The following is a 115,343-nucleotide window of genomic DNA, read 5'->3' on the forward strand; positions in this document are numbered from 1 at the left end:
AGATTTTCGACGAAGGCCTTCAGGTAGTCGGGCCGGCGGTTGCGATAGTCGATGTAGTAGGAATGCTCCCACACGTCGACACCGAGGATCGGGGTCGCGCCATGCACGAGCGGGTTCTCACCATTCGGCGTCTTCGACACTTCGATCTTGCCGTTCTTGACCGCGAGCCACGCCCAGCCCGAGCCGAACTGCGTGGTGCCGGCCGCGATGAAGTCCTCCTTGAACTTGTCGAAGGAGCCGAACGAGTCGGTCAAGGCCTTCTCGATAGTTCCCGAGGGCTTACCGCCGCCGTTGGGCTTCATCCACTTCCAGAAGTGGATGTGGTTGTAGTGCTGGCCCGCATTATTGAAGAGGCCGGCATTCTTTCCGAAGGAGCCCTTCACCACCTCTTCGAGCGGCTTGTCCTCGAACTCCGTGCCCTTCAGCAGGTTGTTGCCGTTGGTCACATAGGCCTGGTGATGCTTGTCGTGGTGGAACTCGAGCGTTTCCTTGGACATATAGGGACCCAGCGCATCGTAGGCGTAGGGCAATTCCGGCAGCGTGAACGGCATGGTGCACTCCTGAAGTTGGCGGTTGCTCGATGGGCGAGCGGGACGCATCGTCGCTTTGAATCTAGGACGATCTTCAACGGCGGCAATCTCGACCAAGCAGCCGGCCGTTGCAAGCGAACCCTCAGGTTTTACACCACCCCGCTTTTCGGCTTATCTGCGGATCACAAAGAACTGAGTTGCGACCCAGGCCGCAAGAATCCCGTAACCCCTTGGCATCGTGCTCACACGAGGAGAGCCGAACGGCGGTTGGGCGGCGGCGAACTGAGGCAGGTGATGGATATGGGCCGATGACTTGGCTGGTGTTTGGTGTGAGTTGCCTGCTTGTGCTCGCGGGTGCCGTTTCGATCATCTCTGGAGCGCCGATCATTCAGATCGAGCGTGGATGGACAGAGGTGATCGCCGGAACCGTGGCGCTGTCGAGCGGCGGCGTCGTGTTCGCCCTCGCGGGCATCCTCATGCGGCTTGAATCGATCCGAGACGCGTTGTCGGTTCCGCCTGCAGCCACGCAGGTCCCGGCCACCGAAGAACCGGCGGCTGCGCCTGCGCCAGACATCCCTGCGACACCTGCTGGTGTCGTCGCCGCCGCAAGCCAGGACCCACAAGAAACTGCCGATCTCGCCGAGGCTTCGCATCCCGCGCCCAGCGACAGTGCGACCGGTCAGGGCCTGTGGAAGCGCGTGAAGCGCCCGGTTGAGACGCCTTCGGATGCCGGAGCCCTCGAACGCGGCGGGTTCCCCGACAGGTTGATCTCAGTTGAGACGCCAATGCCGAGCCCGGAGCCCGCGCCAGCCTTGCCGGCCCCAATCGCGCCCGCCGTGGAGATCGGCCGTATGTCGGAGGCCGACAACGCGGCCGCGAGCGAGCCAAGCCAATTGGGCTGGCTGGAGCGATCTTTGTTCAAGGGGAGGCTGCCCAAAGCCGTTCCGGATGAAAGGCCATCTGGTCTTCCGCAGCCAACGCGGGCGGATGCGACGGGTCTTTCCGCGCAGACCGCAGGTCTTCGTACCGAACCAACTCTTGCGGCAGAACCGGCTCACGACGGCAGGGAAAGGATGTCCGACCCGTCCGACGATCACGCAGAGCCGGCCGAGGCCGAGGCAGGTGTGACGGTCATCGGCCGCTACCAGGCCGGTGTGGCTTCCTACGTCATGTATTCGGACGGTACGATCGAGGTGGAAACCGAGGGTGGCCAGTCCCACCGGTTCGCCTCGATGGAAGAATTGAAGGCGTTCATCGCTTCTCAGGATAATGTCTTATCCTGAGAAGCGATCACGGCTTTCGCACTCGGCATGCCTCTGCCGGATCGCCATTCGCTAACGGCGCGCCCGCCATTCAACGCATCCCGTGCAGGCCAGCGCGAAGGCATATTCGAGCGCAACCTCCTCGAGCCGGTCGAACCGGCCAGAGGCGCCTCCGTGTCCGGCCTCCATGTTGGTCTTCAACAGGATCGGGCCACCGCCCGTCATCGTGGCGCGCAACCGGGCGACCCATTTGGCAGGCTCCCAATAGGTGACGCGCGGGTCGGTGAGACCGCCGAGCGCTAGGATTGGCGGATAGGTCTGGGCCGACACGGTGTCATAGGGGGAGTAGCCCCGCATGGCTTCGAACACGGCCGCGTCGGTGATCGGGTTGCCCCATTCGAGCCATTCAGGCGGAGTGAGCGGCAGATCGGCATCGAGCATCGTGTTCAAGACATCGACGAAGGGCACGTCGGCGATGAGGCCGGCGAAGAGATGGGGCGCGCGATTGGCCACGGCTCCGATCAGCATCCCGCCCGCGCTGCCGCCCTGCCCCACGATGCGGCCTTGCCCTGTCACCCGCGTGTCGATCAGATATTCGGCCGCCGCGATATAGTCCGTGAACGTGTTGGTCTTCTTGGTGAGCTTGCCGTCGGCATACCAGGCCCACCCTTTGTCGGTGCCACCGCGCACATGTGCGATGGCGAACACGAAACCGCGGTCGACCAGGGAAAATCGGTTGGCGCCGAACGAGGCCGGCGTCGCATGGCCGTAGGCACCGTAGGCATAAAGCAGCAGCGGCGCGCTGCCATCCTCCGGCGTGGTCTTGGCGCGCAGCAGGGAGACCGGCACCTGCTCTCCATCGGGTGCCGTCGCGAAGACCCGGCGTGTGACGTAGCTGCCCGAGTCGAACCCCGACGGGATCTCGCGTCGCTTGCGCAACACCCGCCGATCGGTCGCGAGGTCGTAGTCGAAGATCTCGTCGGGCGTCGTCATCGACGAATAGGCGAAGCGGATCACCGTGCTGTCGAATTCGGCGACATGCCGGAGCGAGAGGCTATAGGCTTCCTCGTCGAAGGCGATGTCGTGTTCCTGCCCGCTCTCCAGATGGCGGATCACGATCCGGGGCAAACCATCCTGTCGCTCCAGGCGGACGAGATAGTCGCGGAATGCCTCGATCGCGATGATCATGCGACCACGGCGGTGGGGCACAAGGTCGCGCCACTCCGCTCGGCCGGCCGCGGTGACCGGCGTCACGACGATCTTGAAGTCTTCCGCATCATCCGCATTGGTCAGAATGAACAGCTCATCCCCGCGATGATCCAACTCGTACCGGACCCCCGGCTGCCGGGCCGCGACGAGACGCGGCGACGCCTCAGGGGCCGCCAGATCCAGGAGCCACGCCTCGGAGGAATCATGGTCGTGGATGACGATCACCCCGAACCGCTTCGATCGTGTTCCGCTGATTGAGACGAACCAGCCGGGATCCGTCTCTTCATACACGAGGCGATCGGTTGCCGCATTGGTGCCGATCGCATGGTACCTGACGCTGCAGGGTCGGTGATTGTCGTCGACCGCCACGTAGAAGAAACCGGTCGAATCGGCGCTCCACACCGCTTCGCCATCCGTTTGCAGAATGAGGTCAGGCAAGTCCTGGCCCGTGCCGAGGTCGCGGATCGTCAGTGCATAGAGCTCGGAGCCGCGTTCGTCGGCGCTCCAGATCAAGCGGTTATGGCATGGCGAATATTCGGCAGCTCCCAGATGGAAGAACGGCTTGCCCTCGGCCAGCGCGTCGCCGTCGAGAAGGACTTGCTCATCCCCGCCGCCGCGCGGCTTTCGGCACACGATCTCGTGCTGCCCCTCGTGCCGGTGCCGCGTGTAATATTCGAAGGGGCCGTCCGGTGTCGGCACCTCGGCATCGTCTTCCTTGATGCGCCCGCGCATTTCGCGCTGCAGATCACCACGCAGCGCCACCGTGTCGCCCAGTATTGCATCGGCATAGGCATTTTCGGCATCGAGCACGGCACGAATGTCGGCCGGAAGAACGCTTGGATCCTTCAGGACCTGCTGCCAATTGTCCGCCCGCAGCCACGCATAGGGATCGATCAATTCGACCCCGTGGGCCACCTGGACGCTCTCGCGCGGTGCCACGACGGGGGCTGTTGGAGGGAATGAAGCCTCGGGCGTCACCTTGTTCAGCATTGTGGAATCAAGCCTTGTCGGGATCGAGCATGAGGGCGGCGCCGTTGATGCAGTAACGGAGCCCTGTTGGCGCCGGACCATCCGGAAAGACGTGGCCCAGATGGGCGTCGCACGCGGCGCAGCGCACCTCGGTGCGCCTTATGAAGAGGAAGCGGTCGCTGTGTTCGTCGATGGCCCGCTCGGCAACGGGCCGGGTAAAACTCGGCCAGCCTGATCGAGAATCGTATTTGGCGTCCGACCGAAACAACGGTGCCCCGCAGCACACGCAAGCATAGGTTCCAGCGCGCTTCTCGTGGAGGAACGGGCCCGTGAACGCGCGTTCAGTACCGTGCCGACGCGTGATCCGATATTGCTCCGATGTCAGCTTCTCCCGCCATTCAACGTCGCTTTTCTCGACCCTGGATGGTTTGGCGCCCTCTAACACGGAAAGTTCCTCCAAGATGTGCAGTCCCGCTGCTCAGCGGGCGGGCTCGGCCGCGAGTGCCGCGCGGGCGTCGGCCTTGATCCGCTCGACCATGGCACGGACCCCGTTCGAACGCTGCGGCGTGAGATGTTCGCTCAGGCCAAGCCTTTTGTAAGTCTCGCCCGCATCCGTCGCGAGGATCTCGTCCGGGCGCCGATCCGAGAAGAGCGCCAGCGTGATGGCGATCAGGCCTTTGACGATATGGGCATCGCTGTCGCCCACGAAATGTAGTCGGTCAACGCCGCCTGGTACCCGACGTGTGTCGAGCCAGACCTGGCTGGCACACCCCTTCACCCGATTTGTCTCGCTGTGAAGTTCGGGCGCCAAGGGTTCGAGGTCGCGGCCGAGCTCGATGATGTAGCGGTAGCGCTCCTCCCAATCGTCCAACATGTCGAAGTCGTCGATGATGCGGTCGATGGTGGGCATAATGGTCCGAGATGATGGGCGAGAGGCAATACTCCTGCGTGATGTAGGGGCGCGACGCGGAAACGCAAAGGCCTGACCCGTCGGGCACCGACCGGACAGGCCAATGGCTTGGGGTCGATCGGTCGGCCGCCGGCCCTTCAAAAGGCCGAAAATCCAGTCCGGGACGTCAGCCCGCCAGCAACCATTTCGATAGGGGACCGGACGTCGGGCGACCATGGATCGAGAGATCGTGACCGACCTCCCCGTCTTTTCGGCAAAGGCTTAGGGTTGCCTTAAGTGCCGCCTGCGACAGTCGGTTCGTCAAGCGCCGGGTCGATCGTGCCTTGTCACCGGAGCGTTGCGTGATCGTCCTAGCGGGCCTCAAGGATCATATCGGCAGGCTTGTGCATCCCTCGGCCCTGGGGTCGTCGATCGAGGCGGCACGTCACCGCCTATTCATCGCAACGCGCATCTCACTCTCCTGCCTGGCCCTGGCGCTCGTCCCGGTGTTTCTCGCCACCGGTGGCGTTCCGAAATGGCTGGATGCAATCCTGCTGGCCTGGATGGTGCTGCCGCTCGTGGCTGCGGCGCAGGTGTCGAATACGGGCAGGCTTGCCAGCGGCGAGGCACTGAGCGCCGCATCGTGGATCGGGCTCGCGGTAACGGCCGCCCTGGGTCACGCCTGCGGCTTGGGCGCGGCCTGCGTCGTGCTCGTTGCCGTCCCGATCGAAGCGCTGCTTATGGCCGCGCCGTGGGTTGCCACCTGCGCGGTCGCGGCGGCCTTTTCGGCATTGACGGTGCTCCTCTGTCACGCCGGCCTGGTTGGCTCGGCCGCACCGGCGTTCGGCCGCGGCGACGCCGTCCTGATCGTCTTTGCGGCCATCCACATCGCCTCCCTGGTTCTCTGCGGGCGCGCGATCCAGCGCACGCGCGACGATCTCGCGCGGCTCGATGCGCAGCGCTACCGGGTGTTGTCGGAGGCGATCGGCGACCTCGTGTTACGCTTCGATCGCGCCGGCTTCGTCCTGGCAGCCGGTGGGGCATCGGAGCGCAGTTTTGGTATCCCGTCGCGAGACCTGATGGGCCGGGGTTTCTTCGACCGAGTGCATGTCGGGGACAGGCCGGCATTCCTGCAGGCCGTGAGCCAAGCCGCGAACGGCTCCGACAACATCACGATTAATCTTCGCTTCCGCATACAGGCCCTCACAGCACCGAACGGCGATTATGCAGAGCCGGTTTTCGCTTGGGTCGAGGTTCGCACACGGCCTTTTGAGGATGGCAATCCGCTGCCATCCGGACCGGGCGACACCGCGGTCGTGGCCGCCGTGCGCGACATAACGGTTCGGGTTCAGCACGAGGCCGAGATCGAACGCGCCAAGCGCGATGCCGAACAGGCGAATGCCTCGAAGGATCGCTTCATCGCGACCGTCAGCCACGAACTCCGCACGCCGCTGAATGCCATCATCGGTTTCGCCGAGATGCTCGCGAGCCCGACGCTGAGCCCGCAGGACCCGGAGAAGCGCCGCGAATATGCGGAAATCATCGGCACATCCGGGCAGCATCTGCTGGCCGTGGTCAACAGCCTGCTCGATCTGTCGAAACTCGATGCAGGCAAGTTCGAACTTTGCTGCGAGCCCTTCGACATCGCCGAATTGATCCATGCCTGCTGCGACATGGTCGGCCTGAAAGCCGAACAGAACGGCATTCTGCTGCGTCACGATGCGGAGAACGGTCTCGAGCCGGTGATCGGCGACAAGCGGGCCTGCAAGCAGATCATTCTGAACCTCCTGTCGAATGCCTTGAAGTTCACCCCGGCGGGCGGTCGCGTCGCAGTGTCGGCACGGCCGGACGGCAATGCCGTTCTGGTGTCGGTCGTCGATACGGGGATCGGCATGGTCCCGCGCGATCTCGCGAAGCTCGGCGACCCGTTCTTCCAGGTCCGCGGTGACTACGATCGGCCCTATGAGGGCACCGGACTCGGCCTGTCTGTCGTGAAGGGCCTTGTCGGCCTCCACGGGGGCTCGATCACGGTCGAAAGCGCCCCCGGCGAGGGAACGCGCATCGCCGTGCGACTTCCGATCGATGGCCGCCGTGCGCAGCCGCAGCGTCCGCCGTCGGCCAAGATCGAAGTCATCACCCGTTATCCGCGGTCGGCCTCAGCCGCCCCCGGCCTCGAACCCCAGAAGGTCCAAAAGATTGCGTGAGGCGCTTGCCATGGCGGGACGGTCCAGCCGAACGATCCCGGGATCCACTCCGGCTTCCACCCGCAAGGGCAAGCCTTCGGCTGCGGCGCGCAAGGTCGCCAAACCCTCCGTCCTAGGTCGGGTTTTCGCCCGCCCGGGGGTGATCGTGGCGGGCGCGGCCTTCGCGGCCATCATGACAGGCATCGTCGCCAACGCTCTGGTGTTTCAGAAGGGGCATCATCCGTCGCCGCTCTTCGGCCAGGGCGTCACCGAAACGCTCGGCGGCGAGCCCGCGCGGGCGATCGCGCCGACCCCGGCACCGGTTCCTGTCTCGCGTCAGGTTCTCGAAGACCCGACGCCGGCCCCGGCCGTTGACGAAACCCCTGCCCCGGCACCGAAAGCTGGCGCGCCCGCGCCGGCATCACCAACCCGCGCGGCCTCGAAGCCTGTCACGCGCCCAGCGGCCCCGCAGGCGCATGCGGCGCCTCCTCACAAAACGGCACCGACGCCGGTCCACCGAGATCTGATCGGGCAGCTCTTGAACAAGCAGGATCAAAAAAACCCGTAGGAGCCGCGGCCTACGGGCCAATCCGTCAGTCCTGTTCAGCCAGCGTTTCGATTGTGAACCGCTTGATGCCGATCGCGTTGGCGAGCAGCTTCATCCGGTCCATCACGGCCTCGCTGTCAGGCACACGGGCGGCATCCCCGACTTGGAGATGCACGCAATCGGCATCGATCCGCAACCTCGAGCCGGCAAGGACTTTCGGCATGCCGGCCGACAGCCTGTAGGCCAGCGTGAGGGCGCGGCCGAGCACTTGTGTACGCTTCCGGCCGGCTTTCGACAGAAGCCTGTTCGCGGGGCGGAGATAGGGGGCGTCGGCCCGGCCGCCATAGCGGGCATGGATGGCGCTCGCAAGGAACACCCGCTCGGCATGGTCGATGCCGATGAAGGGAAAATGCAGCAGGCGCCGAAAACTTTCCTCCGCCCGCACGTCCGGGTGATCGCGCCACGCATGATCGGACAGCGCGCAGACCGCCACGCGCAGCCGCGTGTCGCCCAGCGTTTCGTCTGGAAAGAGCCCGGCAGTCCAGCGCACGAGCTCAGCCGCGAAGCCCGGCACGCGGGCGAGCGGCAGTCCGATCAACTGAGCACCTTCGATCAACGGGTCCAGAGACCGTTCCCGTTCGCTCAATTGCGAATAGAGCCAGCCTTCCCGCAGTCCGAGTGCGGAAAACGTGACGATGTCGGGATCCAGGCGTTTGAGGACCCGATCGAGCAGCAAAGCTGCGGCCGGCACGGTCCTGACACGCCGCGTCGGCATGCCGGGCAGTGCGGCCAGTTGGTCCGGCGACATCCGATAGAGTTGCCGCGCGAAGTCGCGCAGCTCGTCCGGCGCCACCGTATAGCCGTGCACGACATGAATTGGCGCGCCCACACTCATCATGTGTACGCGCGCCAGGGCGCGCCAGCCGCCGCCGACCGGATAGAAGGTGGGCTTCGTCAAGGACGGTGGCAGTTCCGTCTTCAGCATCGCGTCGATACGTGACTTGGCTGCGCCCAAGCCCTCGGCGAGCAGCGCCTCGACCGGCAGAGCGCCGAGCGGGAGGCTGACCCAGCGGTCCCCCACCGTATCGTCGAGCGCTTCGGCGACTTCGAGGCTGCCGCCCCCCATATCGCCCACAAGACCGACGGGCCTGAAGAAACCCGAGACAACCCCGAGCGCCGCGAAACGTGCCTCCTCGGCTCCGCTGAGGACACGGATCTTCAAGCCGGTTTCGGCCTCGATCAGCCGAACGAGCTCAGGCCCGTTGGTGGCGCGCCGGATCGCCTCGGTCGCGATCACATCGGTGCGCGACACCCCCATGGCGTCGGCGATGGCGCGGAAGCGGCGGAGCGCTTCGACGGTGCGCCCAAAATTCTCGGGCGCGATCGCGCCGGTTTGCGCAAGCCCTTCCCCGAGGCGACACAGCGACTTTTCGTTGAAGCGCGGCAGCGGCGCCCGACCCAATTGGTCGTAGACGACAAGGCGCACTGAATTCGAGCCGATATCGATGATCGCGTAGTGGTTTTGCTGAGAACGACCTGCCGTGACCGGACCGAAGCCGACCGGACGGATGACGGCGTCCTTGCGCGATTTCCCCATGAGACTCAACGCATCCTCCAAGCGACACGGCGTAACTTGACCCGCGACAGCAGTTGGTTTTCTCAAGAGGCGATCATCCGCGAAGCCGATAGGCTTGGCCAGTCTTCTCACCTAACCCCGAGGTTCCGTCCGTGCCGCACAGTCCCGAAGACCTCTTCGCCCATCTGGATCAGCTCGGAATTGTGACGCAGACCACCGACCATGCGCCCGTCTTCACCGTCGAGGAGTCGCGCGAATTGCAGGAGCGTACAGCGGGCGCCCATACCAAGAACCTGTTCCTGCGCGACAATAAGAAGACCTATTTCCTGGTCACGGTCGAGCAGGACAGAACCATCGACCTGAAGCGCTTGCGGAGCCTGATCGGCGCCAGGGGCGGACTTTCCTTCGCGTCTCCCGAAGCCTTGTTCGAGCACCTCGGCGTCCGTCCGGGGTCGGTGTCGCCTTTCGCGGCTCTCAACGACGAAGCGGGCCTCGTGAAGGTCTACCTCGACGAGGCCCTGATCGAGGCACCCCTCGTGAATTGTCATCCGCTGGTCAATACGAAGACGACGTCGATCGCCCCGAGCGACCTGCGTCGGTTCCTCGCTTCGACCGGCCACGACGTCGCCCTGCTTTCCCTCGCGGACGAGGCGATCGATCAGGCGCTCGCCTGATCGAGGACCTTGATGGCCTCGGGCGAGAGCTTCAGGTGTGCGGCCTTGACGAGGCTGTCGAGCTGCGCGCGGCTGGTGGCGCTCGCGATCGGCGCCGTCACGCCCTCACGGGCCATCAGCCATGCCAGCGCCACCTCGGCGGGCTTGGCGCTGATCCCGGACGCCACTTGGTCGAGCGCCGCGAGGATTCGAAGTCCCCGGTCGTCGAGATATTTGGCCACGCGGTCGCCGCGCTGGCTCTGCCCGAGATCCGCCTTCGAGCGATACTTGCCCGAAAGAAATCCTGAGGCGAGACTGAAATAGGTGATGACGCCGAGACCTTCGCGCATGGCGAGGTCTCGCAGCGGCCCGTCGTAGCTCGCGCGATCATAGAGGTTGTACTCGGGCTGCAGCGTCTCGTAGCGGGGCAGACCCTTCTGCTTCGCAACCGTCAGCGATTGGCCGAGTTGATCCGCATTCAGGTTCGAGGTGCCAATGGCTCGCACCTTGCCGGCCTGGATCAGTTTGGCGTAGGCCCCAAGTGTCTCCTCGTAGGGGGTGTCGGTGTCGGGCCAGTGCGATTGATAGAGGTCGATCACATCTGTCTGCAGCCGCCGCAACGAGTCCTCGACCGCGGTGGCGATCCAGCGCGACGAGAGACCCTTTTTGCCAGGCCCCATCTCGGATCCGACCTTGGTGAGGATCAGAACCTTCTCGCGCTTGGCCGGATTGGCCTTCAACCAGCGGCCGATCACGCTCTCCGATTCGCCACCTGAATTGCCCGGCGCCCAGGCGGAATACACGTCCGCCGTGTCGATCGCGTTGAACCCCGCATCCACGAAAGCATCGAGCAGGGCGAAGCTCGTCGGCTCATCCGCTGTCCAGCCGAACACATTGCCACCGAAGACCAGCGGCGCGATCGTCAAACCCGAACGTCCAAGAGGGCGCATATCCATCGAAAGCTCCAGCTTCGGATGCTGCACGACAGGTATCGAAGCCGGCATGAATGATGCGCGCCCCTCCTGGTCAGCTCCCATGCAAAACTGGGAGACCCGATCGCGAGTTCAATACCGATGGGACCGGCCGCGGAGAATGCTAGCCAACCGCCCCGACCGCGATGTCCCCCGCCGACAGGAACGACGGGGACGAAGCGCCATTGAAGCGGATAGCGTCATCGATCGCCTTATCGCTATTTTCATCCGCAAACAGGTAGCCATTGGTGCCGTCGGTCACGAAAGCATAGGCATCCCCCCCATTGACCAGCGTTTGCGCTGCCGCCTGAATGCCGGCAAAATCGGCTGACAAGACCGATGTCGTGCCGAAATTCTGTGCCGTCGCTGCGGGCCCCTGTGTCATGACAACCCGATCCGAACCAGTCTTGAAGTCGGCGATGGTATCTCCCGTGCCGACGCCGCTCTGGAAGTCGGTATCACCCCGAGCGAACACAAAGGTGTTGGACCCCTCATTGCCGAACAGCAGGTCATCGCCCTCATTGCCGAAGAGGATGTCATTGCCTTGACCGCCGAAGATCGTGTCGTTTCCCTGGCCGCCGTAGATAATGTCCTGTCCCTGGTTGCCCAGGATGAGATCGTTCCCTTGGTTTCCGAGCAATTGGTCGTTGCCGAAACCGCCAATCACGCTGTCGGCGCCCCCTCCGGCCATCACGGTGTCGTCGCCGCCATTGCCGAAAATCAGGTCCCGACCGGAACCCGCTAGGATACGATCGGCGCCATCGGTCGAGTCCCGGCCGCCCACCAGGGTACTATCGCCGTTGCCTGACTGAATCGTGTCATTACCCTCGTTGCCGAATAGGAGATTGTTGCCGTCGCCTGCGACGAGGCTGTCGTTGCCCTGACCGCCGGAGAGAGTGTTGGGGCCGATGCCAGCCACGATCGTGTCGTCGCCGCCTTCGCCCGCGAAGCTGTTGTCGGCGCTACCAAGGGTGATGTGATCGCTCCGATCCGTCGCGATCGGCATCCCGACATCCTGCAGGATGCCGAGGTCGATATCGCCGATCGTCCGACGCGTGCCCGGCGGGATCGAAGGATACATCAGATCGTTGTTCACTTCGACGTGCGAAACACTGGAGTCGAGAGGTACGGGACCACCATAGGCGGCTTGCGCATTGGTGCCCGAAAAATAGGGCTGTCCGCCAACATTGGTGACGAACTGACCATAGCTCGATGTCGCAACGTCGAGGATGCCGAGTCCATGCCCAATCTCGTGCTCGAAGACGCTGACCGCGTCGAGCTGGGATGATGGCACGTGTCCGTTCAACCCCGGATCGTAGAACAATTGGTTCACGTATGTGGGGCTGAGCGTTACATTGATATCCGGCGACAATCCATTCGGATCATTGCCGGTTTCGATCTTGTCGACGGCAACGGGATCGTAGAGTCCGGCGGCATTTCGATAGAAAGTCGACCCGCCAGTCGCGATCGCATTCCCCACATCGCCGATTGTGATCGACACGGTAATATTCGCGGAACTCTGGATGAAGGGTGCCCAGCTGTTGCAGGCCGTCTGCAGACTTTGCAGGATCATGTCGGCGCTGCTACCGGCAGCGGCGGCGTTGGTCCAGGAGGTCGAGAACGTCGTCATTGTGGCTTCGCGAGTTCACTACGTCCGATCAATGTAGCGAGACGGCGTTAATCTCCCGTGGCGTATCCCGCCCGGAAAAGAACCGATAAAAATTCGATAGGAATGTCTCTTACCGCTGCAGCCCGCCGAGCACGCCGCGCATGATCTCGCGTGCCACCTGGGTGCCGACGGAGCGCGCCGCGGATTGCACGGCCGAGCGCACGATGAGCTGGCCGGTCGACATCCGCCCACGGCTCGTCGCGCCGCTGTTCCAAGCTCGGCCGAGTGCCGCCCCAAGCCCGTTGAGAAACCCGCCGCTCTGGCCTTGGCTGGACCCCTGACCGGCGGGTGCCGAAGCGGTTTGCCCCCAGGGGTTGCTTCCTGTGTTCCCCCAAGGGGAACTCCCAGGCTGCGACGGGGGCGGCGTCGCCGTGCCGATGGTCCGGCTGTTGAGGATCTCGAAAGCCGATTCGCGGTCGATCGCCGTATCGTATTTGCCGTAGAGCGGGCCGGCCGTGATCACGGCCTGGCGCTCGTCGGGCGTGATCGGTCCGACGCGCGAGGAGGGCGGCGCGATCAGCGTCCTGGCGACCGGCTCCGGCGTACCATCGTCCTGCAACATCGACACGAGGGCCTCGCCGACGCCAAGCTGCGTGATGACCTCGGCCGCATCGAAGGCGGGGTTGCGCCGGAACGTGTCGGCCGCCGATTTTACGGCCTTCTGGTCGCGCGGCGTAAAAGCCCGAAGCGCATGTTGTGCCCGGTTGCTGAGCTGCCCCAAAACCTGGTCGGGAACGTCGAGAGGATTCTGCGTGATGAAGTAGATTCCCACGCCCTTCGAGCGGATGAGCCGCACCACTTGCTCGATCGCCTGCAAGAGATTGGGCGGCGCGTTGTCGAACAGCAGGTGAGCTTCGTCGAAGAAGAACACAAGCTTCGGCTTCTCGGGGTCGCCCACCTCCGGCAGGGTCTCGAACAGTTCGGACAGAAGCCACAGCAGGAAGGTCGCGTATAGCAGCGGCTTTCGCATCAGCGCGTCGGCCGCCAGAATGTTGACCATGCCGCGTCCGTCGCGGTCGGTCGCCATGAAATCCGTGATGTCGAGCGCCGGCTCGCCCAGGAAATTCGCGGCACCTTGCGATTCCAGCACGAGGAGTTGGCGCTGGATCGTGCCGACGCTCGCGCTCGCCACATTGCCGTAGCGGGTGGTCAATTCAGATGCGTGGTCGGCCACGAACTGCAGGATCGCGCGCAAATCCTTGAGATCGAGCAGCAGCAGCTTCTGCTCGTCGGCCACCCGGAACGCGATGGTGAGAACGCCCTGTTGGGTCTCGTTCAGCCCCAGCATCCGGCCCACGAGCAGCGGACCCATTTCGGCGATAGTGGCCCGCAATGGGTGTCCGGCCTGCCCGAACACGTCCCAGAAGACGACGGGAAAACGGTCGGGCGCATAGGGGACGCCGATCGCATCGGCCCGTTTGGTGAAGGCCGCCTTGCTGTCCCCCGCCATGGCGAGGCCGGCCAGATCCCCTTTCACGTCGGAGAGAAACACCGGCACGCCGGCGTTCGAGAACCCCTCGGCCAATTTCTGCAGGGTGACGGTCTTGCCCGTCCCGGTCGCGCCAGCGATCAGTCCATGCCGGTTGCCGAACCCGAGCAGGAGATGCTCGTAGTGATCGCTCTTGCCGACCAAAATGGTGCCGGGTGGCTGGCTCGCATCGGCGATCATCGGCGCTCCTCGTCGGTTCGGCCGAAATCCGATATAGGACGTTCAGAGTTTTATTGCCATGGCCCTTGCGACGCGCCCGGCGCCGCCCGAGGTTCTGCAACGACCATCACTTGGGACCATCACTTGGAGGGGATCATGGACGAGCTCGTGGAACGCGTGAGCACATCGGCCGGCATCGAACCCGAAGCGGCCCAGAAGGCCATCGGGCTAATCCTGAATTTCCTGTTGAAGGAAGGGCCGGAGGACCAGGTCAATACGGTGATCGACGTCATTCCGGGAGCCCGCGCCGCCATGTCGGGCGCCGCGGTCGAGGAGGACGAGGGCAGTGTGCTCAACGGCTTGACGGGGGGCCATGGTGGCGGCCTCATGGGACTTGCGGGCCAGCTGAGTGGGCTCGGCCTGAGCATGGGCGAAATGCAGACCATCGGCCGCGAAGTGCTGGGTTACGCGCGCGAGAAGGCCGGCGAAGACACGGTTGGGGAGATCGCAGGCGCGATCCCGGGCATGCATCAGTTGATGTGACGCGGCGAAGCCAAGTCGTCCTGGACGACCGTCAGGACTGATCTTCCTCGCCTCAGTGCGCCACGGCTGGTTCGGTCGGCAAGGGAGTCGCGACGACGGCAATCGGCGCGGCACTCGAATTCGTCGCGTCGGGAGTCGGGACCGCGGCCGTCCGTCCGTCCGCGCCGATGACCGCCACGGTGTCGCGATCTTCCTTGCGGGAGGCGCCAAGCTGGGCACCGATGCTTTGCACGATGTCGGGCGCGTTCGCGTAATTGGCATGGCCGATGAACCCGACGCTTTCGGCGCTCGTATCATAGACTTTCACGCCGAGTTGCTCGATCGCCGCCTTGTCCTCGGGCTTGGTCGGATCGAGCGCGCCGACGCGCTGCCGGTCATTGGCAAGCGCACTTGACAATGAGAGTGCGCGATCGTTGTGGGCGGCGAAGACTGAGACGTGCGCCTGTTCGCCGAGCCGGGCGAGTTGCTGGCGAAAGACCCCGAGATCGATGTCGGGCGAAGCCAGCATGACTTCGCCGAGATGTCCGTCGAGATCGGGATGGCCCGCCACCGCATTGTCGCGCAGGGCCTCCATGGCGAGCCAGGCGCCCATCGAATGGGCCAGGATATGCACCTTGCCAACCCCGGGGACATTGGCCAGCGTCAGCATGAGCCGTTCAAGGGCGTCGCGCGAGGCCGCCGCCGTCTCACGATCCGAGCCATAGGCGAAGAGCGAGTTGCGGGAGGCCCAAGTGAACAAGACTGGTACGCCACCGAAGCGGCCATCGAAGACAATTTGGGCGAGACGATATCGCGCCTCGTCGAAACCATTGTTGAAGCCATGAACGAAGAGCAGGATATCGCGATTCGAGCCGATGCGCCCGGACACATGCGAGGCAACCTCCTGCGGAAACTGGTCGTCGTCGAGGCCACGACGGCTCGTCGCCACGAAGTCACGCATGCGGTTCGCCGAACCGAAGCTCGGCCGTTCGACAAGGCCGGTTTCGTGTCCGGGCGGAACGCTGATCGTCGCGAGGGAGAACTTGGCGACCCCGTCCGGATTGGCTTCATCGGAGCTGTTTTGCGGACCTTTTCGGGTCGAGGCCACGAAGATCTGGATCGGATGGGGCGAGCCCTCAGGAGCGCCCGTCACGAAATTCCCGACGCTGGAGACGCCGTCCGCGACAGCCGTCACGCCGGTGGACACGCAAGCCGAAAGGCTGAGCGACACCGTCACGACCAGGATGCCTCTCCATACCCCGAATGCTAGCTGGCCCAAACCAATCCCCTCGCCTATGCCCCCCGGCACCTGCGTGGACAAAGATGGTGTTAGTGGGACCTGACAACCTTGGGCCCTGTCATCCCGCGACGAAAGCCGTCGATGCGGCTTTCAAGCCACGCCCACGAACGCGGCGGTCAGGTTTTCAGAATGGCGGATGCGACCGACTTCGATGCCGTTCCAGTTGCGAAGCACGGGATCGAGTTGCGTCGAAAAAGCCGCGTGGTCATCCGGCGACCAAGGCATCGTGGCGGCGAGAAGCTGCAGCAGGATCGCCTCCGATGCCCGCGTCGCGCCATCGTCGCATTTGAGGGCAAGCCCCCAGCCACGCTCGGGCAGGCTCGCGCAAAACACACCTTCCGCCCCGGTTTTCGTGAAGACCCGCTCGCGGAAATGCTCGCCCAATTGCGTGTCGAGCCGTCCTGGTCCCGCGACCATGACGGGATGAGCCGCCACGGACCGCCGCAGCCGGGCAGCGGCGGCTTGGCGCGAAGGGCCGAATCCCTCACCCGTGCCCAACCGGGCGAAGGCTCGCGCAAGGTGCCGCAACGGGACCGCGTAGGTCGGAATAGAGCAGCCGTCCGTCCCGGCGCCATGCGTCAGGTCGGTTTCATAGACCTCGGCAAGCGCCGACTTGACGGCGCGTTGAACCGGGTGGTCGGGTCCGACATAGCCTTGTGGCTCAGCCCCAAGCCCGCAGGCGAGACAAAGAAAGCCAGCGTGCTTGCCCGAGCAATTGTTATGCAGCGCGGAGGGCTCGGCGCCCTGCCGAATGAGTGTCTTGCTGGCCCGCTTGGAACTCGGCCAATGCACCCCGCATTCGAGGGCCGCGCCGGTCAGACCGGCTTTTGCGAGAATCGCTACGGCCGCTTCGGTATGGATCGGCTCGCCGGAATGCGAGGCGCAGACCAACGCCAATTCGGCGTCGGTCAGTCCGAATCGATCAGCCCAACCGTTCTCGACGAGCGGCAGCGCCTGCAAGACTTTGACGGCTGAGCGGGGATAGACGGGGCGGTCGATATCGCCCACCGACGCAACGACAGTGCCACTCGCATCGATCACCGCGAAGGTGCCGCGATGACGGCTTTCCACGATCCCGTTCCGGGTGACTTCGACGAGGACGGGATTGGCCATGGGATGGGATTACTGCTTTGGTCACAAAAAATCCGGCAGGCCAGGGCCCGCCGGAGTCTTGTAGTCTGATTCGAACCCCGTTCGGAGCTGAGCGCCCCGAAGTCGATCTCAGTAGGAGCCGAACTTGTAGTTCAGGCCGATGCGTGCGAGGTCGCCGTCGTTGGAGACGCGCGAGGTGTAACTTCCTCTGCTGCCCGGAGCAGCTGCGAGAAGAACGTTGGTGCGGCCGAGATCGTAGTGCAGATATTCGGCTTTGATCGTGACGGCGCTCGACTTGAAGAAGTTCAAGAACGAGCTGGTCGGCAGGGCATATTCGACACCGCCACCGTAGGTGTAGCCAGTCTCGATCTTGTTGTGCACGCCGGAGTAATTCGTCACACCGGCCGCATTGGCGAAGGTGACGTTGTCCTTGACGCCACCGTAGGCGAAACCACCCGTTCCGTAGACCAGGAACTGGCCAAAGGCGTAACCGACGCGACCACGGAAGGTGCCGAGGAAGTCGAGACCCGAGCGGAAGTTCGAGATTCCCCCGGCATTGCCCACATAGGTGCCGGATTTTGAAAGGTCGGTGTAAGCGGCATCGGCTTCCATACCGAACACGATCCCGCTGCCAGGACCACCAAAGCCACCAAATCCGGGAACCTGGAAGTTATAACCGACTTGACCACCGCCGGTGAAGCCGTCGCTGCTGCGCGACACGCTGCCTGGCCGGTTTCCGCTGATCACACCCGTGTTGACGGCCGTGTTCCCGAAGTTCGTGAACTTGCCTTCGTGATCGAACGCGTAGCCCGCGTTGATGCCGAAATAAGCGCCGGTCCAGGTGAACATGGGCACCGGCGGGGCATAGACCGGCGGGGCTACTCGGCTCGGCAGGTCAGCCGCGAAAGCGGTCCCGGAGATTGACGCGAGAAGCGCGCTCGCAACGAAGAATTTTTTCAAGAAAACCACCTGTTTTCAGCACCCTGCTTGCCTGGCTTCTATCTGGCTCCAGACCATTCGGATATGACCTGGCTGCAACACAAGCGGCACAAAGGTGCGTCAAATTACTGTCAAAAATGGTTCGGGCACGGGAACGTTGCCGTCCCGTGCCCGATTGAGGGAAACCTATTTATTGAACCGAAGCAGCTCAGTACGAGCCGAACTTGTAGTTCAGGCCGACGCGAGCGAGATCGCCGTCGTTCTTGAAGTGCGCTGTGTAGGCCCCAGCCGAACCATTGTTACCGGTTGCCGCGACAGTCACGTTGCTACGACCGAGGTCGTAATGCAGGTACTCGGCCTTGATCGTCACTGCGCTCGACTTGAAGAAGTTCAGGAACGATGACGTGGGCAGCGCATATTCGATACCGCCGCCGTAGGCATAGCCGGTGGCCATGTCGCTGTTGCTACCCGAGTAATTTACGAGGTTGTTCGCGCCAACGAACGTGGCCCGGTTATTGGTGCCACCATAAGCGAAGCCGCCCGTGCCATAGATCAGGAACTGGTTGAAGGCATAACCCACCCGACCGCGCACCGTGCCGAGGTAGTCGAGGCCCGTGCGGAACGTGGTGGTGCGGCCGCCGTAGCTGAACGTGTTGCCACGGTTGAGATCCGTGTAGGCCGCATCGGCTTCAACACCGAACACGATCCCGCTGCCAGGGCCGCCGAACCCACCGAAGCCAGGGATCTGGAAGTTGTATCCGACCTGACCACCGCCCGTGAACCCGTCAGCTGAAGACGTGTAACGCGCGATGCGGCTCGTGCCGACGCCGGTTGCACTGCCAGTGCCGTTGAAGGTGTTGATTCGCGTGGTGCTGTCGAACGCGTAGCCCGCGTTGATACCGAAATATCCACCCGTCCAGGTGAACACCGGAACCGGCGGCGGCATGTACACCGGCGGAGCAACCCGACTCGGCAGATCAGCGGCCAGAGCGGCGCCGGACATGGTTGCAAGCACCAGGCCTGCCGTCAGAATCTTTTTCAACGCAAGTCACCCATGAGTAAGCATTTGACTTCACCCAACTTACAGGCTGACCGTCGCTATGGCTATGACCTCGCTGCAACAGGGCCTAAGTTGAAGTGGGCGGAACTTGATCTGGACAACAAGCTTCGGCAACAATTTGGCCTCATTTGCCCGTCTAAAGGGATCACAATCGTGTGAAAGCGCTTTTTATATGCATTGTCGGCGGAACTTTTCATTCACTCTTAATTCTTTAACAATTGCTTACTTTGTCTCCGAACCCCTTTATTGCAAGGTGCGGACTCCCACCTGTTAACAAGCCGGTTGCGCGGCTGGACGGTCGTCCGCATGATCTGATGCAAGCGCCCTGTCGCCGACAGGGGGCAAGGGAGATCGTCTTGAGCTCGTTCCACGTCCTGATTCCCGTACCAGTCCTCTCCGTCGTGACGGACGGACTTGCCTCAGCCTGTCGGATCACGAAACTATGGGAGGCGGACGATGCGACGATCGAGCAATCGGCGGCCGATATTCGCGGCATAGCGCTTGGCGGACATTTCCCGGTGGACGGCGTCTTTATGGGGCGTTTCCCCAACCTCGAAATCGTCAGTAATTTTGGCGTCGGCTACAACAATATCGACACTGCCTGGGCGGCCCGGCACGGCATTGTCGTCACCAACACGCCCGACGTCCTCAACGAAGAGGTCGCGGACACAGCGCTCGGCCTGATCATCTCCACGGCGCGGCAGTTGCCCGCGGCGGAGCGCCATCTCCGCGCAGGACTCTGGACAGAGCGGCCGTTTCCCTTAACCGCGACGCTGCGCGGCCGGACGGTCGGCATCCTTGGTCTGGGGCGTATCGGCAAAGCGATCGCCAAACGCGTCGAGGCCTTCGGCATGGCGGTCGTCTACCATGGCCGCAAACCGCAGCCCGGCGTCGGCTACCTGTATTGCCCCAGCGTGATCGCGCTCGCGGAAGCCTGCGACATCCTGGTCGTGATCGCGCCTGGGGGTGCCGAGACAAAACATCTGGTCGATGCCGCAGTGCTCAAAGCGCTTGGGCCGGACGGCATTCTGATCAATGTGGCCCGAGGCAGCGTGGTGGATGAAGCGGCGCTGATCGACGCCCTTCAGAGCAAAACAATCCTGGCAGCAGGGCTCGATGTGTTCGCACAGGAGCCGCACGTGCCGCAAGCCCTGCTCGACATGGACCATGTCGTGCTCTTGCCGCATGTCGGTTCAGCCTCCACACACACACGCAACGGCATGGGACAATTGGTCGTCGACAATCTCCTGTCATGGGCGGCTGGCCAAGGTCCTCTCACGCCCGTGCCGGAGACACCCTGGCACGGCGAGACACGAGTGCGATCATGAGCTCACGGCCCGCTTTCAAAGCTCTGGGTTCGGCAATGACCGAAATGGGGGCCTGCCTTATGCTTCGCATTGGGGCCATTCTCCCGACGGCCGTCCTGTTGCTCGCTTTGCCGCATGCGGCCCTGGCTTTCGGCAACCCCGTGGGCGTCTGGACCATCACGGCGGACGGGACCGCACGCCAATGCCGGATGCAGTTGCGAGAAGATGTAGCGGAGGCCAACGGCCACCCGGTCGCAATGCCGCCCGCTTGCCATCACGCCTTCCCGATTCTCGCGACCGTGCGAAACTGGGCTGCCGTCGACGACCTGCACCTCACCCTGAACGACGACAACGGCAACGCCATTCTTGTCTTCGAAGATGAAGGGGGCGAGAATTTTAAGGCCGCCGGGCCGGACGGGAGCAGCTACACTCTCAGTCCGATCGGGACCGCGAAGCCGCGGCCTCCGATCGCCGCGACGACAGCCGCGGCCGAACCCGAAAGCCGACCGAAAGTCACGACCGGCTCTGGGCAAGCCCTTTCGATCACGGCCGTCGCCGGCCACTACGCCGTCATGCGCGGTCCGCGCGATACGGGCTGCATGGTCACCCTCGATGATCAGACCAAGGGACCGCAGGCGACCTTGAAGGCCCGCCTCGCTCCGGCCTGCCGTGACCAGGGCATCGTCATCTTCGATCCGGTCGGATGGCAGTTGAAGGCGGGCCATCTGGTTCTGACGGCCCGGAAGGGTCACACGACCGACCTCGACCGCAATGAGGAAGGCATGTGGGTCAAAGATGCCACGATGGGCGCCTCACTTGGCTTGAAGCGCCTTTAAGACATCACAGAGGGGGCGCCCGGACGACGCCCCCCGCGGGACTTTCCTCAGGCCACGCAGGCCATGAATTCGGTGCGGATACGGTCCTCGGGAAGATTGCGGCCAATGAACACCACGCGGGACGTCCGCTTCTCGCCCGGCTTCCATTCCTTCTGAACGTCGCCGTCGAGCATCATGTGAACGCCCTGGAAGACGAAGCGCTTCGGTTCGCCCTTAAAGGCCAGGATCCCCTTGGAGCGCAGGATATTCTGGCCTTCGGTCTGTACCAGCGTGTTGATCCAAGGCATGAATTTCTCCGCCACCACCTCGCCGGGATGGTCGATAGCGACCGACTGCATGTCCTCGTCGTGATAATGCTTGAGGCCGCCATGGTGATGGTGGTCGTGTCCGTGGTGATCGTGCCCATGGTGGTCATGATCGTGGTCGTGATCATCCTTTTCGAGGAAGGCGGGTTCGATCTCGAGGATGCGGTCGAGATCGAAGGCACCTCGATCGAGTACGTCTTCAAGCTTCACGGCGCAGCGCTCCGTCTTGTGCAGCCGGGCATAGGGGTTGATGCCGCGAATGCGGGCTTCCACCTCGCGCAATTCCTCGGGACTGACGAGATCGGTCTTGTTGAGAACGATCACGTCCGCAAAAGCGATCTGGCTCTTGGCCTCCGGGGCATCCTTGAGACGTGCGCTCAGCCATTTGGCATCCGCAACGGTCACCACCGCATCGAGCCGGGCATGTTCCTGCACGTCCTGGTCGACGAAGAAGGTCTGGGCGACCGGAGCCGGATCGGCGAGACCAGTTGTTTCCACGATGATGGCGTCGAACTTGCCTTTGCGCTTCATCAAGCCTTCGAGGATTCGGATCAGGTCGCCCCGCACGGTGCAGCAGATGCAGCCGTTGTTCATCTCGAACACTTCCTCGTCGGCGCCCACCACCAGGTCGTTGTCGATGCCGACCGCTCCGAACTCGTTGACGATCACGGCATATTTCTTGCCGTGTTGCTCCGTGAGGATGCGGTTCAGAAGGGTCGTCTTGCCTGCGCCAAGATAGCCGGTCAGCACCGTGACGGGGATTTTAGACATGGGATAGGATCTCCGGATGCGCGAGCCTTCAGGCGGCGCCGTCGCTCGCTTATATGGGGTGCGGAGATGGGATCAAAGAGGTGTGGGGAGACGGCCACGGCCCTTTGATCCGGCATCGCCAGACAATCCAGGTCTTGGACACCCCGGATTGCCGTAGCGGTTAAGCCGCTTGCCCGCGACGGTTCGGTCAGAGGCTCCCGCCGAGCTGTTTCTTCAATTCGGCCTTGAACCCCTCCGCGAGTTCTGGGCGTGCCAGCGCGAACGCCACATTGGCGGCCAGGAAGCCGAGCTTCGAGCCGGTGTCGTAGGTCCGCCCATCGAAGCGGACGCCGTGGAACGGCTGCTGCTTCGCAAGCTTGATCATGGCGTCGGTCAGCTGGATTTCGCCGCCGGCCCCTTTCTCGCCATGCTCCAGAATCGAGAAGATCGACGCGTCGAGGATGTAGCGGCCCGAGATGATCGAAGTCGAGGGCGCCGTACCTTTGGCGGGCTTCTCGACCATGCCGGTGATCTCGAACGTGTGGCCCGCATCCTTGCCGATCGACACGATGCCATATTGATGGGTTTCCTCCATCGGCACCTCTTCGACCGCGATGACGTTGCCGCCGTACTGTTCGTAAGTCTCGATGCACTGTGCGAGGCAGCGCGAGCCGAGCTTGCCACCCATCGTCACCATGTCGGGGAGCAGCACCGCGAAAGGCTCGTCGCCAATGATCTCACGGGCACACCACACCGCATGCCCGAGGCCGAGCGGGGCTTGCTGCCGGGTGAAGCTCGTGGCGCCGGCCGGTGGCAGGTCAGCCATCAGAGCCTGGTATTCCTTGGTCTTGCCGCGCGCCTGGAGCGTCGCTTCGAGTTCGAAGGCCATGTCGAAATGGTCCTCGATGACCCCCTTGTTGCGCCCGGTGACGAAGATGAAATGCTCGATGCCGGCCTCCTTCGCCTCGTCGACGACGTGCTGAAGAACGGGGCGGTCGACCACCGTCATCATCTCCTTGGGTACGGATTTCGTGGCCGGCAGGAACCGCGTGCCGAGCCCGGCGACGGGAAAGATGGCCTTTCGAATGCGCTTCATCAAACAATCCTCACATCGTTGGCGGCTAACGTCGACGCCGCTACCTCTTCAGAACGGGCGCGACACGCGCCTGTTGCACTCCGATTGACTCACCACAAAACGTTGAAGTTGTAGTATCTGGTTCGAGGCAAACGAACGGTTTCATCGTGGCAGCCGCCTGCTGGGCATGTCATCATAGAAGGTGCGATCATGGCTGTGCTGGTGACGGGCGGTGCCGGTTATATCGGAAGCCATATGGTGCTGGCACTTCTCGATGCCGGCGAGACGGTGGTGGTGCTCGACAATCTGAGCACTGGATTCCGAAGCGCGGTGCTCGCACCCGCGACCTTCATCCAAGGGGATTTCGGCGACGAGACGCTGGTGCGAACCATCATCGAGCAGCACGGGATTACCGCGATCGCCCATTTCGCGGCAAAGATCGTGGTGCCTGAGTCGATTGCCGACCCGCTCGGATATTACCTCAACAACACCGCCAAAGCCCGAAACCTGATCGCATCCGCGGTCGCCGGCGGAATCAAGCATTTCATCTTTTCGTCGACCGCGGCCGTCTATGGCGAAACGGGCGCCACAGCCGTCGGCGAGGACACGCCTCTTGCGCCGGTCTCGCCTTACGGCCGATCCAAGTTGATGGTCGAATGGATCCTGGCCGATACCGCCAAGGCCCATGATTTCCGCTTTGTGGCGCTGCGCTACTTCAATGTCGCGGGCGCTGACCCCGCCGGACGAAGCGGGCAATCCACGCGGGACGCCACGCACCTGATCAAAGTCGCGGTGCAGGCCGCACTCGGTCGCCGTCCGGGCCTGTCGATCTTCGGAACCGACTACGACACACCTGATGGAACCTGTCTGCGGGACTACATTCAGGTCAGCGATCTCGCCGACGCTCACATGGACGCCCTGCGGTACCTTCGCGACGGCGGCGATAATCTCACCTGCAATTGCGGCTATGGCCGGGGCTATTCGGTTCGGGCCGTGGTCGATGTCGTCAAAGCGGTCTCGGGGGTGGACTTTCCAGTCACCGTCATGGGGCGGCGCCCCGGCGATCCGGCCGCCATCGTGGCCGATAACACCCGCGTCAAAGCGGCCCTGGGTTGGACGCCCCGGCACGACGACATCGCCGCTATTGTCACACAGGCCCTTGATTGGGAGCGGCGTTTGCATAACCGTGAGCTTTGAAACAAGCGACATTCGGTTGCACTTTCCGGTGGGCCGCCCCATCTGTCCGTAGGGTTTTACAGTAAGGATCAAACAGCATGTCGCTGGGCAGCGGGCCGATCAGGGGACTTGCCGAAGCCGGAACTCAGGCGGCGTCCGGCTCGGTCAAGGATGTGACCACGGCGAACTTCCGGCAAGAGGTGGTGACCGACTCCATGCGCCAACCGGTGCTTGTGGATTTCTGGGCGCCATGGTGCGGGCCCTGCAAGCAGCTTGGACCGATCCTCGAAAAGGCGGTCGCGGCCTCGGGCGGCAAGGTTCGTCTGGTCAAGATGAACATCGATGACCATCCGCAGATCGCGGGGCAGTTGGGGATCCAGTCGATCCCTGCCGTCATCGCGTTCCAGAAGGGGCAGCCTATCGATGGCTTTGTCGGCGCCCTTCCCGAATCGCAGATCAAGGGGTTTATCGAGCGTTTGGTAGGAGCTCTCGGCGATCCCATGCAGGCGCTGCTGGACGAAGCCGCCGACGCCGAAGCGGCGGGCGATGTCGAAACCGCCTCCGCCGTCTATTCGGAAATTCTGGCTGGCGACGAGACCAATGTCGCGGCTCTTGCGGGTCTCGCGAAGCTCCATCTCGCCAAAGGAGAGCTCGAGCAGGCGCGGGCCGTCCTCAGCATGGCGGAGGGTAAGGTTGCGTCCGATCCGCTGATCATAGCGGTTCGTGCCGCGATCGATCTCGCTGAGCAAAGCGCCTCGCTTGGTGATCTCGCCGAGTTGCAGGGTCGTGTCGATGCGCATCCCGAGGACCATCAGGCCCGTTTCGATCTGGCGATCGCCCTTAGCGGCAAGGACATGAGGAACGAGGCCGTCGACGCCCTGATCGAGATCCTCAAGCGGGATAAAGCGTGGAACGACGAGGCGGCCCGCAAGCAATTGCTGCAATTCTTCGAGGCTTGGGGACCCATGGACAAGGCTTCCGTCGCGGGGCGTCGGAAATTGTCCGGGCTCCTGTTCAGGTAACAGATCGAAGTCCATGAGCATCAACGATCCCTATGAAGGTCCCCAGGACCTTCCCGAAACCATTCCGGTCTTCCCGCTCGAAGGTGCGCTTCTGCTGCCGCGCGGCGAGATGCCGCTCAACGTGTTCGAGCCGCGCTACGTGCAGATGATCGACGATGCATTGCGGGGCCAGCGACTGATCGGCATGGTGCAACCCGATGGGGATCCCGACGATCAGAACGCCCGGCCGAGCCTCTATTCCTGTGGCTGCGTCGGACGCATCACGGCCTTCGGAGAGTCAGGCGACGGGCGTTACATGATCACCTTGACGGGCATTTGCCGTTACAGGATCGTGGAAGAACTGAACGTCGATACACCCTATCGACAATGTCGTGTCGATTTCGAAACGTTCCGCCAGGATTTCGACGCCACGGATGGCGAGGATGACGTCGACCGCGCGAGCGTCATTAAAACGCTCCGTGATTTCGCCCGGGCCAACCAGCTGACGGTGGATTGGCGGGGCATCGACGCGGCGCCGAACGACGCGCTGGTCAACGCGCTCGCCATGATGAGCCCGTTCGGACCACGGGAAAAACAGGCCTTGCTCGAGGCGGCCGATCTTAAGTCACGGGCAGACGTTTTGATCGCGATCGCTGAAATCGAAATGGCGCGTCGCGAGAACGATAGCGCGGGCCTTCAATGACGCTCCCCGAAAAAGAGGGTTTGGGTACGGAGCAGTCCGGCCTTCCCGCTTCGAGCGGTCCGCGTATCGATCCTCGCCTCCTTGAGATCCTGGTCTGTCCGCTGACCAAGACCACGCTCGAATATGATCCTACGCGCCAAGAATTGATTTCGCGGTCTGCGCGGCTTGCGTACCCCATCCGGGACGGAATCCCGATCATGCTGCCGGAAGAGGCCCGTGCACTTCCGGATTGATCGAACCCAAGAGCACATCTGAGAAACGGCGTCTCATCGGCGCTGGTTGATCTCACGTCGGTCGAGGCGGACCGGGGATCAACGCAATACCCCACGGCCGAGACCACTGCGCCCACGCAGTGATTTGGGGACCCCCCCATTGCTATCGTCGGCGCCGGAGCCCTCCGACGCAGAGGCAGAAATTCGCTCCGTGAGCACGCCTTCAGCCTGCGGCGGCACATGATTTGCCCGTGCCGCCTTCGATCCAACTGGAAGCCTGCGTCAGTCGCCCGAGCCAGGGTTTGCCGAGAAGTAGGCGTCCAGCTTGCCCGACTTGCCGTCAAACTCCTTGGCGTCCGCTGGCCCGTCCTTCTTGACCGAGATGTTGGGCCAGGTCTTGGCATATTGCGCATTGAGCGCCAGCCAGGGTTCGAGACCCGACTCTGTGTCGGGCTTAATGGCTTCGGCCGGACATTCAGGTTCGCACACGCCGCAATCGATGCATTCGTCGGGATGGATCACCAGCATGTTCTCACCCTCGTAGAAGCAATCCACGGGGCATACTTCCACGCAGTCCATATACTTGCACTTGATGCAATTCTCGACGACGACATAGGTCATGATGGTTCCCTCGGCGTGACCCCACGCCTCAACTCAGCTTGCTGCCTAGCCGCTTTGGCACCAAGCTGCAAGCGCGTGGCGGCGACAGGTATTTTGAAAAACTACAAAGGTGGAACCGGGTTGCCGACCGGTTGCGTGAGTTCATCGAAAAGATGTCTGGCCTCTTCGAAAGGTCCTCGTCGCTCTCCCGGCGCAACGACCTTGAGAACGCGGATCTGATGATCCAGAGCAATCGTCAGAACGTCGCCCGGCCTGATGGATTTCGCCGGATTGTCAGCCCGCACCGAATTCACCCGCACGTGTCCCTCTTCCACGAGCTTGGCCGCACTCGTGCGCGATTTTATGACGCGCGCGAACCACAGCCATTTGTCGAGCCTCTGCCGGTCGCCGCCTGTTGACCCGCTGCCCTCGCTCATGGTGCCCGAGCTTTCATTTGTCCTTTTTTGAATTGGCCTCGAGGTCGGCCTTCAGGGCCAGCAGCTTGGCGAAGGGGGAATTGGGGTCCGGCTGCCGCTCCCTCTGCTGTGGGCGCTCGGCGCTGCTCCAATTGGCTGGCTTGCCGGCACTGGGGCGCGCTCCCTCGTTCCGCCCGGGCCGGTCGCGACGCGGGTCGAATCGCGGCTTGCCACCTTGGCCAGCGGGTTCCCCGTCCTTGCGCGGCCCCTCACGTCCCCCGAAACGCTTTTCGAAAGCCTGACGGCGCGGCTGGTTGTCGTCGGGACGGCGATGACGGTGCCCCTCCGGCGCAGCCTGGCCCCCCGCATCGGCCGCTACGGGCTGAACGATCCCCGGACCGTCAGCAGGCTTCGGCCCATCATGCCCGCCGCGTGGCCCACGCTGCTCCTGGCCGCGCCGCTGTTGCGGACGCCCTTGGGGCCGATCCTGCCGGCGCTGGCCCTGGTGGCTGGCCCGATGCGGCCGCCACACGTCGATGAGAATGGGTTCCGCCGGGGTAGCCTCCTCGACGACGTGCGGTTCACCCTCCGGAGTGGCCGGTGTGGCGTAATCCGTGGAGAGGGTCTCGGCGCCGCTCGATAGCACCTCATCGGCAGCGGCAGCCGGCTCATCGAGCGATACGGGCTCAATCGGCTCGCTCGGACCAAGAGGTGGCGCAACGTCATCGGAGGCCTGGATAGGCACCGGGGCGTTCTCGGGCTCGACCGGATCGTTGACCGGCTCGGGCTCCTCTTCGGGCGGCGCTGGCGGCTCCTCCTCGGTAGGATGAGGCGGCTCCTCGCGCGGGGGCTCAGGCACTGTTGCCGGCGGCTCTTCGGCCGGAATCTCGGGTGCCGTCGGTTCTGTTCCGCCATCGCCTTGTCCAGCAGCATCCCCGGCGCTGGCGCTCGGTGTCGCTTCGGGTCCGACTGGCTTGAGAGGCGTCGTCGGCGCCGCTTCAACGAGCGGTACCGTGATGGCAGGTCCGGGACGCCGGTCAACCATGTAGCCCAGCGATCGCAGGATCGAGGCAAAATCTTCGCCCGAGCAGCCCGCGAGGGACGTCATCCCAACCGTGGTGACAAAGCCGTCATTGTCCGCCGTGCCCGGCGGTGGCGCTCCGGGGGTGACGCCGGGCCGATAGGCGATCGCGGGACGGATCAGATCCGCCAGCCGCTCGAGGATATCGACCCGCACCGCTCGCGCGCCACACACCCGGAAGCCGGCGGCCCTGTACAGGCCCTTCGGCACGGCCGAGTCGGCTGGAAACGAGGTGCGACCCGAAGCCGCGAGATAAGGGACCTCATCGAGGCCCTTGGCGCTCTCCACGCCGCCATGCTGCAGCGCCCAGAGTTGGGACGCGAGAACCCGAGGGGCGGGCTTCAGCAAGAGCGGCATGTAGATGTGGTAGGCACCGAACCGGATGCCGAGCTTCCGCAGGACGCCGCGAGTGGCCTGATCGAGGTTCTTGACCTCATCGGCGACACGCGAGCGTTCGAGCACACCCAATGCTTCCGCCAATTGAAAGGCAATGCCGCGGGCGACGCCCTCAAGCCCCTCACCGGCTTCGAGCTCCATGAGAGGACCAAGCAACTTCTTGACGTGTTGAGTGAGCCACAGATCGAGGCGCCGTTGCACGATTTCGAGGGCCGGACCCGTCAGATGGTCATCGGCCACCAGACGCACGCGCGGTTGCAACAGCTTGTCGCCGGCGGTGAGCTTGGCGATCGGGTCGCCCAGCCAGCGGATCGTGCCGTCATTGGCGAGCGCGATCGACTCGTCGACGGACTCGCTAAATCGATTGGCGCGCGCTTCGATCTCGCTCGCCAGCGCCTTCGCGGCGGCGGCGTTCAAGGTTCGGGCAACCTCGCCCGAGGCGAGCGGATCGGCCGTGAAGCGGAATCCCTGCAATTGGCCCACATGCTGACCCTCGACGAGGACATCGCCGCCGGTCGTGATTTCCGCTTCCAACATTGCGTTCTCTCTAAGCCGGCGCATTAACACGCTGGTTCGCCGGTCTATGAATCGCTGGGCAAGACGCTCATGCAAAGCGTCTGACAGCCTGTCCTCTACCTGACGCGTGACGCCCTGCCAATGCTCAGGATCGCGCAGCCAGTCGGGTCGGTTGGCGATGAACGCCAAAGTGCGGGTTTGGGCCACACGGTTCGACAGCACGTCCATGTCACCGTCGATCCGGTCGAGATGGCTCAATTGGCCGTCGAACCATTCATCGGGGATGCGACCCGCCCGCACCACGAAGCCGAACAGCGTGTGGACGAGCTCGGCATGGGCCGAGGGCGACACCTTGCGGTAGTCCGGCACCTGACAGACTTCCCACAGGCGCGCGATGTCGGCGCGTGTGTTGGCTTGGCGCTGCACATCCGCCTCACGGCTCATGATGTCGAGCACCATGACGTCCTCGGCCAGCGGCGCGCGGGTCAGGCCCTCTTCGACGGGAACGCGATCGAGCGAAGCCTGCAAGGCCCGGATCGACGAAAAGTCGAGGTCGCTGTTGCGCCATTGCAGCATGCCGATCTGGTCGAAGTGGTGATCCTCGACGGCCTCGATCAGCTCTTCATCGAAAGGCGGGCAGCGTCCGGTCGTGCCGAATGTGCCGTCGCGCAGATGCCGGCCGGCCCGGCCGGCGATCTGCCCGAACTCGGCCGGGTTCAGTCGACGGAACTGCCAGCCGTCGAACTTGCGGTCGCTCGCAAAGGCGATGTGATCGAGATCGAGGTTCAACCCCATCCCGATCGCGTCGGTTGCGACGAGGTAGTCGACATCGCCATTCTGGTAGAGCGCGACCTGCGCGTTGCGGGTGCGCGGCGACAATGCGCCCATGACCACAGCGGCGCCGCCGCTCTGGCGTCGGATCAGTTCGGCTATGGCGTAGACCTCTTCGGCCGAGAAGGCCACGATGGCGGATCGCCGTGGCAGGCGCGACAGCTTCTTTTCCCCCGCAAAGCTCAGCTTGGACAGCCGAGGCCGGGTCATGATGGTCGCCTGGGGCAGCAATTGCCGCACGGCCTTTTCCATCGTGCCGGCGCCGATCAGCAGCGTTTCGTCACGGCCGCGGCGATTGAGCAGGCGGTCCGTGAACGTATGACCGCGGTCGAGCGAAGCGGCCACCTGGATTTCATCGATGGCCACAAAGGAAACGTCGAGGTCGCGCGGCATCGCCTCGACGGTCGCCACCCAGTAGCGCGGGTGATTGGGCTTGATCTTCTCTTCGCCCGTGATCAGGGCCACCTGATTGACGCCGACCTTCTCGATCAGCCGCGTGTAGACCTCACGGGCCAACAGGCGAAGCGGCAGGCCGATGATGCCGCTCGTATGCGCCACCATGCGCTCGATCGCAAAATGCGTCTTGCCCGTATTGGTAGGACCGAGAACGGCCGTGACATTGGCTGACCTCGCCCTGATCTTTTCGCGCTGAGCGCGATCCGGGCCGGCAAACGTCGGGTTCAAATCGAGCATGCCGGGCGGGTGCCGTCGCGGATCGAGTCATACAGGGCGACAAGCATCCCGAGAGGCTTGCCTGATCGGCATGTGAGCCTGGGGTTCGATGGATTCAAGGGTGCATCTTCCCTTCTCCCGCATGAGCGGGAGAAGGTGGCCCGGCGAAGCCGGGTCGGATTAGGGGAAACGCGGCGCTGAGGTTGCCCTCATCCGCCCTGCCGGGCACCTTCTCCCGCTCACGCGGGAGAAGGGTCAAACCTCCCTAGGCGATCACTCCATGGCAATGCTTGTATTTCTTGCCGGACCCGCAGGGGCAGAGTTCGTTGCGGCCCACCCGCCCCCAGCTTGCGGGGTTGTCGGGATCGCGGGCGAGCGTCTCGTTGTGCTGCTCCACCATGAGGGACCCGTCGAAGCCCGCAGTCGAAGCATACCCCCGGCCGGCGAGCCGCATCGTGGCATCCGCGACGGCCGCGTCGTCATCCCCGGTCAGCGGATCGGCATGGGAGGCGAACATCGGCGGCAATTGCTGGGACGGTGGCTCGTAGGCTACTTCGACCCGCATCGCCTGTGCGACGGTCATTTCACGCAGGCGTACGATCAGGGCATTGAAGAGGTCGAAAGCTTCCGACTTATACTCGTTCAACGGGTCGCGCTGGGCCACGCCGCGCCAGCCGATGACTTGGCGCAGGTGATCGAGCACCACGATATGCTCGCGCCAGAGATGGTCGAGCACCTGCAGCACGATCTGCTTCTCGACATAGCGCATGAGGTCGGGCGAGTTCCGTTCGACGCGCGCCGTGTAAGCGTCGTCGGCGGCTTTCTGCAGGCGTTCGCGCATCTCCTCGTCGGCGATGCCCTCTTCCTTCGCCCAATCCTCCACAGGCGGGTCGAGGTTGAGCGTTTCCTGGATGGCGGCCTTGAGACCGGCGATATCCCAAGCTTCCGGATAGGCGTCGTGGGGCACGTGGCGGGCGATGAGGTCGTCGACCACCCCGCTGCGCATTTCGCCGATGATCTCTTCGAGAGAGTCCTGGGCCATCATGTCTCGACGCTGCTCGAACACCACCTTGCGCTGGTCGTTCATCACGTTGTCGTATTTCAGCACGTTCTTGCGCATGTCGAAGTTGCGGGCTTCGACCTTCTGCTGCGCCTTCAACAGGGCCTTGTTGATCCAGGGGTGGATGATGGCCTCGTTTTCCTGAAGGCCCAGCCGCTTCAGCACCATGTCCATGCGCTCCGATCCGAAGATGCGCATGAGGTCGTCCTGCAAGGACAGGAAGAACTTCGATCGGCCCGGATCGCCCTGGCGGCCTGAGCGGCCACGAAGCTGGTTGTCGATCCGGCGGCTTTCGTGCCGCTCGGTGCCGATAATGTAGAGCCCCCCCGCCGCGAGCGCTTTGGCCTTGAAATCGGCGATCTCGGCCCGGATCGCAGCCTCTCTGGCCTCGCGCTCGGGCCCCGGCTCCAGGCCGGAAGCTTCCTGCGACAGGCGCATTTCGAGGTTGCCACCGAGCTGGATGTCCGTGCCACGTCCCGCCATGTTGGTGGCGATCGTGATGGCGCCCGGCACGCCGGCCTCGGCCACGATATAGGCCTCCTGCTCGTGGAAGCGTGCGTTGAGGATCGCGAATAATTTCGACGGCTTGCCGGTGCGCGCCGCCTTGTAGAGCTTGTCGAGGGCCTGCGGCTTGGTGAAGTCGATGCGCGTGTAGCCCTGACTCGCCAGCAGATCGCCGAGCTGTTCCGACTTCTCGATCGACGTGGTGCCGACGAGCAGCGGCTGCATCTTGGCGTTGGCGTCTTCGATCTCGCGGCCAATCGCCAGCAGCTTCTCGCGGGCCGTGCGATAGACCTCGTCGTCCTCGTCGAGCCGCTTGACGTCCCGGTTCGTCGGGATCTCGACGACTTCGAGCTTGTAGATCTCGGCGAATTCGTCGGCCTCGGTCGCGGCCGTTCCGGTCATGCCGGCAAGCTTCTTGTAGAGCCTAAAATAGTTTTGGAAGGTGATCGAGGCGAGCGTCACGTTCTCGGGCTGGACCGTGACATGCTCCTTGGCTTCGAGCGCCTGATGCAGCCCTTCCGAATAGCGGCGGCCCGGCATCATGCGGCCGGAGAACTCATCGATGATCACAACTTCGTCGTTGCGGACGATGTAGTCCTTGTCGCGGTTGAAGAGCTTGTGAGCCTTCAGGCCCTGCTGCACGTGATGGACCAGGGTCGCGTTGCTCGACTCGTAGAGCGAGCCTTCGGTGAGGATGCCGGCATCGCGCAGCAGCTCCTCGATATGCTCGTTGCCGGCCTCGGTGAGGTTCGCGGTGCGCTGCTTCTCGTCGACCTCGTAATCCTCGGCCACCAGCCCGGGCAGGATCGCGTTGATGGAATTGTAGAGTTCGGATTTATCGTCCGACGGTCCCGAAATGATCAGCGGTGTGCGGGCTTCGTCGACCAGGATCGAGTCGACTTCGTCGACGATCGCGAAAGCGTGGCCGCGCTGGACCATGCTGGCGAGATCATACTTCATGTTGTCGCGGAGATAGTCGAACCCGTATTCGTTGTTGGTGCCGTAGGTGATATCGGCCGCATAGGCCTGCCGGCGCTGGTCGTCGTCGAGCCCATGCACGATGACACCGGTCGTCATCCCGAGGAACCGGTAGACACGGCCCATCCATTCGGCGTCGCGGCGTGCAAGATAATCGTTGACGGTCACGACATGCACGCCGTTTCCGGTCAGGGCGTTGAGGTAGACCGCGAGCGTGGCCACGAGCGTCTTGCCTTCGCCGGTCCGCATCTCGGCGATGCCGCCCTCGTTGAGCACCATGCCGCCGATCATCTGCACATCGAAATGCCGTTGGCCGAGAACGCGCTTGGCCGCTTCGCGCACTGTCGCGAAGGCTGGCACCAGGATGTCCTCGACCGTCTCGCCGGCCTGCAGTCGGGTCCGGAACGTTTCGGTGCGGGCTGCAAGCTCTGCGTCGCTCAGCGCCGCCATCTCGGGCTCCAGCGCCGTAATGGCGGCGACTTTCGGCGCGTAGCTTTTCAGCCGCCGATCGTTGGCACTGCCGAAAATCCGTTTGGCGAGTGAGCCGAGCATCGACACGAAACCTTTCTGGTTCGCCCAGCCACGGGGCTTGGCGAACAGCAAATACGACAAACGGCCCCGCCCGGCAGGGCCGCTCGAATGATCAAACCGCGCTCAGAAGACGATATCAAGGCCACGCCGATATGCGACGGCCCGGAGATCATCCCTGGATTACAACCGGGAAACCGAGCCGGTTTTGCGCGAGAAACCGGTGGCTAAAGACCGGAAAGAGAGATAAGAGCCGCCCCAATTCTTGTCAATGCGAGGCATGGCAAGCGTTCTGGCGCGTGCGCCTCGTGAGAAGCGCCGTGGGGCGACGCCCACACGGACGGCGCCGCTTCTCCTGAGCGGCATCGAGCCGCCTTCTTCGTGCCGGATGTCCGGTGCGTCTCGAATGGGTTTCGACGAATGAACATCAACGGTCAGACGGTCATCCGCCTTCTTGCGGCGACGGCGTTCATCGGGCTCGCCGGCCTGTCTCCGGCCTTGGCCAAGGTGCTGGCCACGGTCAACGGCCAGGAGATCAGCGACGATGACGTCAAGGTCGCGCTCGAAGACCTCGGCCCGAACCTGCCCCAGCAGCTCAAGGGTCCGCAGCGCGACGCCTATGCGCTCGACTACCTGATCGACTTGAAGCTCGTGGCCGCCCAGGCCGCCAAGGACAAGCTTGGCGACACGCCCGATTTCGCCCGCAAGCTCGCCTATTATCACGACAAGACCCTGATGGAATCGATGCTCGGCAACGTGGCCAAAACGGCCGCGACCGATGACGCCGAGCACAAGGTCTATGACGATGCCGCGAAGGCCAAGAAGCCCGAGCAGGAAATCCACGCCCGCCACATCCTGGTCCCCACCGAAGCCGAGGCCAAGGCCGCTCTCGACCGTATCAACAAGGGCGAGGACTTCGCCAAGGTGGCCGACGAGGTCTCGAAGGATCCGGGCTCGCAAGGTGGCGACCTCGGCTGGTTCACCAAGGACAAGATGGTGCCGGAATTCGGCGAGGCGGCCTTCAAACTCGAACCTGGCCAGGTGTCGCAACCCGTGAAGTCGGAATTCGGCTGGCACATCATCAAGCTGGAAGGCAAGCGCGATAAGGCCTTCCCGTCCTTCGATCAGGTGAAGGACCAGGTGACCCGCTATGTGGTCCAAAAGGCGCAGAGCGATCTCATCATGAAGCTTCGCCAGGACGCCAAGATCGAGCGGACGGAGGCGGCCCCTCCGGCGCCGACCGACGCGCCGGCCGGGGATGCGACGCCCGCACCCGCGGCTCCGGCTCCGGCTGCGGCCCCAGCGGATGCACCAAAGCCCTAATGTCATGCCCGGCCTTGAGCCGGGCACCCAGTTTGAGCGCTGCAGCGGCCACGCCGTTCCGTTGGTATGACCTTAAGGATCTCACGATGGCCCCCGCGGTTCCCGTCTCTCCCCTCGCGCCCAAATCCATGCCTGACATGCCGGCGATCGATGGCGTGCGCTTTGCGAGCGGCGCCGCCGGGATCAAGTACAAGGGCCGCACCGACGTGACCCTGGTGCTGTTCGACGAGGGCACGACAGTCGCGGGCGTGTTCACCACGTCGAAATGCCCGTCGGCCCCGGTCGACTGGTGCCGCGCGAACCTGGGCGCGGGGCGAGCCCGGGCGCTCGTCGTGAATTCCGGGAACGCCAATGCGTTCACGGGCCGCAAGGGCGTGACGGCCGTGGAACTCACCGCGAAGCTCACGAGCGAGGCCACGAGCGTTCCGGCCTCGGAGATCTTTCTCGCCTCGACGGGCGTGATTGGCGAGCCGCTTCCGGCGGAACGCTTCGGTTCGGTGCTCGGCGACCTGGTTCGCGCGGCCGATCCTGACGGCATCACTGAGGCCGCTCGCGCCATCATGACGACAGACACCTACCCCAAGGTCGCGACCGCGACGGTCGATCTCGGCGGCGTGCCCGTCACGATCAGCGGCATCGCCAAAGGCGCCGGCATGATCGCGCCCGACATGGCCACGATGCTGTCCTTCGTGTTCACAGACGCGCCGGTTGAGGCGTCCGCGCTCCAGACCCTCCTGTCGCGCGGGGTCAAGGGAAGCTTCAACGCCATCACGGTTGACAGCGACACTTCGACCTCCGACACGCTGATGATCTTCGCGACAGGGGCCGCCGCGCGGCGCGGGGCGCCGGCCATCACCAATGCGCAAGATCCACGCCTCGCCGGCTTCGCTCAAGCCCTCGACCGGCTGCTGCTCGATCTCGCCCATCAGGTGGTCAAGGACGGCGAGGGCGCCCGCAAGTTCGTGGCCGTGACGGTGGAAGGCGCCGAGGACGATGTCGCCGCCAAGCGCATCGCTCTGTCGATCGCCAATTCGCCGCTGGTCAAAACCGCAGTGGCGGGCGAGGACGCCAACTGGGGGCGCGTCGTCATGGCGGTCGGCAAAGCGGGAGAGCGCGCCGAGCGCGACAGGCTCGCCATTCACTTCGGCGACACACGCGTCGCCGTGAACGGGGAGCGCGATCCGGACTACAGCGAAGCGGCAACGTCCGCCTACATGAAGAACGAGGCCATCACGATCCGGACCGAGCTCGGTCTCGGCCACGGCCGCGCAACCGTCTGGACCTGCGATCTCACCAAGGCCTATGTCGAGATCAACGGTGACTACCGCTCCTGATGATCCCCCTATCGCCTGCTGAAGACCGGCGATGTATGTCTATGGGTCAATGGCGATCCAGCGCATCTTCCGGACCATCCCCCTGCTTGCGACCGTCGCGGCGATCGGCGCCGCCGCGGGCCTCCTTTACGCGGAACTGACCGGCGGCAGATCGCTTCTCGCGGGCATGATCTACGGCGCCGTCATCGCCGTGACGGTCTTGACGGTGGAACGGGGGCTCGTGTTCCGCAGCGCGCAACAGCGCATGCGGCAATGGCCGACCTTCATCTACGTTCCGGCCATGGAAGTCATTTCGGTGGTTTTGGCTCTCATCGGATTCGCGATCGGAGGCGCCATCAGTTGGACCGCCGGGCTTGTCACCGGCTCGCTCATCGAGGCTACGGTTCCAACGCTTCAGGCTTTGATCTATTCCCTGCTGATCGCCGCCGTTCTGGTGTCCTTCACGCGCATGCGCGACCTTCTGGGTCACGAGGTGTTCAAGAGCCTTTTGCTCGGGCGCTATCACAAGCCCGTGGAGGAACGCCGGATCTTCCTGTTCCTGGACGTCGTCGGCTCGACGGCGTTCGCACGCCGCTATGGGGACCTGCGGGCCCAGAACTATCTCGCGGCCGTGTTCGCGGCGATCGCCGAACCGGTGCGGCAGCATGGGGGTGCGATCGACGATTACATCGGCGACATGGCCATGATCACATGGCCGGAACCGCAAGGGATCGAACAAGGTCGCTGCATCGCCTGCGTGTTTGCCATCCTGTCGACCTTCGAGGCCAATCGAACCGCCTGGTTGACCCGATTCGGACAGGTTCCAGAGTTTCATGCGGCGCTCCATGGCGGCAACATCGTCACGGCCGAGATCGGTATCGACAGGCATAAGATCAGCTATTTCGGCGATGTCGTGAATACGACGGCCCGCATCGAAGCTCTCTGCCGGCCACTTGGTGCATCCGTGCTCGTATCGGCCGAGCTCCTGGCCCGCATCCCTGCGCTGCCGACCGGCATCCGCGCCTTCCCAAAAGGGGAACATCTCCTGAAAGGTCTCGATCACGCCATCGGGATCGTCAGCCTCAAGCCCAACCCGGCAACAGATCGACGTTCGGTTTTGCCGCCCGTGCGTGAAGCCGAGCCGGCCTTGGTGCCCGATTAGCGTCCTTTTGGCCTCCAATCTGCGCCCTAAAAGCCACATGGTGGCCTCTCTGTTTCCAGATTTGGGGAAAGAGCTTCGGCCATGCCGGGTGTTCGATGTAGTTTCATCGCTAGCGCGTAATTGCGGATCAGGACTGCGTATGAAATCGCTCAAAAAACTCGGTGCAGCAGCGTTCGTCAGCGCAGCATCGTTTTCCGCGGCTCTCGCCGCTGACCTTCCCAGCCGTGTCGCTCCCCCGCCGCTGCCGCCGCTGCCCACGATCGCGGGATGGGACGGCATCTACGTCGGCTCGACCTACGGCTATGGCTTTACGAACTTCAAGACCAGCCAAGCAAGTTCGCGAAGCAAGAGCGAGAGTGGCCAGACCGGTGGCGCACTCATCGGCTACAACTTCCAGAGCGGTCACTTCGTCTACGGTGCAGAAGCGGGGATCGACCTGAACGTCATCCGGGGCAACGTGCCAGGACAGGTCGGACTGAATTCCAGCCGGCTGGATACGATGGATGACATCAGGTTCCGCGGACGTATCGGCTACGAGTTCGGCTGGTTTATGCCGTTCGTCGCCGGTGGCGCGGTGATCAATGAGACCTACCAGTCGACTCCGAATCCGGCCAATTACTTTGGACAAGACAAGCGGACTGTCGGCTGGACTGCCGGTGCCGGCGTCGATTTCAAAATCGATCCGCACCAAATCATCGGCTTCCTTCCACAGTCGCTCTTCGGACCAGTCATCGTTCGTCTCGAATATTTGCACGACAGCCTGCCGCGAGAGACCTTCACGCTGGGTGGCGGCGGACCTGGTGTTCAGACGTTCAGGACTGAATCGTCAAGCAACATCGGCCGGGTCGCACTCATCTATCGTTTTGGCGACAACCCGCGGCGTCCCTATGCGGATACGCTCGGCAACGTGAACTGGGGCGGTGGTTACGGCGGTATCTTCGGCGGCTACGATTCGTTAAGCACGAAGAGCCGTCTGACGGGCTTTGGCAACACGAAGGAAAGCGCAGACGGCGGGTTTGGCGGCATCTACGCAGGCTCGAACTTCATGTTCTTCAACAACCGGCTCATGCTCGGTGTCGACGGCAGCACATCGGTCGCCGACGCGACCGGAACTGGAACTCTCGCAGGAACAGGCGACCGGACAAGCATCCGGGAGTTCGTGAAAGCGGATCTTCGTGGCCGTATCGGTTACGCCTTCGGCAGCTTCCTCCCCTTCGCGGCGGCGGGTATCGACTTCACACGCAACGAGCAGCGCGATCTCGTCACGGGATCGCAAGTTGGTCGGGTTCCCGTGGACAATTTCACCTTCGGTGGTGGTGTGGATTATCGCGTGTCCGAGCGGGTTTCGGTTCGCGCCGAATATCTTCGGGACGAGAGCATCAACCGCTCCACCATTCGGCTCAACGGCGGAAACGTGAAGCAGGATTACAGCTCCGACGCGTTCCGCTTCGGCGCCGCATATCACTTCGAATGAGGGACAACCGCGGGGAATTAGCTCTCCGCGTCGAGTGCCGCGATATCGGTCGGAAGAGGTCTATCCGAAAGGATAGACCTCTTCCGTTATGTAAGGGCCGCCGCCAACCGAATCGCGCGACGAGAACAGCACGAAGCGGTCGGCCGTGAAGCGGCGGGTCAGGAACCCGCGATAGCTGAGGTAATCCGCGACCGCGATGCCGGGCGCACCCCGCAGGCGGGCCAATGTGACATGCGGGGTGAATTTGCGCGGTTCGGGCGGGATGCCCAAGCGTCGAATCAGGCGCTCCTGCTCGGCCTGCAATTCGACCAGCGGGCCGCTGGGCTGAACCTTGGCGACGATCGCCCTTGGCTTATCGCCGCCAAAAAAGCTCAAGCCCTCAAGCGTAACCGTGAAAGGCTGACGACGGATATCGTCGAGCAAAGTCGCCACCTCCCGGGCTGTCGGCATGTCGATGTCGCCGATGAACCGCAGGGTGATGTGGTAATTGTCGGTATCGATCCAGCGGGCGCCTGAAAGGCCGCCTCGCATCATCGCCAGTTCTCCGGCGAGATCAGGGGGGATCTCGAGCCCCGTGAAGAGACGCGGCATGGGCACCTGCGATTCAAAGCGAGCCGGTAAGATACTTTACCGTGTCCCGCCCGATCTTTGCAGTCTTTCCTTACGCAAACATGGCTGATCCCCAGCCTTCATGTCTGCGGGCTCGTATAGGTGTGGGCGGTGCCGTGCCGGTCGCACACGGACCAGGTGTCCCCATCCCGCCGGACCGCGTCGCTTTCGGCCAGCACAGCTTTGCCGTGCCCGTCCGGGATATCCAAGACGTAGCTGGGCTGGCACAGGCCGGACACATGTCCGCGCAGGCCGCGGACAAGACGACGGCCGGCCTCGATCGTCGTCCGAAAGTGCGACGTGCCGGGCGCAAGATCGCCGTGGTGCAGGTAATAGGGTTTGATTCGCGTCTCCACGAAAGCGCGCATCAGGGCTTCCAAGGTCCCTGGCTCGTCGTTGACGCCGCGGAGCAGCACGGTCTGGCTCACCATGGGGATGCCGGCATCGATCAGTCGGGCGCAGGCGGCGCGAGCATCCGCCGACAGCTCGCGGGGATGGTTGGCGTGAACGGCCACGAACACGGCCTTCCTGGCGGCCTGCAAAGCGGCCACGAGGTCGGGGCCGACCCGGTCAGGCTCAACCACGGGCACACGGGTATGCAGACGCACGACTTTAACGTGATCGATGGCAGCGAGACCCCGCATCACACTCTCAAGGCGGCGTGGCGACAAGATCAACGGATCGCCGCCTGTCAGGATGACTTCCCAAATCGCAGGCGTCTTCGCGATGTAGTCGAGCGCTCCGTCGATCTCGTCGTCCTTCAACATACCATTCTGGCCTGGACCCACCACCTCGCGCCGAAAGCAAAACCGGCAATAGACCGGGCAGATGTGGAGCAGCTTGAGCAACGCGCGGTCGGGGTAGCGGTGCACGATGCCCGGCACAGGGCTATGGGCCTCGTCGCCGATCGGATCGATGCGTTCGTCGGGTGTGCCCACAAGTTCATCGGCGGTGAGCACGAACTGCCGCGCGATCGGATCGGCCGCGTCGCCGGGGTCGATCAGGTTGACGACGGTGGGCGTCAGTGCGACCGCGTACCGAGCCGCCACGCGCTCCAGATCCGGCAGGGCCTCGGCGGACACGAGCCCGGCATCGGCCAAAGCCGCCGCGCTGCGCAACGTCACCGGAAGGCTCCAGCAGGGTCGATCACCGGCGTCCAAAGCACTTGATCGATCCGCTCGGCCCCGACCGCCAGCATGGCCAGCCGATCGAAGCCGAGCGCGATCCCGCTGGCCTCAGGCATGATCGCGAGGGCGTCGAGAAAATCCGCATCGATCGGGTAGCGCTCGCCGTAGCGGAGCTCGCGGAGGTCCATCTCGGCTTCGAACCGCCGCCGTTGCTCCGCCGCATCGGTCAGTTCGCCGAAGCCATTGGCCAGTTCCACGCCACACACATAGAGCTCGAATCGCTCCGCGACCCGCAGGTCGTCCGGACACGGGCGCGCCAGTGCGGCCTCGATGGTCGGGTAGCGATCGAGAATAGTGGGACGGCCGAGGCCGAGCCGAGGCTCCACCTTTTCGACCAGCACGCGCGAGAACACGTCCGACCAATCGTCGTCCGCAGCCACCTGGACTCCCGCCTTGCGGGCCGCCGCGCTGAGAGCATCACGATTCCCAACCGGGCCTTCAATCGTGCCCAGCAGGTCGATGCCGGCATAGCGCGAAAAGGCTCCGGCGACCGACAGGCGCTCGGGCTCACGCTCCACATCGGCCTCTCTGCCCCGAAACCGCCAGCGTGTCTGTCCCGCGACCCTGCCGGCGATGCGAAGGAGATCGACGCAATCCTGCATCAGCGTCGCGTAAGGCTCCCTGGCCCGATACCACTCCAGCATACTGAATTCAGGATGATGCAGCGCCGAGCGCTCGGCGTTGCGAAACACGCGCGCTAGTGTGAACAGTCGCTCCTCGCCGGCCGCGAGCAGCTTTTTTGCCGCGAATTCGGGCGAGGTGTGGAGATAGAGCCGCGACACTCGGCCGTCGGGCGCGCGGAGATCCGTGCCGAAGGCGGCAAGATGCGCCTCGTTGCCGGGCGACACCTGCAACACGGCGGTCTCCACCTCGACAAAATCCAGGGCTTCGAAATGCGACCGAACCGCACTGAGGATGCGATTTCGCACGAGCAGCCGCGGGCGCCTGTCCTGATGGATATGAGGCGCCCAGAACGGAGAGGCGGCGGTCACGGCAAAACCCTTCGGTTGCGGAGATCTTCCAGGCCAAGCCTGCCAGTCCCCTCTGGCGAAGGCAGGAAAAATCGCTATGGTGCGCGCCACTTCGGAGGCTGGCTCGGTCACCGCCTTCTAACGACTTCTCGACCCAAGGACAAATTCTCGTGAAAGTGATCGCCAGCTCGCTCCGCAAGGGCAATGTGGTGGAAAGGGAGAACCAGCTCTACATCGTTCTCAGCGCCGAAAGCTTCCATCCCGGCAAGGGCACACCGACGACCCAGATCGACATGCGGCGCATCAGCGACGGCGTGAAGGTGACGGACCGCTACAAGACCACCGAACAGGTGGAACGCGCCTTCGTGGAAGACCAGGAGTTCAGCTACCTCTATGAGGATGGCGACGGCATGACCTTCATGAATGTCGAGAACTACGATCAGGTCGTGGTGCCGCAGGATGTGGTGGGCGACACCAAGCCTTACCTTCAGGAAGGCATGAAGGTGCTGCTCAGTGTGTTCAACGGCACCCCGGTGGCGATTCAGATCCCGGCACGCGTGACCCTCGAAGTGGTCGAGACCGAGCCGGCCATGAAGGGTCAGACGGCCTCGTCTTCCTACAAGCCCGCCAAACTGTCGAACGGAGTCAAGACGAGCGTCCCGCCCCATATCCAGACAGGCACCCGGGTCGTCATCCAGACCGAGGATGGGTCCTACGTCGAGCGCGCCAAGGACTGAGGTCAAGGGCCGGGGCTGACCCGGCCCTTTTACGCGGAGTCCCGCGAACGGCTCGTTCAGACTCGGCGATGACGCGAACTGCCGCCGCGGGCGAGGTTCAGTCAGGCGAGCGTCTTCACCATAAACACGCGACGCAGACCCTCGTCTTCGCCACGATGCGTCTCGCGATATCCGACCCGCCCGTAGAGCGCGATGTTTTCGGACATCAACTCGTGTGTGTAGAGCCGAATCGACCTGTATCCAGCGGAGCGCGCGGCTTCTTCCGCAAAGACCATGAGGCGGCGCCCGAGACCTGTCCCGCGAAAGGCTGGGTCGACCGCAATATTGTCGAGCAGCATCACATCAGGTTCAGGAACCAGGACGACGAGCCCGCGGATGACCCCGTCGCTCTCGGCGACATGCACGACGCCTTCCCGGATCAGCGCCGCGTAGTCGTCGAGCATCGGGCCCGGTTTTTGTCCGATGCGCGGCACGTAGTGGCTGTAGGCGGCATCGACCAGGTTTTCCACAGCTGGCCTATCGTGTTGCGACGCCAGCCGGATCTCAGTGGAAAGAGGCATTGAAAGAACCGAACGAGGGCCGAAACAATTCGCCTCAGTTCTACGATGCGGATGCGCAGGTGTCGATGCGTGACCACGCAGGAGAAACCGGTGCCAAAGCGGCGCCGGGGTTGGCAGAGTGAAGCTGATTACGCCGCACGGCGCGAACCGCGCTCGTCGCGGCCAGCGTCCACGAAAGCGCCAGCTCCAACGACGCGGCCCTTCGCGCCTTGAAGTCCGCCGGGCGCCAGTTCGAGCGCAAGGAAACGGGATCGATCGACCGGACCAGGCAGCACAAAGTCTTTGGTCAGCGCAGCCTCGAAGCCGAAACGCGCATAATAGGGCGCATCGCCAACGAGGAAGACGCCCTTGTGCCCGAGCTTGCGCGCCCGCCGCAGCGCATGCTCGATCAAGGCGCGCCCGATGCCGGCCGAACGCAGAGCGGGATCGACGGCCAACGGGCCGAGCATGAGAGCCGCGCGATCACCGATTTCCGCGTCCCAAAGCCGGATTGTGCCGACAATGGCCGATCCCGCCGTCGCGACGAAGCTCAGTCCTTCGGACGCCTGCCGGCCCTCACGAAGCCGCTCGCACGTCTTGGTGAAACGGACCGGACCGAAGGCCGCATCGAGCAGCGCCTCGCGCTCGGATACATCCGCCGCCCGCTCGTCGCGAATGCGGAACGTGGGTGTGACGAGACGAAATGCGCGCCGCCAATCGGGTGTATGAGCTGAAAGGCCAAAACGAGACGATGCGTCCATCACCGAGATCCGAGATACAGGGTGGTCGAAAACGCAAATCCGTGTGCGGGGTTGCACCGGTTTCTGCACGAATTTTTGGCGACTCCGTTTCTGCTGGTGCAGAAACGGAGATTCGGCTCAGATCACGTAGGATCTGAGCGGCGGGAAGCCATTGAAGCCCACGGCCGAATAGGTGGTCGTATAGGCACCCGTTCCCTCGATCAGCACCTTCGAGCCGATCTCCAGGCTCAACGGCAGTTCGTAGGGGTCCTTTTCGTACAACACGTCGACGCTATCGCAGGTCGGTCCGGCGAGCACGCAGGGTTCGGTCGCGTCCCCGTCGAACTCGGTCCGGATCGGATAGCGGATCATCTCGTCCATGGTCTCGGCGAGCCCATTGAACTTACCGATGTCGAGATAGACCCAGCGCATCGTGTCGGCTTCGCTCTTCTTCGAGATCAGCACGACCTCGGCCTCGATCACGCCGGCATTTCCAACCATCCCGCGTCCCGGCTCGATGATGGTTTCCGGGATGCGGTTGCCGAAATGCTTGCGAAGCGACCGGAAGATCGCCTGCCCATAGGCTTTCACGGCCGGCACGTCCTTCAGATATTTGGTCGGGAACCCCCCACCGAGATTGACCATCTGGAGCGTGATGCCGCGCTCGGCCAGATCCTTGAAGATCGTGGATGCAGACCTGAGGGCGCCGTCCCACATCAGCGGATTGCGCTGCTGCGAGCCGACATGGAACGAGAGACCATAGGCCACGAGGCCAAGCCGATGCGCCTGTTCGAGCACCCGCCCCGCCATCTCGGGCACGCAGCCGAACTTGCGCGAGAGCGGCCATTCGGCCCCTGCCCCATCGCAGAGCATGCGGCAGAACACCTTGGAACCGGGCGCCACGCGGGCGATCTTCTCGACCTCGGCTTCGCAATCGACCGCGAAGAGCCGGATGCCAAGTTGAAAGGCACGCGCAATGTCGCGCTCCTTCTTGATCGTGTTGCCGAACGAGATCCGGTCGGGCGAGGCACCGGTCGCCAGCACCTGCTCGATCTCCACCACCGAGGCCGTGTCGAAGCAGGAGCCCATGCGGGCCAGGAGGTCGAGTACCTCCGGGGCTGGATTGGCCTTTACGGCATAGAACACTCGCGTATCCGGCAAGGCTTTGGCAAATGAAGCATAATTGTCGCGCACGACATCGAGGTCGAGCACCATGCAAGGGCCGTCATCACGGCGCGAACGGAGGAAATCGCGGATACGATCGGTCATGGCGGCATCCCTTTGCGCGGTTGGATCCGCGACTTGAGCGAAACGAAAGGGGAGGCGGCAATAGAATGCGTTGCCCGCGCGATGGAGACGCGAAGCTGCGACAAGCAAAGCCAACCGTGATCGGCTCAACGACCCGCGCATGGAGAAACCATGCCTCGAATCGGCAACCCGATCAGATGCTGCGCCGTTGGCTATACATTCCGGCAAGCGACTGAGTCACCTGCGGTTTGGACAGCCATCGATTGGAAAGGAAGATCCCTTCCGCACGCCCGGCAAGATAGACAAGCCTCTTCGGTGTCGGCCTTTGGAGGGCCAACGGAGACGAAAAAGCCCGGTCCGTCGTTGCTTTAAGTCGCGTCCCCCGTTGCGACGGGGTTCGCCGGTTCGCTCCGGCTATCAATCTCGTTGGCAGTTCACCGGCCTCTTGTCCGGATTCCCACCGATCGACCACGACCACAGGCACGTGCGATTTGGGCAAGGCCGTAACTAGGGAGTTCGGCCTTCATGTGCAAGCGTTTTCTTGGAAAAACCCGGACGTCTCCAGGCTGCATTAACTTATTGACGGGTCAAAAGATTTTCGCGGGCTGGCCTAGCGGCTTTTGCGCGCCTAAATATCGAGTAAAATCAACCGCGGCTTGGACGGTTTCCCCTTCCTGCGCCGGGGTGAAGCGGCTCCCAAAGCTTAACGTGAGGATCGCGACTCGGTAAACGCCACAAGCGCTGTGTCGTTTGGCACACATGCGCAGGCTGGTCGGCGCGCTGTGTTCAATGCGGGCTGGTTTGCTTCAGAGGCCCGTCGCGTGCCTCGCCAAGCCGTCCGCGTGGTGTGTTGCCGATACGATCATCGGCTGAATCCCGGCCAAACCGTCAGCGGTGAAGCATTGCGGACTGCCGCATCGATGCGGTACGCGGCGAACACCGCTCCGCGCACGGTGGGGCAGTGACTGCCGCTCGTCCTCAGTGAAGGATCTGGCCCAGGAACAGCTTCGTCCGTTCATGCTGAGGGTTGGCGAAGAACTCGGCCGGTGCGTTCATTTCGACGATCTCACCGGCATCCATGAAGATCACCCGGTCGGCCACCTGACGGGCAAAGCCCATTTCGTGTGTGACGCACATCATGGTCATGCCTTCGTTGGCGAGCGACACCATCGTGTCGAGCACCTCCTTGACCATTTCCGGATCGAGCGCCGAGGTCGGCTCGTCGAACAGCATCACCTTGGGGTTCATGCAAAGCGAGCGGGCGATGGCGACGCGCTGCTGCTGGCCGCCGGAGAGCTGGCCCGGATATTTGTTGGCCTGCTCCGGAATGCGGACGCGCTTCAGATATTTCATCGCCAGGTCTTCGGCATCCTTCTTGGCCATCTTGCGCACCCAGATCGGCGCGAGCGTGCAATTCTCGAGGATGGTCAAGTGCGGAAACAGGTTGAAGTGCTGGAACACCATGCCGACTTCGCGGCGGACTTCCTCAATGCGCTTCAGGTCGGTCGTCAGCTCCGTTCCGTTGACGATGATCTTGCCCTTCTGGTGTTCCTCCAGCCGGTTGATGCAGCGGATCATGGTCGACTTGCCCGAACCCGAGGGTCCGCAGATAACGATGCGCTCGCCCTGCGCAACCGTGAGGCTCAGGTTCTTGAGGACATGGAACTCGCCATACCACTTGTGAACGCCGTCGAGTTGAATCGCCGGCTGGCCGAGGGTGCGGGGGGATGGGGCAACCGACATCACGTGGCTCCAGTCAATGTTTGCGGCCCTTGGACAGCCGTCGTTCCGTCCGCTGCGAATAGCGCGACATGCCGAAGCAGAAGACCCAATAGAAGGAGGCGGCGAAGAGATAACCGGTGGGCGAGATGGTCGGCCCCGCCCAACTCGGGTCGAGGCGCGCGGTCTCGACGGTGCGCAGAAAATCCGCGATGCCGACTATCGCCACCAGGGTCGTGTCCTTGAACAGGCCGATGAAAGTCGACACGATCCCCGGAATCACTGTGGTCAAGGCTTGCGGCAGAACCACGAGGCGCATCATCGGCCAGTAGCCGATGCCGAGCGCCATAGCACCTTCATATTGGCCCTTCGGCATGGCCTGGAGGCCGGCGCGGACCACTTCGGCCATATAGGCGGCCGAGAAGAGCGCCGTGCCGATCATGGGACGCAGCAGCCGGTCCGGGGTGAGATAGTCCGGCACGAACAGTGGCAGCATGAAATTCGCCATGAACAGCACGGTGATGAACGGCACCCCGCGGACGAATTCGATGAAGGTGACGCAGGCCGCCTTGACGATCGGCATCTGCGACCGGCGCCCGAGCGCCAACAGCACCCCGAGCGGCAGCGAGAACACGATGCCGATGACGGACATGAGCAGCGTGATGAGCACGCCACCCCACAGGCTCGTGTCGATCACCGGCAAGCCGATCAGCGGCGCCCCACGCAACAGCACGAAGGCGAGGATCGGGTAGACGATGAAGAAAAGAAGTGCCGCGACGTTGCGCCGGGGGGCGCCGTTCCAAAGCAACCAGAAGATCAGAACCGCGCCGACCACCTCCGTCACATCGACGCGCCAGCGCTGATCGATGGGATAGGAGCCGTAGCGCAGATAGTCGAACTTATCGCGAATGAAAGCCCAGCAGGCGCCGTCCAGATTGGCCCGGCAGGTGGCGGCGTCGCCCGACCACACGGCTTTCACGAACGCGAAGTCGATCAGGCTAGGAATGATCCACAGGGCCAGTGCGAGGAACAGGAACGTGAGAACGCTCGACCCGATGGACGAGAATAGGTTCTGCCGCACCCACGCCAGCGGGCCACTTGTCAGTCTGGGCGGCGGCAAAGCGGGGTTCTTTTCCCGCTGCAGATAGGTCCGGCTGCCGATTGTCAGGTCAGACATGGCTTACCTCTCGACCAAAGCGTTGCGCTTGTTGAACAGGTTCATGGCGAAGGAGGTGACAAGCGAGATGACGAGGTAGACCGCCATCGTGATGGCCATCACCTGGACGGCCGCGCCCGTTTGATTGAGCACCGTCCCGGCGAAGACGGCGACGAGATCGGGATAGCCGATGAACACGGCGAGCGAGGAGTTCTTGGTGAGGTTCAGATATTGGCTGGTGAGCGGCGGTATGATCACCCGCATTGCCTGCGGGATCACGACAAGGCGGAGCGTCTGCCGCGCGTTCAGCCCCAGTGCATGGGCGGCCTCGCTCTGGCCTCGCCCGACCGATTGGATGCCGGCGCGAACGATTTCGGCGATGAACGACGCAGTATAGACCGACAGGCCGAGGAGAAGCGCCGCGAGTTCAGGGAAGATTTGCCGACCGCCCCTGAAGTTGAAGCCTTTCAGGACCGGTGCCTCGAAGGTGATCGGGCTGCCGAGGAGGAAGAAGACCAGAAGCGGGAGGCCGATGATCAGTGCTGCCGCGACGAGGAGCACGGGAGCCTGTTGCCCGGTCTTCTTTTGACGCACCGAGGCCCAGCCGTAGAACCCGAAACTCGCGACGATTCCGAAAAGCAATGCGAGGCCGACCCAGCCTGACCCTGCCCCGAATTGCGGGTCAGGGACGATGATGCCGCGATTGTTGAGGAAGATCCCACCAGGAATTTGAATCGACTGCTTCGGAGCGGGCAGCGGTTTCAACACCGCATTGTACCAGAACAGCAGTTGCAGCAGGAGCGGGATGTTCCTGATCACCTCGACATAGACCATCGCCACCTTGGCGACGATCCAGTTCGGCGACAGGCGCGCAACGCCCACCGTGAACCCGATGATGGTGGTCAGCACGATCCCGAGCACGGCGACCAGCAACGTGTTGACAAGGCCGACCCAGAAGGCCCGCCCATAGGTCGACAGCTGTGTGTAGGGGATGAGCGTCTGGTTGATGTCGAAGCCCGCGACCGCGTTCCAGAAACTGAACCCGGTCGGGATATGGGCATCCGCCATATGGCGGCTGGTGTTGGAGTAAGCGCCGTAGAAAACGGCGATTACGACGGCCGCGAGGACGACCTGGTAGAACAAGCTGCGTGCCTTGGGGTCGTTGAGGATCGACCCTCTGTCCGGTTTTACCAGTGTCGACGTGTTGGCCATCGGTCCTCGTCAGCGTGTCAGCAGGGTTTCGAGCGACGACCGCCGCCCGATTATCGGATCGGCGGCGCGTATTGAAGGCCGCCCTTGTTCCACAGGGCGTTGATGCCGCGCTTCACCTTGAGGGGCGAGCCTTCGCCGACGTTACGGTCGAACACCTCGCCATAGTTCCCCACCTTCTTGATGATGTTGTAGGCCCAATCGTTGCCGAGACCGAAGCCCTTGCCCTGATCGCCCTCGACCCCGAGCAGCCGGCGGATGTCCGGGTTCTCGGATTTCATCATGTCATCGACGTTCTTCGACGTGACCCCGAGTTCCTCGCCCGTCAGCATCGCGTAATGGGTCCAGCGCACGATGTTGAACCATTGGTCGTCGCCCTGACGCACGGCTGGCGACAGCGGCTCCTTCGAGATGATTTCCGGCAGGACCATATGGTCGTCGGGCGCCGTCAGACGCAGCCGTTCCGCGTAGAGACCGGAGGAGTCGGTCGTCAACGCATCGCAACGGCCCGACTCATAGGCCTTCAGCACCGTATCCTCGTCCTGGAACGCGACGCTGTCGTATTTCATCTTGTTAGTACGGAAATAGTCCGCGAGGTTGAGTTCCGTCGTCGTGCCCTGCTGCACGCAGATCGAGGCGCCGTCGAGTTCCTTGGCCGAGGAGACATTCTGCTTCTTGCGCACCATGAAGCCTTGGCCGTCGTAGAAGTTGACGGGCCCGAACAACATCGCCTGATTGTCGCGCGACGACGTCCAGGTGCTGTTGCGGGAAAGAACGTCGACCTCCCCGGATTGCAGGGCCGTGAACCGGTCCTTGGCGTTCAGCGGGATGAATTTCACCTTCGTGGGGTCGCCCAACACCGCGGCCGCGACGGCACGGCAGAAGTCCACGTCGAGCCCTGTCCAGTTGCCGCTCGAATCCGGAATGCCAAAGCCGGCGAGGGCCGTGTTGGCACCGCAGATCAATTGGCCCCGTCCCTTGACGGTGTCGAGTGTTCCCGCCTGAGCAAAGGTCGCACCCGCGCAGAACGCGAGACCCAATAAGCCTGCCGCAAATTTAAGCATTGTCAGCTTTCACTCCCTGGCGTCATATGCCGATCTTGTGCGACGACCGGCCAACGACCTGTCGCCCGACATGAGCCTTCGCATTCGAAGCAGTTTCCGTACCAGGGTCAAGGCCTGCGCGGCCGGTACGATGCTTGACGGGACGGTTCGACCTGCCGCATGCGGGTCATCAAGCAAAGGATGTTCGACCCATGAAGACGCTGAGTCCCGACACGCGCGCTGCCCTGCGTTCACGCACGCGCCTGGTTCATGCCGGCCGCGAGCCGTTCGAGCAGCATGGCTTTGTCAACACGCCGGTCTATCGCGGTTCAACGGTGCTTTACGAGAGTGTTGAAAACCTCTCGCGCCACAATGCGCGCTTCACCTATGGCACCAAGGGCACCCCCACGACGGAAGCCCTGGAGCGAGCCTGGACGGAGATCGCCGGGGCGGCCGGCACGGTTCTCACGCCTTCGGGCCTCGCTGCCATCACGGTGGCGTTCCTGGCCGTCGTGAAGGCCGGCGATCACATCCTGGTCACGGACGCCGCCTACCGGCCGATCCGCACCTTCTGCGACAGCGTGCTGCGGCGCCTCGGCGTCGAGACCACCTATTACGATCCGGCGCTCGGCGGCGACGTCGCGGGTCTGTTCCGGCCCGAGACATCGCTGGTCTTCGTGGAAGCGCCCGGCTCGCAGAGTCTCGACATGCAGGACGTGCCCGCGATCGTGGCGGCAGCCCATGCGCGCGACATCCCCGTCATGATGGATAATACCTGGGCAACGTCGCTGATGTTTCCGGCGCATAAGTACGGCGTCGATCTCGTGGTGGAAGCCGGGACCAAATATCTGTCCGGCCATTCGGACCTGCTGCTCGGCGTCACCTCGGCCAATGCGCGCTATTGGCCGCAACTGCGCGCGACCTTCGACGCCTTCGCCATGTGCGCCGGCCCCGAGGACGTGTTCCTGGCCCTACGGGGGTTGCGCACCATGGAGTTGCGCCTGCGTGAGGCGGAGCGGCAGGGCCTTGCCATGGCACATTGGCTCAAGGCCCGGCCGGAAGTCGCCCGTGTGCTGCATCCGGCCCTCCCCGAGCATCCGGGGCATGCGATCTGGCAACGTGATTTCACGGGATCGAGCGGGCTCTTCTCCGTGATCCTCAAACCATGCGGAAGCGAGGCCTTGGCGGCCATGTTGGACGGGCTCGAACTGTTCGGCCTGGGCTACAGCTGGGGCGGCTATGAGAGCCTTGTGGTTCCGTTCGATTGCGCGCCATACCGCTCCGCGACCACCTGGGCCCCTGGCGGCCCGGCCCTGCGCTTCTCGATCGGTCTCGAAAACGTCGAGGACCTGCAGGAGGATCTCGACCGCGGCTTCGCCCGGCTCAAAGCGGCCTGAGCCAAGCAATCGTCAAGGCGTCTCCGACTTCGCGGCCTTGCGCGTCGCCTTGCCGATCAGCATGAGGTTGCGGACGTAGATGAGATTGGCGAGCACCTGACCCAGGATGATGATCGCATCGTGCCGCGCGAGACCGTAGACCAGCGTCATCAGGCCGCCGACGAGCGACAGCACCCAGAATGCGACGGGAATGACGCTTCGCCCTTCGCGCTCGCTTTCGATCCACTGCACCAGGAAGCGCCCCGTGAACACGAGCTGCGCCCCAAGCCCGAAGGCAAACCACACGTCGAACTTCTGCACGAAGACGTCGTACAGATATTGTCCGAGTTCATGCGTCAGATCATAGAGCACGCGACGATCCCGCAACGATATGGGGAAGCTTCTTGCGGCGCCGGACCAGCCAGGTGACACCGAGCAGATCCGCGATACCGACCCAAAGCCGGTCGAAGAACCCATAGTTCGAGACGCCGCTCAGACGCGGCCGATCCACCACGTCGATCAGCGAGATGGCATAGCCGTCGCGGCGGACGAGGGCCGGCAGGAAGCGGTGCAGGCCGTCGAAAAACGGTAGATCGAGGTAGACCGCGCGCGGGAAGCATTTCAGGCCGCAGTTGGTGTCACGGGTGCCATCGTCGAGAAACGCCTCTCGCACCACATTGGCCACCTTGGACTGCAGACGCTTGAAGGCCGTATCCTGCCGCCCCAGACGTTGGCCGGCGACCAAGCCGCAATGCGGGCCGGCCTCCTTCAATTCGGCCAGCATGCGCGGGACCACGGCGGGATCGTTCTGGCCATCCCCGTCCATCGTGACGATCACGGGCGCGCGGGCGGCCTTCACGCCGTTCCGAACGGCGGCCGACTTGCCGCAGGAGCGATCGTGCTTGAGGTGGTGCAGCCAGGGCCGGGTGACTTCGAGACGGATCAGTTCGGCTTCGGTGTTGTCCGTCGAACCATCGTCGACATAGATGACTTCGAAGGACCCGCCGCCCTTCATGGCGGCCTCGATTTCGATCACCAGGGGTTCGATATTGCCACCTTCGTTCCGCACCGGCACCACGATGGTGACGTCGGGACAATTGTCCGCGGAAACAATCACGAGACTATCCTCGCGGGCATTGCTCCGTCGCGGCCTAGGCCGGCCCAGATGTCGCCCGGATGTTTGAGACGCGGCAGACCTCGGGGTCCGCGGGTGAAAGCGAGCGAGTGGCCTGCGAACACAGCCGCGAGGCAAGAGGTCGTCGCGAGGCCCAGGATCGCACCGGCCAGGACATCGCTCAAATAATGTGAGCCCAGGACGATCCGCGCCGCCCCGACCAGGACGGCAATCAGAAATGCGGGGCCGCGCAACTGCGGCTTGAAGAAGCAAAGCGCTGCCGCGAGCGCGAAGATCGATGTGGTGTGGCCCGAGGGAAAGCTCGCCAGACTGGCCTTGATCGAGAAGAGATCGAAGTGAAACGGCCCCAGCGTCTCAAGAAATTTGGGGCGCGCCCGCCCGACCACATGTTTGATGACCTGCACAAGAATGCCCGATACCGCCACGCTCGAAAACACGAAGAGAGCTCTTTCGCCCAGGGCTGTGATCGAGACGTTCCCTTGACGTCTGCCCCCCCGTCGCACCAACCAGAACGCCCCCGCCGCGATCGCGCCGGAACTCACAAGCATGTAGCCCGACAAGCCAAAATCGCTGAACACCTGGGCGACCCCGTGCAAGCTCGAAGGTGCCGTCGCGACGAGACGGGCGACCGGTGCGTCGAGCAACCAGGCGGTCACAGAACAAAGAGGCATGGCCAGACCAAGCGCCACCAGGCAAATGCCGAGCGGCGACGCCAGAACACGTTCGAGTCCGCGGGCCTCCGGCTCAGGGCCGCGCGAGGGCGATGGCGACTCCTGATCATTCAACAACAGCCGAGACGTCATGGCCGATCTCTCTGCCTGACGTAGACACCGATGTCGAGACGTCCGCCTCCATTGATGGAGGTGCCGACCACGCGTTGCGCGAGATGCACATCGGGCCGGGTCCCGAGTGCCGCCGTGAACTCCTGCTCACCGCCGCTTTCCACAAAGGCCCCCCGGCAGTCCCCCTCCTTAAGGAAGCTCGCCGCGAGCTGCGGCGTTGTCAGAAGCAGGTTGGTTCCGGTGAGAAAGACAAGGCTCGGCTCATGATCGCCCGATGTCGCAAAGGTCGGCGAACGACAGCCGGGTTCGATCGCAGCCGCTCCGGCTTGAGCCAATCGCCCGGAGACCGCCAACATGTCCGAGACGGACGGCGTCAAGACCCGGCCGAGAACGAAAAGATTGAGCAGGATCGCGGCCGCGACCGCGCCCGTTGCGGCACGAGCGAAAGCCCCTTCGCGGATGTTTCGCGCCGACCAGATCACGCAACCGCCCAGCAACAGCACGACCGGAATACCGGCCAGCAGGGTCCCGACCGGGAGATCAGACCACAAATAACCCCGCCCGCCGACAAGCACGGCCACGAGCGCAAGAGGCAAGATGCCGAGCAAGATCAGCACGGCAATGAAGGCCACCCGCGACCGCGCGCGCGGAGACACGCCTCCGTCCAGCACCAAAGCCGTGAGGATCGCGATGGCGGGATAGACCGGCAACACGTAATGCGGCAGCTTCGTCGGCACGATTTCGAACAAGAGCCAGGTGGGAATGAGCCAGGCCAGCAGAAATGCGATCGCCGGATCACGCCGTGCCCGCCAAACGCCCCAGGCCGCGATTGCGGCAAAGGGTGCCATCGGCCACGCCGTCACCCAAAAAGCGGCCAGATAGGTGCCGGGTGGCGCACCATGCGATTCCTGCACGCCGGCCACCTTGCCGAACATGTCGTGACCGACCGAGTCGGCGAGGAATGCCCCCTTGGTGCGGAGCAGGATGAGGCCGAGCCAAGGCAGGACCAACACGACGACCCAGAGAAGCCCGATCCCGGGCCGCAAGATGGCGAGCCAGCGGACGGCTCGGTCTTTCACGCAAAGGACGATGACCGCGAAGGCCACAACCATCGGCGTGATCGGCCCCTTCACCAGAATGCCGACACCGATCGCTGTCCAGAACAGAGCGGGGTGGACCAGCGACACGCGCGTCGCGCCCCGGCGAGACGCAAAATAGAGGCGGACGAGACTGCCCATGGCGACCGTGACGGTGGCCAGCAGAACCGCATCGGTTTTTGCCAGATGGGCCTCGACCGTGATCAGGATGGTCGAGGCGAACAGCAGGGCCGCCAGGAGTGAGGTTCGCCGGCTTGTCAGTGCAAGCGCGGTCCAATAGGTGCCGAGCACGGCCGTGATCGCCCCCAGCAGCGAGGGCAGCCGATAGAGCCAGATCGTTTTCAGTGCATCGGGAACCCCGAGCTTTTCGCCAAGCGCCACCGCCGAAGCCTGCACCCAGTAGATGCCGACCGGCTTCTTGTTCCGCGCCTCACCCTGATAGCGGATATCCACGAAATCGCCGGTCTCCAGCATCTGCTTGCTCGCCTGCGCGAAGCGGGGCTCGTCGCGATCCATGGGAGGCAGCGACGTGAAGCCGGGCAGATAGAGTGCCAGCGTCACCGCGATGAGCAGCAACACAGCCCAGGGACGTCTGACCCCGTCCGGGCGAGAAAAAACATGGAAAAGCGTCAAAGCGTCTTAACTTTCGGCGAAGGCCGAGGCCGGGCCATGGGCAATGATCGGCAGAGGATGGCGGGAGCAAGGCTCCACACCGCAATCGTTCCCAGCATCGCTCTCGTGCGCCTTTTTCCTCTGGGGCGCTTGGCGACTCCGGCAGGATTCGAACCTGCGACCTGCCGCTTAGAAGGCGGCTGCTCTATCCAACTGAGCTACGGAGCCGAACCGCGAAGACCGGTTGCCTCAATGGGTCCACATTCCGGTCCTGCTGTTCTTGAAATTGTCAGAGTAGGACAGGCCACGCCGCACGGCGTCGGGTTTGGGTTCCTCGACCCGATAGGCGATACCAAGCTTCTCGATGAACGCGATCGCGTCCTCTTTGGTGTCGAACGGGATCTTGACTTGGGAAGACGTCTCGCTTGAGCTGGTCCATCCCATAAGGGGCTCGATTTCGCGCGCGATGCTGCGCTCATATTCGAGGATCCACGTCTTGGTCCGGCCCTGACCCGAGGAAGTCGCGCCTTTTGAGGGCCTGTAGATTCGTGCGATCATCCCGCTCGCTATCCTGCACTCGTCTCGGCGCGCCTTCGGCCGCGCCGCCAGACTGCCTCGATCCGCTATTCTCGCAACATGATGCTGGTCGGGGCAGCAGGATTCGAACCTGCGACCTATAGTTCCCAAAACTATCGCGCTACCAGACTGCGCTATGCCCCGATCGCTGTCGCGATGCGTGCCGTCGCTACCACGTGGCCGGACCAGGAACAAGCGGCGTGTGGGTCCGCGGCGACGATCGTGCATCGAAAGGTGAACCCATCAACAACCGAACGACAAGGACGGAAGAGGAATGCTGATTGTCTTCGGAGGCCTTCCCGGCACGGGAAAGACCACGATCTCCCGCCGTCTCGCACAGAGACTGGGGGCAACCTACTTGCGCATCGACACGATCGAGCAGGCGATCCGCGCGACCTACCGAATAGCGGAGGTAGGCGCGGGCGGCTATGCGACGGCGGAAGCGCTCGCGGCCGACAATCTGGCTCAGGGCCGAACAGTGATCGCCGACTGCGTCAACCCCGTGATCGAGAGTCGGACAGGCTGGCGGAGCGTGGCCGCCCAGAGCGCTGTTCGCCTTGTGGAAATCGAGGTCGTCTGCTCGGACCTCATCGAGCATCAGCGGCGTGTCGAGACACGCCGCTCCGACATCAATGGACTTCAGCCGCCAGGCTGGACCACCATCCAGGCTCAGACCTATGAACCATGGGATCGTCCCAGGCTCGTGATCGACAGCGCCAAGATGGGACCCGACGAGGCAGTGGCCTTCGTCATCGAGACGTTGGCGTAAGCAGCCCGGGTCGAGGCCCGAGCTGCCGCTTCAGATATGCGATCAGGGCTTTGCCACAGCCGGCATGGTGGCCATCTTGTCGAGTAGTTGCAGCGCGATGTCGGCACATGCCTTCATGGGCTCGTCGTCGGCGCATTTCACGTCGAGCTGATCATCGCCGCGTTCGAGTCTGAAGTGGGCCGCTTTGCTGAGCGGGGGTGGTGGCGGTGCGAAGCGCCCTCTGGGGCCGCCAGGCGGCGGTGGGGGCGGTGCATCCATCCCGTCGCGCATGGGCCCACCTGGCGGGGGCGGGGGCGGCGCGTCCATCCCATCGCGCATCGGACCGCCTGGCGGGGGTGGGGGTGGGGCGGCAGCCCCGGCCGGTGCCGGCGCCGGGGCGGAACCGGTCGCGGTCTGTGCCATGACGCCACCGGTCAGAAGCGCGAGCGCAAGGCCCGAAATCAATAAGCTTTTCATTGGTAGTCCTTTCGAAGATGACGCGGCCGGGAAGCGCGCGCCGGTTGCAAGCCGAAATGTCCGGCCTGATCAGGGGAACTGCTTTAGGTCTGGGGACCGCGGGGCGGCGGGGGTGGGCCCGGCGGCCCGAGGACGACGCTACTTCCATCGCCGTGCTGGATCGCGACGGCGTGGACGAAGCCATGTTCGAAACGTCCCTGAACCGTGACGGTTTCCGATTTGGCGACGAGCGTGCCGCCCTCACCCTGAGGGCCCGTCTCGATCAGCGCGCGTCCGCTATCGTCGGCGAGGATGAACTTGTTGCCGAAGATCTCGGCGACCTGGCCCTTGACCGCGACCGGGCTCCAATCCTTCATCGAGGCGATCGGCGCCGGCGGCAACGAAACCATGATGGGCCGCTGTCCCCTTTGTGCGATGGCAGTGGCACCGGCGCCGACCGCGCAGGCCGCGAGGAGAGCCGCCCCAAGTGCGGTCCGGCGCAGGACCGGTGGACGCCTCGGCTTTGGTGGCGGCAGGCTGCCGATGGGTTCCGCTTGTTGTGGTTCGGTTGGCATCGACGGGCTCCTTGGTTCGTTCGATGTCGCCCTTGTAGTCTCGGGGCCGGGAACCCCGCCTGAACCCCGCGGTTCAGATTCGGTTCAGCCCCAGGCGCTATGCCGCCGGCTCGGCAATGGAACAGGTCTATGCGCGTGCTTCTCGTGGAAGATGACCAGATGCTCGCCGAAAGTGTCGCCCGCCACCTGCGGGCCGAGCATTTCGTGGTGGACCTGGCCCGCAACGGCGAAGATGCCGAGCACGCGGGCGAGACCGAGGCTTTCGATGCTGTCGTGCTCGACCTTGGGCTGCCCAAGAAGGACGGCGTCTCTGTGCTCCGGGCCTGGCGGACGGCGGGACGACATTTTCCAGTGTTGATCCTCACGGCGCGCGACGGATGGTCCGACAAGGTCGACGGGTTCAAGGCGGGAGCGGACGATTATCTGGTCAAGCCGTTCCGGGTTGAGGAACTGGTGATGCGCCTTCGTGCCATGGTGCGCCGCGCCGCGGGCCATGCCGCGCCGCGCATCGCCTGCGGGCCTCTGGTCTTCGATTCGCAACTCGGCACATTCGAACTCGACGGCCTTCCATTGCGCCTCACGGCACTGGAGTGGCGCGTGCTGTCCTGCCTTGCCTTGCGGGCCGGTCATGTGGTCGAGCGCGCCGACCTGTTCGAGCGCGTGTACGAGGGCGACGCCGATGTCGAGTCGAATTCGGTGGAGGTGATCCTGGCGCGGCTTCGCCGGAAGCTCGGGCATCCTCTCATCGAAACGATCCGAGGGCGCGGCTATCGGCTGGTCGCTCCCCCTCCATGAGAGTTCTGCCCCGCTCACTCAGCGGCCGGCTGCTTGCCACCGGAGGGATCTTCATCCTGCTCGCTCTTTTGGCGACGGGACTGGCGGTCGATCTGGCGTTGCATCGCTTTGTGCGAGGCCAGATCGACCAACGGCTCGACGGCCAGTTGATGACGATTGCCGCGGCCCTCGAATCGCAGCAGGACGGCACGATCGCACTCACCCGCAACGTCGATGGTCCGCCCTTCGACAATCCACGGACGGGATGGTTTTGGCTGGCCAGAACCGAAAGCCGTGTCTGGCATTCAGCAGGGCTTCGCCTCGCGGACGTCAAGCTTTCCTCGCCCCGAACGGAACCACCCCCTGAGCCTTTTCACCGACCGCAACCTCTTGAGGGTCGCGGACCGGGAGAACGCGACGTGGAGGCGCGAACCGACGACGTCTCGATCGGCGGGCACACCGTCACGCTCATCGCGGCGGCGCCGACCGAGGCGCAGACAGGGCCTCTCCGGGATGCCCTCGTTCCCGTGAGCGTGTCACTCCTGGTGCTGGGTCTCGGCCTCATGGCCGCGACCCTCCTGCAGGTGCGGGTCGGCCTGCGTCCGCTCGATGCGCTGCGCCGCTCATTGTCGGCCGTGCGTGCCGGGGCCCTCGACCGACTGCCCACCATCCAGCCCGCCGAGGTCCGGCCGCTCGTGGCTGAGATGAACAGTCTGCTCGACGAGAACGCCGCCAACCTCGAACGTGCCCGCCGCCATGTCGCCAATCTCGCTCATGCGCTGAAAACGCCGCTCGCCACTCTGACGCTCGCACTTGACGTCCCTGGCCGTGATCCAGACCACGACCTCCGCCGGCTCGCGATCGCCATGGATCGCCGCATCCGGCACCATCTCGCACGTGCGCGGGCCGCAGCTCTCGGAGCAGGAGCGCGCACCAGCCTGCCGCTCGCCGCGCGGATCGCCGACCACACGGATGCTTTTGCCAAGATCTACGCCGACAAGCACGTCACATGCAGGGTCGCCATCAACGGCGATCTCGCGGTTGCGTGTGATCCGCAGGACCTCGACGAGATGGTCGGCAACATTCTCGACAACGCCTTCAAGTGGAGCCACGGCGAGATCGTGGTCGAAGCGATGCTCGAGGGCAGAACCGTCGCGCTCCGCATCGACGACGACGGGCCGGGTGTCGCCTCCGACAAGCTCGCCGCCGTGATGATGCCGGGCCGCCGCCTCGACGAAACGATGCCGGGCGATGGCTTCGGCCTCGCGATCGCGCAGGAATTGACCGAACTCTACGGCGGCGGGCTCGCACTCGCCCGCTCCTCCCTCGGCGGCCTCTCCGTCACTTTGATGTTGCCGGCGGCTCGGGCGGGCGAGGAAGCCGCCGAGTGATCCTTGGTGAGCGCGTGGCGCTACTTGTGGAAGATCGAGGCCTTGACGGTGTCGCCCGTCTTCAGCCCGATCTTATTGGCGACACCCGCATTGATCTCCAAGACACCCAGCGCAGCTCCGTTGGATGGGATGGTGGTTTCCGTCATCGGGACGGCGTCATGCGCGACGTTGATCACGATGCCCTGCGCATCAATGAACACCATGTCGAGCGGCAAATAAGTGTTCTTCATCCACATCAACACGTCTTGCGGCTGGCCAAAGTCGAACAGCATGCCGTGATCGGCGGCCATCTGGCGGCGGAACATCAATCCCTTTTCGAGATCGGGCCGGGATCGCATCACCTCGACCTCGAAGTTGTGCGACCCGCTCGCGGTCTCGATCCGCAGATGCTCGACCGCCGGCGAGGCCCAGCCCACACCGCACGCGGCAAAAAACACAAGCGCCGCAACCACACCAAAGCGGATCATCCAAATGTCCTTTCGCACGACGGCCGCGACCAGGCGTGGGATCAGCCCGCGCGCGCCCTCAACCTGCTCTAATGCGGCGAGGCGGGAGGCGTGTCCATCAGGCGCACCTCGGCGGCCATCAGGCCCTTGGGTCCTTCCCCGAACCGCACGAGCAGCGAATCACCGGGTTTGACCTCGGTGATGCCAAAGCGACGCAGCGTTTCCATATGGATGAAAATGTCTTTGGTCCCCTCGCCCCGGGTCAAAAAGCCGAAACCTTTGACCCGGTTGAACCACTTCACCATGGCGATCTCAAAGCCGCCCGACGGCGTGACGTGGACGTGCGTGCGCGGCGGACCGGATTGGGCCGGATGAACGGCCGTCGACAGATCGAGCGACGTGACCCGCAGGACCTGCAAGCCTTTGACCCGACGCACGGCCTCGCAGACGATCCGCGAACCTTCGCGCGCCGTGTTAAAACCGTCTCGCCGCAGGGTCGTGACGTGGACCAGCACATCCGGCAAGCCATTGTCCGGCACGATGAAACCATAGCCTTTCGCCACATCGAACCATTTGATCTGGCCAGCCAGTTCGACGACATCGAGCGCCGCGTCCTCGCTCGACGCGGTTTCGTCGAGCGGCTCCGTCTGTCCGAACACCTGGTCTCGGCTCAAGGTAGTCATCCTCAACGAACGCGCACAGCCCCGGTTCACCGGGCAAATCGCTCCGCCGATGCGAGTATTCGCCCCCACGAATCATTCGATCCGACGCTTGTACTCAGGATAGCAGCGTGCCTATCGCAGCAAAGATGAATATGCGTTTCGCCCGCGGATCGACGCACAAATTTTAAGAAGTGTGATTCTCAAGGATCTCCGCGGCGCCTATGAGGGCATCACCGGCATCGCAGTGGATGACACAATCGGCCTGTCCATCGAGCGGTGTGGGCTCGCGGTTGACGATCACGAGCGCCGCGCCTGCCGCCTGAGCGACCAACGGAAGGCTCGCGGCGGGCCGCACCACCAGCGACGACCCGATGGCGACGAACAGGTCGCAGGTGCGGGCGACCGCGACAGCGCGCTCGATCGTCCCGGTTCTCAGCGGCTGGCCGAAGGCCACGGTGGCGGATTTGACGAAGCCGCCACAGCCGCAGTCGAGCGCCATCCCCGTCTCGTCGAGATGTTGCCTGACATCGACGAGTTCGAAGCGCCGCTCGCACCCGAGGCAACGCGCGAATGTGCCGTTGCCGTGGAGTTCGATCAGACGGTCGTCGTCGAGCCCGGCGGCCTGATGCAGTCCGTCGATATTCTGTGTGATGACAGCGACGAGGCGCCCCGTCGACGCCATACGCACAAGCGCCCGATGGCCGCGGCCCGGCTTGGCGTCGCGATAAATGTCGTCCATGGCGAACTTGCGGCGCCAAGCCTCAGCCCGGGTCGCCGGACTTGCCAGAAAATCGGCAAAGCCGATCGGCTTGTGCACCAGCCACGGGCTACCGGGGGAGCGGAAATCCGGCACCCCGCATTCCGTCGAGATGCCGGCACCGGTCAGGACAACGATGCGGCGAGCTTCGGCACATAGGATCGCGAGGCGGAGCGGATCATCGGGACGCGGTGGCATCACCGTCGTCCCGCGAAGAGTCAGGCCGGCTGCCTGAGCTGGACGACATTGTGCAGCCGGTCGTCCGCCGTGTCGAAGAAGCGGCGCAGGTTGCGCGCAGCCTGGCGGATCCGTTGCTCGTTCTCGACCAGCGCCAGCCGGACATAATCGTCACCGTGCTCGCCGAAGCCGATGCCGGGCGCCACCGCCACGTCGGCCTTCTCGACCAGGAGCTTCGAGAATTCGAGACTGCCGAGCCGCCGGAATTTTTCCGGGATCGGCACCCAGGCGAACATCGAGGCGACCGGCGCCGGAATGACCCAGCCGGCCTGTCCGAAGCTTTCCACCATGACGTCGCGCCGCGCCTTGTAGATCGCCCGCATCTCGTCGATGCAGTCGTCCGGACCGTTGAGGGCGGCGGCGGCGGCCACCTGGATCGGCGTGAAGGCACCATAGTCGAGATAGCTTTTGACGCGCGTCAGAGCCGCCAGAAGCCGCTCGTTGCCGACCGCGAAGCCGATGCGCCATCCCGCCATCGAATAGGTCTTGGACATCGAGGTGAACTCGACCGTCACATCCATCGCGCCCGGTACCTGCAGCACGGAGGGCGGCGGATTGCCATCGAAATAGACTTCCGAATAGGCGAGATCGGACAGGACGAAGATCTCGTGCTTCTTCGCGAACGCGACAAGATCACGGTAGAAATCGAGCGACGCGACGCTGGCGGTCGGGTTCGACGGGAAGCAGACCACGACCGCGAGGGGCTTCGGGATCGAATGGATGACGGCGCGTTCGAGCGCCACGAAATAGTCGGGCGTCGGCTCGGCCGGCACCGACCGGATGACACCGCCGGCCATCAGGAACCCGAAGGCATGGATCGGGTAGGACGGGTTCGGCACAAGGACGACGTCACCCGGCGCCGTGATGGCCTGCGCCATGTTGGCGAAACCCTCCTTGGACCCGAGCGTTGCGACGACCTGACGATCGGGGTCGAGCTTCACCCCAAAGCGGCGACCGTAGTAATTGGCTTGGGCGCGCCGCAGTCCCGCGATGCCTTTGGAAGCGGAATAGCGATCCGTACGCGGTTTGCCCGCCGTCTCGACGAGCTTTTCGATCACGTGCTTCGGGGCCGGCAGGTCGGGATTGCCCATGCCGAGATCGATGATATCGGCGCCTGCGTTGCGGGCGGCGGCCTTGAGCCGATTGACCTGCTCGAAAACATAAGGCGGCAAACGCCGGACGCTGTGAAATTCAGCCATGAAACGGCTCTCGGGAAGGCGGGAATCGGATGTCGGTACGCTACACGGCCACCATTTGTCTATGCGGCCTTAACGATTCGTTGCCGTCTTGGGCAAAATTGCCGTGGAATGCACCGGTTTTACTTTCGGTTTGGCGGTCCCTGAGAGCGGCTTCGGGCGTTGGCCGGCCAGTTGAGCCGCTCGGGCGGCATCGAGTTCGGCCGTCAGGGCTTGCACTTCCGCCGGCGTTTTCATTTTTATCGACCGGTCAGGCGGCTTGGCACCGACCGAGATGAAATCCTGCCTCGCCTTGCTGTCACGGGATTGCTGGACAAAGTCGGGCATGGTGCCCGGATCGGTCTTCAGGTTGAGCATTTTAAGGGCCGAGTCGAGCGGATGCGAGGTGGCGTCCTGGGCGGCCGCGTGTCCGGGCGCGAGGAGAGCTACGGCGAGGAGACCGGCGCAGGCCACGGCAGGCTGACAGATCTTGACCAACGAGGCCTTGGGTCCGGCCATCTCGGTCCAGAACCTCTTGGCACAACAACGCATAGGAGACCCCAAAACGATTTCCCGCAGTGGAAGTTGGAGACCACGGGGACTACACAGGCAATGTGTCCGAAGCGGGACTGCGCGGAAGCGCTTTCCTCAAGCGAGGGAGGAGAGTTCGATGACGACCAAGCGAACACGTGCGCCACGGCCAGGAATCGACGGCGCATCCGGAACTCCCCGACGGCGAAGCGAACGCGACGCGGTTTTGGCGGCGGTCTCGCCTCACTCCGACACAGTCGCGCATGACCTCGACCATCAACTCGCGCAGCTCGTGCCCACGTTGACGGAGCCGCTCCCGCCGGACATCTCCGAGCGGGTCGATGCGCCGGACGAGCTCCCGCATCACGTCCTTGCGCGCAGCGCAGCGCCCGGTGCCACGCAACCGCGGGCCAAAACCACCCCGAAGGCCGCGAAGACTGCCGAAACGGAACCCGCCACGCCGCCGCCAGCGGCCCCGCTGCCGGCAGGTCCGGATGCGGGGCACACCCCGGCCGCGGCCTCGGAAGCTCGATCCGGAGCGGGCGACACCTCGGGCCAAGGGAAGGCCGAACCGCCGCCGCGGGGAGAACCCGCCGCACCCGGAAAGGAACCTCCGACCTCCGCTCAGCCGGTCCCGATGCCGGACTTCGACGCAATGGCGCGGAACATGGGCAAGCTCGTCGACTTCAGCGGCAAGGTCGCGGCCGCCTATCTCAAGCCGCGCGAGAGCGGCGAGATCAAGCCCACGTTCGGCGAAGAGGCGTTCGACGGCTTTCAGATGATGGGGAAGGTCGCGGAGAGCTGGATCGCCAATCCGGCCCGCATGTTCCACGCACAGGCGACGCTCGCATCGCAGCTCTTCGGCCTCTGGGGCGACAGCCTTGCGCGGTTGGGCGGTGTCGGCCGCGACGGAACACCAACCACAGCCGCCCCGGAGCGCAAGACCGACAAGCGTTTCGCGGCTCCCGAATGGCGCGGCACGCCGATGTTCGATTTTCTGCATCAGGCCTATCTGGCAACGACAGATTGGGCCAAGACCATGATCGAGGATGCCGAAGGGGTCGACGAGCCCACGCGTGAAAAGGCTGCCTTCTATTTGCGGCAAATCTCAAGCGCCCTGTCACCAGCCAACTTCCTCGCCACCAATCCCGAACTCATCAGGGAGACGTTCCGCGAAAACGGCGAAAACCTCGTGCGGGGCATGCGAATGCTGGCCGAGGATATCACGGCCGGCCGGGGTGAGCTCAAGATCCGGCAAAGCGACGCGAGCCAGTTCAAGCTCGGAACCGATATGGCCGCGACCCCCGGCAAGGTCGTGTTCCGCAACGACCTCATGGAATTGATCCAATATGCGCCGACGACCGAGACGGTGATCCGGCGCCCGCTCCTGATCGTACCGCCCTGGATCAACAAATTCTATGTGCTCGACCTCAACAAGGAGAAATCCTTCATCGGTTGGATGGTCAGCCAGGGCCTGACGGTCTTCGTGATTTCCTGGGTCAACCCGGATGAGCGACATGCCACCAAGGACTGGGACGCCTATATGCGCGAAGGTATTTTCGCGGCGCTCGATGCGATCGAGGCGGCGGTCGGTGAGCGCGAGGTGACGGCGGTGGGCTATTGCGTCGGCGGCACGCTGCTCGCCGCAACCCTTGCCTTCATGGCGGCCAAGGGGGACCGCCGCATCGGCAGCACCACGCTGCTGACCACGCAGGTCGATTTCGAACATGCCGGGGACCTCAAGGTCTTCGCCGACGAAGCCCAGATCCGCGTGATCGAGAACGAGATGCGCGCGAGCGGCTACCTGCCAGGCTCGAAAATGGCCAATGCGTTCAACATGCTGCGGCCAGACGAACTGATCTGGTCCTATGCGGTCAACACCTATCTCAAGGGCAAGCCGCCGGCCGCGTTCGACCTTCTCGCCTGGAACGCCGACTCGACCCGCATGACGGCGGCCAACCACGCCTTCTATCTGCGCAACTGCTACCTCGAGAACAAGCTGACCGCGGGCGAGATGGTGCTGGGCGGCGAGCGGCTGAACCTCGGCTTGGTGACGATCCCGATCTACGACCTCGCCACCAAGGAGGACCATATCGCACCGGCCCGATCGGTCTTCCAGGGTGCGCGCTTCTTCGGCGGCCCGGTCCGTTACGTTCTGGCCGGCTCGGGCCATATCGCGGGCGTGGTGAACCCTCCCGCGAAAGCGAAATATGGCTATTGGACCGGGGGTGAGCCCAAAGGCGTGTTCGACGAGTGGCTGGCTTCGGCCAAGGAGAGCAAAGGAACGTGGTGGCTCGACTGGATCGAGTGGATCAAGGCGCAGGCACCGGAGACGGTGCCGCCGCGCGAGCCAGGCTCGGGTGGGCTCGAAGCTATCTGCGACGCTCCGGGCGAGTATGTGCGGGTGGCCTCGTAGTGTGCCCCGAGGCAGACGGGCCAGCCCTCTAATCCACGCGAAACAGCGCGAACGCCTCTCTCTCTCCACTGACCGATGTCATCCACTCGGGCGTCCGCCCGGCCATCAAGGCGGCGCTGAGACTATCCGGGTGAGCCGCGACGGTTTCGGCGGTTTCATTCGATGATCGACAGAGGGCGACATAACGCACCTTGGCATCGCGGAGCATGGCGTGCGCGTCATCGGGGGGAGCCGCGAGGGCCAGCAGCGACACCCGATTGCCATAGGCGTTGCGGTGATAGGGGGCGGCCAGAACCGCGTGGGGCGTAAAGGCGAGGATCGCCGAGCCTGGATCGATCGTCGACAGCACGAGGCCGGGCGGCAGGGTCTTGAGCCTGTCGAAACTTGCCGGGTCGAAGCAGATCGAGACCGAACCGCGCGACGCCGATGGATGGGGTGTCGCAAGGACCCGCATCGGAAGGGCCAGAGCGCTCCATCCCCCGCCGTTGCCCAGACATCCGACGATCACCGCGACCAGCAAGGCCGGACGATGGGGTCGGCGTGCCATGTGGTCGAAGACATTCAATACCAGCAAGGCCAGCCCGGGGACGAGCAGCGCGCAGGTCGAGGCCGCCACCCGCACCTGCCAACACGTGCCCGCGACGCCGATTCCGGCAAGCAGCAGAAGTGCGGCCCAGGGGCCTCTGCGACCCGCGTCGGCCTTCGACATTGCCAGCACGGTCGCGGCACAGCCGGAGACGAGCGTCAGCAGCAGCACAATGCCCTCGGCCGGCGACAAGACGATCAGCCGGGCGAGCGGCAGGGCTTCCCCAACCCCTGACAGCCATGCCTGACGCAAGAGAGGATCGACGCCCGCCATCGGATCGTGCAGGCAGGCTGGGTAGCAAATGGCCAGGCCCAGAATGACCAGAATGCCACCGAGCGCGGCAGCGGCGAGGCGTTGCCACGCACGAGGAAGCCGGGGCGAAGCGATCGCCAGGCCCAGGCAGACGACGCCGGTTCCGGCTGCGAAAAACAGGTGAGCAGTAGAGAAGGCATCGCAGGCGCCTTCACCATAGGACTGCGGTGGGACATCAAGGAGAAAAACCACGACAGCGCCACCGCCCAGGCTGAGAGCGAAGGCCGCCAAGGTGCGAGGGAGGCGTTGTCCGGCGACGATCCAGCCCGTCACGGCCACGGACACAAGCCCAATCACGAACGGCAAGTTCTGCAACCCGATCCCAAGCGACAGCACGGCCAGGAACCCGGCCCAGGCCCCTTGGACCGGTTTTCCGCCCGGGCCAACGGCATCGAGTAAGGCCGCGGTCGCCAGGAGCAGGAGGGTGACCTGGATGCCATGGTGGTGAATGTGACCCGGCATGAAGTTCGCCAGAAGTTCAAAGGAACTCGCGGTCAGCAGAGCGGCGGGCACCATGGCGCGGGGGCCGATCAAGCTCCGCACGATTCGGAGGATCGTCCATAGCGATGTGAGGAACAGCAGCGCCGGGACTGTGAGCCGCATCGCCCGCTCGGCTGCGGCGGCCGGCATCACCCACCCGAATAGCCACACAAACATCGCCAGCGGCGCATCGACGAGGCGCGACCAGTGCATCACGAAAGGATGATCGGGCGACAGCCGGTGCGGGACGAGATCGAACCAGGCTTGTCCGGCCATGAAGTCGCGGATTTCGACCGCCCGCATCGCATCGTCGGGATTAAGGAAGGTGCCTCGGCTCGCCACGCTCCAGGCCTCGGGCGCCATCGACGCGAGGGCCAGCAGCCCCCCGGCCGCCATGGCGGCCCCCATAGGGTCGCGTCGCGCGGCTGGCGCCGACCGTATCTGGTCCTTGGTCTCGGCCCACGCCGGCATCGTGCTCACGCCACCTCACCTCCGGGCTTGACCCGACTGTGCCAGCAAGCCACGAAGGTCCGGTAAATCGCCGCGCGGGACCTGCGTGGCAGAAGATGGATCGACGGGAGAATCGGGATGAAGCTGCTGCGCTATGGGGAGATCGGCCACGAGAAGCCCGGCCTTCTCGATCACGACGGGAAGATCCGTGACATCAGCGGTGTCCTCTCCGGCGACCTCGGAGGCGACAATCTCTCGCCCGCAACACTCGCCCGCCTAGCCGGGACCCCGGTCGACAGCCTGCCGGTCGTCAACGGCTCTCCGCGGATCGGCGCCTGCGTGGCGCGACCCTGCAACTTCATCGCGGTCGGCCTGAACTATGCCGATCATGCGGCCGAATCGAACCTGCCGGTGCCGAAAGAGCCGATCCTGTTCAACAAGGCGCCGAACTGCATCGTCGGTCCTTATGACACCGTGGTTCTGCCACGCGGGTCCGAGAAGAGCGATTGGGAGGTCGAGATCGCCATCGTGATCGGCTCCCGCACCTCCTACATCACCGAATCCGAAGTGCCGGCTCATGTGGCAGGCTATTGCGTCTGCAACGACGTCTCCGAGCGCGAGTACCAGATCGAGCGTGGCGGCCAGTGGATGAAGGGCAAGGGCTGCGCCACCTTCGGGCCGCTCGGCCCTTGGCTTGTGACGGCAGACGAGATCCCGGATGTGGGGAAGCTCGGCATGTGGCTCGACGTCAACGGTCAGCGCTGCCAGACCGGCAACACCGACACGATGATCTTCAACGTCGCCAAGATCGTGTCCTACATCTCGCACTTCATGGTGCTCGAACCGGGCGACGTGATCACCACCGGCACACCACCGGGCGTCGGCATGGGTATGAAACCCCCGAAATTTCTGAAGCCGGGCGACGTGATGGAACTCGGCATCGAAGGCCTGGGCTCGCAAAAGCAGCCCGTCGTGGCTTGGTCCAAGGCTGCGGCCTGAGGAGCCGACACCTTCGGCTGCCCGCGCGGCGTCTCAACCGGTTTGGCGGCGGCCGCGTTTCCGATGCGGCCGCGGCGCATGCGGTACGAGCCGCATCAGCGCAAAAGCCTTGTAGAGACGCGCGATGGCCTTGTTGAGGGCCAGATGCGGCCGCGCTGCAACCAGCGCTGCCGTCTCCAACTCCGGCAAGAATGAAAAGCGCCAATGCATGTACTGCTTCGGCCAGTACGAGCAGTAATGCCTGAACTCCGTTCGGTTCTCGCCGACCTCAATCCCGTGCATCCGCAGGCCTTCGCCGACGGCGAATTGTTCCTGGTCGTGCCGCAGATCCGCGGTGAGCGGCTGCAGCGCATCCATCAGCACGAGCGCATCTTCGAGGGCCGGCCGGTGCGCTGGGCCGACCGCGATCAGGCCGCTGTTGTAGAGGGGCGCGTCGTCGGCCTGGTAGCGATAGAGCCCCGCATGCGGCAGTTCGACCGCGAAGTCCGAGAGGCTTGGAAACGGGTTCCGGCCCGTCAAATAGTTCATCACCGCCCCGCGCGACAGCGCCGACCGCAAGGCCGCGTCAAAGCCCGGCTTGATGAAGGAATCCGTGTCGAGGAGCACTGAAGGCGCGTTGTATCGCTTGAGCGCGTCGATCAGGACGCAGACCTTGGCCCGGAAGTGGTAGCTCCCCTGGCGCGTGAAACCCGGCATGTCCGCCGAAATATCGATGACCTCGACGACAGGGCTGTCCCGTTCGTAAGTCGCAGGGCAGTCCGTGTAGATGACGATATTGCCGGCGGCGTCGGGACATTCGGCCAGAAGAGACCGGATGCAATAACGGAGTTCCTTCCTGTAGAGTGGCTTTCCACCCCATTCCAGGAGGACGAACTTGACCCTGGCGACGTCACCATCGGACTTGCCGTGGCGTTCGTCGGCATCGAGCGGGAGTGCCACGGTGGATCATTCTTTCGCGGACCGCCCTGCCCTTTTCTTCTTGCGGGCCTCTTTTGCGGCCGCGGCTACCACGAGTTCGGCGTCGAGCGTCATGGCCCGAGCCTCGGTGAGCCGTGAGGCGCAGAAGCCGTGTCGCGATTCCCCGATATAATCGCGGCAGGTCTCCTCACGATGCGACGAGAACCCCGCCTGATCGCTGGCATAGCCGCGAATGACGGCACGGTCCTTGGTCGAGGACACGAGCCCCTTGTAGGCCTCTCGCACGGTACGTTCCGCCCGCATGCGTTCGCGCTCGATCGTCTTGACCTGATCGGGCCCGATCTCGCCGGCGGCCGGTCCCCAAAGGCCCGCCACGCCGACCTCGCAATCGGCGTCCTTGAAACTGCAGGTCCCGCTCTCGCCCGCCGTCAGCACGGCGCCGTCGAGGACGTCGAACGACAGGGGACAGGCCGGCAGTGGGATCGAAAAGCGTGCGACGCCATTGGTCTTGCCCAATGACGTCAGGGCGAGCGGCATGCCCGAGACATCGACCTGACATTCGTCGTGACTGTTCGAGATCTTGCGTCCGCTGAAGAGCAAGCGGGACACATCCACGGTCTTGTCGCGCGGCGTGAAGGCGATCTGACTTTTGCCCCCATTCAGCATCAGCGTCTTGCCCGCGAGGGCGCTATCCGCCGGGGTGGCCGGCGCCGCAATGCGAGGCAGGTGTAGGCGCGGCTTGACGGACGTCGCCTGAGGCTTCGAGACGGTCCCGACCGGCGCGGGGGCCGTCGCGCCAGGAAGGTCGAGTTGCGCCTGTGCGGCGGTGGACAGCACGCAAGCGGAGAAAAAAACAAGGAAGCGGCGCATGAAAGATGGGGAGCCTGGTGGCAGGACGGCACATGGTTCAGTCTAACTCGCTGACCCTGCTGCGTCAGCTTCGAACTCGGCGAATGACATGGCCTTGGGCAAAGTCGTCCCGTGTGTTGCAGGAAACCCGGGTGCGAGGCCTGAGAAGCGCGGCACCCCGCCGTTCGAAGACGAATCTGTTAACGATCGAAACGGTTCAGGCTGTTGTTTCTCTCCCGCTGTCGGAGGTGCGGCCGCGCGGGGTTGCTCAGATCAAGCCCGCCCCTTACATGGAGAAGGCCGGAGAGACCGGCTTCAAAGCCCTGGTACTCCGGACCGCCCATGCGCGCCCTCCTCGACCTGCTCTTCGTCGTTCTGCAGCTTTACACCTATGTCATCATCGCTACCGCGATCATGTCGTGGCTGCTCGCCTTCGACGTCATCAATTTCCGTAACGAACTCGTTCGCTCGATCTGGAATTTCCTGAACGCCGTCACCGAGCCCGTGCTGAGGCCCATTCGCCGCGTGCTGCCCAATCTCGGCGGCGTCGACATCTCGCCGATCATCCTGCTCCTGTTGATTTGGTTCATCGAGCACGTCATTCAGCTCTACGTCTACCCGAACGTTTTCTGAGGCGGACGAAGCCGTCGCCTTAATGGACAGCAGGGCGGCCGAGGGCCGCTCTGACCTGGTGGCCCCAGTAGTAGATCTGGGCCGGGACCTTGCCGAGGCGTCCGCCCGCGTAGGGCAGCCCCAAGCGTTCGAACATCCGCCACGTGTCGTCGCGCTCGACGATGGCCTGGGAGATGAGACGACCGACCGCAGTCGTCAGCGTCAGACCGAGCCCGCCGAATCCCGTCGTGTACCAGACGTCCGGGGCGATCTGGCCGATGACCGGGAGGCGATGGCGCGTATAGGGCATCATGCCGCCCCAGGCGACCTCCACCTTGGCGTCGCGGAGCGCCGGATAGAACCGCACCATGTCGCGCCGAAGCAATTCGGCGATACGTGCCGGACGAGGCTCCCAGACCTGAACCCGACCGCCCCAGAGGAGCCTCGTGTCGGCCAGCGGCCGGTAATAGTTCAGGGCCACGAGGTTGTCGGAGATCGCATAGGGCACCCGGATGGCATCCCGAAGATGGGCTCCGAGCGGTTCGGTCGTCATGACGAAACTTGCAATGGGGATCGTGCCCCCCGACACGGTCCGGTTCAGCCCCCGCACATAGCCGCCGCCAGCGATCACGATGCGGTCCGCGAGGATGCGGCCGCCGGTCGTCCGCACGCTTTTGCGGCCTCGCGCCGACGTAAAGCCGAGAACCGGTGTCTCTTCGAACACTGAAACGCCCCGCTCCGCACAGGCTCGCCCCATGCCGGCCGCGAAATTGAGCGGATGCAACGCCATCGTGTCCGGGGTGAACAGTGCATCCGTATAGCGCGTGGTCGCAAGGGCGGCGCGCAGGCGATCTTTCGGCCAGTACTCGGAGGGCACGTCGAATACCTCGGCCATGTAGTCGCGATGGGCGATAAGGTCCTCATTCGCGCCCACGATGTTGCATTCGAGCGAACCCTCCTGCAGCGGGCCACACGCGATGGCGTAGTCGGCGATACGCTGACGCACCAAGGCAAGCCCACCTTGCGCGACGCGCAGGAAGCGTCGCGCTTCGTCGAGGCCGACGCGGGCCGCCAAGGCCTTGTAGCCGCCCCACATGCCGGAAGACGCGAAGCCCCCGTTGCGACCGGAAGCGCCCCAGCCGATGCGGCGCGCCTCGACAAGCGCGACCCGATGACCCCGCTCGGCGAGGTCGAGGGCGGTGGCGGTGCCGGCCAATCCGCCGCCGATCACGACCGTCTCTACATCGAGATCTCCGTCGAGCGCCGGGTATCTACGAAATTCGTTGAGCGTTCGGGCGTAATAGCTGTCGACGTAACCTGTCATCGGATCCAGTCAGGCGGGTCTAATCCGGCCTCCGCTCGGACCGGTTTTCGGAACAGACCGACACCATAACTCTCCCCACGACGAAGGCGAACCTTTGTCGCGCCACTCAAAAGCGATATTCGACGCGTCCTTTCACGGCATTGTCGGTGGTCCGCTCGCCGGCCTGGCCGGAGTAGGTCAGGCCCAGGGACAGCGCTGTGCTGGCGCGCCAATCGAGGCCCACCTCTCCCACCACGGCGTTGCGGTCGATCGGCGCTCCATAGCTGTTGAAGGCCACACCCCCCGACGCGAACGCGAGGGTCGCGGCAGGGTTGATGTCGCCGTAAGTATGTTGCCACCCAAGGAACAGCCGCGCTACGAGCGGCAAGGTCCCGAAGGGAAGCAGCTCGCCGCGGACGCCCAGCACCGTGCTGCCGACATCGACGTCCTGAGCGGCCCCCACAAGCGCCGCCGCGCCGCCCTTCTCGCGATAGGCATCCTGATGCGTGTGCGTGATGGCGCCATTGAAGGTTGGTTCGATGACGGCCGTCGAGGTGGTGAAGCGGTAACCGATCTCGCCGAACGCCTGCCCGGTCTCGCCCCCGCTACTCGAACGCTCGCTCTCGAAATAGCCCGGGAACACCACGCTGCGGCTCGCGTTCGTGGATGTCCCGCCATAGGTTCCTCCGAACCGCAGCGTCACGGCGCCATAGCGGGCACCGGCATAGAGCGTGCCGAAGACATTTTCAAAAGTGCCGCTACCGCCGCCCGATTTCACGGAGAACTCGGTGTTGGTGTAACCTCCGGCCACGCCCACGCGCCAATTGTCGAAGGCCTTCGCGTCGATGCGAGAATCGACGCCGAGCACGAAGCCCCCGAGTGTGCGGTCGACGGCCGCGGCATTGCCGTCACTGCCACTTCGCCCGAAGTCGCCGATGGCCTGGCCCCACACGGTGTAGCCGGCGCCCTGGCGCAATCCCGTCGAGGGGGCCGTGGTGGGCGCGTAGCACTGGAGAAGGGCCGGAAGGTTGTGCGGCTCGAATTGCTTCAGCGCGTCGAGCGCGTCGCCGGCCTGCGGCAGCGGCAGGTTCCACAGCCGGTCGAAGATGATCGAATTGACGACACGCGTCGATGTCACGGCAGCAGTCGTGGCGCTGGCGCGGGTTTCGCCGGAAGCGGTTTGAAAGGCTCGGCGCGCCCCCGCCGCATCCTGGATGACGACAGCATTATAGAGAGGATTGCCCGGACCGAGGCTTTCGATGGCCGCAGCCGTCCCCCGCTGGTTCGGCGTTGCGGCAATCGACGTGAAGGCGGCCCTTTGCGAAAAACCGAGCGTGACGTCGGTCCCCGTGTAGGAGAGAGCCGGCGCCAGGAACGCGAGGTTCGACGATCCCTGCACCGACCCGAACTGACCCGTGATCCCACCGGCGGCACTCAGGATGTCGAAACGTGTGTTCGGTCCTATGCCGCTCCCCACGCCGTTCACGGCCAGTGTGGCGCCGTTGAGCGCGGCTGTCCCGCCCACGTTGATCCGGTCACTTTGACCGGCCGCATTGACGTTGACCAGATAGGTCGAGCCTGACTGCAGGGTCGCGTTCCCGGTGATCGTCAAGGTCGAGAAGGGCGTCGCGGCGCCGGGCGACAAGACGGCGCCGGACAGGAGATTGAGGCTGCCGACGGTTCCGCGGCCACCCAAGGCCGCACCGCTGTTCACGGTGACGTTCGAATTGGCGATCGCCCCGTCGACCAGCAACCCGCCCTCGGCCACGATTGTGTCCCCCGTGTAGGGGTTGGTGGCCGCAAGATCGAGCGTCCCGCTGCCGATCTTGGTCAGGCTCCCGGGCCCCGAGACGGGACCCGACAATGTGACGCTATTCGATCCGGTATCGATCGTCGGGTCGGCCGCGACCGTGAAGGCGATCGGGTTCGCGAGCGTGAGGCTGTCGGCGAACCCCAGGGTGGTCCCCCCCGCCATGCTGAGCAACCCGGTGCCAAGAGCCGTGCCGGAGCCGACGACGATCTCGCCGCTGTCGAGAAAGGTGCCGCCGCTGTAGGTGTTCGCACCGCTCAAGGTCAGCGCGCCCGTCCCGTCCTTGGTCAGGGTCAGGGCCGTGGCGCCATCCTGGAGGGTGCCGCTGAAGGTCGTCGAAGTGCCGTCGCCGCCTGCAGTGAGGTTCACCGGAGCCGCGCCGGAATTGGTCAATGTCCCACTGCCGGCCAGCGACGCGATCGTGGTGGCGAAGCCGGCGACGTCCAGCGTCGCACCAGCCGCGACCGTGACGGCGCTGTTCGGGCTGAGACCCGTTGCCGATCCATCCCGCAACGTCCCCTCGTTGACCAGGAGAGAACCCGAGAAGCTGTTGGCGCCGGAGAGCACCAGAGTTCCCGCGCCTTGCTTGGCCAGGGAACCCGTTCCAGTGAACGCTCCAGCATAGGCCAGGGTGAATGTTTGCGAGTCGATCACCGAGTTCTGCGACAGCACGGCATTGTTGGAAATCGTCACCCCTTCGTTTTCAGCAACAAGGGCACCGCCCGCGAAGGTCACGGAGCCGGTGCCAAGCGAATTGGCGTTGGTGACGCCGACACGGCTCTGCTCGATGATTGTTCCCCCGGCATAGGTATTGGTGCCTGACAGGATAAAGGTTCCGCCCCCCTCCACGGTCAGAGACCCCGGCCCGGATACGGTGCCCGAAAAACCGCCGTTGCCGGTGCTCGTGTCGACAGTGCCGCCCAGACTGGAAAGTGCAACGGGAACCGGGACGATATTGTTGGGGAAATTACCCCCCGTCATCCGCAATGTGCCGCCGGCAAATTGCACGGTGGTGGCCTGCGCGGCCGCCGAGCCAAGGCTGTAGACGTTCGCGGCGATGTCGCCCCCAGTCACAGCAATAGTGGTGGGTGTGGTTGGAACAGTGGGTGTCGCCGGCGGCGTTTCAACGGTGAAGCCCGTGCCCAGGCTCGTCGCGCAGGCGCTGATCGATGCACCACAGGAGCCGACATAGGCCGCGACCTCGATGCCGCCCCCGCCCGACGCACCCGTGACAAAATTATTGGGCGTCGTCAGCCAGAACGAGAGCGCATAGGTCTGGCTGGCCTGGAGGCTGATCACTTGGTAGAGGCCGTCGAAACTCCCCACGGAGCCATCGTACCAAGCATATGAGCCGCTATGGGGATTGAAAGTGTTGACCGTCCCGGCTGCCGGGGGCACGGCACCGGTCTGATAGGCGATACCCCAGTTGACTGGCAGGTTTAGGGACGACTGACGCTGGCTTGGGACCGTTCCAGCCTCAAATCCGGGATTGGCCAACAGATTTGTTGACGATCCGCTTGCGGTGAATGAGGCATCGTCGAAGCTAAAATAGTTAGGGTCCTCGCGAAAGGCAAATAGAACGTAGTAGTTCCCGGCCGTTTGCGGCGTCACCGTGGTGCTATATTGCGTATATGAGTTTGTCGTGACCGGCGTGCCGCCATTAAGATCGATGACCGAGCCTGCGGGCGCAACCTGACCATAAGATGCGGACGTCACCAGCGTTGAACCGGTCAGCACCACGAAAAGTGGCAGGATCACCCGCCGAAGCGCGCGGTAAGCCGAAATGTCGAAGAGGGAACGAGGAGCTAGTCCCATCTCGGGCGCAACAACGGCATGCTTGTGGTCAGCAATCGAACTCGCAACGAAACCACCGGCCCTCGTCTTTAAGTTTTTATTAACCAAGAGGATGTAGAACAGTTCAAATTTCAGCATGAAAAAATCCGTCGAAAACAAAACGACTTGAAACGGAAGCCGACGGACATGTTCAGGACGCGGTGTCCTTCCCCCCGTCTCACGAAAGCCCTTCACCAGGGGAACGGACTGCGTAAAAACCCCTCTATTTGGCGAATCCGGTCGCCGCTCGTTAAAGTTCATTTCAAAAATAACGAAATCTCAGCTTTCGCTTTCGACTTCCAACGAAACGATACCACCTCTGCGGGTAGGCCATCGGGGCTGAAGAGATCAGAAAACCAAAGGGAGGTCAGCCTATTTCGACGCGATCGGACTGACTCAGCAGCATTGTCGCTTTTGCGCAACAAAAGGGGTGGAAGGGCGCGGATGCGGGATCGGTGCGACTCTTCGAAGGTTCTCCGGCGTCGATGACCGGAGAAACCCTCCTGCCTTGTGGTATATCCGCAGTCCGGGCTTCGTCGATGGGTTTACGGTTCAGCCGTCATGAGGGTATCCCGCGCCTACCTTGTCATCTTCTTCCTTCTCTATGTGGTGACGCTCGCGCTGTTCGTGGTGCAGCCGCCGTGGCTCCTCGACTTGCGCAACTTCGTGTTCGACCGCTATCAGGCGCTGGACACACCAGCGTACGATCCGGCGACACCGGTACGGATCGTCGCGATCGATGAGGCGAGCCTCGCGAAATATGGGCAATGGCCCTGGCCGCGGACTCGGCTCGCCGAGCTCGTGGATCGTCTGGCCGACCGAGGCGCCGCTACGGCAGCCTTCGATATCATTTTCGCAGAACCCGATCGCCTGAGCCTCGAACAGGTCGTCGGCGGGTTGCCCGATGGCACGATCAAAAGTGACTTCGAACAGCACCTGAGCGGCGCCGAGACGAATGACGCGCTGTTGTCGCGCGCGGTTGCGCGCCTGCCGACGGCGCTGGGCATGACAATGACGCAAGGTGCAAGCCGACCGGACTGGGCGGCCAAGTTCGGCTTGGTCTATGCGGGGGATCCGCCAGCCGCATTCTTGCCGGTCTTTGCTTCCGCGCTTCTCCCACTCGCCCAATTGCGCGAGGCGGCCCAGGGGCTTGGGGCCACGAACTGGCTGCCCGATCATGACCAGATCGTCCGCCGCGTGCCGCTCCTGCTGCGCTGCGGCGATGCGATCGTGCCCTCGCTGGCCATGGAGGCCCTTCGGCTCGCCCAGGGTGCGTCGACCTATGTGGTGCGGAGTTCCAACGCGAGCGGCACGACGGCATTCGGGCAGCACACAGGGCTCAACGCCATCAAGGTCGGCGATTTCGAGATCGCTACGGGTTCGGACGGCAGCATCCGGCCGCGCTACACACACACAAACGCGGCGCGCTACATCTCGGCCGCTGAGGTGCTCGACGGCACGATGCCGGAAGACGCGGTGCGCGGGCGCATCGTCCTGATCGGTACGCCGGTGACCGGGCTCGGCGACGTAAAGGCGACCCCGCTCGATGCCGTCGTGCCGGGCGTCGAGATCCATGCGCAGGTCCTGGAGCAATTGCTGGCCGGCAAGCTTCTGTCCCGACCGGATTGGGGACCCGGTCTCGAATTGTTCGCGACCCTCGTGTTTCTCACGCTGCTGGCCACCACCCTGCCCCGCCTGCCGCCGTCGCTCGCAGCGCTTCTGTCGCTTCTGGCGGCCGTTTTCATTCTCGTCGGCTCCTGGGTGGGATTCACGCATTACAATCTGTTGCTTGATCCGGCCTTTCCCTGCCTCGTGATCGGCACGGCCTATCTGTCCGGCGCCTCCTCGCTCTGGGAATCGGAACTGCAGAGCGAGCGGCAGGTCCGGCGCGCCTTCGGCAAATTCGTGTCGCCCGCCGTCGTGTCTCGGATTGCCGAAAACCCGCGTCTGCTCGTGCTGAGCGGCGAAACGCGCGAACTGACCATCCTGTTTTCGGACCTGCGTAGTTTTTCGACCATTTCCGAGAGCCTGAGCGCGTCCGAAGTCGCTCATTTCCTCAACACCTATCTCACGCCCATGACCGACGTGATCCTGGCTCACGAGGGAACGATCGATAAATATATCGGGGACGCCATCGTGGCTTTCTGGAACGCCCCGCTCGATGTCGCGGATCATTCCCGCCGGGCCGTCGAGGCCGCCCTTGCCATGCGGGCCGCGCTCGTCGCTTTCAACGAGGAGCAGGATCGATTGGCCGCACTCGGCCAGAAAACCGTGCGCAACGTCCGGATGGGGCTTGGCCTCAACCGCGGGGCCTGCAGCGTCGGCAATATGGGATCGCAGCAGCGCTTCGATTATTCGGCGCTCGGAGACCCGATGAATGTCGCGGCCCGTCTGGAGGCCCTGACCAAATCCTATCAGGTCGACATCCTGGCGACCGCGAGCGTCCTCAAGGAGGTGCCGGACTTCGCGTGGCTGGAGGTCGACGAGGTGCGGGTGAAGGGTCGCTCGGGCGTGACGCAACTCTTCACGATCGTGGGCGATGAAGCCTATGCGGCGTCACCTGCCTTCAAGGCGCTGGCAGGGGCGCATGAAGAACTCCTCGCCGCGACCCGGGACGGTGAATTCCGGACGGCCGCCCGCCTCGCACAAAATCTTGCCGGGTCCGTCGAACCGCGATGGCGGCCCTTCTACCAAGCCCTCGAATTGCGCTGCCGGGATCTGGCGCGACAATTGCCCCAGCCCGAGACCGCTTAGCCCCAGGCGACGATCATCGGAAACGGCCATTCGCTGCCGAGCGAACAGCAGCGTTTCAGAGGCTCAATCCGGGTCCGGATTGGCGTAGCACAGGGCCGGATTGTTCGGATCGAGCGGCGCGTTGCCGACGGGTTCGGCGGTGGCGACAGTCGAGCTGACCGAACAGAGCCCACCGCCCCCCGCACAAAAATTGCCGGCGAAATTGACCGGAGTCGAAGACAAGGCCGCCTTGCGGGCCGTCACCCGCGCGGTCTGGTTCGGCTGCGTCAAGTCCTGGCAATGAAACTGGCCGAGCTTCGCCTTGCTGAGCTTGCGCGGATCGCCGTCGAAATTGGCACGCGGACAGATCACCACCTCACCCTCGACCAACGTGAGATTGGTGACGCCACGGGCGACCGAGAGTTCGAAGATGGTGCCGCGAACCCCGATCGTCGCGGTGCTGGTCTTGAGCTGATAGGCTCCCTTATCCGAACCGCCGGTCGTGAACCGGAATGCGCCGGCCGCGAAATTCACCGTCGCCTTGGCGTAGCTGGTGTCTCCCTTGTAGACGAAGCGGTCGAGTTTCACGAGGGAGGTCGGCCCCAGCGCGAGATTGGTCTGATCCGAAAACACGAATTTGGCGGCCGAATCGAGGCCGGTCTTGACCTGCTCGTTCATGAACACGTCGTCGCCAAGCGAAATCGGCTTCGCCTGGCTGGCGGCGATCTGCGACACCTCGTTCTTGGCCAAGGCCGTATTGCCGATCCGGCTCTCGGCCCGCAGTGGCGTGCCTGACAAAGCCAGCCCCGCCGCGATGAGCGCGAGAGATCGCGCGTTCGACGTCTTTCGTGCCGACGCAATCTGCACAGTCTGTCGACTACAATGGGGCATGACCCGACCTTGAAATGAAGTGATAATCGAAAGAAGTCGATGGTGGCGGATGAACGGTCCATCGTCAAACCCGCGACCTGCGGGATTCCGGGTTGGCGCGGCGCACCACATCTGTCCTACACTGGGATCACCCCTTTAGCGGCTGTGTTTCAGTATGTTTTTCAGACAAGTGTGTTCCTTCGGCCACGCTATTCCGGTTGCAGATGGGTCGAAGCGGCTGAGACGCGGTCATATGGCGGCTCGGATCGGTCTCCCGATGGCGCTGGCCGGTTTGCTCCATCCTTCGTGGGTCGGGGCCGCTTCCTCAGGGCCGCAGCCGGCGGCCAAGCCGACACAGGGCGCGGCAACCGCTGCAACCGAACCCGGCATGACCACGGCGAGCTTCGATGATTGGATGCTGCGTTGTCAGCGCGCCGGGACGCCCGAGAAGCCGGTACGCCTCTGCGAGGTGGCCGAGACGGTTCAGTTGCAAGGCCAGCCTGGACCCATCGCCCGCGTGGCGATCGGGCGCTTGAGCAAGAGCGATCCACTTCGTTTCACGGTTCTGCTTCCGCCCAATGTTTCATTTCCGAGCGTCATTCGCGTGGGGCTCGGAGACAAGGACCCGGCCCCGCTTGAACTCGCCTGGCGGCGCTGTCTGCCAGGCACGTGCGTGGGCGAGGCCGAGATCCACGACGAGACCTTGAAACTCTGGCGTTCTGCGACCGAACCGGGGCGCATCGTGTTCAAGGATTCCGGCAATCGCGACATCGTGGTGCCGCTCTCGATGAAAGGCTTGGCCCCCGCACTCGACGCCCTCGCCAAGGAGGGGATCTAAATCGCGCGCCACCTCGATCCGCTCACCCGGATCGAGGTCTCAGTTCACTGACGCGGCTGGCCCGCTCCGGCCTGATCGCCACTGGCCTGGTGCACCAATCTGGTGGCGGCGACGCCATTCGTCGCGCGCGATCCATACGCCCCCACCCGCCAGCATAGTCGCAAGCGAATACCACGTGAGCGCATAGACCAGGTGGTTGTTGGGGAAGCGGATCACGGTCAGCCCTCCGACCGGGAGAGCCTCGGGCAACGCCGCAGCGTCGGCATCGACAAAATAGGGCGCCGTGTCTCTTAAGCCACGCGCGGCCGCGATCGCCGCGACGTCGCGCGAGAACCAGCGGTTCCCGGCCGGATCGTTGCTGCGCAGAAAGCCGCCGTTGGGTTCTGTCAACCGCAGCAAGCCGGTGACCGTCGTCTCTGCGGTGATCTGGCCTGCCGCACGCGAGGCCGGGTCGCGACGCTCGGGCGGCACGAAGCCACGGTTGATCAGAACGATGCCGCCATCCGCCATTTGCAATGGGGTCAGCACCCAGAAGCCGGGACCCAAGGCGGTCACGGCCTGCACAAGCGTTTCACGATCGTTCAGGAACGTCCCTGTGAGCCGCACGTGCCGGTATTCATCGGCCGACGCCGTCACGCGCGGCCATTCCGCCCGTCCGGGCGGGGGCTTGGGCGTCGCATGGACGCGGGCATCGACCCGGGCGATGAGGTCGAGCTTCCACGACAGACGATGCACCTGCCAGGTGCCGAGCGCCAACAACAGCACCGTGCCGAGGATGATGCCGATCGACAGGACCCACAGCGCGACGCCAGATCGCGCGCTTCCCTCCGGAACCGAAGATCCGGAGGCCGTCATCAGGGCATGCTGCCCATGTCGTGCACCGACATGACCTGCATGTTCGCGTTGAGATGATACATGATCCACAACGAGCCCATGATGGCGATCGCCACCAGCACCAACGTGAAGATAAGCGCCAACATCGTCCAACCGCCCTCCGACTGGGTGTTCATGTGGAGGAAATAGACCATGTGGACCACGATCTGGATGACCGCGAGTCCCATGATCAGGAAGGCGGTGACCTGCGTGTTCTCGAACACATGCGCCATCACCAGCCAGAACGGAACGGCGGTGAGGATCACAGAGCAAACGAAGCCGGTGACATAGCCCTTCAGGCTGCCGTGACCCGCCTCGTTGTGGTCGTGCAGGACCTGGACGTGGACACTATTGTCTGCGGCACTCATGGGAGGACACTCAGCAGGTAGACAAAGGAAAAGACGCCGATCCACACCACATCGAGAAAGTGCCAGAACATGGAGAGGCACATCAGGCGGCGCTTGTTTTCGGGAACAAGGCCGCGCTGCGCCACCTGCACCATCAGGGTCATGAGCCAGATGATGCCGACCGACACGTGCAGCCCGTGCGTTCCCACAAGGGTGAAGAAGGCCGACAGAAAGGCACTGCGCTGCGGTCCTGCCCCCTCATGGATCAGGTGGACGAACTCGTTGAGTTCGAGGCCCACGAAGGCGACACCGAAAAGGCCCGTGACGAGCAGCCACAACTGGGTTGCGCCGATGCGGTTCTTCTCCATGGACAACATGGCGAAGCCGTAGGTGATCGACGACAGGAGCAGCATGGACGTGTTGAGCGCCACCGTCCCGAGATCGAACAGATTGGCCGGTGTCGGTCCCGCGGCGTAAGAACGACCGTAGACACCGTAGCACGCGAACAGGACCGCGAAGATGAGACAATCGCTCATCAGGTAGATCCAGAAGCCGAGCATGGTCCCGCCCTCGGCGTGTCCATGCTCTTCGGCGACGTAGAATTGCAGGTCCTGGTCGGATCCGGCCACGACGCCGGTTGTTGGGTGGCTCACCGTCTTGCCCTCAAACCTTTGCCAGGAGTGCGCGCGTGCGCCGGTCTTCGACCCGTACCACCTCGTAGTCCGGGATGGTGAAATCGCGGTCGTAATTGAAGGTGTGGACGATCGTGGCCACCAATGCGCCGAGCAGGCTCAGCGCCGCCAGCCACCAGATGTACCAGATCATGGCGAGGCCGAACACGGTACAGAGTCCCGCGATGATGACGCCCGCCCCGGTGCTCTTGGGCATGTGGATCGATCGGTAGCCGTGCACCGGTCGGACATAGCCGCGCTGCTTCATATCGGACCAGGCGTCGAGGTCATGGATCATCGGCGTGAAGGCGAAATTGTATTCGGGCGGCGGCGATGAGGTCGACCATTCGAGCGTGCGCCCGTTCCACGGATCTCCCGTCGTGTCACGCAGGGCCTCGCGGTTCCGCACGCTGACGAAGAGCTGCATCAGGAACGACCCGATACCGGCCGCGATCAGCAAGGCGCCGAAAGCCGCGGTAACGAACCAAATCTGGAGGTTGGGATCGTCGAAGTGATTGAGCCGCCGCGTCACACCCATCAGGCCCAGCACATAGAGCGGCATGAAGGCGAAGTAGAAACCGACGACCCAGAACCAGAACGACATCTTGCCCCAGAACGGGTCGAGCTTAAACCCGAAGGCCTTCGGGAACCAGTAGCTGATTCCCGCCATCACGCCGAAGAACACGCCGCCGATGATGACGTTGTGGAAATGCGCGACGAGGAACAGCGAGTTGTGCAGCATGAAGTCGGCCGGCGGCACAGCCAGCAGAACACCCGTCATACCACCGATCGTAAAGGTGAACATGAAGGCCACGGTCCACATCATCGGCAATTCGAAGCGAATGCGGCCACGGTACATGGTGAACAGCCAGTTGAAGATCTTGGCGCCCGTCGGGATCGAGATGATCATCGTCGTGATGCCGAAGAACGAGTTCACGCTCGCGCCCGATCCCATCGTGAAGAAGTGATGCAGCCACACGAGGTAAGACAGGATGGTGATCACCACCGTGGCATAGACCATCGACGCATAGCCGAAGAGTCGCTTGCCGCAGAAGGTGGAGGTCACCTCGGAGAAGATCCCGAAGGCCGGGAGGATGAGAATATACACCTCCGGATGCCCCCAGACCCAGATCAGGTTGAAGTACATCATCGGGTTGCCGCCGAGATCGTTCGTGAAGAAGTTCGTTCCCACGTACCGATCGAGCGACAGGAGCGCCAGGACCGCCGTCAACACCGGAAAGGAGGCGACGATCAGCACGTTGGTGCAGAGCGAGGTCCAGCAGAACACCGGCATCTTCATCATCGTCATGCCGGGCGCCCGCATCTTCACGATCGTGGCGATGAGGTTGATGCCGGAGAGAAGCGTGCCGATACCGGCGACCTGCAGGGACCAGATATAATAGTCGACACCGACCCCCGGGCTGTAGGCGGCCTCGGAGAGCGGCGGAAAGGCCAACCAGCCGGTGCGGGCGAACTCACCCACGAACAACGAGGCCATGACCGTGACGGCGCCCCCGACCGTCATCCAGAACGAGAAATTGTTGAGGAACGGGAAGGCGACGTCGCGCGCCCCGATCTGCAGCGGCACCACGAAGTTCATCAGGCCCGTGACGAAAGGCATGGCCATGAAAAAGATCATGATGACGCCATGCGCCGTGAAGACTTGGTCGTAATGGTGCGGCGGGAGGAAACCGTTGTTGTCGCCAAACGCAATGGACTGCTGCGTGCGCATCATCAGCGCATCGGCAAAACCCCGCAGCAGCATAACAAGCGCCAGAACCATGTACATGATGCCGATCTTCTTGTGATCGACGCTCGTGAACCATTCCTTCCAGAGATAACCCCAAAGGCGGAAGTAGGTCAGCGCGCCCAGGAGTGCGGCGCCTCCGACCCCGACCCCTGCAAAGGTCGCGAGCAGGATGGGTTCGTGATACGGGATCGCCTCAAGCGACAGGCGCCCGAAGATGAGTTTCTGGAGGTCCAGATTGGAGAACATTGCAGTCTGCTCGTTCGAAATGCGGGTGGGGTCGCGCCTTAGTTCTTGTCCAGCTGTGCCGGAGCCACGTCACTGCCTGTCATGCCGGGCATGCCCTGCATGTTGTGTCCCTGACCGTCATCGTGCTGTTTCTTTTGTTGGTTCACCTGCGGCGCAACCGTCCTGGGCAGCATCCCTTGCGGTTGCACCGCAAGCGTGTTGGGTGGCCGGCCGGAAGCCGGGAAAGTCGCACCCGGGGCTTCATTGCCTTCTTCCGTCATGGCGCCGTCGTATTTCAGCCGGTCGTAGTTGGCTTCGCTATCCTTGCCGCCGCCGCCATTGGCGTCGATAAACATCATCTCGCCCATGCACATTTTGCCGGGCTTGGCGCAGAGGTTGAGGATCTTGCCGTAGAGCCCGTCCTGGACCGACGAGTAATAATGGACCGGCTCGCTCTCGGTCGGCTTGGCCAGATCGAGATAGGCCTCCTGATCCAGGATTTTGCCCACACCCTTGAGCTTATCGATCCAGGCGTCGAAATCCTTCGTGCTCGTGCCGTGAACCTTGAAGCCCATATGCGAGAAGCCGGCTCCATTATACTGGGCCGCGAAGCCATCGTAGTCGCCGGGACGGTTGGCGACGGCATGAAGACGTGTTTCCATCCCGGCCATGGCGTAGATCTGGCCCGCCAATGACGGCACGAAGAACGATGTCATCACCGTCGCCGAGGTGATCTTGAAGTTGATGGGTCTGTCGACCGGCACCGCGAGTTCATTGACGGCGGCCACGCCTTGGTCCGGGTAGAAGAAGAGCCATTTCCAGTCGAGAGCCACGACTTCGATCGTCAGAGGACGCACTTCCGACGCCACTGGGCGCGTCGCATCGATGCGACGCAAGGGCCGGAACGGATCGAGGACGTGGGTGCTGATCCATGTGAGGGCGCCGAGAGCGATGATGATCAGCAGCGGCGCCGTCCAGATCAGCACTTCGAGCTGGGTCGAATGGTGGAAGTCCGGATCATATTTCGCGGTCGTATTCGAAGCCCGATAGCGCCACGCGAATAGCAAAGTCACCAGCATGACGGGCAGCACGATCAACAGCATCAGCCCGGTCGAGGCGATGATCAGGTCCCGCTCCCGCACCGCCATGTCGCCGGCTGGATTGAGAACCGACGCCTCGCAACCGCCCAAAAGGCCAAGCAGCGGCAGAAGCATTAGATTGCGCAGGGATCTCACGACAGGACTGGCCACTCGGTTTGGTGCGACGCACAATCTGTACGACGCACCATCTATACAAAGACACAACGCCTGGGGAGTAGGCGATTTGTCCACCCCGAGATGTTTGACGCACATGCCTAGACGGCCCTATGCGATACGGGAGATAATCGCGGACCCATCCGGACAGGCACGAGGAGTTTGTGGCATGGCCACACCCAGTCAACAACCGGCTTCATCGACCGCTCTCGAGCGTGACGCACGCCTCGTCAGCGCGGATCAGGGGCATGTGTCGCCAAGCGAAATCGCGATCGGCGTGGTGATCGGCAGAACCTCGGAAGCCTTCGACTTCTTCGTCTACGGGATCGCGGCCGTTCTGGTCTTCCCGAGCCTGATGTTTCCTTTCGCGGATCGCCTGCCGGCGACGCTGTATTCCTTCGCCATTTTCGGCCTCGCGTTTCTGGCCCGGCCGATCGGCTCCGTTCTGTTTATGGAAATCGACCGCCGGCATGGACGTGGGGTCAAATTGACCATCGCGTTGTTCCTCCTCGGCGGCTCAACGGCTGCGATCAGCTTTCTGCCCGGCTACGACGTGATTGGCGCCGGTTCGATCGTGCTTCTGGCGATGTTTCGATTCGCACAAGGGCTGGCACTCGGTGGCGCGTGGGACGGCCTCGCCCCGCTCCTCGCCATCAACGCTCCGCCCGGCCGACGTGGCTGGTATGCCATGGTGCCGCAGATCGGCGCGCCGATCGGATTCATGGTGGCAAGTGGGCTCTTCGCCTTCTTCGAACTCAATCTGACCCAGGACGACTTTCTCAGCTGGGGCTGGCGCTACCCCTTCTTCGTCGCGTTCACGATCAACGTGGTCGCCCTGTTCTCCCGGCTGCGACTCATCGCGACAGAGGAATTCGAGGAGGCGCTGGAACGCCGCGACCTCATGCCCGCGCCTGTCACGAAGATCATCAAGGCGGAAGGCTACAACATCGTCATCGGTGCCTTCGTGCCCTTGGCGAGCTTCGCCTGCTTCCACCTCGTCACCATCTATCCGCTGTCCTACATCTTTCTCTACACGGACCGGTCACCGGGCGAGTTTCTGCTGAAGCAACTCGGCGCCGCCGTGATCTGTCTTGTCGGGGTCGTGCTGTCGGGTTTGCTCGCCGATCGCTTCGGGCGCAGAAACCTGATCGGCACCACAGCGGTCCTGATCGCGATCTTCAGCTTCTTCACCCCATTCCTGCTCGGTGGCGGCGTGCACGGGCAGACGACCTTCGTGCTGGTCGGGTTTGGCCTCCTCGGCTTGGCGTTCGGTCAGGCCGCTGGTGCCGTGGCGTCGAACTTCTCCAGCGCGAACCGCTACACGGGCTCGGCGCTGACGTCCGATTTGGCGTGGCTGGTCGGCGCGGGCTTCGCCCCGCTCGTGACCCTGGGCTTCTATGACTGGTTCGGCCTCTGGGCTGTCGCCATCTATCTGCTGTCGGGCGCGTTCTGCACGCTGGCCGCGCTGGGGGCCAACACGCGGCTGGCCGCGATGCGGGACGTTTGATGCACGCTTGAGGACGATCGGAGGATCTAACCTGAGCGTTGCGACAGCCGATAGGCTAGCAGGACCGGTACGAACGTGATGGCCGTGACGATCAGGACCACGACGTTGACTTCCGGCAGGCGCTGACCGAGCCGGATCGCGCCGAAGATCCAGAGCGGCAGCGTGTTTTGCGCGCCCGCCGTGAACGTGGTGACGATTACCTCGTCGAAAGACAGCGCGAAGGCCAGGATCGCGCCCGAGATGAGGGAGGTCGAGATCAACGGCAGCGTCACGAGCCGGAAGGTGCGCCAAGCGTCCGCGCCAAGATCCTGCGAGGCTTCGCCGAGAGAGCTCGGCAGGCGGCGAAGGCGGGCCAGGACGCTGTTGTAGACCACCACAATGCAGAATGTCGCGTGACCGACCACGATGGTTCCGAAGGACAGGCCTGTGCCGGCGGTCGCGAAGAACGAGTTGAGCGCCATGCCGGTGATGATGCCCGGCAGCGCGATGGGGAGCGCCACGACGAAGGACACCGCCTCCCGGCCGACGAAGCGGAAGCGATGCACCGCGAAGGCTGCCGCCGTGCCGAGCACGACCGCAATGGCCGTGGCGATGACGCCGGCCTGAAGCGAAAGCCCGAGCGCGGCGCGAATCTCGCGGTTGTTCCAGGCAGAGACGAACCAACGCAGGCTGAAGCCTGGGATCGGCCATGTCTGAATGTTCGACGCGTTGAAGGCGTAAAGCGCGATGACGGCGATCGGCCCGAACAGGAAGGCGAGCACGATCCCGCTCCAGAGCGCGAGCAGGATCCGGGCGAAACGCGACGGCATGGCGGGCGTCCTCACATGGCGTCGGACGCGCCGAGGCGGCGCGCGAGCGTCAGGTACAGGGCCATGACGATCAACGGAATCGCGGCATAGGCGGCGGCGAAAGGCACGTTATTGGCGATGCCGACATTGGCGTAGACGACATTGCCGATGAAATCCGAGCCGGGGCCGCCCACCAGGACCGGCGTGATGTAATCACCCAGCGTCAAGGAGAAGGTGAAGATCGATCCGGCGACCAACCCTGGCAGGCTCAGGGGCAGCACGACGCGCCCGAAGGTGCGCCAGCTTCGCGCCCCCAGATCCTCCGACGCCTCGAACAGCGAATGCGGGATGCGTTCGAGCGCGGTGTAAAGCGGCGTGATCATGAAGGGCAGCCAGATGTAGGAAAACACGATCCACATGGCCCATCGCGAATAGCCGATGTCGAGGTCGGGCAGGCCGATGCTGTTCAAGGCCCAGTTGAGCACGCCGTCATGGGCCAGGATCAGACGCCACGCGTAGACGCGGGCCAGATAGCTCGACCAGAGCGGCAGCAGCACCAGGGTTAACAGCGTGACACGCAGCTTCGGGCCAGCGATGCGCGCCATGAAGAAGGCGAACGGGTAGGCGATGAGCGCGTCGGTGATCGTGACAGCCGCCGCCATGCCGATCGTGCGCAACGCGATGGCGCGGTAGGTGGGGCTCCCGAGAATGCGGCTGAAATTCTCGAACGTCCAGGTTCGGTCGATCTCGCCCGTCAAGGCGTCAACGCTCCAAAAGGCCGTGATGAAAAGCAGCACCAGCGCGCCGAGATAGATCAGCACGAACCAGGCGAGCGGCGGCACAAGCGTCGCCGTCAAGGCGAGGCTGGGCCTGCGCCAGAGAGCGGCTGAGAGACGGCGATGGAGAGTGATGGAAGCCATGATGGTCGCGGGTTTGGCCCCTCTCCCGCCTGAGCCGGTGAGGGGCAAGCGAGCTCGCTATCCCTTGATTTCCTGCCACTTCTGCTGCCAGTCCGTGTAGCTCGTGCAGCCCCGGGAACCGTCGCCGCATTGTTGCATCGGCGTCTTCCAGAATTTGATGCTCTTGAGATAGTTGGCGGGCGCATCGAGGTGGTATTTGGCGCAGGAGCCAGCCTGCTGGGCATCCATTTCGGTGCAGGCCTTCGTGTTCACGGGCGTCTCGCCAAAGTAGATCGCCTGCTGGGCCTGGACCTTCGGGGTCGAGACATAGGCCATGAATTTATAGGCGCAGTTCGGATGCTTGGTTTTGGTGGCGAGCATCCAGCTGTCGGCCCAGCCGGTGGCGCCCTCGCTCGGCACGGCATCGGCCACCGGCAAGCCGGCATCCTTCAGCGAGTTGGTCATGTAGGGCCAGGAGGCGCCGATGGCGGCATCGCCGTTCTTGAACAGTTCGATCTGATCCGAGGCCAGGGCCCAATATTTCTTGATGAGCTTCTGCTGCCCCTTCAGGAGTTCGGCCGCGGCATCGAGCTGGGCCGGGGTCAGCTCGTAGGGATCGGTGATGCCGAGTTCGGGTTTGCTCTTCGAGAGGTAAAGCGCCGCATCGGCGATCTGGATCGGGTTGTCCGGCACACTCACGAGGCCCTTGTACTGCGGGTCATAGAGCGCGCTCCAGCTGGTCGGGGTACCCTTGACCTTGGCGGTGTTCCACAGGAGCACGTTCGGCCCCCATTCGTAGGAAACGCCGTAGTGAACGCCCTTCAGCGTATTGTGGGGCGGAGCCTTGAGGTCCTCGACAAAATTGGGGAAGTCGGGGATGAAGCTCGTCTCGATCGGCTGCACGTCACCGCCGTAGATGAGCCGTAGGCTGGCATCGCCGGAGGCCGAGACGAGATCATATTCACCGCCGCCCCCCGAACGCATCAGCGCCACCATCTCGTCGGACGAGCCGGCATATTTCTTGTTCACCTGACATCCCGTTTCGGCCTCGAAAGGCTTGACCCAGTCGTCCTGCGCATAGCCCTCCCAGGCGACGATGTTGAGGGCGCCTTCCCCCTTGCCGATCTCCTTCGGATAGTTCGGCTCCGCGGGCGCTCCCCATCCTGCCGTGGTGAGGCTGGCGAGCGACAGCGCCACGGTGCCGAACCGTGCGAATTTTCTGATCATGAACACCTCCTTATGTGGTTCAACGTGTCTCGTCCAAAACACGGAGCGTGGACGGATCCCAGCCGACCGCGACGGGGCTGCCGGACACTAAATCTGCAGGGTCGCCGTCGTTCGGCCGCAGGGCTTCGATCGCCGTGCCATCGGCGAGGCGGATCACGAGTTTCGTCATCATGCCAAGATAGATCTCGTCCTCGAGGCGCCCCGGCTCGACGTGAAATCCCGCCGGCATCGCCGTCCCGGGCGGTGCGACCCGCACCTTCTCGGGCCGCAGCACCAGCACACTGCTGTCGCGGCGCACGAGGCTCGACGTGCCGACAAAGCCGGCCACGAAGGCGCTCACCGGACGGTCGTAGATCTCGCGCGGGGTTCCGATCTGCTCGATGCGCCCTTTGTTGAAGATGGCGATCCGGCTCGACATCGACAGCGCCTCCTCCTGGTCATGCGTGACATAGAGAAAGGTTATGCCGACCTCTTTCTGGATATGTTTGAGTTCCAGTTGCATGTCGTGCCGCAGCTTCAAGTCGAGCGCCCCGAGCGGCTCGTCGAGCAGCAGTAGGCCGGGCCGATTGACGATGGCGCGAGCGAGCCCGACGCGCTGCCGCTGTCCGCCCGAGAGTTGCGCCGGCAACCGCTCTCCGAAGGCCGTCATCTGCACGGTGCGGAGAGCCTCCGCGACCCGCGCCCGGCAGGCGTCGCCCCGCACACCCTTGGCCTTGAGCCCATAGGCGACGTTGTCGGCCACGCTCATGTGGGGAAACAGCGCGTAATCCTGAAACACGGTGTTGATGTTGCGGTCGAAAGGCGGCGTGCGGGCGACATCGACACCGTCGAGTTCGATGATCCCCGCATCGGGCCGTTCAAAGCCGGCGATTAGCCGCAGAGTCGTTGTCTTCCCCGAGCCCGACGGGCCGAGCAGGGTGAAGAACTCCCCCCGGCCGACCGTCAGATCGACATGCTCCACCGCGGCGGCGCCCTTGTAGTGTTTGCGGATTCCCGTGAGCCTCAGGACGATGTCCGCCGGGGAGACGGCGTGCGGGAGCGTGAGGGCAGTGGCGGGGGCGTTCACCCGAACTTTCCGGAAGGCGGGTCGATCAGAGCTTCACCATGACGTGACGCGCCACGGTGTAATCGTCGAGCGACAGGAGCGACATGTCCTTGCCATAGCCGGAGGATTTGACGCCGCCGTGCGGCATCTCGTTCACGAGCATGAAATGCGTGTTGATCCAGGTGCAGCCATATTGCAGCCGTGCCGCCGTCGCCATGCCACGGCCGATATCCTTGGTCCAGACCGAGGAGGCGAGGCCGTAATCGGAATCGTTGGCCCAGGAGATGGCTTCCTCGACATCCGAGAAGCGCGTCACCGACACCACGGGGCCAAACACTTCGCGCCGAACGATCTCGTCGTCCTGCCTGGCGCCGGCGATGACGGTGGGCTGGAAGTAGAACCCGGCCCCGTCGGAGGGGTTTCCGCCGGTCACCACCTCGATATGGGGCAGCGCCCGCGCCCGTTCGACGAAGCCCGACACGCGGCCGCGCTGGCGCTCGCTGATCAACGCGCCGATCTCGGCCGCATCCCCGCTCTGCGGCCCGTACGCGATGCTCGACACCGCGGTGGCGAGGTTAGAGACGAGCTTGTCGTAGACCTTGGCGCCAGCATAGACTCGGCACGCCGCGGTGCAATCCTGGCCGGCGTTGTAATACCCGAACGTGCGGAGCCCGCTCACCACCTCGTCGATGTCGGCATCGTCGAAGACGACGACGGGCGCCTTGCCGCCGAGTTCGAGGTGGGTGCGCTTGATGCCCTTCGAGGCAGCCTCCAGAACCTTACGGCCTGTCGAGACGTCGCCAGTTAGCGAAATCATGCGGACCGACGGGTGGGAGATCAGGGCCGCGCCAACCGTGTCACCCCTGCCGACCACGAGGTTGAAGACACCCTCGGGCAGGAGGTTCGCGGCGATTTGAGCGAATCGCAGCGCCGTCAGTGGGGTCTGCTCGGAGGGCTTCAGCACGATCGTATTGCCGGCCGCGATCGCCGGCGCCACTTTCCAGGCCAGCATCATCAACGGGTAGTTCCAGGGCGCGATCGAGCCGACGACCCCGACCGGATCGCGCCGGATCATGCTGGTGTGGCCCGGCATATACTCCCCCGCCACGGCGCCTTGCATGCAGCGAACCGCGCCCGCGAAGAAGCGGAAGCAATCGACGATCGCCGGGATCTCGTCGCCGATCACGCGAGCCAGGGGCTTGCCGCAATTGAGGCTTTCGAGGCGCGCGAACCCGTCTGCGTCGGCCTCGATCGCGTCGGCGATCTTCAGAAGCAGGGTGGAACGCTCACCGGGCGTGGTGCGCGACCAGGTCACAAAGGCCCGCTCAGCCGCCTTCACGGCGGCATCGACCTGGGCCTCGCTCGCATCCGCGATCGTGTCGATCAGATCACCCGTCGCCGGATTGACGATACGCTCGGCTGGACCCTGGCCGGCGACGAAGCCGTTCCCGATCAGCATGTCCGTAAGCATTGCTTTGAGATCCCTGACTGTTCGACGGGCACGATGCTAAAGCCGATCGGCCGCAAAGGAAAACTGGAATCGGCCGAGAGCCTCGGCTGTACGGATGGATTGTCTCGGTGTCGGATTGATCCGAAATCCCGTCTCAAACTGTGGCGTGCCGGTGACGGACCGGCGCAACCTTTGTGACCGGCTCAAGCTTTCATTAACCTCTTGCACGGTATCGCCTAGAGCTTGACGAACGGCGGGGCGACCTGTCGGACAAGCCGGGAGACGGCGGCATGGACCACGGGACGCAGCAGGGCCGAGCGAGGCGTCTCGGGGGTCGGATCACCGTCCTGGCCGTAGGCGCCTGTCTGTCGGTGTCCTCGGCGCTGGCGGGCGACCCCGGCGTAACGGGGCCGGTCGCAGTGGACGCCACCAAGCTTCAGCCCGCCGTCGCGGTGGCCGCGCGACTTGAGCGGGCCGGGCAAGGCGCCCGTGTGATTTTCGACCTGACCCGCCCCGTCGAGGCGCGAGCCTTCGTGCTTGAAAATCCGGATCGCGTGGTGGTCGAGACATCACAGGTCAATTTTCAGCTCGACTCGCGCGCGGGCCAGTCGGGCGCGACGGCCTCGGGTCCGGTCAAGGCATTCCGGTTCGGCAGCTATGCGGCCGGCAAGTCGCGGATCGTGATCGATCTCCGCGGGCCGGCACGGGTCGCGAGAGTCGAGTCAGAGCCGATCGCCGGGCGCGACGCCACCCATTTCGTGATCGAACTCGCTCGGTCCGACCGCACGAGCTTCCACGAGGCCGCCATCAAGGCCGCGGCCTCGCAATCACCTCCGCCGGCAGCAGCGGTGATGCGCTCGCCCGTCGACGAAAAGCCGGTGGTGGTCATCGATCCCGGCCATGGCGGGATCGACCCCGGCGCCACCGGGATCGGCGGTATCCTCGAAAAGCAGCTGACCTTCGATTTCGCCTCGACCCTCGCGGCCAAGCTCACTGCGACCGGTCGCTACAACGTGATCCTCACCCGCACGACAGATACGTTCGTGTCGCTGCGTGATCGCGTCAAGATCACGCGCGATGCCAATGCGGCGCTGTTCGTCTCGATCCATGCCGATACCGTCGCCGAAGGTGACAGCGTGTCCGGCGCCACCGTCTACACGGCCTCCGAAAAGGCGTCCGACGCGGAAGCCGCGCATCTCGCCGACAAGGAAAACCGGGCCGACCAGGACGCCGGCCTCGAAGCCACGCCCGATGCCAGCGAAGTCTCCGACATCCTGTTCGATTTGACGCGCCGGGAAACCCGCACCTACTCGCACGCATTCCAACGGACGCTCACCGGCTACTGGCAGAAGATCGCCCGGCTGAACAAGAATCCCGAGCGGGCCGCCGGGTTCTGGGTGCTCAAAGCGCCAGACGTCCCGTCCGTGCTCCTCGAACTCGGCTATCTGTCGAGTGCAAGCGACGTCGCGGCGCTCACCTCCCCGCAATGGCGCGAAAAAGCGACAGGCGCGATCGCGGCCTCGATCGCCACCTTTTTCGAGGCGCGCGGCCGTGTTCGTCCATCGCAGATCGATCAGGCCAATCTTCAGGCCGTCGATTCCGACAAAACCGCCGTTGTTGCGCTTCGGCCACATCTCTGAACAAGCCATCGGCGGTTCTTAACGATTCCTGATCATCCCGCCCGATCGCCGCATTGGAACCACAAAAGCGCCGCAGCGTCTGAGCATCCCGATGTGCCGCAATCGTGTAAGATCAGAGGGGTGTTCCCTTAGGGCGGCGTTCGGGTTCGACGAAAAGGCGAGTTCTTGATGCGGCTGATTGCCCGTTTCTTGGGATTTTTGTTCGCCACGGGCGCTCTGGTCTTCGTGATCGGCGCCGGGGCGGCCGCGCTTGCGATCTGGCATTTCCAGCAGGATCTACCGGATTATACGCAGCTCAAGAATTACGAGCCGCCCGTGATGACCCGGGTGCATGCGGCCGATGGATCGATTCTCGCCGAATATTCCCGCGAGCGACGCCTCTACCTGCCGTCGAGTGCCATTCCGCCCCTCGTGAAGGAAGCCTTCATCTCGGCCGAAGACAAGAATTTCTACACGCATAACGGCGTCGATTTCGAAGGCATCGGCCGCGCCGTCATGGTGCTGGCGGAAGGCAACAAGCGGGCGCAAGGCGCCTCGACGATCACCCAGCAGGTCGCCAAGAACTTCCTGCTGACGAACGAACGCTCCTTCACGCGCAAGATCCGCGAGGCCTTGCTGGCCTTCCGGATCGAATCCGCCTATCCGAAGGAAAAGATCCTCGAACTCTATCTGAACGAGATTTATCTCGGTCTCGGCAATTACGGGGTCGCGGCCTCGGCCTTGAATTATTTCGGGAAGTCGGTGAGCGAACTCGACGTCGCCGAATGTGCCTATCTGGCGGCCCTCCCGAAGGGGCCGAACAACTACCAACCCTTCACCAAACATGACAAAGCGGTCGAGCGCCGCAACTGGGTCATCGACCGCATGGTCGAGAACGGCTACGTCGGCCGCGACGCCGGCGAGAAGGCGAAGCTCGAGCCGCTCGGCGTCAACCCTCGTGTGCTGACCCCGAATTCCTATGCGGCCGGCTATTTTGCCGAGGAAGTGCGTCGCGAGCTGAGCGATCGCTATGGCGAAAAGAAGCTCTACGAGGGCGGCCTCTCGGTACGCACGACGCTCGATCCCAAGCTGCAGCTGATGGCCCGCAAGGCGCTGGTCGACGGCCTTGTCCGTTTCGACGAATCGAAGGGCTATCGCGGCGCCATCCGCCATGTCGACATCGGTGCCGATTGGGGCCTGCAGCTCGCCGACATCCCGATCCTGGGCGACGTTCAGCCCTGGCAATTGGCCGTGGTGCTCGACGCCAACGACCAGAGCGCCCGTATCGGCCTGCAACCGCCACGCGACAAGGCCGGCGACGTGGTGGCCCAGCGGATCACCGGCCAGCTCACCGCCGATGGTGTGAAGTGGACGCGGCGGAACCTGCGGAGCCTCGTGTCATCCGGCGACGTGATCTATGTCGAGGCCGTCGACGGCAAGCCCGGGCAGTACCGGCTGCGTCAGGTGCCGGAGATTTCCGGGGCCATCGTGGCCATGGACCCCTATACGGGCCGCGTGTTCTCGATGGTGGGCGGGTTCTCGTTCGACCAGTCGGAGTTCAACCGCGCCACGCAGGCGCTGCGGCAGCCGGGCTCGTCGTTCAAGCCCTTCGTGTATGCGGCGGCCATCGACAACGGCTACACACCCTCCTCCATCGTGCTGGATGCGCCGATCGAGATCGATCAGGGCCCGGGTCTCGGCATCTGGCGGCCGGCGAATGACGACGACGAGGGCTCAGGCCCCCATACGCTGCGCTACGGCGTCGAGCACTCGCGCAATCTGATGACCGTGCGGCTCGCCAAGGATATCGGCATGCCGCTCATCGTCGAATATGCCAAGCGCTTCGGCATCTATGACGATATGCAGCCCGTCCTTTCCATGTCGCTCGGCGCCGGCGAGACGACCGTTCTGCGAATGGTGACCGCCTATTCAATGCTGGCCAACGGCGGCAAGCGGATCAAGCCGACGCTGATCGACCGCATCCAGGATCGCTGGGGCCACACGATCTACCGGCACGACGAACGCGAATGCGACGGCTGCGACGCGGAAAAATGGAGTGGCCAGCCCGAGCCGAAACTGATCGACAAGCGCGAGCAGGTGCTCGATCCGCTGACGGCCTACCAGATCACCTCCATCATGGAAGGCGTCATCACCCGTGGGACCGGGCAGGCCGTGAAGGAACTCGGCCGTCACCTCGCGGGCAAGACCGGCACCACCAACGACGCCAAGGACGTCTGGTTCGTGGGCTATTCGGCCGATCTCGCGGTGGGCCTTTACCTCGGCTACGATCAGCCACGCTCGCTCGGCGCAACCGCCTACGCGGCCCAATATGCGGCGCCGGTCTTCCGCGACTTCATGAAAGCCGCGCTCGACGGCAAGCCCGACGTTCCCTTCCGGGTGCCGCCGGGCATCAAGCTCATCTCGGTGGATCTGCGCTCGGGCATGCGATCGAGCGGCCAGGGCTCGATTCTGGAAGCCTTCAAGCCCGGCACCGCCCCACCCGACAGCTATTCGGTGATCGGCGACGCCAGCCCCAAGGCCTCAGCGGCGTCGCCGGACGCGGATCGGGCGGTCGGAAGCGGGACCGGCGGCCTTTACTGAAAGCGCCGCTTCTCTCGCTTTGATCGGGAAGGCGTGTTAACCCGCGCCTGCGGTCCGCCTAGGGCCCGCTTGCGAAGGGGTGCGACGAGACGTTCATGGCCGATATATTCCGCGAAGTCGACGAAGAGGTCCGCCAGGATCGGGTTCAGCTTTGGCTGGCCCGGTATTGGGGCTGGCTGCTCGTCGTCGGCCTGTTGATCGTCGCGGTAGCCGGCGGCTGGCGTGCCTATGAGTACTGGACAACCCAGAACGAGCAGATCTCAGGCGGCGAGTATCTCGATGCGCTGAAGCTGGCGCGGGACGGCAAGGGCGCTGAGACGATTGCGAAACTGGACGAGCTCGCCAAGACCGGCACACCTGGTTATCGCGTGCTGGCGCGGATCCGGGCTGCTGCGCAACTCGGGCTGACCGACGCGGCCGGCGGCGCGAAGGCGTTCGATGCCGTGGCGGCGGACCCCTCGGTCGACCCCGCGCTCCAGGATGTCGCTCGCCTGCGGGCTGCCGCGTTGCTGCTCGACACGCTCGACATGAAGGCGCTGCGGCAGCGGCTGGAACCACTGGCCGACACCAACAGCGCGCTGCGAAATCCCGCCCGTGAACTTCTCGCCCTAGCGGCCCTGAAGGCGAACGATGCCGCGTCGGCCGCCCGCTTCCTTGACGCGATCATCACCGATCGGGCCGCGACACCTTCGGCGCGGCAGCGGGCCGAGGCTTTCCAGGCCCTCGCGCGGGACGCCAAGCCGGCGACACAGCCGACGGCCGCGGCGCCGGCAAGCGTGACGCCCGCTCCGGCATCGCCGCAGGTCCCCTCACCATCACCCCCTCCTGCCCCGGCCACACCGTGACGCATTTCCGTGTCGCCATCATCGGCCGGCCGAATGTCGGCAAGTCCACCCTGTTCAACCGGCTCGTCGGCAAGAAGCTCGCGCTCGTCGATGACCAGCCCGGTGTCACGCGGGACAGGCGCGAAGGCGAGGCACGGCTCGGCGATCTCCGCTTCACGGTCATCGATACGGCCGGGCTCGACGAGGAGGGCGGCGCCGCGTCGCTGAACGGCCGGATGCGCGTCCAGACCGAAGCCGCCGTCGCCGACGCCGATGCGGTTTTCTTTCTCACCGACAGCCGCTCCGGCGTCATGCCGGCCGACCGGCACTTCGCCGATCTCGTCCGCCGCGCCGGCAAACCGACGATCCTGATCGCCAACAAGGCCGAAGGCCGCGCCGGGACTGCCGGTGCCTACGAGGCCTTCGATCTCGGCCTGGGTGACCCGATCGCGCTCTCGGCCGAGCACGGCGAAGGCTTGGCGGAGCTCTTCTCCGCCTTACTGGAAGCACTTCCGGAGGCGACGAGCCAGGATGTGGCGGCGGACGACGAGACGCGCGTCCACCAGGAGTTCGAGGAGGAGGACGGCTCCGAACTCGACGTGACCAAGCCGGTCCGTATCGCGGTCGTGGGCCGTCCTAACGCGGGCAAGTCCACGCTGCTCAACGCCATTCTGGGCGAGGACCGTCTGCTGACCGGTCCCGAGCCCGGCATCACGCGCGATTCGATCGGTCTGACCTTCGAGTGGCACGGGCGGAGCCTGAAATTGTTCGACACGGCGGGCCTGCGCAAGCGTGCCCGCATCGACGACAAGCTCGAAAAACTCGCGGCCGCCGATGCCTTGCGGGCTGCCAAATTCGCCGAAGTCGTGATCCTCCTGCTCGACGCGACGATTCCATTCGAGAAGCAGGATCTCACGATCGCCGCTCTCGTCGAGCGCGAGGGACGCGGGCTCGTTATCGGCCTCAACAAATGGGACCTCATCGAGTCGCGCGGCGCGACCCTCTCGACGCTGCGCGAGGACGCTGACCGCCTTCTGCCGCAGGTGAAAGGCATGCCGGTCGTTCCGGTCTCCGGCCTCAACGGCCAGGGCCTCGACAAGCTGATCGACGCGGCGCTGCAGGTGCAGGACGTCTGGAACCGGCGCATCGCCACCGCCCGCCTCAACCGCTGGCTGAATGGCGTGATCGACCAGACCCCACCACCCGCCGTCAGCGGCCGCCGCATCAAGCTGCGCTACATGACGCAACCCAAGGCCCGGCCGCCGACCTTCGTGCTGTTCGGCAACCAGCTCACCGACCTGCCGACCTCCTACCAGCGCTTCCTGGTCAATGGATTGCGGGAGGCCTTCGACCTTCCGGGCGTGCCGATCCGCCTGACGCTGAAGCAGGGCGAAAACCCTTACGACAAGCGGCGTGGCGGGAGGCGCTAACGACCTGCCACTTAGAGGGCGATTCAAGGAGATGGTCCCGGCGCAGCCAGCGGGCGTGATCCAGGCCGGCTTGTGGCAGAATGCCAGTCTCGAACATGCCTAAGATGACTGAGCGCGGCGTTCCCTCTCGGACCACTGCGCGTTTGGCTGGGTCTGTCTTTTTGCAAGGCAGTTCTTAGCTTGGTGCGGAATTCAAGAACTTTATACCTACTTCTCCACTGATGTGATCTGATCGAGATTCGTGATCAAACGGGCCAGAAGGACAACAAGCTGCGCGGCCTCTGTGTCGGTGAAGCCATCAAGGGCATCCCTATTTCCCTGGTAAAGAGCGGCAACGGCTTCCGGAATCCGCGATAGCGTAGTCTCTGTCAAAGCTATGCGGCTGCTGCGCCCGTCATCAGGATCCGGGGTGCGCCGGATTAGTCCGTCCCGCTCCATCCTGGCCAGCATTTGTGCCATTGGCGGCTGTTCAACCCGTGCGAAGAGAGCAAGGTCGCGCTGTGTGTGCGCCCGGCCGTCCCGAAGCGCGACCAGCACTGGCAGATGGCCGACGCCGAAGCCAAGCGGCCGGAGACGGGCTTCACTCAGGCGGGCAAAGCCCCGCGCCGCGATACTGACCAGATGCCCAGGCGTTGACAGCACGTCCCATTTTTCACTCATTCGCACCTCCCTCCGTGACTAGATATATACGCACATATGTATATTATGTGGTAGCGCGGCATCGCGATGCCGCGTGCTCATGGCTAGAAAAATACAAGGGGACAACATGCCGGACACCGACACGAAAACCATCCGCCGCCTTTACGACTGCTTCAACGCCCGGGATATCGACGGTGTGCTCGTTATGCTGACCAATGATGTTGCCTGGGCAAACGGCATGGATGGTGGCTATGTGCAGGGCCACAAAGCGTTGCGCGAATATTGGACACGGCAATGGGCGACGGTCAGCCCTCATGTCGAGCCAGTGGCTTTTGAAAGGACGGAGGATAGGGCTGTTGCCGTCGAAGTGATCCAGACGGTGCGTGATCTCAACGGGAAACCGCTACAGGGGCAGACCCATGGATTGAAGGACAGGACGGTGAGCCATGTCTTTCACCTCTCGGATGGCAAGGTCGCACGTTTCGACATCAAAGAGTCAGCCTAAGCTCCTGATGGCGCACTCAAGACATATGCGGTTTTCTGCGCGCCATCTCTTTGATTTTGGCGTTAATCACAAGGGGAGCCTGCCTGAACAAGGATGGCTCGACCGCTGCGATAATCATTGCTTCCGCGAACACCCCACCAAGCACAACGAGTGGCTCCAGTATTTATCTAGAGCGGCATTGGCAGGATGCCGCCCGGCCAGAAGCAGTGAGCGCAGAAGGGAGGAAAATCGCATTGCAGGCGAGCTAGATCCCGTTGGGTGCGGTCTTTAAGGTGACGTGTCAACCGCTCCCAAGGCAAACGGGCGGTTTCTGTCGGATCAACCCCTATACCGCTGAGATAGCAAAGTTAAAAGGCCCGACAGAGCGCCGGGCAATAGCTTGCGCTAGCTGGCGAAGCCGCCGACCTCGGCAAGCTGCACAGGTCTGGTGCGAATGTCCGGAGCGGACCAGGCGGCCGGCGTCCGCCGCTAACCGCTTCCCGCCTAAGCCAGCATCTCTCGCACCATCGGCATCACCTTGCGGCCGTAGAGCTCGATGCAGCGCATCAGCTTCTCATGCGGCAGAGGTCCGGCGCTGTATTTGAGGTCGAAGCGGGAGAGTTCGAGCGCTTTGGCCGTCGACGCTATCTTACGCGCCACCGTTTCGGGCGAGCCGATATAGAGGGAGCCTCGGCCGGCCTCCTGGTCGAATTCGGCGCGCGACATGGGCGGCCAGCCCCGCTCGGCGCCGATATGGTCGCGCATCACCTTGTAGTCGGGCCAGAACTCGTCGAAGGCCTGCGCGTCGGTGTCGGCGACATAGCCGGGCGAATGGACCCCGATGGGCTTTCGCACCTTGCCGAGTTGCGCGAAGGCGCGACCGTAGAGGTCGACATAGGGTTGGAACCGCTTCGGGTCGCCGCCGATGATGGCCAGCATCAGCGGAAGATCGTAGCGCGCCGCGCGCACCACCGATTCGGGGCTGCCGCCGACCCCGATCCAGGTGGTCAGGTGCCCGGTCTCGATCGGCGGGAAGACGCGCTGGTCATGCAGCGGCGGGCGCGTGGTCCCCTGCCACGTGACCGCCTCCTCGCTGATCAGCGCCGAAAAAAGATCGAGCTTGTCCTGGAACAGGGTTTCGTATTGCCGCAGGTCGAAGCCGAACAGGGGAAAGGATTCGGTGAACGAGCCGCGGCCGAGGATCACTTCGGCGCGGCCGTTCGACAGGGCATTCAGCGTCGAAAAACGCTGGAACACCCGGATGGGATCGTCCGAACTGAGGACGGTCACGGCCGAACCGAGCCGGATGCGGGTCGTCTTCGCCGCCATCGCGGCCAGAACCACCTCGGGCGCCGAGACGGCGAAGTCGCCCCGATGGTGTTCCCCCACCCCGAAGAAGCTGAGCCCGACCTCATCGGCCAGGACGGCCTCCTCGACGAGGTTGCGGATCACCTGAGCGTGCGGCAGGAGACGGCCATCCGCGCCCCGCGTCACATCGCCGAACGTGTCGAGGCCGAATTCAAGGAGTTGCGGCATGGCGAGGGCTCGTCGTGTCATCGCCGCCGGAAGTCGGGCTGGCTCTCGGCGACGAGTAGAACGCGCGTCGTCCCGGTGCAAGATGGCCGCCGCGACCGCTCCGAGTCGCAATACCGAACCATGGAGCCCGCTTCCCGATTGATCGACGCGCCGCCGCAGCCTATTGGCACCCGATGATTCCCGCCCTGTCCACATTCCGCCGCATCGTCATCAAGGTCGGCTCCTCGCTCCTCGTCGATCGCGGCGCGGGCGAGGCCAAACGGGCCTGGCTCGAAGCGCTGGCCGACGATATCGGTGCCTTGCACGCGGGTGGCGCCGATGTGCTGGTGGTCTCGTCGGGCGCAATCGCTCTGGGGCGTACCGTGCTACGTTCACCGCCCGGCGCCCTGAAGCTGGAGGACAGCCAGGCCGCCGCCGCCGTTGGTCAGATCGCGCTGTCCCGCCTTTGGGCAGAGGTTCTCGGCGCGCGGCGCATGACGGCCGGGCAGATCCTGCTGACGCTCGGCGACACGGAGGAGCGCCGCCGCTACCTCAATGCCCGCGCCACGCTCGGCCGCCTGCTCGCGCTGCGGGCGGTGCCGATCATCAACGAAAACGACACTGTGGCGACGAGCGAGATCCGCTACGGCGACAATGACCGCCTTGCGGCCCGCGTCGCCACGATGGCGAGCGCGGATCTGCTGGTCCTGCTGTCCGACATCGACGGACTCTACACCGCGCCGCCGCATCTCGACCCCGCCGCCAGCCTGATCCCGGTGGTGCCGCGCATCGATGCGGCGATCGAGGCCATGGCGGGCGGGGCGGCCTCGGAATTCTCACGCGGCGGCATGCGCACCAAGATCGAGGCCGGCAAGATCGCGACGGCTGGCGGCACCCATATGGTGATCGCCGACGGCCGCGTGCCGCATCCGATCACGCGCATCCGCGACGGCGGCCGCTGCACCTGGTTCCTGACCCCGCAGACGCCTGTGGCGGCCCGGAAGATCTGGATCGCGGGTTCGCTCGAGCCGCGCGGAACGCTGACGATCGACGATGGCGCGGTGCGGGCGCTGCGGGGCGGCGCCAGCCTGCTCCCGGCCGGCGTCACACGCGTCGAAGGCCTGTTCTCGCGCGGGGACTGCGTGCGGATCGCCGACCCCCAGGGTTTCGAGATCGGGCGCGGCCTCGTAGCCTATGATTCGACCCATGCGGCGCAGCTTGAGGGCCGCAATTCCCGCGAGATCGAGGCGATCCTCGGGCAGCCCGGCCGTGCCGAGATGATCCACCGCGACGACATGACGGTGCGGATGGAGTGAGCCGTGACCGCTATCCGGCGTCATCCGGCTCTGGCAGGCTCAAGGGTGTGACAGGCTCGACACGGGTCTGACCCGAAGGCAAATCAATCAGGAACCGGCCCGGGAGAAACGCTGGGTTCCGCACCTGCTCCATCGTGAACTCGTGAGCGGCTGGAACGACCGTCGGGGCAAGACCCGTTTCCAGGATCGCCAATATCCTCCCGTCGCGGCTGGCCTTGTCGAAGAGAGCCGGCAGGCGCGATCTGAGGCTCGGATTGTCCTCGAGGATGTCTTCGACATCCTGGCGTGCCCGCGCGATCGTGTTGGTCCAGCTCCGCGTCGCCCGCTCCGGCTGATGAGCCAGCTTCAGCAGGTGACAGATGATCTGCTTCAGATGTGAGCGGAGGGCATTGGCTTCCGAGCGGCCCAATGACTCAAGCTCCTCAGCAATATTGTCGATATCCGCTTCCCGAAGCTGGCCACTTCGAAGCAGCTGTGCCTGATCCTGCGTCCATTGGTGGAAGTCCTCGTTATAGTTCGAGGACTTTCGGATGTTCTGTCCCATCGCACCGGTCCGATCCTGTGCAGCCATGATATAATCGTAGCGAGTCGATTTCCACGGGACCGCGCCTAGCGCACCCGATAAGCCTCCGCGACGCTGTCGATCTCGTTCATCTTCGCGTGGAAAAGGCTCCAATCCTCATGCAAGGCGATGCGGTCGAGCATGGTGTCGACCTCGTCGATCAGCAGCGTGCACGGCTGCTGCCGCGCGAAATAGGCGTGGTCAAGCCGCAAGCCCGGTTCGGGCGGCATTGCGTCCAGTGCGGCAGCGAGCGGCGCAAACGGCTCGGAGCGATAGTGGGCGGCGGCGGGGCTGCTCGTCCGGGGTGAGAGTCGCGCCGACCCGCCGTAGAGGTCGAAGAGCACCTGTTCGAACGGCGCCTGGCTTTGATGCATAAATTCCCACAGCGCGCTCGTGACCGCCTCGTCGCGCTCGTCACCCTGCGGCTGCACACCGAGACGGCGCAGCGTGTTCCGGCGGAACTCGATCGCCAGCACGTCGCGGTAGGTGCCGAGCGTGTCCTGGAGCGCGGATTGTGGCGCGAGCGTCAGGAGGCATTCGGCCAGCCGGGTAAGGTTCCACAGGAGCACGCTCGGCTGGCGGGAGAAGGCATAGCGCTTGGTTTCGTCGAAATAAGCCGCGGTGAACAGCGGTTCGTAGACGGGTAGGAATCGCCATGGGCCGTAATCGAAGCTTTCGCCCGTGACGTTGATGTTGTCGGTATTCAGCACCCCATGCACGAAGCCCGCGACCATCCATTGCGCGCCGAGCCGCGCCACGTTCCGGCAGACGTGATCGAGAAACGCGAGCGCACGCTCGGCCGGCGTCTCGCGCCAGAGGTCCGGCATGTAGGTCATGATCGTGTGATCGAGCAGGCGCGCGATGTTGCCGGGCTCCTCCAGGTAGAGCAGTCGTTGGAACGAGCCGATGCGGATATGCGAATGGTTGAGCCGGACCAGCACGGCGCCGCGGATCGGCGGCGCTTCGTCGTGACGCACGAGTTCTTCGCCGGTTTCGATGAGGCTGAAACTCTTCGAGGTCGTCACACCCAGAGCCTCAAGCAGTTCAGTGGCAAGAACCTCGCGGACTCCCCCCCGCAGGGTCAGTTTGCCATCGCCGAAACGTGACCACGGCGTCTGCCCGCTGCCCTTCGTGCCAAGATCGAGCAGCCGGCCCGACGCATCGTGCAATTGCGCGAACAGGAAGCCCCGCCCGTCGCCAAGCTCGGGATTGTAACTGCCGAACTGGTGACCGTGATAGCGCAGGGCGAGCGGCTCCGGGAAACTGCCGGGCATCGCTTCGAAGCGGCCGAAATGAGCGATCCACTCGGCGTCGGTGAGCGTGTCGAGCCCGACCTGCCGCGCGGCGCGCTGGTTGCGGTAGCGGATCACATGCCGCGGGAACGAAGCCGCGCGAACGACATCGTAGAAATCCGATCCAAGAGCCGCATGCTGCGTCGATGGACGATAGATTGACTGAAAGGGCATGGCGCTCGGCTGATGATCCTTTGCAAGGATATCGGGCTCCACGCGCCCAAAGCAAATCCCTCACGATGGCTTGTGGCGGCGGACATGCCCGCGTCTTCAAAGCCGCCCTATATGTGATCCAGGCATTGTTTGTGCCGAGGAGAAGATTCATGCGCCATTTGCTTGTCGTTGCCGCACTCGTGGCAACCGGGAGCCTCGCCGGGGCGGTTCAACCGGCGTCCGCGGAAATGATCACCTACAAGGCCGATCTCAGTGCAAAGAACGAAGTGCCGCCGACCGGCACTGCCGGCACCGGCCACCTGACCGCGACCTACGACACCGACAGCAAGGCCTTGTCGTATAAGATCGATTACAGCGGACTCAGCGGTCCCGCGACCGCCGCGCATTTCCATGGACCGGCACCGGTCGGAAAGAATGCCGGGGTCGTCGTCCCGATCACCGGGTCGCTGGCAAGCCCCATCGAAGGCAAGGCCACGCTCACAAGCGATCAGGCTAAGTCCTTGGCCGACGGCGAGATGTATTTCAACGTCCATACGGAAGCCCACAAGGGCGGCGAGATTCGCGGCCAGGTCGAAAAAGGCTCCTGATCCACGAACAGGCAGCGAATAGCATGATCGAGACGCGTCTCAAGGCTGTTGGCGGCTGGATCGAAGTGTCCTTCGCCGACGGCACCGTGACCATGGCGGCCGTCGGGCCGCCATTGCAGATGTTGGTCAAGGACCCGGCCAATACCGCGCAGCGGCAGAAACGCACCGATGAGCGTGGCCGATATCGCCGGATGGCGTTGGACGCGTTGAGGGTCGCCGGTGGCGGCGACGAACTCGATGACGCCGAGTTCGTCTGGACCTATCGGGCCGGCTGACGATTGGCTTCATCCCCGGTTCAGCGGCCTTGGGCCACTCTACCGGGGACCTAAGGGCAAGGATTGAGATTCATGAAGAAGACTAGGGAACTGCTGCTGGCCGGCACGATGGTGCCTGTCCTGATCGGTTCCGGACCCGGATATGCCGCCATGGGGCCGAACATCCCCGGCGTGCAGATGGCCCAGGCCGAACCGGCAGGCGAGCCGAAGAAGCATCCGCAACCCGAACAGCAGCATCCGCCGCAGGCCAAACCCGCCCCAGCCCCGGCTCCCGCCCCACCGCAACCGGTGCATCAGGCACCGCCTCCTGCTCCGAAGCCGGCTCCCGAAGCCGCACAGCCTCACCCCGCCCCGGCCCCCAAGGCCGAACCGGCACCGCGCGCTGAGCCGCCTAAACCCCAGGCCCCCGCCGTGCATCCGGCGGCGCCTGCAGCCGCCCCGCCTCACATGGAAGCGCCAGCCGCCCAGAAGCCGGCTGCCGCGCCGCCCGCTGCGCAAAAGCCGGAGCCGGCACATGTTGCGCCCGCGGCGCCCGCAGCCGCAAAGCCACCCGTTGCGGCGCCCTCCCCAGCGCCGGCCCAGGTGCCTCACGTTCAACCGCAGGTGGCCCCAGCGGTGGCGCCTGTCACCAAGCATCCCTCCCCCGAGGGGCAAGCTCCGAAGCCGGGTCCGGCGCCGGCAGCTCAGCCAGCCGAAGCCCCAAAGCAAACTCATCCCCAGGCAGTTCCGAATACCGCTGCTCCACAGGCAACCGCACCTGCTGCAGCCCCGGCCGTGCATCCGGCGGCGCCCGCGAACGGGCAGCCCGCACCCGGCACGCACCCACAGGCGACGCCGAACGCCAGTCCCGCGCAACCGGCGGGAACACCGCCTGCGGCACCAGCCAATCACCTGAATGCGCCGGCTCCCGGGCAGCCGGTTACGGCGCCTGGCACCCCTGCGGTTCCGCAGTCACAGGCTCCGCGCCCGCAAGCGGCGCCGGGCAATGCCGCCCCGAACCCGGCCGCCGGTCAGCCGCCCGCTGGAGCTGCTCAACCGACAAACAGGCCCGCAGCATCGGCGCCGGGCCAGCCAGCCGCCGTTCCGCAAGGGGTCCCGGCGGCCCAGCAACCCGGTGCCCGGCAGCAAGCAGTCCCCCCTGGAACAACAGCTCCAGGCCAGCCGGCGGGAGCACCACCTGCCGCACAAGGCCGGCCTGCGGGTGCGGCTCCTCCACCTCCTCCTCCACCGCCGCCTCCGCCAGCCCCCACCCAAGGCGCGGCACCGGCGCGGCCGGCCCCTGGGCAGCCCGCCCAAAACCAGCCGGCTCCAGGTCAACCTATTGGGCAACAAGCTGGACGGCGGGGCAACAACACGGGCGCCGCCGTGGCAGGTGCGGCAGCGGGCTTCGTGGGTGGCTTCCTGGCCGCACAGGGTTTGCAGCGCTTCGATCAGGTGCGTGCCGAGCGTCAGCAATTCAACAACGACGGGGTCGACATCATCCGCGAGCCCGGCCGGACGATCATCGAGGAAGACAACCGCTACTATATCGCGCATGACGAGAACGAGCGGTTCCGCGATCTTGGCTATGATGTTCAGTCGCAGCGGCAGGGCGGCTACGATGTCGCCGACTATGCCAGGCCGGACGGCTCACGCATCTTCACCTACACGGATGACCAGGGCCGGTTGATCCGCCGCGTGCGGCAGTTCCCCGATGGGCGCGAGTTGATCCTGATCGACAACCGTTACACGTCCTATGACCGGAACTTCCAGGACGATGTCGTGGATCTGCCGCCGCCGCCGATCGACCTGCCGCCGGATCGCTACGTGGTGGATGGAGCACGGGCCGACCAGGGGCTCGTCTACGAGGCCCTCGCGGCCCCGCCGGTTGCCCCGCTGCCGCGCCGCTACACGCTCGATCAGGTCAGATACAGCCCGGACCTGCGCAACCGGATGCGCAGCGTCAACCTGAATTCGATCACGTTCGATACGGCTTCATGGACGGTGTCGCCCGACCAGGCGACGCGTTTGGCGGCCATCGCGGGAGCCATCAACGCGGCGGTTCGGCGTGACCCACGTGAGATCTTCATGGTGGAGGGCTATACGGACGCGGTCGGCAACGCGGTCGACAACCTGTCGCTCTCGGATCGCCGCGCCCAATCGGTCGCGACCATTCTGACGCGTGACTTCCAGGTGCCGGCCGAGAACCTCGTGACCCAAGGCTACGGCTCGCAATACCCTAGGGAGCAGACGCAAGGCCCGAGTGCCGTGAACCGGCGCGTGGCGGTTCGGCGCATCACACCGCTCCTCGCGAACCAATAGCCGAGGGGTCGGCAACGCCCCCCTGCCACGAAGTTCGGGCCGGGTCATCCGTCGGGGACCCGGCCCGAACTTCGTGGCGCTTGGTGCGCAAGTGCCTCATCCACAGCTTTGCCACCTGGGTCCACACCACGGTGTGGTTGGCGAGGCTCACACAACCAACTCAGCGCAACATATTCAAGTTGCGTCCATCTTGCAGGCAGACGAGCCGCGAACGGCTGTCAATTACGTCGGCTTCGCGGCGAGGGCGGGGCTATAATCCAGCCCTGTGCCGCATTTCTGCCTTTCTGGGGAGGTCTGAAGCGCAATCTTGACCGTTCGGAAACCTTGTCGTGTTATGCGCCCGACGCAAAGCAGGTTAATGGGGCCGTAAACACTCGGTGCTATCATGGTTAAACAACAGGTGAGCGCGATGTTAACGTCTTTAAATCTAAGCAAGATGATCGACGTCGACGCGAGCTTGAACATGCCGTGCAACATTGGCAAAGTCGCAATATGGGCCACCGCATGACGTGCGGTACGGCACTGCGCACACTCGGGCAACGCGGATGATGGCTCGCTTGTCCCGTTGTCTCGGCCTTCTCACGATCTTTGGATGTTCCGTGTTTTTGGCCGGCTGCGCGACCCAGCCGGTGGCGCGGGTCAGCCGGCTCGGGGGCCGCGTCTGGGACCCGAAACTCGGCGTATGGTCAAGCCCCCAAGTGGTAGCGGACGGCGATCCTGTTCCACGGGGTGGTGGTGGCTATCTGACGGGGCGCCCCTATGTGATCGGCGGCCGAACCTATGTGCCCAGTCAGAATGCGACCGGCTATGCGGCCATCGGCACGGCCTCCTGGTACGGCGATGCCTTCCACGGGCGCCGAACCGCCAATGGCGAGGTGTTCGACAAGAGATCCATCTCGGCCGCGCACCCGACGCTGCCGCTGCCTTGCTATGTCCGTGTCACCAATATGAAGAACGGCCGCTCGATGATCGTGCGGGTGAATGATCGCGGGCCCTATCATGGCGGTCGCGTCATGGACGTATCGCAGCGCGTGGCTGAGGCCCTGGCGTTTCGCGGCGAAGGTACGGCGCGCGTCAAGGTCGAATATGTCGGTCGTGCGCCCCTGTCGGGGTCGGACGACGAGGTTCTCATGGCCAGCCTTCGAAACGACGGCGTACCGGCGCAACTCAATGGCATGCCCGCGAACCCGGTCATGGTGGCCGATGCGTCGGATGATCCGCAGCCAAGCCCGGTGGCTCCGGCCCCGCAACCAGCTGCCCTTCGCCCCACAGAACCCGAAACGCGGGCCGAAGAGGATGTCACCCCGACGATCGCACCCGTCCGGACTGGTGCGGTTCCCGTGCCGCCCGCCCGTCCTTTCAGCCTGAGCGAGCCTGCCTTTCCGGCTTCGGTGCAGAAGCGATCGCGGCGGCGCGTTGCAGAACAACCAACCCTCGTCCTTCCGCCGGTCCCCGGCCGAGCGTCCCCACTGATCCGGCGGGCCTCCGTACCTATCTCGCGGCGGCAGGCACTCCTGGACACCGGGCAATCCGGACGCGAGTGAGGTCCGGGCCGTTTGGGTCGAGACACGATATGACGCGACTTGGTGCCGGATGGCGATGCAGGCCTGTCGTGCGCAGTCTCGTACTCGCCGTTGCGACTCTCGTCTCGGCAACACCGGCGCCGGCTCTTGGCGTTGACGACTATCAGACCATCGCGCCCTTCGCTTACCTCGTGGACGCCGGTACCGGGACAGTGCTGTACGGCAAGAACAGCGAGGCGCCGATGATGCCGGCTTCGACCACAAAGGTCATGACCGCCGAGGTGATCTTCCATGAATTGAAAGAAGGACGCCTGAAGCTCGACGACAAATTCGTGGTCTCGGAACATGCGTGGCGGGACGGCGGGACACGCTCGGGCGGCTCGACCATGTTCCTGGCGGTCAACTCCTCGGTGCGGGTGGAGGACCTGCTGCGCGGCCTCATCATCCAGTCGGGCAACGACGCCGCCATTACCTTAGCCGAGGGCGTGTCAGGTTCCGAAGAAGCCTTTGCGCGCCGCATGAACGATCGTGCCAAGGCGATCGGCATGGCCCATTCGAACTTCACCAATCCCTGGGGTCGCGGCGACCCCGATCATCGGGTGACGGCGAGCGACATGGCCCGGCTCGCCGAATACGTGATCGACACCTACCCGGACCTCTACAAGATCTTTGGCGAGCGCGAGTTCACCTGGAACAAGATCCGGCAGCCGAACCGCAACCCCCTTCTGCTGATGAACATCGGCGCCGACGGCCTGAAGACGGGCGATCTCGCCGAGAGCGGCTTCGGCCTCGTCGGGTCTGCAGTGCAGAACGACGAACGCCTCATCGTCGTGGTCAATGGACTAAAGACGGCGCGCGACCGGGCCAACGAGTCGCAAAAACTGCTCGCCTGGGGATTTCGCACCTTCGAGGAACGCGCCTTGTTCGCGGCGGGCGAAACGGTCGGCACAGCGTCGGTGTTCGGCGGCACCCAATCCGACGTGAGTCTCGGAACGACGAAACCGATCAGGATTTTGGTGCCGCGCGGCTCGGGCGATCGGCTGTCGGGGCGCATCGTCTATACGGGTCCTCTGATGGCGCCCGTTGCACGCGGAACAGAGGTCGCACGCCTCGTCATCTCGCGTGGCGCGACCGAGTTGATGGAAACGCCATTGCAGACCACCGAGGATGTCGGCGTGGGCTCGCTGCAGCGACGCGCGCTCGACGCCGGGATCGAACTGGTGAGTGGCTTCATCCGCGAACGTCTGGCCCGGCATTGAGCGCATGAACGCAGGCTTCCTGATCACGCTGGAGGGGGGCGAAGGGGTCGGCAAGTCCACCCAGGTCCGGCGGCTTGTCGCCCGCCTGGAGGCCGCCGGACGGCGGGCTCTCGCCACACGCGAGCCCGGTGGATCGGCCAAGGCCGAGGCGATCCGCGGGCTGCTTCTCTCCGGCGCAGTGGCTCCGTTCGGGCCGGCGGCCGAAGCTCTCCTGTTCGCGGCGGCCCGCGTCGACCATCTGGATCGGCTGATCCGGCCGGCGCTCGCCCAGGGCACGATTGTGGTGTCCGATCGCTTCATCGACTCGACGCGGGTCTACCAGGGGATCGACCGTCGGGTGGAACCGCGCTTTCTTGTGGCGCTCGAAACCGTGACGGTCGGCGCGACGCGGCCCGACCTGACGATCATTCTCGACCTGCCCAGTGCCGTCGGTCTCGCGCGTGCGGCCGCACGTCGGGCACCGTCAGCGATCCCCGATCGCTTCGAGCGGGAGGCCTTGGCGTTCCACGACGGCCTGCGCCGGGGATTTCTCACGATCGCCGCGGCGGAACCCGATCGCTGCGCGGTGGTCGACGCCGAGGCCTCGGCCGACGAGGCCGCTGAACGAATCTGGCGGGTGGTCGAAACCCGGCTGCTCACGCCCCGGTCCTCGGCTCCATGAGGTCGCCCGCCCGCATGGAGCAAGACGAGGACGAGGGCCCGCGCCCGCCGTGGCGGACCACCGGTCTCGTCGGGCACGGCCCGGCCGAGCAACACCTGCTCGACGCCTACCGGACGGAGCGCCTGCATCATGCCTGGCTGATCGGCGGACCGGCCGGCATCGGCAAGGCGACGCTGGCCTGGCGTTTCGCGCGTTTCCTGCTCACCCATTCCGATCCGCGTGCCCGCGCCGTGCAGGAAGCGACGACCCTGGCGGTCACGCCGGAGGCACCGGCGGCCCAGCGCATTGCGGCCGGCAGCCACGGCGACGTCGTGGCACTTCGGCGCGAGTGGAACGAAAAAACCAAAAAGCTCTTTTCCGAAATCCGCGTCGACGATGTGCGGCGCGCGCTCGGCCTCTTCCAGAACGCGGCCGGTGCGGGCGGCTACCGGGTCTGCATCATCGACAGCGCCGAAGATCTTAACCGTTCAAGCGCTAACGCGCTCCTGAAGATCATCGAAGAGCCCCCGCCCCGCTCGCTGTTCATGATCCTGGCTCATCGACCCGGACAGGTGATGCCGACGCTCGTCTCGCGGTGCCGACGGCTCACACTCGCGGCTCTGAGCGACGACGAGGTGATCGAGGCTCTCGACGGGCTGGGCGACGGCGAAACGGCGATGCCGGACGAGCGCCTGCGCGCGGCTGCGGCGCGGTCCCAGGGCTCGGTCGCGGAAGCGCTCCGCCTGCTCGGCGGCGATGCTCTCGATCTCGATCAGGCCGTCCGTCAGGTTCTCGACCGCCTGCCGAACGTCGACTGGCGCTCTGTGCATCGGCTCGCCGACACGGTGGGGTTCTCGGACGATCGGTTCGCCCTCATGATCGAGGCGCTGTTCGACGAGATCGCGGCACGTCTGAGGCGCGGCGCCGCGCAGGGACAGCCGACCGCCGACCTTGCGCGTCTCGCGGGGGCCTGGGAGCGGGTGCGCGTCACCGCCCGCGAGGCGAGTGTCCTCAACCTCGACAAACGGCCCGTGCTTCTCTCCATCATGGCCGAACTCGCCGAGGCGACGCCGCTTTCGCGCTGAGGCGACGCGGGCGACCGCGCTCAGGGGTTGACCGGACGCCGGCTTCCCCGGAAAAGACAGGCATGACGTTTCCGCGGGGAGCAGCGCCGTCGGCCACGGCCGGCCACGGCTCCGTGCAACCTTGATGGACATTATGGCCGGCCGCCCCACCTTCTATCTGACGTCCGCCATTCCTTATGCGAACGGCGCGCCGCATATCGGGCATGCCTATGAGCGCATCGCTTCGGATGCGATCAGCCGCTTCAAGCGCCTGGACGGGTATGACGTCCTCGTCATGTCCGGCATGGACGAGCATGGCCAGAAGATGCAGCAGACAGCCGCCCGCGAAGGCTTGACGCCGCAGGGCCTCGCCGACCGCACCGCAGGCCAGTTCCGCGCCATGGCGAGCGCCCTGAACGTGCCGGCCGACGACCTGATCCGCACCACCGATCCGCGCCACGCCGCCTGCGCCCAGGAACTCTGGACCCGGATGGCCGCCAAGGGCGACATCTATCTCTCGACTTATGCGGGCTGGTATTCGGTTCGCGACGAAGCCTATTACGACGAAGGTGAACTCACGCTCCACGCGGACGGACGGCGCCTTGCCCCGACCGGCACCCCGGTCGAATGGGTCGAGGAATCGAGCTATTTCTTCAAGCTCTCGGCCTATGCGGAGCGGCTGCTCGATCATTACGCCCGCCAGCCGGATTTCGTGACGCCGGAGGCCTATCGCAACGAGATCGTGAGCTTCGTGTCGCGCGGACTGACCGATCTCTCGATCAGCCGCACCACATTCGATTGGGGCATCCCGGTTCCGGGCGATCCAAAACATGTGATGTACGTCTGGGTCGACGCGCTCGCCAACTACCTCACCGGCACCGGCTTCCCGGACCCGGCCGCCGAGCGGTCCCGCTTTTGGCCCGCGCAGGTGCATAATATCGGCAAGGACATCACGCGGTTTCACGCCATCTACTGGCCGGCCTTCCTGATGTCCGCGGACCTCCCCCTGCCCCATCAGGTCGTCGTGCACGGCTTCCTGTTCAACAAGGGCGAGAAGATGTCGAAATCAGTCGGCAACGTCATCGACCCGATGGCATTGGCTGAGACCTATGGGATCGATCAGCTTCGCTATTTTTTCTTGCGCGAAGTGCCGTTCGGGCAGGACGGAAACTATTCGCACGAGGCGATCGTCAACCGGATCAATGCCGATCTTGCCAACGATCTCGGCAATCTGGCGCAGCGCTCCTTGTCCATGATCGCCAAGAACTGCGGCGGCCTGGTGCCGACGCCCGGCGCCTTCTCAGATGCCGACCAGGCCATTCTGGCGCAGGCGGACGGCCTGCTCGCGGCGGCCCGGAGCCAGATGCAGGGCTTCGCGCTGCATGGCATGATCGGTGACATCTGGCGCGTCGTCGCCGAAGCCAACCGCTATTTCGCGACCGAAGAGCCATGGATCAAGCGCAAGAGCGATCCAGCGCGCATGAACACGATTCTTTACGTGACGGCCGAGGTGCTGCGCGCCGTGGCCATCCTGACCCAGCCGGTCATGCCGGGTTCAATGGCCCGGCTGCTCGACCTTCTGGGCGTGCCGCCCGAGGCGAGGGACTTCGCGGCGCTCGGACCCAACCATCGCCTCGCGGCCGGTACGGCACTGCCGACGCCGGCGGGGATCTTTCCGCGCTTCGTCGAGCCGGACGCCGAGACGGTTGCGAGCGCCTGATGCTGATCGACAGCCACTGCCACCTCGACTTTCCCGACTTCGCGGAGGAACTCGACGCCGTCGTGGGACGCGCCAGGGCCGCAGGCATTGGCCGCATGATCACGATCTCGACGCGGGTGAGCCGGTTCGCGGCGATCTCGGCCCTGGCCGAGCGCTTCGCGGAGGTCTTCTGCACGGTCGGCACGCATCCCCACCAGGCCGATGAGGAACCGGACGTGAGCGTCGCGGATCTGATCCGGCTGTCGGGCCATCCCCGCTGCGTCGGCATCGGCGAGGCCGGGCTCGACTACCACTACGACAAGGCCCCACGCGATGTCGCGGCTCGGGTGTTCCGCACCCACATTGCAGCGGCGCGCGAGACCGGTCTGCCGCTCGTGATCCACTCCCGCGATGCCGACGACGACATGGCGGCCATCCTGCGTGAGGAGCACAGGAATGGTCCGTTCAAGGCGGTTCTCCATTGTTTCACCTCGTCGGCCGGGCTGGCGCAGACGGGCGTCGACCTCGGCCTCTTCGTCTCCTTCTCGGGCGTTCTCACCTTCAAGAATTCAGAGGCGCTCCGGGCCATTGCCAAGACCGTGCCGCTGGATCGGCTGTTGGTCGAGACCGACGCTCCCTTCCTGGCGCCCGTGCCGCACCGGGGGAAACGCAACGAGCCGGCTTTCGTCGTCGAAACCGCACGGGTTTTGGCGGATGTCGTGGGGATCGAGGTCGACGCTCTGCACGCCCAGACCACCGCCAATGTCCA

The 115,343-nt window shown here is 64.2% G+C and carries 101 protein-coding genes and 2 tRNA genes (2 of these 103 cut by a window edge); 41 read left to right on the top strand and 62 right to left on the bottom strand.

What is annotated here, in order from left to right; genetic code table 11:
- Positions 1-551, bottom strand: the 5' portion of a protein-coding gene (locus tag M8523_RS05715) for a superoxide dismutase (RefSeq protein WP_282583884.1). 49 nt of this gene lie to the left of the window's left edge; only the first 551 of its 600 coding nucleotides appear in the window; the start codon lies at positions 549-551; its stop codon lies beyond the left edge, outside the window.
- Between the two features lie 287 nt (positions 552-838).
- On the opposite strand from M8523_RS05715, the gene M8523_RS05720 reads away from it, so the two are divergent.
- Positions 839-1,813 (top strand): hypothetical protein, encoded by a 975-nt coding sequence (locus M8523_RS05720; RefSeq protein ID WP_282583885.1) that lies wholly within the window; start codon positions 839-841, stop codon positions 1,811-1,813.
- A gap of 51 nt (positions 1,814-1,864) precedes the next feature.
- Here the strand turns inward: M8523_RS05720 and M8523_RS05725 are convergent, their stop codons facing one another.
- From M8523_RS05725 to M8523_RS05735, 3 genes are read right to left on the bottom strand one after another with little or no spacing between them, the layout of a single operon-like run.
- A complete protein-coding gene (locus M8523_RS05725; RefSeq protein WP_282583886.1) occupies positions 1,865-3,991 on the bottom strand; it encodes a S9 family peptidase in 2,127 nt (708 codons plus the stop codon).
- Between the two features lie 7 nt (positions 3,992-3,998).
- A complete protein-coding gene (gene msrB, locus M8523_RS05730; RefSeq protein WP_282583887.1) occupies positions 3,999-4,415 on the bottom strand; it encodes a peptide-methionine (R)-S-oxide reductase MsrB in 417 nt (138 codons plus the stop codon).
- A 33-nt stretch (positions 4,416-4,448) separates the two neighbouring features.
- Positions 4,449-4,880: a SufE family protein gene (locus M8523_RS05735; protein WP_282583888.1), complete on the bottom strand. Its 432-nt coding sequence runs from the start codon at positions 4,878-4,880 to the stop codon at positions 4,449-4,451.
- A 341-nt stretch (positions 4,881-5,221) separates the two neighbouring features.
- Between M8523_RS05735 and M8523_RS05740 the strand changes: the two genes are divergently transcribed.
- Together M8523_RS05740 and M8523_RS05745 are read left to right on the top strand one after the other, a co-directional pair.
- Positions 5,222-7,063 (top strand): PAS domain-containing sensor histidine kinase, encoded by a 1,842-nt coding sequence (locus M8523_RS05740; RefSeq protein WP_282583889.1) that lies wholly within the window; start codon positions 5,222-5,224, stop codon positions 7,061-7,063.
- A 10-nt stretch (positions 7,064-7,073) separates the two neighbouring features.
- Positions 7,074-7,610: a hypothetical protein gene (locus M8523_RS05745; RefSeq protein WP_282583890.1), complete on the top strand. Its 537-nt coding sequence runs from the start codon at positions 7,074-7,076 to the stop codon at positions 7,608-7,610.
- A 25-nt stretch (positions 7,611-7,635) separates the two neighbouring features.
- On the opposite strand, the gene M8523_RS05750 is transcribed toward M8523_RS05745, so the two are convergent.
- A complete protein-coding gene (locus M8523_RS05750) occupies positions 7,636-9,186 on the bottom strand; it encodes a Ppx/GppA phosphatase family protein (RefSeq protein ID WP_282583891.1) in 1,551 nt (516 codons plus the stop codon).
- A 131-nt stretch (positions 9,187-9,317) separates the two neighbouring features.
- Here M8523_RS05750 and M8523_RS05755 point away from each other — a divergent pair, with 131 nt between their 5' ends.
- Positions 9,318-9,839 carry a prolyl-tRNA synthetase associated domain-containing protein gene (locus M8523_RS05755; RefSeq protein ID WP_282583892.1) on the top strand — a complete coding sequence of 174 codons (522 nt, stop codon included), beginning with the start codon at positions 9,318-9,320 and terminating at the stop codon, positions 9,837-9,839.
- On the opposite strand, the gene M8523_RS05760 is transcribed toward M8523_RS05755, so the two are convergent.
- From M8523_RS05760 to M8523_RS05770, 3 genes are all read right to left on the bottom strand, one after another.
- Positions 9,824-10,774 carry an aldo/keto reductase gene (locus tag M8523_RS05760; RefSeq protein WP_282583893.1) on the bottom strand — a complete coding sequence of 317 codons (951 nt, stop codon included), beginning with the start codon at positions 10,772-10,774 and terminating at the stop codon, positions 9,824-9,826. The genes M8523_RS05755 and M8523_RS05760 overlap by 16 nt on opposite strands.
- 139 nt (positions 10,775-10,913) lie before the next feature.
- The gene (locus M8523_RS05765) at positions 10,914-12,419 is read right to left on the bottom strand and encodes a calcium-binding protein (RefSeq protein WP_282583894.1); all 1,506 of its coding nucleotides are present in this window, start codon (positions 12,417-12,419) and stop codon (positions 10,914-10,916) included.
- A gap of 109 nt (positions 12,420-12,528) precedes the next feature.
- Positions 12,529-14,127 carry a helicase HerA-like domain-containing protein gene (locus M8523_RS05770; RefSeq protein WP_282583895.1) on the bottom strand — a complete coding sequence of 533 codons (1,599 nt, stop codon included), beginning with the start codon at positions 14,125-14,127 and terminating at the stop codon, positions 12,529-12,531.
- A gap of 135 nt (positions 14,128-14,262) precedes the next feature.
- Here M8523_RS05770 and M8523_RS05775 point away from each other — a divergent pair, with 135 nt between their 5' ends.
- On the top strand, positions 14,263-14,649 hold the full coding sequence (locus M8523_RS05775) for a DUF2267 domain-containing protein (RefSeq protein ID WP_282583896.1): 387 nt from the start codon (positions 14,263-14,265) through the stop codon (positions 14,647-14,649).
- Positions 14,650-14,701: 52 nt separating this feature from the next.
- Here M8523_RS05775 and M8523_RS05780 read toward each other — a convergent pair whose 3' ends face one another.
- The 4 genes from M8523_RS05780 to M8523_RS05795 all read right to left on the bottom strand — a co-directional run bounded on the left by M8523_RS05780 (position 14,702) and on the right by M8523_RS05795 (position 19,001).
- Complete coding sequence (locus M8523_RS05780) at positions 14,702-15,907, bottom strand: alpha/beta hydrolase (RefSeq protein ID WP_282583897.1); 1,206 nt, start codon at positions 15,905-15,907, stop codon at positions 14,702-14,704.
- 111 nt (positions 15,908-16,018) lie between these two features.
- A complete protein-coding gene (locus M8523_RS05785) occupies positions 16,019-17,041 on the bottom strand; it encodes an asparaginase (RefSeq protein WP_282583898.1) in 1,023 nt (340 codons plus the stop codon).
- 108 nt (positions 17,042-17,149) lie between these two features.
- Positions 17,150-17,989, bottom strand: a complete 840-nt coding sequence (locus M8523_RS05790) for an outer membrane protein (protein ID WP_428349905.1) — start codon at positions 17,987-17,989, stop codon at positions 17,150-17,152.
- A 178-nt stretch (positions 17,990-18,167) separates the two neighbouring features.
- Entirely contained in the window at positions 18,168-19,001 is an 834-nt protein-coding gene (locus M8523_RS05795; RefSeq protein ID WP_282583900.1) for an outer membrane protein, read from the bottom strand.
- A 374-nt stretch (positions 19,002-19,375) separates the two neighbouring features.
- Between M8523_RS05795 and M8523_RS05800 the strand changes: the two genes are divergently transcribed.
- Complete coding sequence (locus M8523_RS05800) at positions 19,376-20,347, top strand: 2-hydroxyacid dehydrogenase (protein ID WP_282583901.1); 972 nt, start codon at positions 19,376-19,378, stop codon at positions 20,345-20,347.
- Positions 20,344-21,162 carry an AprI/Inh family metalloprotease inhibitor gene (locus M8523_RS05805; RefSeq protein WP_282583902.1) on the top strand — a complete coding sequence of 273 codons (819 nt, stop codon included), beginning with the start codon at positions 20,344-20,346 and terminating at the stop codon, positions 21,160-21,162. The genes M8523_RS05800 and M8523_RS05805 overlap by 4 nt, the downstream gene beginning before the upstream one ends.
- A 47-nt stretch (positions 21,163-21,209) precedes the next feature.
- Here M8523_RS05805 and M8523_RS05810 read toward each other — a convergent pair whose 3' ends face one another.
- On the bottom strand, positions 21,210-22,238 hold the full coding sequence (locus M8523_RS05810) for a CobW family GTP-binding protein (RefSeq protein ID WP_282583903.1): 1,029 nt from the start codon (positions 22,236-22,238) through the stop codon (positions 21,210-21,212).
- Positions 22,239-22,425: 187 nt separating this feature from the next.
- On the bottom strand, positions 22,426-23,316 hold the full coding sequence (locus M8523_RS05815) for a UTP--glucose-1-phosphate uridylyltransferase (RefSeq protein WP_282583904.1): 891 nt from the start codon (positions 23,314-23,316) through the stop codon (positions 22,426-22,428).
- A 186-nt stretch (positions 23,317-23,502) separates the two neighbouring features.
- Here M8523_RS05815 and galE point away from each other — a divergent pair, with 186 nt between their 5' ends.
- From galE to M8523_RS05835, 4 genes are all read left to right on the top strand, one after another.
- Positions 23,503-24,489, top strand: coding sequence for a UDP-glucose 4-epimerase GalE (gene galE, locus M8523_RS05820; protein WP_282583905.1), 987 nt, complete (start codon positions 23,503-23,505; stop codon positions 24,487-24,489).
- 77 nt (positions 24,490-24,566) lie between these two features.
- On the top strand, positions 24,567-25,490 hold the full coding sequence (gene trxA / locus M8523_RS05825) for a thioredoxin (RefSeq protein ID WP_282583906.1): 924 nt from the start codon (positions 24,567-24,569) through the stop codon (positions 25,488-25,490).
- A 13-nt stretch (positions 25,491-25,503) separates the two neighbouring features.
- On the top strand, positions 25,504-26,172 hold the full coding sequence (locus M8523_RS05830; protein ID WP_282583907.1) for an LON peptidase substrate-binding domain-containing protein: 669 nt from the start codon (positions 25,504-25,506) through the stop codon (positions 26,170-26,172).
- Positions 26,169-26,405: a Trm112 family protein gene (locus M8523_RS05835; protein WP_282583908.1), complete on the top strand. Its 237-nt coding sequence runs from the start codon at positions 26,169-26,171 to the stop codon at positions 26,403-26,405. Before M8523_RS05830 ends, M8523_RS05835 begins: the two co-directional genes overlap by 4 nt.
- Before the next feature lie 261 nt (positions 26,406-26,666).
- On the opposite strand, the gene fdxA is transcribed toward M8523_RS05835, so the two are convergent.
- The 4 genes from fdxA to secA form a co-directional block, all read right to left on the bottom strand.
- Positions 26,667-27,005: a ferredoxin FdxA gene (gene fdxA / locus M8523_RS05840; protein WP_282583909.1), complete on the bottom strand. Its 339-nt coding sequence runs from the start codon at positions 27,003-27,005 to the stop codon at positions 26,667-26,669.
- Between the two features lie 101 nt (positions 27,006-27,106).
- Entirely contained in the window at positions 27,107-27,421 is a 315-nt protein-coding gene (locus M8523_RS05845; RefSeq protein WP_282583910.1) for an RNA-binding S4 domain-containing protein, read from the bottom strand.
- Between the two features lie 13 nt (positions 27,422-27,434).
- Entirely contained in the window at positions 27,435-30,917 is a 3,483-nt protein-coding gene (locus tag M8523_RS05850; RefSeq protein WP_282583911.1) for a helicase-related protein, read from the bottom strand.
- A gap of 244 nt (positions 30,918-31,161) precedes the next feature.
- A complete protein-coding gene (gene secA, locus M8523_RS05855; RefSeq protein WP_282584204.1) occupies positions 31,162-33,990 on the bottom strand; it encodes a preprotein translocase subunit SecA in 2,829 nt (942 codons plus the stop codon).
- Between the two features lie 396 nt (positions 33,991-34,386).
- On the opposite strand from secA, the gene M8523_RS05860 reads away from it, so the two are divergent.
- The 4 genes from M8523_RS05860 (at position 34,387) to M8523_RS05875 (ending at position 39,238) form a co-directional block, all read left to right on the top strand.
- Positions 34,387-35,289 carry a peptidylprolyl isomerase gene (locus M8523_RS05860; protein ID WP_282583912.1) on the top strand — a complete coding sequence of 301 codons (903 nt, stop codon included), beginning with the start codon at positions 34,387-34,389 and terminating at the stop codon, positions 35,287-35,289.
- Between the two features lie 86 nt (positions 35,290-35,375).
- The gene (argJ, locus tag M8523_RS05865; protein ID WP_282583913.1) at positions 35,376-36,623 is read left to right on the top strand and encodes a bifunctional glutamate N-acetyltransferase/amino-acid acetyltransferase ArgJ; all 1,248 of its coding nucleotides are present in this window, start codon (positions 35,376-35,378) and stop codon (positions 36,621-36,623) included.
- Between the two features lie 31 nt (positions 36,624-36,654).
- Complete coding sequence (locus M8523_RS05870) at positions 36,655-37,764, top strand: adenylate/guanylate cyclase domain-containing protein (protein ID WP_282583914.1); 1,110 nt, start codon at positions 36,655-36,657, stop codon at positions 37,762-37,764.
- A gap of 7 nt (positions 37,765-37,771) precedes the next feature.
- Entirely contained in the window at positions 37,772-39,238 is a 1,467-nt protein-coding gene (locus M8523_RS05875; protein WP_282583915.1) for an outer membrane protein, read from the top strand.
- Between the two features lie 60 nt (positions 39,239-39,298).
- On the opposite strand, the gene thpR is transcribed toward M8523_RS05875, so the two are convergent.
- The 3 genes from thpR to epmA all read right to left on the bottom strand — a co-directional run bounded on the left by thpR (position 39,299) and on the right by epmA (position 42,026).
- Complete coding sequence (thpR, locus tag M8523_RS05880) at positions 39,299-39,829, bottom strand: RNA 2',3'-cyclic phosphodiesterase (RefSeq protein ID WP_282583916.1); 531 nt, start codon at positions 39,827-39,829, stop codon at positions 39,299-39,301.
- A gap of 98 nt (positions 39,830-39,927) precedes the next feature.
- Complete coding sequence (locus M8523_RS05885) at positions 39,928-40,971, bottom strand: lysine-2,3-aminomutase-like protein (RefSeq protein ID WP_282583917.1); 1,044 nt, start codon at positions 40,969-40,971, stop codon at positions 39,928-39,930.
- Entirely contained in the window at positions 40,968-42,026 is a 1,059-nt protein-coding gene (gene epmA, locus M8523_RS05890; protein WP_282583918.1) for an EF-P lysine aminoacylase EpmA, read from the bottom strand. The genes M8523_RS05885 and epmA overlap by 4 nt, the downstream gene beginning before the upstream one ends.
- Before the next feature lie 149 nt (positions 42,027-42,175).
- Between epmA and efp the strand changes: the two genes are divergently transcribed.
- Entirely contained in the window at positions 42,176-42,742 is a 567-nt protein-coding gene (gene efp, locus M8523_RS05895) for an elongation factor P (RefSeq protein ID WP_282583919.1), read from the top strand.
- 101 nt (positions 42,743-42,843) lie between these two features.
- On the opposite strand, the gene M8523_RS05900 is transcribed toward efp, so the two are convergent.
- From M8523_RS05900 to M8523_RS05930, 7 genes are all read right to left on the bottom strand, one after another.
- Positions 42,844-43,302 carry a GNAT family N-acetyltransferase gene (locus tag M8523_RS05900; RefSeq protein ID WP_282583920.1) on the bottom strand — a complete coding sequence of 153 codons (459 nt, stop codon included), beginning with the start codon at positions 43,300-43,302 and terminating at the stop codon, positions 42,844-42,846.
- A gap of 128 nt (positions 43,303-43,430) precedes the next feature.
- Positions 43,431-44,042: a GNAT family N-acetyltransferase gene (locus M8523_RS05905; protein WP_282583921.1), complete on the bottom strand. Its 612-nt coding sequence runs from the start codon at positions 44,040-44,042 to the stop codon at positions 43,431-43,433.
- Positions 44,043-44,159: 117 nt separating this feature from the next.
- Complete coding sequence (locus M8523_RS05910; protein WP_282583922.1) at positions 44,160-45,290, bottom strand: type III PLP-dependent enzyme; 1,131 nt, start codon at positions 45,288-45,290, stop codon at positions 44,160-44,162.
- Positions 45,291-46,247: 957 nt separating this feature from the next.
- A complete protein-coding gene (locus M8523_RS05915) occupies positions 46,248-47,012 on the bottom strand; it encodes an amino acid ABC transporter ATP-binding protein (RefSeq protein ID WP_282583923.1) in 765 nt (254 codons plus the stop codon).
- Between the two features lie 13 nt (positions 47,013-47,025).
- The gene (locus M8523_RS05920; protein ID WP_282583924.1) at positions 47,026-48,165 is read right to left on the bottom strand and encodes an amino acid ABC transporter permease; all 1,140 of its coding nucleotides are present in this window, start codon (positions 48,163-48,165) and stop codon (positions 47,026-47,028) included.
- A 3-nt stretch (positions 48,166-48,168) separates the two neighbouring features.
- Entirely contained in the window at positions 48,169-49,356 is a 1,188-nt protein-coding gene (locus tag M8523_RS05925) for an amino acid ABC transporter permease (protein WP_282583925.1), read from the bottom strand.
- A gap of 50 nt (positions 49,357-49,406) precedes the next feature.
- Positions 49,407-50,417, bottom strand: coding sequence for an amino acid ABC transporter substrate-binding protein (locus M8523_RS05930; protein ID WP_282583926.1), 1,011 nt, complete (start codon positions 50,415-50,417; stop codon positions 49,407-49,409).
- A 191-nt stretch (positions 50,418-50,608) separates the two neighbouring features.
- On the opposite strand from M8523_RS05930, the gene metC reads away from it, so the two are divergent.
- Complete coding sequence (gene metC, locus M8523_RS05935; protein ID WP_282583927.1) at positions 50,609-51,793, top strand: cystathionine beta-lyase; 1,185 nt, start codon at positions 50,609-50,611, stop codon at positions 51,791-51,793.
- A gap of 12 nt (positions 51,794-51,805) precedes the next feature.
- Here the strand turns inward: metC and M8523_RS05940 are convergent, their stop codons facing one another.
- The 7 genes from M8523_RS05940 to M8523_RS05970 all read right to left on the bottom strand — a co-directional run bounded on the left by M8523_RS05940 (position 51,806) and on the right by M8523_RS05970 (position 56,118).
- Positions 51,806-52,144: a lipid-A-disaccharide synthase N-terminal domain-containing protein gene (locus M8523_RS05940; protein WP_282583928.1), complete on the bottom strand. Its 339-nt coding sequence runs from the start codon at positions 52,142-52,144 to the stop codon at positions 51,806-51,808.
- Positions 52,134-52,889: a glycosyltransferase family 2 protein gene (locus M8523_RS05945; RefSeq protein WP_282583929.1), complete on the bottom strand. Its 756-nt coding sequence runs from the start codon at positions 52,887-52,889 to the stop codon at positions 52,134-52,136. The genes M8523_RS05940 and M8523_RS05945 overlap by 11 nt, the downstream gene beginning before the upstream one ends.
- Complete coding sequence (locus M8523_RS05950; RefSeq protein ID WP_282583930.1) at positions 52,886-53,710, bottom strand: phosphatase PAP2 family protein; 825 nt, start codon at positions 53,708-53,710, stop codon at positions 52,886-52,888. The genes M8523_RS05945 and M8523_RS05950 overlap by 4 nt, the downstream gene beginning before the upstream one ends.
- Positions 53,707-55,365, bottom strand: a complete 1,659-nt coding sequence (locus M8523_RS05955) for an ArnT family glycosyltransferase (RefSeq protein ID WP_282583931.1) — start codon at positions 55,363-55,365, stop codon at positions 53,707-53,709. The genes M8523_RS05950 and M8523_RS05955 overlap by 4 nt, the downstream gene beginning before the upstream one ends.
- Before the next feature lie 184 nt (positions 55,366-55,549).
- Positions 55,550-55,626, bottom strand: a tRNA-Arg gene (locus M8523_RS05960).
- Positions 55,627-55,647: 21 nt separating this feature from the next.
- The gene (locus M8523_RS05965; protein WP_282583932.1) at positions 55,648-55,956 is read right to left on the bottom strand and encodes an ETC complex I subunit; all 309 of its coding nucleotides are present in this window, start codon (positions 55,954-55,956) and stop codon (positions 55,648-55,650) included.
- A gap of 85 nt (positions 55,957-56,041) precedes the next feature.
- A tRNA-Pro gene (locus M8523_RS05970) sits at positions 56,042-56,118 on the bottom strand.
- A gap of 130 nt (positions 56,119-56,248) precedes the next feature.
- Between M8523_RS05970 and M8523_RS05975 the strand changes: the two genes are divergently transcribed.
- Positions 56,249-56,743: a P-loop nucleotide/nucleoside kinase family protein gene (locus M8523_RS05975; RefSeq protein WP_282583933.1), complete on the top strand. Its 495-nt coding sequence runs from the start codon at positions 56,249-56,251 to the stop codon at positions 56,741-56,743.
- 42 nt (positions 56,744-56,785) lie between these two features.
- On the opposite strand, the gene M8523_RS05980 is transcribed toward M8523_RS05975, so the two are convergent.
- Both M8523_RS05980 and M8523_RS05985 read right to left on the bottom strand, forming a co-directional pair.
- A complete protein-coding gene (locus M8523_RS05980; protein ID WP_282583934.1) occupies positions 56,786-57,199 on the bottom strand; it encodes a hypothetical protein in 414 nt (137 codons plus the stop codon).
- Positions 57,200-57,282: 83 nt separating this feature from the next.
- Complete coding sequence (locus M8523_RS05985; RefSeq protein ID WP_282583935.1) at positions 57,283-57,753, bottom strand: hypothetical protein; 471 nt, start codon at positions 57,751-57,753, stop codon at positions 57,283-57,285.
- 129 nt (positions 57,754-57,882) lie between these two features.
- On the opposite strand from M8523_RS05985, the gene M8523_RS05990 reads away from it, so the two are divergent.
- Both M8523_RS05990 and M8523_RS05995 read left to right on the top strand, forming a co-directional pair.
- A complete protein-coding gene (locus tag M8523_RS05990) occupies positions 57,883-58,548 on the top strand; it encodes a response regulator transcription factor (protein WP_282583936.1) in 666 nt (221 codons plus the stop codon).
- Positions 58,545-59,918, top strand: coding sequence for a sensor histidine kinase (locus M8523_RS05995; RefSeq protein ID WP_282583937.1), 1,374 nt, complete (start codon positions 58,545-58,547; stop codon positions 59,916-59,918). Before M8523_RS05990 ends, M8523_RS05995 begins: the two co-directional genes overlap by 4 nt.
- A 20-nt stretch (positions 59,919-59,938) precedes the next feature.
- Here the strand turns inward: M8523_RS05995 and M8523_RS06000 are convergent, their stop codons facing one another.
- The 5 genes from M8523_RS06000 to M8523_RS06020 form a co-directional block, all read right to left on the bottom strand.
- On the bottom strand, positions 59,939-60,385 hold the full coding sequence (locus M8523_RS06000; RefSeq protein ID WP_282583938.1) for a DUF192 domain-containing protein: 447 nt from the start codon (positions 60,383-60,385) through the stop codon (positions 59,939-59,941).
- 68 nt (positions 60,386-60,453) lie between these two features.
- Positions 60,454-61,047: a cold-shock protein gene (locus tag M8523_RS06005; protein ID WP_428349921.1), complete on the bottom strand. Its 594-nt coding sequence runs from the start codon at positions 61,045-61,047 to the stop codon at positions 60,454-60,456.
- Between the two features lie 163 nt (positions 61,048-61,210).
- Positions 61,211-61,981: an SIR2 family NAD-dependent protein deacylase gene (locus tag M8523_RS06010; RefSeq protein WP_282583940.1), complete on the bottom strand. Its 771-nt coding sequence runs from the start codon at positions 61,979-61,981 to the stop codon at positions 61,211-61,213.
- A gap of 20 nt (positions 61,982-62,001) precedes the next feature.
- Positions 62,002-63,219, bottom strand: a complete 1,218-nt coding sequence (locus M8523_RS06015; RefSeq protein ID WP_282583941.1) for an LL-diaminopimelate aminotransferase — start codon at positions 63,217-63,219, stop codon at positions 62,002-62,004.
- A 69-nt stretch (positions 63,220-63,288) separates the two neighbouring features.
- Positions 63,289-63,573 carry a hypothetical protein gene (locus M8523_RS06020; protein ID WP_282583942.1) on the bottom strand — a complete coding sequence of 95 codons (285 nt, stop codon included), beginning with the start codon at positions 63,571-63,573 and terminating at the stop codon, positions 63,289-63,291.
- A 790-nt stretch (positions 63,574-64,363) separates the two neighbouring features.
- Here M8523_RS06020 and phaC point away from each other — a divergent pair.
- The gene (gene phaC, locus M8523_RS06025; RefSeq protein WP_282584205.1) at positions 64,364-66,142 is read left to right on the top strand and encodes a class I poly(R)-hydroxyalkanoic acid synthase; all 1,779 of its coding nucleotides are present in this window, start codon (positions 64,364-64,366) and stop codon (positions 66,140-66,142) included.
- Positions 66,143-66,170: 28 nt separating this feature from the next.
- On the opposite strand, the gene M8523_RS06030 is transcribed toward phaC, so the two are convergent.
- Complete coding sequence (locus M8523_RS06030; protein ID WP_282583943.1) at positions 66,171-68,000, bottom strand: hypothetical protein; 1,830 nt, start codon at positions 67,998-68,000, stop codon at positions 66,171-66,173.
- A 108-nt stretch (positions 68,001-68,108) separates the two neighbouring features.
- Here M8523_RS06030 and M8523_RS06035 point away from each other — a divergent pair, with 108 nt between their 5' ends.
- Positions 68,109-68,969, top strand: coding sequence for a fumarylacetoacetate hydrolase family protein (locus M8523_RS06035; RefSeq protein ID WP_282583944.1), 861 nt, complete (start codon positions 68,109-68,111; stop codon positions 68,967-68,969).
- A gap of 33 nt (positions 68,970-69,002) precedes the next feature.
- Here M8523_RS06035 and M8523_RS06040 read toward each other — a convergent pair whose 3' ends face one another.
- Positions 69,003-69,908: a hypothetical protein gene (locus M8523_RS06040; protein WP_282583945.1), complete on the bottom strand. Its 906-nt coding sequence runs from the start codon at positions 69,906-69,908 to the stop codon at positions 69,003-69,005.
- A 6-nt stretch (positions 69,909-69,914) separates the two neighbouring features.
- Positions 69,915-70,757, bottom strand: coding sequence for a hypothetical protein (locus M8523_RS06045; RefSeq protein WP_282583946.1), 843 nt, complete (start codon positions 70,755-70,757; stop codon positions 69,915-69,917).
- 321 nt (positions 70,758-71,078) lie between these two features.
- Here M8523_RS06045 and M8523_RS06050 point away from each other — a divergent pair, with 321 nt between their 5' ends.
- Positions 71,079-71,369, top strand: a complete 291-nt coding sequence (locus M8523_RS06050) for a YggT family protein (RefSeq protein WP_282583947.1) — start codon at positions 71,079-71,081, stop codon at positions 71,367-71,369.
- A gap of 19 nt (positions 71,370-71,388) precedes the next feature.
- Here M8523_RS06050 and M8523_RS06055 read toward each other — a convergent pair whose 3' ends face one another.
- A complete protein-coding gene (locus tag M8523_RS06055) occupies positions 71,389-72,672 on the bottom strand; it encodes an NAD(P)/FAD-dependent oxidoreductase (protein ID WP_282583948.1) in 1,284 nt (427 codons plus the stop codon).
- Between the two features lie 106 nt (positions 72,673-72,778).
- Positions 72,779-76,393, bottom strand: coding sequence for an autotransporter outer membrane beta-barrel domain-containing protein (locus M8523_RS06060; RefSeq protein ID WP_282583949.1), 3,615 nt, complete (start codon positions 76,391-76,393; stop codon positions 72,779-72,781).
- 462 nt (positions 76,394-76,855) lie between these two features.
- Here M8523_RS06060 and M8523_RS06065 point away from each other — a divergent pair, with 462 nt between their 5' ends.
- Complete coding sequence (locus M8523_RS06065) at positions 76,856-79,048, top strand: CHASE2 domain-containing protein (protein WP_282583950.1); 2,193 nt, start codon at positions 76,856-76,858, stop codon at positions 79,046-79,048.
- Between the two features lie 63 nt (positions 79,049-79,111).
- On the opposite strand, the gene M8523_RS06070 is transcribed toward M8523_RS06065, so the two are convergent.
- Entirely contained in the window at positions 79,112-79,918 is an 807-nt protein-coding gene (locus M8523_RS06070) for a FecR family protein (protein WP_282583951.1), read from the bottom strand.
- Positions 79,919-80,150: 232 nt separating this feature from the next.
- On the opposite strand from M8523_RS06070, the gene M8523_RS06075 reads away from it, so the two are divergent.
- Entirely contained in the window at positions 80,151-80,735 is a 585-nt protein-coding gene (locus M8523_RS06075; RefSeq protein WP_282583952.1) for an invasion associated locus B family protein, read from the top strand.
- Positions 80,736-80,774: 39 nt separating this feature from the next.
- Here M8523_RS06075 and M8523_RS06080 read toward each other — a convergent pair whose 3' ends face one another.
- Genes M8523_RS06080 through cyoA form a run of 5 tightly spaced genes read right to left on the bottom strand, consistent with a single transcriptional unit; the run spans position 80,775 to position 85,815 of the window.
- Positions 80,775-81,590 carry an SURF1 family protein gene (locus M8523_RS06080; RefSeq protein ID WP_282583953.1) on the bottom strand — a complete coding sequence of 272 codons (816 nt, stop codon included), beginning with the start codon at positions 81,588-81,590 and terminating at the stop codon, positions 80,775-80,777.
- Positions 81,590-81,976: a cytochrome o ubiquinol oxidase subunit IV gene (gene cyoD, locus M8523_RS06085; protein ID WP_282583954.1), complete on the bottom strand. Its 387-nt coding sequence runs from the start codon at positions 81,974-81,976 to the stop codon at positions 81,590-81,592. The genes M8523_RS06080 and cyoD overlap by 1 nt, the downstream gene beginning before the upstream one ends.
- Positions 81,973-82,608 carry a cytochrome o ubiquinol oxidase subunit III gene (gene cyoC, locus M8523_RS06090; protein ID WP_282583955.1) on the bottom strand — a complete coding sequence of 212 codons (636 nt, stop codon included), beginning with the start codon at positions 82,606-82,608 and terminating at the stop codon, positions 81,973-81,975. Before cyoC ends, cyoD begins: the two co-directional genes overlap by 4 nt.
- Before the next feature lie 10 nt (positions 82,609-82,618).
- Complete coding sequence (gene cyoB, locus M8523_RS06095; RefSeq protein ID WP_282583956.1) at positions 82,619-84,622, bottom strand: cytochrome o ubiquinol oxidase subunit I; 2,004 nt, start codon at positions 84,620-84,622, stop codon at positions 82,619-82,621.
- A 38-nt stretch (positions 84,623-84,660) separates the two neighbouring features.
- Positions 84,661-85,815 (bottom strand): ubiquinol oxidase subunit II, encoded by a 1,155-nt coding sequence (cyoA, locus tag M8523_RS06100; protein WP_282584206.1) that lies wholly within the window; start codon positions 85,813-85,815, stop codon positions 84,661-84,663.
- Between the two features lie 208 nt (positions 85,816-86,023).
- On the opposite strand from cyoA, the gene M8523_RS06105 reads away from it, so the two are divergent.
- On the top strand, positions 86,024-87,361 hold the full coding sequence (locus M8523_RS06105) for an MFS transporter (RefSeq protein WP_282583957.1): 1,338 nt from the start codon (positions 86,024-86,026) through the stop codon (positions 87,359-87,361).
- A 26-nt stretch (positions 87,362-87,387) separates the two neighbouring features.
- On the opposite strand, the gene M8523_RS06110 is transcribed toward M8523_RS06105, so the two are convergent.
- Genes M8523_RS06110 through M8523_RS06130 form a run of 5 tightly spaced genes read right to left on the bottom strand, consistent with a single transcriptional unit; the run spans position 87,388 to position 92,791 of the window.
- Positions 87,388-88,170 carry an ABC transporter permease gene (locus tag M8523_RS06110; RefSeq protein ID WP_282583958.1) on the bottom strand — a complete coding sequence of 261 codons (783 nt, stop codon included), beginning with the start codon at positions 88,168-88,170 and terminating at the stop codon, positions 87,388-87,390.
- Positions 88,171-88,181: 11 nt separating this feature from the next.
- Positions 88,182-89,069, bottom strand: a complete 888-nt coding sequence (locus M8523_RS06115; protein ID WP_282583959.1) for an ABC transporter permease — start codon at positions 89,067-89,069, stop codon at positions 88,182-88,184.
- Positions 89,070-89,126: 57 nt separating this feature from the next.
- Entirely contained in the window at positions 89,127-90,275 is a 1,149-nt protein-coding gene (locus tag M8523_RS06120) for an ABC transporter substrate-binding protein (RefSeq protein ID WP_282583960.1), read from the bottom strand.
- A 19-nt stretch (positions 90,276-90,294) separates the two neighbouring features.
- Positions 90,295-91,341 carry an ABC transporter ATP-binding protein gene (locus M8523_RS06125; RefSeq protein ID WP_428349930.1) on the bottom strand — a complete coding sequence of 349 codons (1,047 nt, stop codon included), beginning with the start codon at positions 91,339-91,341 and terminating at the stop codon, positions 90,295-90,297.
- A 25-nt stretch (positions 91,342-91,366) separates the two neighbouring features.
- Positions 91,367-92,791: a gamma-aminobutyraldehyde dehydrogenase gene (locus tag M8523_RS06130; protein WP_282583961.1), complete on the bottom strand. Its 1,425-nt coding sequence runs from the start codon at positions 92,789-92,791 to the stop codon at positions 91,367-91,369.
- A 269-nt stretch (positions 92,792-93,060) separates the two neighbouring features.
- Between M8523_RS06130 and M8523_RS06135 the strand changes: the two genes are divergently transcribed.
- From M8523_RS06135 to der, 4 genes are all read left to right on the top strand, one after another.
- A complete protein-coding gene (locus tag M8523_RS06135; RefSeq protein ID WP_282583962.1) occupies positions 93,061-94,410 on the top strand; it encodes an N-acetylmuramoyl-L-alanine amidase in 1,350 nt (449 codons plus the stop codon).
- A 168-nt stretch (positions 94,411-94,578) separates the two neighbouring features.
- On the top strand, positions 94,579-96,990 hold the full coding sequence (locus M8523_RS06140; RefSeq protein WP_282583963.1) for a penicillin-binding protein 1A: 2,412 nt from the start codon (positions 94,579-94,581) through the stop codon (positions 96,988-96,990).
- A gap of 95 nt (positions 96,991-97,085) precedes the next feature.
- Positions 97,086-97,835, top strand: a complete 750-nt coding sequence (locus M8523_RS06145) for a tetratricopeptide repeat protein (RefSeq protein WP_282583964.1) — start codon at positions 97,086-97,088, stop codon at positions 97,833-97,835.
- On the top strand, positions 97,832-99,244 hold the full coding sequence (gene der, locus M8523_RS06150) for a ribosome biogenesis GTPase Der (RefSeq protein WP_282583965.1): 1,413 nt from the start codon (positions 97,832-97,834) through the stop codon (positions 99,242-99,244). The genes M8523_RS06145 and der overlap by 4 nt, the downstream gene beginning before the upstream one ends.
- 207 nt (positions 99,245-99,451) lie before the next feature.
- Here the strand turns inward: der and M8523_RS06155 are convergent, their stop codons facing one another.
- Positions 99,452-99,904 carry a MarR family winged helix-turn-helix transcriptional regulator gene (locus M8523_RS06155; RefSeq protein ID WP_282583966.1) on the bottom strand — a complete coding sequence of 151 codons (453 nt, stop codon included), beginning with the start codon at positions 99,902-99,904 and terminating at the stop codon, positions 99,452-99,454.
- A 106-nt stretch (positions 99,905-100,010) separates the two neighbouring features.
- On the opposite strand from M8523_RS06155, the gene M8523_RS06160 reads away from it, so the two are divergent.
- Positions 100,011-100,388, top strand: a complete 378-nt coding sequence (locus M8523_RS06160) for a nuclear transport factor 2 family protein (RefSeq protein WP_282583967.1) — start codon at positions 100,011-100,013, stop codon at positions 100,386-100,388.
- A 483-nt stretch (positions 100,389-100,871) separates the two neighbouring features.
- Here the strand turns inward: M8523_RS06160 and M8523_RS06165 are convergent, their stop codons facing one another.
- Positions 100,872-101,903, bottom strand: coding sequence for an LLM class flavin-dependent oxidoreductase (locus M8523_RS06165; protein ID WP_282583968.1), 1,032 nt, complete (start codon positions 101,901-101,903; stop codon positions 100,872-100,874).
- Between the two features lie 173 nt (positions 101,904-102,076).
- Between M8523_RS06165 and proB the strand changes: the two genes are divergently transcribed.
- Positions 102,077-103,198 (top strand): glutamate 5-kinase, encoded by a 1,122-nt coding sequence (gene proB / locus M8523_RS06170; RefSeq protein ID WP_282583969.1) that lies wholly within the window; start codon positions 102,077-102,079, stop codon positions 103,196-103,198.
- A 10-nt stretch (positions 103,199-103,208) separates the two neighbouring features.
- Here proB and M8523_RS06175 read toward each other — a convergent pair whose 3' ends face one another.
- Positions 103,209-103,769, bottom strand: a complete 561-nt coding sequence (locus tag M8523_RS06175) for a DUF29 domain-containing protein (RefSeq protein ID WP_282583970.1) — start codon at positions 103,767-103,769, stop codon at positions 103,209-103,211.
- Between the two features lie 38 nt (positions 103,770-103,807).
- On the bottom strand, positions 103,808-105,226 hold the full coding sequence (locus M8523_RS06180; protein ID WP_282583971.1) for a protein adenylyltransferase SelO family protein: 1,419 nt from the start codon (positions 105,224-105,226) through the stop codon (positions 103,808-103,810).
- Between the two features lie 149 nt (positions 105,227-105,375).
- Between M8523_RS06180 and M8523_RS06185 the strand changes: the two genes are divergently transcribed.
- From M8523_RS06185 to M8523_RS06225, 9 genes are all read left to right on the top strand, one after another.
- Positions 105,376-105,813, top strand: coding sequence for a CHRD domain-containing protein (locus M8523_RS06185; protein ID WP_282583972.1), 438 nt, complete (start codon positions 105,376-105,378; stop codon positions 105,811-105,813).
- A 23-nt stretch (positions 105,814-105,836) separates the two neighbouring features.
- Entirely contained in the window at positions 105,837-106,088 is a 252-nt protein-coding gene (locus M8523_RS06190) for a hypothetical protein (protein WP_282583973.1), read from the top strand.
- A 1,365-nt stretch (positions 106,089-107,453) separates the two neighbouring features.
- A complete protein-coding gene (locus tag M8523_RS06195) occupies positions 107,454-108,389 on the top strand; it encodes an OmpA family protein (protein ID WP_282583974.1) in 936 nt (311 codons plus the stop codon).
- Between the two features lie 548 nt (positions 108,390-108,937).
- Positions 108,938-109,933: a septal ring lytic transglycosylase RlpA family protein gene (locus M8523_RS06200; RefSeq protein ID WP_282584208.1), complete on the top strand. Its 996-nt coding sequence runs from the start codon at positions 108,938-108,940 to the stop codon at positions 109,931-109,933.
- Positions 109,934-109,962: 29 nt separating this feature from the next.
- Positions 109,963-111,171 (top strand): D-alanyl-D-alanine carboxypeptidase family protein, encoded by a 1,209-nt coding sequence (locus M8523_RS06205; protein WP_428349937.1) that lies wholly within the window; start codon positions 109,963-109,965, stop codon positions 111,169-111,171.
- A gap of 4 nt (positions 111,172-111,175) precedes the next feature.
- On the top strand, positions 111,176-111,832 hold the full coding sequence (gene tmk, locus M8523_RS06210; protein WP_282583976.1) for a dTMP kinase: 657 nt from the start codon (positions 111,176-111,178) through the stop codon (positions 111,830-111,832).
- Positions 111,829-112,896, top strand: a complete 1,068-nt coding sequence (locus M8523_RS06215; RefSeq protein ID WP_282583977.1) for a DNA polymerase III subunit delta' — start codon at positions 111,829-111,831, stop codon at positions 112,894-112,896. The genes tmk and M8523_RS06215 overlap by 4 nt, the downstream gene beginning before the upstream one ends.
- 133 nt (positions 112,897-113,029) lie before the next feature.
- The gene (gene metG / locus M8523_RS06220; RefSeq protein ID WP_282583978.1) at positions 113,030-114,595 is read left to right on the top strand and encodes a methionine--tRNA ligase; all 1,566 of its coding nucleotides are present in this window, start codon (positions 113,030-113,032) and stop codon (positions 114,593-114,595) included.
- On the top strand, positions 114,595-115,343 hold the 5' portion of the coding sequence (locus M8523_RS06225) for a TatD family hydrolase (protein ID WP_282583979.1). 49 nt of this gene lie beyond the right edge of the window; only the first 749 of its 798 coding nucleotides appear in the window; the start codon lies at positions 114,595-114,597; its stop codon lies off the right edge, out of view. Before metG ends, M8523_RS06225 begins: the two co-directional genes overlap by 1 nt.

It is taken from the genome of Lichenifustis flavocetrariae, from assembly GCF_026130545.1.
GTDB lineage: Bacteria > Pseudomonadota > Alphaproteobacteria > Rhizobiales > Beijerinckiaceae > Lichenihabitans > Lichenihabitans flavocetrariae.

What these genes read in the sequence shown, in the direction of transcription:
- M8523_RS06060 (WP_282583949.1), bottom strand. Translation starts at nt 76,393, where the DNA reads ATGCTGAAATTTGAACTGTTCTACATCCTCTTGGTTAATAAAAACTTA.
- M8523_RS05775 (WP_282583896.1), top strand. Translation starts at nt 14,263, where the DNA reads ATGGACGAGCTCGTGGAACGCGTGAGCACATCGGCCGGCATCGAACCC.
- M8523_RS06160 (WP_282583967.1), top strand. Translation starts at nt 100,011, where the DNA reads ATGCCGGACACCGACACGAAAACCATCCGCCGCCTTTACGACTGCTTC.
- M8523_RS06205 (WP_428349937.1), top strand. Translation starts at nt 109,963, where the DNA reads ATGACGCGACTTGGTGCCGGATGGCGATGCAGGCCTGTCGTGCGCAGT.
- M8523_RS05975 (WP_282583933.1), top strand. Translation starts at nt 56,249, where the DNA reads ATGCTGATTGTCTTCGGAGGCCTTCCCGGCACGGGAAAGACCACGATC.
- M8523_RS05990 (WP_282583936.1), top strand. Translation starts at nt 57,883, where the DNA reads ATGCGCGTGCTTCTCGTGGAAGATGACCAGATGCTCGCCGAAAGTGTC.
- M8523_RS06165 (WP_282583968.1), bottom strand. Translation starts at nt 101,903, where the DNA reads ATGCCGCAACTCCTTGAATTCGGCCTCGACACGTTCGGCGATGTGACG.
- M8523_RS06055 (WP_282583948.1), bottom strand. Translation starts at nt 72,672, where the DNA reads ATGACAGGTTACGTCGACAGCTATTACGCCCGAACGCTCAACGAATTT.
- M8523_RS05995 (WP_282583937.1), top strand. Translation starts at nt 58,545, where the DNA reads ATGAGAGTTCTGCCCCGCTCACTCAGCGGCCGGCTGCTTGCCACCGGA.
- M8523_RS06190 (WP_282583973.1), top strand. Translation starts at nt 105,837, where the DNA reads ATGATCGAGACGCGTCTCAAGGCTGTTGGCGGCTGGATCGAAGTGTCC.
- M8523_RS06115 (WP_282583959.1), bottom strand. Translation starts at nt 89,069, where the DNA reads ATGGCTTCCATCACTCTCCATCGCCGTCTCTCAGCCGCTCTCTGGCGC.
- M8523_RS05950 (WP_282583930.1), bottom strand. Translation starts at nt 53,710, where the DNA reads ATGACGTCTCGGCTGTTGTTGAATGATCAGGAGTCGCCATCGCCCTCG.
- cyoD (WP_282583954.1), bottom strand. Translation starts at nt 81,976, where the DNA reads ATGAGTGCCGCAGACAATAGTGTCCACGTCCAGGTCCTGCACGACCAC.
- M8523_RS06015 (WP_282583941.1), bottom strand. Translation starts at nt 63,219, where the DNA reads ATGGCTGAATTTCACAGCGTCCGGCGTTTGCCGCCTTATGTTTTCGAG.
- M8523_RS05850 (WP_282583911.1), bottom strand. Translation starts at nt 30,917, where the DNA reads ATGCTCGATTTGAACCCGACGTTTGCCGGCCCGGATCGCGCTCAGCGC.
- M8523_RS05835 (WP_282583908.1), top strand. Translation starts at nt 26,169, where the DNA reads ATGACGCTCCCCGAAAAAGAGGGTTTGGGTACGGAGCAGTCCGGCCTT.
- M8523_RS06175 (WP_282583970.1), bottom strand. Translation starts at nt 103,769, where the DNA reads ATGGCTGCACAGGATCGGACCGGTGCGATGGGACAGAACATCCGAAAG.
- M8523_RS06005 (WP_428349921.1), bottom strand. Translation starts at nt 61,047, where the DNA reads ATGACTACCTTGAGCCGAGACCAGGTGTTCGGACAGACGGAGCCGCTC.
- M8523_RS05765 (WP_282583894.1), bottom strand. Translation starts at nt 12,419, where the DNA reads ATGACGACGTTCTCGACCTCCTGGACCAACGCCGCCGCTGCCGGTAGC.
- M8523_RS06145 (WP_282583964.1), top strand. Translation starts at nt 97,086, where the DNA reads ATGGCCGATATATTCCGCGAAGTCGACGAAGAGGTCCGCCAGGATCGG.
- M8523_RS06130 (WP_282583961.1), bottom strand. Translation starts at nt 92,791, where the DNA reads ATGCTTACGGACATGCTGATCGGGAACGGCTTCGTCGCCGGCCAGGGT.
- M8523_RS05725 (WP_282583886.1), bottom strand. Translation starts at nt 3,991, where the DNA reads ATGCTGAACAAGGTGACGCCCGAGGCTTCATTCCCTCCAACAGCCCCC.
- M8523_RS05735 (WP_282583888.1), bottom strand. Translation starts at nt 4,880, where the DNA reads ATGCCCACCATCGACCGCATCATCGACGACTTCGACATGTTGGACGAT.
- M8523_RS05750 (WP_282583891.1), bottom strand. Translation starts at nt 9,186, where the DNA reads ATGGGGAAATCGCGCAAGGACGCCGTCATCCGTCCGGTCGGCTTCGGT.
- M8523_RS06185 (WP_282583972.1), top strand. Translation starts at nt 105,376, where the DNA reads ATGCGCCATTTGCTTGTCGTTGCCGCACTCGTGGCAACCGGGAGCCTC.
- M8523_RS05805 (WP_282583902.1), top strand. Translation starts at nt 20,344, where the DNA reads ATGAGCTCACGGCCCGCTTTCAAAGCTCTGGGTTCGGCAATGACCGAA.
- M8523_RS05985 (WP_282583935.1), bottom strand. Translation starts at nt 57,753, where the DNA reads ATGCCAACCGAACCACAACAAGCGGAACCCATCGGCAGCCTGCCGCCA.
- M8523_RS05810 (WP_282583903.1), bottom strand. Translation starts at nt 22,238, where the DNA reads ATGTCTAAAATCCCCGTCACGGTGCTGACCGGCTATCTTGGCGCAGGC.
- M8523_RS06105 (WP_282583957.1), top strand. Translation starts at nt 86,024, where the DNA reads ATGGCCACACCCAGTCAACAACCGGCTTCATCGACCGCTCTCGAGCGT.
- M8523_RS05905 (WP_282583921.1), bottom strand. Translation starts at nt 44,042, where the DNA reads ATGGACGCATCGTCTCGTTTTGGCCTTTCAGCTCATACACCCGATTGG.
- M8523_RS05830 (WP_282583907.1), top strand. Translation starts at nt 25,504, where the DNA reads ATGAGCATCAACGATCCCTATGAAGGTCCCCAGGACCTTCCCGAAACC.
- M8523_RS06010 (WP_282583940.1), bottom strand. Translation starts at nt 61,981, where the DNA reads ATGCCACCGCGTCCCGATGATCCGCTCCGCCTCGCGATCCTATGTGCC.
- M8523_RS05870 (WP_282583914.1), top strand. Translation starts at nt 36,655, where the DNA reads ATGTATGTCTATGGGTCAATGGCGATCCAGCGCATCTTCCGGACCATC.
- M8523_RS05925 (WP_282583925.1), bottom strand. Translation starts at nt 49,356, where the DNA reads ATGGCCAACACGTCGACACTGGTAAAACCGGACAGAGGGTCGATCCTC.
- metC (WP_282583927.1), top strand. Translation starts at nt 50,609, where the DNA reads ATGAAGACGCTGAGTCCCGACACGCGCGCTGCCCTGCGTTCACGCACG.
- M8523_RS05845 (WP_282583910.1), bottom strand. Translation starts at nt 27,421, where the DNA reads ATGAGCGAGGGCAGCGGGTCAACAGGCGGCGACCGGCAGAGGCTCGAC.
- M8523_RS06035 (WP_282583944.1), top strand. Translation starts at nt 68,109, where the DNA reads ATGAAGCTGCTGCGCTATGGGGAGATCGGCCACGAGAAGCCCGGCCTT.
- tmk (WP_282583976.1), top strand. Translation starts at nt 111,176, where the DNA reads ATGAACGCAGGCTTCCTGATCACGCTGGAGGGGGGCGAAGGGGTCGGC.
- M8523_RS05770 (WP_282583895.1), bottom strand. Translation starts at nt 14,127, where the DNA reads ATGATCGCCGATGCGAGCCAGCCACCCGGCACCATTTTGGTCGGCAAG.
- M8523_RS06215 (WP_282583977.1), top strand. Translation starts at nt 111,829, where the DNA reads ATGAGGTCGCCCGCCCGCATGGAGCAAGACGAGGACGAGGGCCCGCGC.
- trxA (WP_282583906.1), top strand. Translation starts at nt 24,567, where the DNA reads ATGTCGCTGGGCAGCGGGCCGATCAGGGGACTTGCCGAAGCCGGAACT.
- M8523_RS06200 (WP_282584208.1), top strand. Translation starts at nt 108,938, where the DNA reads ATGGCTCGCTTGTCCCGTTGTCTCGGCCTTCTCACGATCTTTGGATGT.
- M8523_RS05720 (WP_282583885.1), top strand. Translation starts at nt 839, where the DNA reads ATGACTTGGCTGGTGTTTGGTGTGAGTTGCCTGCTTGTGCTCGCGGGT.
- cyoA (WP_282584206.1), bottom strand. Translation starts at nt 85,815, where the DNA reads ATGCTTCTGCCGCTGCTTGGCCTTTTGGGCGGTTGCGAGGCGTCGGTT.
- M8523_RS06135 (WP_282583962.1), top strand. Translation starts at nt 93,061, where the DNA reads ATGGACCACGGGACGCAGCAGGGCCGAGCGAGGCGTCTCGGGGGTCGG.
- M8523_RS06050 (WP_282583947.1), top strand. Translation starts at nt 71,079, where the DNA reads ATGCGCGCCCTCCTCGACCTGCTCTTCGTCGTTCTGCAGCTTTACACC.
- proB (WP_282583969.1), top strand. Translation starts at nt 102,077, where the DNA reads ATGATTCCCGCCCTGTCCACATTCCGCCGCATCGTCATCAAGGTCGGC.
- M8523_RS06000 (WP_282583938.1), bottom strand. Translation starts at nt 60,385, where the DNA reads ATGATCCGCTTTGGTGTGGTTGCGGCGCTTGTGTTTTTTGCCGCGTGC.
- M8523_RS05930 (WP_282583926.1), bottom strand. Translation starts at nt 50,417, where the DNA reads ATGCTTAAATTTGCGGCAGGCTTATTGGGTCTCGCGTTCTGCGCGGGT.
- M8523_RS06140 (WP_282583963.1), top strand. Translation starts at nt 94,579, where the DNA reads ATGCGGCTGATTGCCCGTTTCTTGGGATTTTTGTTCGCCACGGGCGCT.
- secA (WP_282584204.1), bottom strand. Translation starts at nt 33,990, where the DNA reads ATGCTCGGCTCACTCGCCAAACGGATTTTCGGCAGTGCCAACGATCGG.
- cyoB (WP_282583956.1), bottom strand. Translation starts at nt 84,622, where the DNA reads ATGTTCTCCAATCTGGACCTCCAGAAACTCATCTTCGGGCGCCTGTCG.
- M8523_RS05760 (WP_282583893.1), bottom strand. Translation starts at nt 10,774, where the DNA reads ATGGATATGCGCCCTCTTGGACGTTCGGGTTTGACGATCGCGCCGCTG.
- M8523_RS05785 (WP_282583898.1), bottom strand. Translation starts at nt 17,041, where the DNA reads ATGGCCAATCCCGTCCTCGTCGAAGTCACCCGGAACGGGATCGTGGAA.
- M8523_RS05915 (WP_282583923.1), bottom strand. Translation starts at nt 47,012, where the DNA reads ATGTCGGTTGCCCCATCCCCCCGCACCCTCGGCCAGCCGGCGATTCAA.
- M8523_RS05910 (WP_282583922.1), bottom strand. Translation starts at nt 45,290, where the DNA reads ATGACCGATCGTATCCGCGATTTCCTCCGTTCGCGCCGTGATGACGGC.
- M8523_RS06155 (WP_282583966.1), bottom strand. Translation starts at nt 99,904, where the DNA reads ATGAGTGAAAAATGGGACGTGCTGTCAACGCCTGGGCATCTGGTCAGT.
- M8523_RS06020 (WP_282583942.1), bottom strand. Translation starts at nt 63,573, where the DNA reads ATGCTCAACCTGAAGACCGATCCGGGCACCATGCCCGACTTTGTCCAG.
- M8523_RS05920 (WP_282583924.1), bottom strand. Translation starts at nt 48,165, where the DNA reads ATGTCTGACCTGACAATCGGCAGCCGGACCTATCTGCAGCGGGAAAAG.
- argJ (WP_282583913.1), top strand. Translation starts at nt 35,376, where the DNA reads ATGGCCCCCGCGGTTCCCGTCTCTCCCCTCGCGCCCAAATCCATGCCT.
- phaC (WP_282584205.1), top strand. Translation starts at nt 64,364, where the DNA reads ATGCCGGACTTCGACGCAATGGCGCGGAACATGGGCAAGCTCGTCGAC.
- M8523_RS05965 (WP_282583932.1), bottom strand. Translation starts at nt 55,956, where the DNA reads ATGATCGCACGAATCTACAGGCCCTCAAAAGGCGCGACTTCCTCGGGT.
- M8523_RS06180 (WP_282583971.1), bottom strand. Translation starts at nt 105,226, where the DNA reads ATGCCCTTTCAGTCAATCTATCGTCCATCGACGCAGCATGCGGCTCTT.
- M8523_RS06075 (WP_282583952.1), top strand. Translation starts at nt 80,151, where the DNA reads ATGGCGGCTCGGATCGGTCTCCCGATGGCGCTGGCCGGTTTGCTCCAT.
- M8523_RS05980 (WP_282583934.1), bottom strand. Translation starts at nt 57,199, where the DNA reads ATGAAAAGCTTATTGATTTCGGGCCTTGCGCTCGCGCTTCTGACCGGT.
- M8523_RS05745 (WP_282583890.1), top strand. Translation starts at nt 7,074, where the DNA reads ATGGCGGGACGGTCCAGCCGAACGATCCCGGGATCCACTCCGGCTTCC.
- M8523_RS06070 (WP_282583951.1), bottom strand. Translation starts at nt 79,918, where the DNA reads ATGCCCCATTGTAGTCGACAGACTGTGCAGATTGCGTCGGCACGAAAG.
- fdxA (WP_282583909.1), bottom strand. Translation starts at nt 27,005, where the DNA reads ATGACCTATGTCGTCGTCGAGAATTGCATCAAGTGCAAGTATATGGAC.
- metG (WP_282583978.1), top strand. Translation starts at nt 113,030, where the DNA reads ATGGCCGGCCGCCCCACCTTCTATCTGACGTCCGCCATTCCTTATGCG.
- galE (WP_282583905.1), top strand. Translation starts at nt 23,503, where the DNA reads ATGGCTGTGCTGGTGACGGGCGGTGCCGGTTATATCGGAAGCCATATG.
- M8523_RS06110 (WP_282583958.1), bottom strand. Translation starts at nt 88,170, where the DNA reads ATGCCGTCGCGTTTCGCCCGGATCCTGCTCGCGCTCTGGAGCGGGATC.
- M8523_RS06080 (WP_282583953.1), bottom strand. Translation starts at nt 81,590, where the DNA reads ATGACGGCCTCCGGATCTTCGGTTCCGGAGGGAAGCGCGCGATCTGGC.
- M8523_RS05900 (WP_282583920.1), bottom strand. Translation starts at nt 43,302, where the DNA reads ATGCCTCTTTCCACTGAGATCCGGCTGGCGTCGCAACACGATAGGCCA.
- thpR (WP_282583916.1), bottom strand. Translation starts at nt 39,829, where the DNA reads ATGCCGCGTCTCTTCACGGGGCTCGAGATCCCCCCTGATCTCGCCGGA.
- M8523_RS06120 (WP_282583960.1), bottom strand. Translation starts at nt 90,275, where the DNA reads ATGATCAGAAAATTCGCACGGTTCGGCACCGTGGCGCTGTCGCTCGCC.
- M8523_RS05860 (WP_282583912.1), top strand. Translation starts at nt 34,387, where the DNA reads ATGAACATCAACGGTCAGACGGTCATCCGCCTTCTTGCGGCGACGGCG.
- M8523_RS06045 (WP_282583946.1), bottom strand. Translation starts at nt 70,757, where the DNA reads ATGCGCCGCTTCCTTGTTTTTTTCTCCGCTTGCGTGCTGTCCACCGCC.
- M8523_RS06065 (WP_282583950.1), top strand. Translation starts at nt 76,856, where the DNA reads ATGAGGGTATCCCGCGCCTACCTTGTCATCTTCTTCCTTCTCTATGTG.